The 85457-nt window shown below is 53.4% G+C and carries 85 protein-coding genes, 5 tRNA genes and 1 pseudogene; 42 read left to right on the top strand and 49 right to left on the bottom strand.

Features of this window, described 5'->3' with window-relative positions; translation table 11 throughout:
• Nucleotides 1–617: 617 nt before the first annotated feature.
• From GSQ70_RS25645 to GSQ70_RS25510, 28 genes are all read right to left on the bottom strand, one after another.
• On the bottom strand, nt 618–977 hold the full coding sequence (locus GSQ70_RS25645) for a hypothetical protein (RefSeq protein ID WP_158785157.1): 360 nt from the start codon (nt 975–977) through the stop codon (nt 618–620).
• Nucleotides 977–1213, bottom strand: a complete 237-nt coding sequence (locus GSQ70_RS25640) for a hypothetical protein (RefSeq protein ID WP_158785156.1) — start codon at nt 1211–1213, stop codon at nt 977–979. The genes GSQ70_RS25645 and GSQ70_RS25640 overlap by 1 nt, the downstream gene beginning before the upstream one ends.
• A gap of 3 nt (nt 1214–1216) precedes the next feature.
• A complete protein-coding gene (locus GSQ70_RS25635; protein WP_158785155.1) occupies nt 1217–2125 on the bottom strand; it encodes a hypothetical protein in 909 nt (302 codons plus the stop codon).
• Complete coding sequence (locus GSQ70_RS25630) at nt 2122–2559, bottom strand: lysozyme (RefSeq protein WP_158785467.1); 438 nt, start codon at nt 2557–2559, stop codon at nt 2122–2124. The genes GSQ70_RS25635 and GSQ70_RS25630 overlap by 4 nt, the downstream gene beginning before the upstream one ends.
• Nucleotides 2543–2884, bottom strand: coding sequence for a phage holin family protein (locus tag GSQ70_RS25625; RefSeq protein WP_233268518.1), 342 nt, complete (start codon nt 2882–2884; stop codon nt 2543–2545). Before GSQ70_RS25625 ends, GSQ70_RS25630 begins: the two co-directional genes overlap by 17 nt.
• Nucleotides 2868–3167: a hypothetical protein gene (locus GSQ70_RS25620; protein ID WP_158785154.1), complete on the bottom strand. Its 300-nt coding sequence runs from the start codon at nt 3165–3167 to the stop codon at nt 2868–2870. The genes GSQ70_RS25625 and GSQ70_RS25620 overlap by 17 nt, the downstream gene beginning before the upstream one ends.
• Nucleotides 3167–5806: a hypothetical protein gene (locus tag GSQ70_RS25615; protein WP_158785153.1), complete on the bottom strand. Its 2640-nt coding sequence runs from the start codon at nt 5804–5806 to the stop codon at nt 3167–3169. The genes GSQ70_RS25620 and GSQ70_RS25615 overlap by 1 nt, the downstream gene beginning before the upstream one ends.
• Before the next feature lie 12 nt (nt 5807–5818).
• Nucleotides 5819–7432 (bottom strand): phage terminase large subunit, encoded by a 1614-nt coding sequence (gene terL / locus GSQ70_RS25610; protein ID WP_158785152.1) that lies wholly within the window; start codon nt 7430–7432, stop codon nt 5819–5821.
• Entirely contained in the window at nt 7429–7773 is a 345-nt protein-coding gene (locus GSQ70_RS25605) for a hypothetical protein (RefSeq protein WP_158785151.1), read from the bottom strand. The genes terL and GSQ70_RS25605 overlap by 4 nt, the downstream gene beginning before the upstream one ends.
• Before the next feature lie 154 nt (nt 7774–7927).
• The gene (locus GSQ70_RS25600; RefSeq protein WP_158785150.1) at nt 7928–8077 is read right to left on the bottom strand and encodes a Hok/Gef family protein; all 150 of its coding nucleotides are present in this window, start codon (nt 8075–8077) and stop codon (nt 7928–7930) included.
• A gap of 223 nt (nt 8078–8300) precedes the next feature.
• Nucleotides 8301–11654: a hypothetical protein gene (locus tag GSQ70_RS25595; RefSeq protein ID WP_158785149.1), complete on the bottom strand. Its 3354-nt coding sequence runs from the start codon at nt 11652–11654 to the stop codon at nt 8301–8303.
• Nucleotides 11654–14422, bottom strand: a complete 2769-nt coding sequence (locus tag GSQ70_RS25590; protein ID WP_158785148.1) for a hypothetical protein — start codon at nt 14420–14422, stop codon at nt 11654–11656. Before GSQ70_RS25590 ends, GSQ70_RS25595 begins: the two co-directional genes overlap by 1 nt.
• Nucleotides 14422–14952, bottom strand: coding sequence for a hypothetical protein (locus GSQ70_RS25585; protein ID WP_158785147.1), 531 nt, complete (start codon nt 14950–14952; stop codon nt 14422–14424). Before GSQ70_RS25585 ends, GSQ70_RS25590 begins: the two co-directional genes overlap by 1 nt.
• A gap of 1 nt (nt 14953) precedes the next feature.
• Nucleotides 14954–15400, bottom strand: coding sequence for a GNAT family N-acetyltransferase (locus GSQ70_RS25580; protein ID WP_158785146.1), 447 nt, complete (start codon nt 15398–15400; stop codon nt 14954–14956).
• Between the two features lies 1 nt (nt 15401).
• On the bottom strand, nt 15402–17387 hold the full coding sequence (locus tag GSQ70_RS25575) for a hypothetical protein (RefSeq protein ID WP_158785145.1): 1986 nt from the start codon (nt 17385–17387) through the stop codon (nt 15402–15404).
• Entirely contained in the window at nt 17387–17962 is a 576-nt protein-coding gene (locus GSQ70_RS25570) for a hypothetical protein (RefSeq protein WP_158785144.1), read from the bottom strand. Before GSQ70_RS25570 ends, GSQ70_RS25575 begins: the two co-directional genes overlap by 1 nt.
• A 50-nt stretch (nt 17963–18012) precedes the next feature.
• Nucleotides 18013–18906, bottom strand: coding sequence for a phage capsid protein (locus tag GSQ70_RS25565; protein ID WP_158785143.1), 894 nt, complete (start codon nt 18904–18906; stop codon nt 18013–18015).
• A 194-nt stretch (nt 18907–19100) separates the two neighbouring features.
• Nucleotides 19101–19325, bottom strand: a complete 225-nt coding sequence (locus GSQ70_RS25560) for a hypothetical protein (RefSeq protein WP_158785142.1) — start codon at nt 19323–19325, stop codon at nt 19101–19103.
• Nucleotides 19325–20116 (bottom strand): hypothetical protein, encoded by a 792-nt coding sequence (locus GSQ70_RS25555; RefSeq protein ID WP_158785141.1) that lies wholly within the window; start codon nt 20114–20116, stop codon nt 19325–19327. Before GSQ70_RS25555 ends, GSQ70_RS25560 begins: the two co-directional genes overlap by 1 nt.
• Nucleotides 20103–20333, bottom strand: a complete 231-nt coding sequence (locus GSQ70_RS25550; protein WP_158785140.1) for a hypothetical protein — start codon at nt 20331–20333, stop codon at nt 20103–20105. Before GSQ70_RS25550 ends, GSQ70_RS25555 begins: the two co-directional genes overlap by 14 nt.
• Nucleotides 20326–21960 carry a portal protein gene (locus GSQ70_RS25545; protein WP_158785139.1) on the bottom strand — a complete coding sequence of 545 codons (1635 nt, stop codon included), beginning with the start codon at nt 21958–21960 and terminating at the stop codon, nt 20326–20328. The genes GSQ70_RS25550 and GSQ70_RS25545 overlap by 8 nt, the downstream gene beginning before the upstream one ends.
• The gene (locus GSQ70_RS25540; RefSeq protein ID WP_158785138.1) at nt 21960–22163 is read right to left on the bottom strand and encodes a hypothetical protein; all 204 of its coding nucleotides are present in this window, start codon (nt 22161–22163) and stop codon (nt 21960–21962) included. The genes GSQ70_RS25545 and GSQ70_RS25540 overlap by 1 nt, the downstream gene beginning before the upstream one ends.
• A gap of 9 nt (nt 22164–22172) precedes the next feature.
• On the bottom strand, nt 22173–22616 hold the full coding sequence (locus GSQ70_RS25535; RefSeq protein WP_158785137.1) for a hypothetical protein: 444 nt from the start codon (nt 22614–22616) through the stop codon (nt 22173–22175).
• Between the two features lie 122 nt (nt 22617–22738).
• Entirely contained in the window at nt 22739–23026 is a 288-nt protein-coding gene (locus GSQ70_RS25530; protein ID WP_158785136.1) for a type II toxin-antitoxin system RelE/ParE family toxin, read from the bottom strand.
• Entirely contained in the window at nt 23023–23274 is a 252-nt protein-coding gene (locus tag GSQ70_RS25525; protein ID WP_158785135.1) for a type II toxin-antitoxin system Phd/YefM family antitoxin, read from the bottom strand. Before GSQ70_RS25525 ends, GSQ70_RS25530 begins: the two co-directional genes overlap by 4 nt.
• A 409-nt stretch (nt 23275–23683) precedes the next feature.
• Nucleotides 23684–24166 carry a DUF2778 domain-containing protein gene (locus GSQ70_RS25520; RefSeq protein WP_158785134.1) on the bottom strand — a complete coding sequence of 161 codons (483 nt, stop codon included), beginning with the start codon at nt 24164–24166 and terminating at the stop codon, nt 23684–23686.
• Between the two features lie 163 nt (nt 24167–24329).
• Entirely contained in the window at nt 24330–24554 is a 225-nt protein-coding gene (locus GSQ70_RS25515) for a hypothetical protein (RefSeq protein WP_158785133.1), read from the bottom strand.
• An 85-nt stretch (nt 24555–24639) separates the two neighbouring features.
• Nucleotides 24640–24996, bottom strand: a complete 357-nt coding sequence (locus GSQ70_RS25510) for a hypothetical protein (protein ID WP_158785132.1) — start codon at nt 24994–24996, stop codon at nt 24640–24642.
• A 186-nt stretch (nt 24997–25182) separates the two neighbouring features.
• Between GSQ70_RS25510 and GSQ70_RS25505 the strand changes: the two genes are divergently transcribed.
• Complete coding sequence (locus tag GSQ70_RS25505) at nt 25183–25941, top strand: hypothetical protein (RefSeq protein ID WP_158785131.1); 759 nt, start codon at nt 25183–25185, stop codon at nt 25939–25941.
• Between the two features lie 41 nt (nt 25942–25982).
• Here the strand turns inward: GSQ70_RS25505 and GSQ70_RS25500 are convergent, their stop codons facing one another.
• The 4 genes from GSQ70_RS25500 to GSQ70_RS25485 form a co-directional block, all read right to left on the bottom strand.
• The gene (locus GSQ70_RS25500; RefSeq protein WP_158785130.1) at nt 25983–26219 is read right to left on the bottom strand and encodes a hypothetical protein; all 237 of its coding nucleotides are present in this window, start codon (nt 26217–26219) and stop codon (nt 25983–25985) included.
• A gap of 562 nt (nt 26220–26781) precedes the next feature.
• Nucleotides 26782–27264, bottom strand: coding sequence for a replication protein P (locus tag GSQ70_RS25495; RefSeq protein WP_158785129.1), 483 nt, complete (start codon nt 27262–27264; stop codon nt 26782–26784).
• Nucleotides 27254–28558 carry a hypothetical protein gene (locus GSQ70_RS25490; RefSeq protein ID WP_158785128.1) on the bottom strand — a complete coding sequence of 435 codons (1305 nt, stop codon included), beginning with the start codon at nt 28556–28558 and terminating at the stop codon, nt 27254–27256. The genes GSQ70_RS25495 and GSQ70_RS25490 overlap by 11 nt, the downstream gene beginning before the upstream one ends.
• A 160-nt stretch (nt 28559–28718) precedes the next feature.
• Complete coding sequence (locus GSQ70_RS25485; protein ID WP_158785127.1) at nt 28719–28991, bottom strand: Cro/CI family transcriptional regulator; 273 nt, start codon at nt 28989–28991, stop codon at nt 28719–28721.
• A 74-nt stretch (nt 28992–29065) separates the two neighbouring features.
• Between GSQ70_RS25485 and GSQ70_RS25480 the strand changes: the two genes are divergently transcribed.
• The 11 genes from GSQ70_RS25480 to GSQ70_RS25430 all read left to right on the top strand — a co-directional run bounded on the left by GSQ70_RS25480 (nt 29066) and on the right by GSQ70_RS25430 (nt 34009).
• Nucleotides 29066–29479, top strand: coding sequence for a helix-turn-helix domain-containing protein (locus tag GSQ70_RS25480; RefSeq protein WP_158785126.1), 414 nt, complete (start codon nt 29066–29068; stop codon nt 29477–29479).
• A 170-nt stretch (nt 29480–29649) separates the two neighbouring features.
• Nucleotides 29650–29832, top strand: a complete 183-nt coding sequence (locus tag GSQ70_RS25475) for a hypothetical protein (RefSeq protein WP_158785125.1) — start codon at nt 29650–29652, stop codon at nt 29830–29832.
• 100 nt (nt 29833–29932) lie between these two features.
• Entirely contained in the window at nt 29933–30097 is a 165-nt protein-coding gene (locus GSQ70_RS25470; protein ID WP_158785124.1) for a hypothetical protein, read from the top strand.
• A gap of 269 nt (nt 30098–30366) precedes the next feature.
• A complete protein-coding gene (locus GSQ70_RS25465) occupies nt 30367–30543 on the top strand; it encodes a hypothetical protein (RefSeq protein ID WP_158785123.1) in 177 nt (58 codons plus the stop codon).
• A gap of 75 nt (nt 30544–30618) precedes the next feature.
• A complete protein-coding gene (locus tag GSQ70_RS25460) occupies nt 30619–30945 on the top strand; it encodes a hypothetical protein (RefSeq protein WP_158785122.1) in 327 nt (108 codons plus the stop codon).
• An 82-nt stretch (nt 30946–31027) separates the two neighbouring features.
• Entirely contained in the window at nt 31028–31189 is a 162-nt protein-coding gene (locus GSQ70_RS25455) for a hypothetical protein (protein ID WP_158785121.1), read from the top strand.
• Nucleotides 31190–31233: 44 nt separating this feature from the next.
• The gene (locus GSQ70_RS25450) at nt 31234–31512 is read left to right on the top strand and encodes a hypothetical protein (protein WP_158785120.1); all 279 of its coding nucleotides are present in this window, start codon (nt 31234–31236) and stop codon (nt 31510–31512) included.
• Entirely contained in the window at nt 31505–31804 is a 300-nt protein-coding gene (locus tag GSQ70_RS25445) for a hypothetical protein (protein ID WP_158785119.1), read from the top strand. Before GSQ70_RS25450 ends, GSQ70_RS25445 begins: the two co-directional genes overlap by 8 nt.
• Nucleotides 31801–32493: a hypothetical protein gene (locus GSQ70_RS25440; protein ID WP_158785118.1), complete on the top strand. Its 693-nt coding sequence runs from the start codon at nt 31801–31803 to the stop codon at nt 32491–32493. The genes GSQ70_RS25445 and GSQ70_RS25440 overlap by 4 nt, the downstream gene beginning before the upstream one ends.
• A gap of 270 nt (nt 32494–32763) precedes the next feature.
• A complete protein-coding gene (locus GSQ70_RS25435; RefSeq protein WP_158785117.1) occupies nt 32764–32988 on the top strand; it encodes a DUF4224 domain-containing protein in 225 nt (74 codons plus the stop codon).
• 10 nt (nt 32989–32998) lie between these two features.
• Nucleotides 32999–34009, top strand: coding sequence for a tyrosine-type recombinase/integrase (locus GSQ70_RS25430; protein ID WP_158785116.1), 1011 nt, complete (start codon nt 32999–33001; stop codon nt 34007–34009).
• Nucleotides 34010–34143: 134 nt separating this feature from the next.
• Here the strand turns inward: GSQ70_RS25430 and GSQ70_RS25425 are convergent.
• From GSQ70_RS25425 to orn, 5 genes are all read right to left on the bottom strand, one after another.
• Nucleotides 34144–34229 (bottom strand) — tRNA-Leu (locus GSQ70_RS25425).
• Nucleotides 34230–34241: 12 nt separating this feature from the next.
• Nucleotides 34242–34315: transfer RNA gene (locus GSQ70_RS25420), tRNA-Cys, on the bottom strand.
• 42 nt (nt 34316–34357) lie between these two features.
• Nucleotides 34358–34433: transfer RNA gene (locus GSQ70_RS25415), tRNA-Gly, on the bottom strand.
• 33 nt (nt 34434–34466) lie between these two features.
• Nucleotides 34467–34542 (bottom strand) — tRNA-Gly (locus tag GSQ70_RS25410).
• A gap of 248 nt (nt 34543–34790) precedes the next feature.
• The gene (gene orn / locus GSQ70_RS25405; protein ID WP_158785115.1) at nt 34791–35336 is read right to left on the bottom strand and encodes an oligoribonuclease; all 546 of its coding nucleotides are present in this window, start codon (nt 35334–35336) and stop codon (nt 34791–34793) included.
• A gap of 96 nt (nt 35337–35432) precedes the next feature.
• Here orn and rsgA point away from each other — a divergent pair, with 96 nt between their 5' ends.
• The 3 genes from rsgA (at nt 35433) to mscM (ending at nt 40848) form a co-directional block, all read left to right on the top strand.
• The gene (gene rsgA / locus GSQ70_RS25400) at nt 35433–36494 is read left to right on the top strand and encodes a small ribosomal subunit biogenesis GTPase RsgA (RefSeq protein ID WP_158785114.1); all 1062 of its coding nucleotides are present in this window, start codon (nt 35433–35435) and stop codon (nt 36492–36494) included.
• 109 nt (nt 36495–36603) lie between these two features.
• Complete coding sequence (asd, locus tag GSQ70_RS25395; protein ID WP_158785113.1) at nt 36604–37503, top strand: archaetidylserine decarboxylase; 900 nt, start codon at nt 36604–36606, stop codon at nt 37501–37503.
• A gap of 9 nt (nt 37504–37512) precedes the next feature.
• The gene (mscM, locus tag GSQ70_RS25390; protein WP_158785112.1) at nt 37513–40848 is read left to right on the top strand and encodes a miniconductance mechanosensitive channel MscM; all 3336 of its coding nucleotides are present in this window, start codon (nt 37513–37515) and stop codon (nt 40846–40848) included.
• 48 nt (nt 40849–40896) lie between these two features.
• Here the strand turns inward: mscM and epmA are convergent, their stop codons facing one another.
• A complete protein-coding gene (gene epmA, locus GSQ70_RS25385; protein WP_158785111.1) occupies nt 40897–41874 on the bottom strand; it encodes an elongation factor P--(R)-beta-lysine ligase in 978 nt (325 codons plus the stop codon).
• A 272-nt stretch (nt 41875–42146) separates the two neighbouring features.
• Here epmA and frdA point away from each other — a divergent pair, with 272 nt between their 5' ends.
• The 5 genes from frdA (at nt 42147) to blc (ending at nt 46021) form a co-directional block, all read left to right on the top strand.
• Nucleotides 42147–43931, top strand: coding sequence for a fumarate reductase (quinol) flavoprotein subunit (gene frdA, locus GSQ70_RS25380; RefSeq protein ID WP_158785110.1), 1785 nt, complete (start codon nt 42147–42149; stop codon nt 43929–43931).
• Nucleotides 43924–44658, top strand: coding sequence for a succinate dehydrogenase/fumarate reductase iron-sulfur subunit (locus GSQ70_RS25375; RefSeq protein WP_158785109.1), 735 nt, complete (start codon nt 43924–43926; stop codon nt 44656–44658). The genes frdA and GSQ70_RS25375 overlap by 8 nt, the downstream gene beginning before the upstream one ends.
• Before the next feature lie 10 nt (nt 44659–44668).
• Nucleotides 44669–45073, top strand: coding sequence for a fumarate reductase subunit FrdC (gene frdC, locus GSQ70_RS25370; protein WP_158785108.1), 405 nt, complete (start codon nt 44669–44671; stop codon nt 45071–45073).
• On the top strand, nt 45070–45420 hold the full coding sequence (gene frdD, locus GSQ70_RS25365) for a fumarate reductase subunit FrdD (protein ID WP_158785107.1): 351 nt from the start codon (nt 45070–45072) through the stop codon (nt 45418–45420). Before frdC ends, frdD begins: the two co-directional genes overlap by 4 nt.
• A gap of 73 nt (nt 45421–45493) precedes the next feature.
• On the top strand, nt 45494–46021 hold the full coding sequence (gene blc / locus GSQ70_RS25360; RefSeq protein ID WP_158785106.1) for an outer membrane lipoprotein Blc: 528 nt from the start codon (nt 45494–45496) through the stop codon (nt 46019–46021).
• A 36-nt stretch (nt 46022–46057) separates the two neighbouring features.
• Here blc and GSQ70_RS25355 read toward each other — a convergent pair whose 3' ends face one another.
• The 3 genes from GSQ70_RS25355 to efp form a co-directional block, all read right to left on the bottom strand.
• The gene (locus GSQ70_RS25355; RefSeq protein ID WP_158785105.1) at nt 46058–46192 is read right to left on the bottom strand and encodes an entericidin A/B family lipoprotein; all 135 of its coding nucleotides are present in this window, start codon (nt 46190–46192) and stop codon (nt 46058–46060) included.
• A gap of 106 nt (nt 46193–46298) precedes the next feature.
• Nucleotides 46299–46430: an entericidin A/B family lipoprotein gene (locus GSQ70_RS25350; RefSeq protein ID WP_158785104.1), complete on the bottom strand. Its 132-nt coding sequence runs from the start codon at nt 46428–46430 to the stop codon at nt 46299–46301.
• Nucleotides 46431–46492: 62 nt separating this feature from the next.
• Nucleotides 46493–47059, bottom strand: coding sequence for an elongation factor P (gene efp, locus GSQ70_RS25345; RefSeq protein ID WP_158785103.1), 567 nt, complete (start codon nt 47057–47059; stop codon nt 46493–46495).
• Nucleotides 47060–47100: 41 nt separating this feature from the next.
• Between efp and epmB the strand changes: the two genes are divergently transcribed.
• A complete protein-coding gene (gene epmB, locus GSQ70_RS25340; RefSeq protein ID WP_158785102.1) occupies nt 47101–48129 on the top strand; it encodes an EF-P beta-lysylation protein EpmB in 1029 nt (342 codons plus the stop codon).
• A gap of 94 nt (nt 48130–48223) precedes the next feature.
• On the opposite strand, the gene GSQ70_RS25335 is transcribed toward epmB, so the two are convergent.
• The 4 genes from GSQ70_RS25335 to GSQ70_RS25320 all read right to left on the bottom strand — a co-directional run bounded on the left by GSQ70_RS25335 (nt 48224) and on the right by GSQ70_RS25320 (nt 51427).
• The gene (locus GSQ70_RS25335; protein WP_158785101.1) at nt 48224–48574 is read right to left on the bottom strand and encodes a DUF4156 domain-containing protein; all 351 of its coding nucleotides are present in this window, start codon (nt 48572–48574) and stop codon (nt 48224–48226) included.
• Nucleotides 48575–48769: 195 nt separating this feature from the next.
• Nucleotides 48770–50416: a chaperonin GroEL gene (gene groL / locus GSQ70_RS25330; RefSeq protein ID WP_158785100.1), complete on the bottom strand. Its 1647-nt coding sequence runs from the start codon at nt 50414–50416 to the stop codon at nt 48770–48772.
• 46 nt (nt 50417–50462) lie between these two features.
• Complete coding sequence (locus GSQ70_RS25325; protein ID WP_034891529.1) at nt 50463–50756, bottom strand: co-chaperone GroES; 294 nt, start codon at nt 50754–50756, stop codon at nt 50463–50465.
• A 209-nt stretch (nt 50757–50965) separates the two neighbouring features.
• On the bottom strand, nt 50966–51427 hold the full coding sequence (locus tag GSQ70_RS25320; RefSeq protein ID WP_199257309.1) for an FxsA family protein: 462 nt from the start codon (nt 51425–51427) through the stop codon (nt 50966–50968).
• 360 nt (nt 51428–51787) lie between these two features.
• Between GSQ70_RS25320 and aspA the strand changes: the two genes are divergently transcribed.
• The 5 genes from aspA (at nt 51788) to GSQ70_RS25295 (ending at nt 57370) form a co-directional block, all read left to right on the top strand.
• Entirely contained in the window at nt 51788–53221 is a 1434-nt protein-coding gene (gene aspA, locus GSQ70_RS25315) for an aspartate ammonia-lyase (RefSeq protein ID WP_158785099.1), read from the top strand.
• Between the two features lie 117 nt (nt 53222–53338).
• Entirely contained in the window at nt 53339–54640 is a 1302-nt protein-coding gene (locus tag GSQ70_RS25310) for an anaerobic C4-dicarboxylate transporter (protein ID WP_158785464.1), read from the top strand.
• A gap of 185 nt (nt 54641–54825) precedes the next feature.
• Nucleotides 54826–56544: a protein-disulfide reductase DsbD gene (locus GSQ70_RS25305; RefSeq protein ID WP_158785098.1), complete on the top strand. Its 1719-nt coding sequence runs from the start codon at nt 54826–54828 to the stop codon at nt 56542–56544.
• Nucleotides 56545–56605: 61 nt separating this feature from the next.
• Nucleotides 56606–57184: a transcriptional regulator gene (locus GSQ70_RS25300; protein WP_158785097.1), complete on the top strand. Its 579-nt coding sequence runs from the start codon at nt 56606–56608 to the stop codon at nt 57182–57184.
• Between the two features lie 110 nt (nt 57185–57294).
• Nucleotides 57295–57370 (top strand) — tRNA-Phe (locus GSQ70_RS25295).
• A gap of 202 nt (nt 57371–57572) precedes the next feature.
• Here the strand turns inward: GSQ70_RS25295 and GSQ70_RS25290 are convergent.
• Nucleotides 57573–58211, bottom strand: coding sequence for a LuxR C-terminal-related transcriptional regulator (locus tag GSQ70_RS25290; RefSeq protein ID WP_158785096.1), 639 nt, complete (start codon nt 58209–58211; stop codon nt 57573–57575).
• Between the two features lie 65 nt (nt 58212–58276).
• On the bottom strand, nt 58277–58867 hold the full coding sequence (locus GSQ70_RS25285) for a helix-turn-helix domain-containing protein (RefSeq protein ID WP_158785095.1): 591 nt from the start codon (nt 58865–58867) through the stop codon (nt 58277–58279).
• Between the two features lie 1541 nt (nt 58868–60408).
• Between GSQ70_RS25285 and GSQ70_RS25280 the strand changes: the two genes are divergently transcribed.
• The 16 genes from GSQ70_RS25280 (at nt 60409) to GSQ70_RS25205 (ending at nt 83406) form a co-directional block, all read left to right on the top strand.
• Nucleotides 60409–61065: a LuxR C-terminal-related transcriptional regulator gene (locus GSQ70_RS25280; RefSeq protein ID WP_158785094.1), complete on the top strand. Its 657-nt coding sequence runs from the start codon at nt 60409–60411 to the stop codon at nt 61063–61065.
• A gap of 4 nt (nt 61066–61069) precedes the next feature.
• Nucleotides 61070–62401 (top strand): TolC family outer membrane protein, encoded by a 1332-nt coding sequence (locus tag GSQ70_RS25275; protein ID WP_233268516.1) that lies wholly within the window; start codon nt 61070–61072, stop codon nt 62399–62401.
• A gap of 8 nt (nt 62402–62409) precedes the next feature.
• Entirely contained in the window at nt 62410–63669 is a 1260-nt protein-coding gene (locus tag GSQ70_RS25270; RefSeq protein ID WP_158785093.1) for an HlyD family secretion protein, read from the top strand.
• Nucleotides 63670–63695: 26 nt separating this feature from the next.
• Nucleotides 63696–65828, top strand: a complete 2133-nt coding sequence (locus GSQ70_RS25265; RefSeq protein ID WP_158785092.1) for a peptidase domain-containing ABC transporter — start codon at nt 63696–63698, stop codon at nt 65826–65828.
• Between the two features lie 720 nt (nt 65829–66548).
• Nucleotides 66549–67268, top strand: a complete 720-nt coding sequence (locus tag GSQ70_RS25260) for a winged helix-turn-helix domain-containing protein (protein ID WP_158785091.1) — start codon at nt 66549–66551, stop codon at nt 67266–67268.
• A gap of 362 nt (nt 67269–67630) precedes the next feature.
• Nucleotides 67631–68176 carry a fimbrial protein gene (locus tag GSQ70_RS25255; protein WP_158785090.1) on the top strand — a complete coding sequence of 182 codons (546 nt, stop codon included), beginning with the start codon at nt 67631–67633 and terminating at the stop codon, nt 68174–68176.
• 63 nt (nt 68177–68239) lie between these two features.
• Nucleotides 68240–68923 (top strand): molecular chaperone, encoded by a 684-nt coding sequence (locus GSQ70_RS25250; protein WP_158785089.1) that lies wholly within the window; start codon nt 68240–68242, stop codon nt 68921–68923.
• A 106-nt stretch (nt 68924–69029) separates the two neighbouring features.
• On the top strand, nt 69030–71585 hold the full coding sequence (locus GSQ70_RS25245) for a fimbria/pilus outer membrane usher protein (protein WP_158785088.1): 2556 nt from the start codon (nt 69030–69032) through the stop codon (nt 71583–71585).
• A gap of 38 nt (nt 71586–71623) precedes the next feature.
• Nucleotides 71624–72571 (top strand): fimbrial protein, encoded by a 948-nt coding sequence (locus GSQ70_RS25240; RefSeq protein ID WP_158785087.1) that lies wholly within the window; start codon nt 71624–71626, stop codon nt 72569–72571.
• A gap of 195 nt (nt 72572–72766) precedes the next feature.
• Nucleotides 72767–73123 carry a hypothetical protein gene (locus tag GSQ70_RS25235; RefSeq protein WP_158785086.1) on the top strand — a complete coding sequence of 119 codons (357 nt, stop codon included), beginning with the start codon at nt 72767–72769 and terminating at the stop codon, nt 73121–73123.
• Nucleotides 73124–73180: 57 nt separating this feature from the next.
• The gene (locus GSQ70_RS25230) at nt 73181–74467 is read left to right on the top strand and encodes an HlyD family secretion protein (protein ID WP_158785085.1); all 1287 of its coding nucleotides are present in this window, start codon (nt 73181–73183) and stop codon (nt 74465–74467) included.
• On the top strand, nt 74460–76562 hold the full coding sequence (locus tag GSQ70_RS25225; RefSeq protein WP_158785084.1) for a peptidase domain-containing ABC transporter: 2103 nt from the start codon (nt 74460–74462) through the stop codon (nt 76560–76562). Before GSQ70_RS25230 ends, GSQ70_RS25225 begins: the two co-directional genes overlap by 8 nt.
• Nucleotides 76563–76777: 215 nt before the next feature.
• On the top strand, nt 76778–77419 hold the full coding sequence (locus tag GSQ70_RS25220) for a response regulator transcription factor (RefSeq protein WP_158785083.1): 642 nt from the start codon (nt 76778–76780) through the stop codon (nt 77417–77419).
• Nucleotides 77406–80633, top strand: coding sequence for a transporter substrate-binding domain-containing protein (locus tag GSQ70_RS25215; RefSeq protein ID WP_158785082.1), 3228 nt, complete (start codon nt 77406–77408; stop codon nt 80631–80633). Before GSQ70_RS25220 ends, GSQ70_RS25215 begins: the two co-directional genes overlap by 14 nt.
• A 101-nt stretch (nt 80634–80734) precedes the next feature.
• Entirely contained in the window at nt 80735–81175 is a 441-nt protein-coding gene (locus tag GSQ70_RS25210) for a DUF1090 domain-containing protein (RefSeq protein ID WP_158785081.1), read from the top strand.
• 68 nt (nt 81176–81243) lie between these two features.
• Nucleotides 81244–83406, top strand: coding sequence for a fimbria/pilus outer membrane usher protein (locus GSQ70_RS25205; RefSeq protein ID WP_158785080.1), 2163 nt, complete (start codon nt 81244–81246; stop codon nt 83404–83406).
• Between the two features lie 37 nt (nt 83407–83443).
• Here GSQ70_RS25205 and GSQ70_RS25200 read toward each other — a convergent pair whose 3' ends face one another.
• Both GSQ70_RS25200 and zigA read right to left on the bottom strand, forming a co-directional pair.
• Nucleotides 83444–84028 (bottom strand): YceI family protein, encoded by a 585-nt coding sequence (locus tag GSQ70_RS25200; protein ID WP_158785079.1) that lies wholly within the window; start codon nt 84026–84028, stop codon nt 83444–83446.
• Nucleotides 84029–84191: 163 nt separating this feature from the next.
• Nucleotides 84192–85411: pseudogene (zigA, locus tag GSQ70_RS25195) on the bottom strand (zinc metallochaperone GTPase ZigA).
• Nucleotides 85412–85457: the final 46 nt, after the last annotated feature.

Below are 85457 nucleotides of genomic sequence, written 5' to 3'. Positions count from 1 at the left end.
CCAAAAATAATTATCAATAAGATAACAGCACCAATAAACCTTTTACTGAGTTCTACTATCAAAACCTGATAAGTCGTGGAATCTCTTTCTGTCATGAATCTGAGAAGAGCAATTTCTTTTGAATTGAACCCCCCTTCAGCCAGTTTTTTTTCCATCTCAATGTTATTCATATGTAATCCTTACATGGTGTTTTCCATTAACGGTTATCATAACGCGAACGTGGCAAACGGCAACGAAAAAAAACCCGACTTGCGCCGGGCCTGGTGTTGGTGCTCAGGAAAAAAGGACTGTCAGATTAAAGGTAGTAGCAGGATGAGTATGGAAATCCACACGAGGCAACAGACAGAGACAACAACCAGCCAGGTTTTTCTTCGCGTCCATATCATAATGCGCTCCTTGTGCCTGATTAAAATAACCACCCCGGCAACAACCTGCCAATCGTTACTGTCGATCAATACCGCCTTATTGATCGACGTTACAGATCGATATATTTAACTCATTGTATTTGCAGCGCTTTATACCACCCCTACCAGCGGTAAATATTGGTGCGCAGCTCGCGTACGCATTCTGCTGTCTCCGTGTCGGCCTGCAAATCGGCGTCACTGTCTGCGCCGGCGTCACTTATCCGGCACGGCGGCTGCATCAAATCCGGGGATATGGTTGGCTGCATCGATGGCGCGTTGCCGCAGCTGCACAGCATCAGGATCGAACTGGCACACAGTGCGCGCCGGATTGTTAACATATTTCACCACGTCTCTGTAAACCGTCCGGTAAACCACCCTGCCCCCCGCACTGGCGGCAGCAGCGGCGGCTTCCGTAACCTGCACTGCAGCTGCAGCACGTCCTTTTTTTTGCTCAGCGGCGGCGTTCACTTTCTCAGAATGCGCATACCAGCCCGCAAGATAGCGGGTATGCCCATAACCCCAGCCGGCGGCCAGCACCGCTGCAGCCACCAGCGCCCAAAGTCTGACATTCATCAACCGACCACAAACACGGCGCGACGTGTACCAAAAGCAGCGCGGCCCAGTAACCGCCCGGAACCTCTCAGGCTCTGACCGGTGTTTAGCGGTATCCCAAGCGTGTCTGCTGCCGGTGCGCCCGCCGATCGCCAGATTTCTCCCTGACCGGCCACGCAAATCAATGTTGCGTCGTCGTCACCGCTGTACACCTCCTGCCACTCTTCCGTAACCACCACGTTTTTAAAATCGGCCACGCTTCACCCCCAAAGTTCGATCAGTTGAATGTATCGCGCGCCCCAGTTCCGTTGTGAAACCGGCAGCGTGTAAGAACTGCCTGGCGTGCTGTATGTGTCCTGGTCACCGTTGCTGTAGCTGACCGTAATAAATCTGGCCCCGGTGGTATTGACGATCGCAGAACTGGCGGTGCGGGTTGCTGTCGCGTCACCGGTGACGATCGGAGACGTGCAGAAATCCCCTTTTTCAATCTGTACGAAACCTGCCGGAAATGTCGCCCCGTCACCTTCGCGCGTAAAAAACGAAATGGCATAGCCTGCCGCTGCTGCATAGGCTGTCTGAGTCAAAAATACCGCAGGTGCGCCGGTTGCAGAGTTTCTGCCAATCCACACCCTCAACCTGCTGCTGGCCGTCGAAATAACCGTAAACTCTATTCGCTGCCAGGCAGTCGATCTGGCGTATTTCGTTTGCGGAAACAGGTACGCGCCGCCGTTATCCTGTGACATTGCGTAAACATCACACTCCACCGGTACCAGCCCGATTGCGCCGCCGTCCGGTGCGCCGGCGTCGTCAATCAAAAATTCATCCAGCCCGGACGTTTTAACGTAATTACCGAGCACGCTTGCGCGGCTCTGCGGCTGCAGGTTCGTCGCCTGGGGTTCCGGTTCGTGCCGGCCTGTCGCCACGCCGTCCCGGTACTCAAGTGGCCACGTCTGCGCCGTTGTCAGCTCAAGCAGACCACTTTTATTCCAGAACCAGTGCGCGGGGCCGGTAAAGGTCACCAGCGGATCCAGCGCTTCTGCGGTCAGGTCAATGGTGGCCAGCAGGCTGGCGGGCGCCTGATCCGTAAAATCAATTGTCCCGGGCAGGATCAGGCCGGTACTCTCTGCCCCCACATATATCCCGGGCGGATTAATCAGGGTTATGCTCATGATAAAAACAGCTCCCGTTCCCGCTGCCGGCGCGCCAGCAAAATGTCTTTATTGGTGCCGGCACGCTTCCACATCAAAAAAGCATCTGCAGCACCGGCATAGTTGCCCAGATTCAGGCGCTGCCTGACCACTGATGTAGAAAATGCGCCGGCCCCAATATTAAAAATCAGGCAGCACAGCGCGTCATACTGGTTTTGCGTCAGCGGCGCGGTGATTTTACCGGCTATAATTTTCTCCACCCATGCCAGATCGGATAACAGCAGCGCTGTCGATTTGGCCGGAGTGATAACCTGTCCCGGGTAAATCATCCTGCTGTCAACCGGGCCGGTGTGGCCAACGCCGATTGTCAGTATGCCCCGGGGATCACGATAGGCTGTCAGGCGCTCCCCTTCTTCCTGCTTTATTAACGCAATGCCGTTATCGCTGATTTTCATCATTGCCTCTCTCTGTACCGGTTCTGCGTGCCACCACGGCAATTGCGGTATCCCGCAGCCGGTCAGCCCCCACAAAACCAATGATTGCGCCCAGAAATGGGCCGGAACTGTCAGAAAAGCCGAAATGCTCCAGCACGGCTGACAGAGCCATTGCCGCAACACCACAGATAAGCCCGCCTGTACATGTGTACAGTTTTGGTTTCCTCCCACGGATATCGATTAATACTGAAATCACCACAGCGGTGGCGCCTGAAAAAACCGAGGGTAAATATTCCGTTATCCATTTCACTATCTGCGCGCTTATTCCGTCATGTGGATTGATCATCACGGCCCCCGCTTGCGTCGTACATTCTCTGCAGGTACTCCGCCAGCCTGGCCTCTGCGTATTCCGGCGTTTCGTCGCCCGGTTCGTTTGGAAATCCCAGCCGGAAACGGTCACTGACCAGCGCCCCGTTAACGGCCATTGAATAAATGCACAGCAGCTGTTCATTAATGATTTCGGTCAGCTCGATGCACGTAAATTCAACGTCGTGATAGCCGCGATCGTCCGTCGGCCCCAGGTCGCCAAAAACCTCCGGATCGAGATAATATTTAGCTGTCACTGTCATTAAGCTGGCCTCCAGGCGTCGCCCGGGTTATTAACCGGGAACCACATCCCATCGTAGGAATATAAAAGTTGCATAGGCGGGGAGCGGGTCGTGTCCGTGCAGAGCACAAGGCAATAGGCGCGGTCGGGGGCCGCTGGCAGTTCTGCGTACGTGAAGCGTGGGCAGCGCAGCGCGTCGGGGAAATCCTGATACTGCACATTTTTTAGCTCGCCGTTGATTCTCGTTGGCAGCCACGTTGATGCGCCCGAGGCGACCAGGCTGGTCGAGTAAATCAGCAGTTCGCCGCTGTCCAGATCCATCCCAAAACCGTTATCGTCGTAACCACCGGCGTTTATGGCCCAGCGTCGCGGCACCGTGACGTTATTTGCGATAGCGTTAATGTCAGTGATCTGGGTGTTATACGAAATGAGATAGAAAGGTGTACCCGTTTCTATGCGCGGCACGCCGTTGCACTCGACGAAAACGCCCGTATAGCGTGCGTACTGTGCGATTCGTACGTAAACGTGGATAGTTTGCCAGCTGTGAACGATCCGGATTTCCTTTACCGGTGCGCTCCCCTCGGAATACCAGTGCGCCTCGATTACGCTGGTCGTTCCGGAATTTGGCTGTTTCATTTCAACAAAAAGCTTTGTTTCACCACCGCCGAAGCGGGTATCACCCGGGCGCGTTATTGCGCCTGCTGCACTGTCCCAGCCTGCAGCACCTACAAATCGCATAATTGCCGTTCGTCCGAGCGATGGCAGCGTCATGCGGCCCACATAAAACCAGGTTTCAACGTTGTTCGTATTCTGAAGAACGGTCTGGGAATAACGAAAACCTGCGGCCAGCCCCCCGGATATGGCAGATCCCTGGGTATTAAGTTTGATTTCTCCCTGGTCCATCGCGTTGTACACCCATGAGGGAATACTGGCGCCGTGATCCATATCATCCGTATAGCCTGACAGCGTATTATCCATCGTTGCGCCCTGCGCAAACCGGCAGTTAATCTGCAGGATTTTTGCCCATTTGGTTTTGGCTGAAAACGTCGATCCCTCCATGATCACCGTGTCAAATTTCCAGCCCCCCTGCGAGATATCAAACGTATATTCATTGCCGGAAAACCATACGTTATGCATCAGCGACTGACCGCAGCGGATCATCTGCAGAACGTCTACCGTCGTGTTGCTGGAAAAATTGGAATTTGAGATTTCTATTGCGGTTGAGTGATCCCATACCCCGTACGCGGTGTTCGTCCACAGGGCGCGGAGAAATCCGCCTGAAGTGCCGTAGCAGTAAATCTGGTCAAATTTAGTATCGATGGTATCCAGTACGTCGAAAACCAGCCCGCCATTGCTGTTAGTGCGGAATGATTTAACGCGGATGTACTGGCCAGCCGGACAGACGTTTTTATAAAACGGCGTGACCGTACCGGCGGCGACCAGATGCAGTCCGCCGATCTCCATCCTGCGTGCATTGACCTGGAAAACCGGCGTTGACGATGCAGCATCCAGAAAATAAATTCGCGTTGCCGGCACGGCGCCATTTTCCACCTCAGGGCCGCGCAGACGAAACAAAGGTTGTTCTGTTGCTGCAGACAGATCAAACGTGGAACTCAGCGCAATACTACCCGCCGGCAGGCGCACGCCTACCGGGTTCCCCGGGTTGAGCGCAACGGTCGCATAGTACATGCGTTTTACCGCCGGCATATCGTCAGTAACGCCATCCATTACCGCGCCGAAATGCTCTGCGTTCAGCATTTCAGGCGTGCAGGTACGCTTCCAGCGTGCGCCGCCTGTCGTGACGATAAAATAGCCGCCGTCGTCTGCGGTGGTGGTGTCGTTCTCGATGTATTTGAACGTGCCGCCCCCCCGCCCGGTGCCGTCGGCATATTCCCGCACGAAGATCTGCTGGGCGGCGTAGGCAGGTTCTATCTGTCGCAGCGTGGCAATGTTTGGACACTGACCAACATTTTTAAGGCCATCAAACGCCTGCAGGTCGAGTACGTCCGGGTTAATCATTTCTGCCGGGATGATGGGATTGGGCTGGCCGGTCTGTTCATCAAAATACAGCAGCCGGCCCCGCAGGCTGGCCGGTGACTGCAGCTGATTAAACTGCAGCCCGGGTGCCAGGCGCAGCGTGCGGGTAATATCGACGCCGATCGCCTCTTCCCTTGCTGCAGCTTCTTCAGCAAGAAGATCGTCAACGTATTTTTTAGTGGTGGCGTCCTGGTCCGCCGTTGGCGTGGCCAGATTTTTAATGCCGTAGCCCAGCGCGTCGTAATAGTTGTAGTTAAACCAGGGCCGCATCAGCGCCAGCGAGTTATTAAGCGCCTGCCCCTGCAACACCATCCAGATCCGGTCAAAATCCGCATTAATCGTGGCGGCCAGCAGGTCACCGTTGTCCTGGTAGCTGGTCGTGCGATTCAGGGGAATAGCGCGCAACAGCGTTACGATCGCTCCGGACGCCGGCGAGGTCAGAAACGTAACGGATCCGCCGCTGGTGTTGCCCGCCCCGCTTACCGTGTAACCCGACGCCACCACGTTGCCGTTAATGGATACCTGCAGGTCGCTGGCGTACGAAATCAGAAACCCGAATGCAAATACGGTGGTGACGCCGTTCCCGGTGTGAATGTTGTAGGGGGTCTGGCTGGGTACAGACATGGCAGATCTCCGTCAGTAATTAACGGCGACCTCATAACTACCATCGCCGGGTTGCCAATTCTGGCGCCCGCCTCCGGTCGAAATCCTGACTATTTTACCGATACGCACCGGGGTCTGTGAAATGCCGCCGGCGCCGGAATCTATATAGTCGTCCGGCTGGTTTTTCAGCAGCGGGTTAAAATCGCGCATCTGGTCATACATCGGGCCGTCGAGCACCTCCGTGTGCGCCCACAGGAATTTAGTAGACAGTGGCGCTTCAAAGGCATCGAGGATGCGTTTTTGTTTGTTGATAACGGAAAACTCTTCCGTGACGCCACAGCCGCTGCCCTTCAGCGCCTGGCGCAGCAGCTTGGGCGCAAAGCCGCCCGGGCCGTTGACCTCAACAATGACGCGGGGGATCTGATATTTCATCACCAGTTCTTTGATCTCGATAACCTGCCCGCCGCTTATTTTGTCGTCGCCGTCAAACTCTGCCAGCTCGCCGGACAGCCCCCGGCAGACGTGCCAGTACAGATGCCCGCGCGCGTCGGTGAGAATGAGCGAAAAGGCGCTGGCGTCGCCTTTGATTTTACCGAGTGCCACATCCCAGTAAGCGACCGCGCCCACAATCTGCACGTTACCGAGCCACATTGTGCAGACGCCGTTACCAAAGCGTATTTCCGGCTCTACGGCGTATTCGCGGATTCTGTCTGGGTTGAGCCTGACCAGCCCCACAGGCTTGCTGTGCAGCTGATACTGACTGTCCCAGGCGTTTATCGTGCGGGTTTCGCCACGACGTTTAAGCAGCTCCGCCCGGTCGAAACGATCGAGCCACGCGCAGCCGGCGTAACAGTCCACCAGCGTGTCTGGCGGCTCAGAAAACACGATAACGTTACCGCTCAACCGGTAGTCAACGTCCTGCTGCAGTAACCTGGCGCCCTTGTGGATCCCGATGAAAACAAATTCAGGGGTAAACGGCAGCTCGTAATGCGTGCGCGTGGCGGCGTCTTCTTCAATGCGGTGCGCCTGCGCAAACAGAGGGATAGTCAGGCAGTCAGCGCCCATACTTTCTACCTCGTCATAAAGGCTGTCGTGTGTGTGCGGGGTGCCGATGAAAAGTTTTTTGCCTCCGGGTACCAAAATGTGAGTTTGTTCCTCCAGGCGATAGCGCAGCTTTTCCCGGGCCTCCGGCGTTGTGATATTTTTCGGCACCTCAACGTCATCATTCTGGCATTCGTCCGCACGCGCTGACGTGACGTTAGACAGGATGCCTTTAGCGTACATACTGGCATTTCGGAAATCCTCCGCGCCCTCAACCCACCACTGTTCAACCGTTCCCTGCCGGTCGGGCAACATGCCCCGGGTGAGCGGATGATTGCGTATAACGTTCTGCGTATCGCGGCTGGTTTTGTACGCTGTAGGATCGGATTCTGACTGGTGCAGGATGCGGTAATTGCGGTTATCGTAGTAACGCCAGGCGTTATAGACGCCCAGAATGGTTGATTTCCCGAAGCCACGAAAGCAGCGCAGCACGGCCAGATCGCCACGGCTGGCCAGCCAGTTAACGGCAATCCAGTGGCAGTCCGGCACGTCCCAGCGCATACGCTCAGACCACATATGAAAAAAGGCGGGGAAAGAGACATTCATTTTTTGCCTTTTTTCATAATCCTTTCAAGAATATCCGCCGCTTCCTTTTCTGCCCTGTTTACCTGCTGGCCCAGCTCAAAATCCGCCTCTGAGGGATTTTTACCCTCTGCAGGTGTACCACCCCGCCCGTGCATCCCAATCAGGGAATGCACCTTGATCAGCAGCGTCAGCGTGCCGGCTGCATTTTTTTTGCTCCAGTAGCGATCGCCGCGCTCGTCCTTTGTCAGCTGCTTTATGGGCTTTTCAGCGCCGGGCCAGTTGTCCGGATCAGCCTCATTGATAACCACGTCGGTTAGTTTGTCGCTCAGCTCTGTCAGCCGGTTTTTGTAATCGTCGCTCATAAAAATAGCCTCTTCAAATGAAGAGGCTATTTTCCTGCGGCAGGCGCACCGAAATCCTGACTTTTAAAAGGGATGCCGGCAGACTGTAGAATAGAGCGGGCGCTTAAGGTCATGATCCCGGCAAATGGCGGGGATCGCTCCCCGCCTGTTGCTCTTACTTAGGTTCGTAATCCATGAAAACAGCAACCTCCGTGAGGCCGGTTCGGATGCGTACCTCACAGAGGTCTTTTCTCGTTACCAGAATGACGGCCACAGCCGCCGCTATCACGAGGGTGGCGATCAGGATCGCCCTTTGCTGCTTCATGGTTAGCTCCTTGCCTTTCGGCGGGTAAGAGGCTAACATCTGAATTGCTAAGTTCATGCGTTGGCCTCGGTTGATTTAACGTCAATCGGGGCTTTCGTCTTTTTGTACTCCTGCAAACGCATGAGACAAAAAGCCTCAAGCGCCCGCCTGCATAATACCCTCCCGCCCTCACTGCATCAATTTTCATTGATATAACTATCAGCGCGGTACCGCGATCGTGATCTCACTTTAACTCTTCTTCAACTCTGTTGAGTGCCGGCGCAATAAAAAACAGGTTTTGAAAAGGCAGCATTTTGCGTACCGCGTGCGTTTGTTTGTCGTCAAACTCACCATTCAGCACGCCATTGGCGATCGTGGCCATATCGCCGCCAAGGTCGAACGTCGGCCCGAGCATGGCGCCGATCGCGTTGCGGCTCTGGAATCTGGACACCGGCGGCGCGCCAAACATCGCGCCCAGCCCGAAGCGTCCGCCGCTCACGCTCTCAACTGTATTCAGCGGCTCTGACAGCCAGCCCAGCATGCCGGAACGGTCTAACCCCTCTTTTACCAGGTTATTCGGCGAGTAATCTACATCACGCCCAGCCAGCTTCTGTTTCATCGCATACACGCCGGCGCCTAACGCTATCTGCATCAGCGCGCCGTAATAAAACGCGGCGTCACCCTGCTGGATGCCGGAAACTAAAACGCGGTTGTGTGCGGCAAAAATAAACGTTTTGAACTGCATGATCATCTTGCCCGTTTCGCCGCTCATCATCAGCGGCGTGTCGCCCACGCCCGGGGTAACAACAACGCTGTCCACGTCTTTTAAAACTGCGCTCTGAAACGCATCACGCACCACCGGATCGCCCCACAAATGAGAATGGCCGGTTAAGAGGCCGTCCATATCCTCACCGTGCTGTGCAAACTCCCGGCCAATGCGCCCCAGCATGGTCTTATCGATACCCAACTGGGCAAGTTTTTTTATCTCCGACTTTGGCAACGTTTTGCCGCTCTGCAGCAGGCGTGCATTGTCCAGTATGCGCGACTGCACCACCATGCCCGACCAGGCTTTAAGCGCCCCGTTCCACTGATTCATAAGGGTGTAATTGCCAAACTTCTGCGTTGTCCAGTTCAGTCCGCGCTCGAGATAGGATCGGCGGCTGTACGGATCGTGCAGCTCAGAAAGTGATTTTGTGCGCGTCGATAAAACGTATTCCAGCCCTACTGCCATTTCGCGCAGGTCGGCATTGGCCACCTTCGCTGCGTTAACGTTTTTAAGCATCACGCCCAGCGGCTTAAGCGATTTCGCAAGTCCGTGCTGCATAATCGGACGGGCCAGATCCGGAAGTGCCGAAACGGTCATGCCCCCCAGCAGGCGCAGAAAATTAACCTTGCGCGCAATGCGGCCGGCACGAATAAAAAAGCTCCTGGGGTCTTTGGGCGCGCCGTACGTGCCGATCAGCCTGTCGCGCATCGCCTCGATGTCGCGGACGTCTGCCTCGCGCTGTTTCTCCAGACGGGCGCGCTGGCGGGGCGTTTTCGCATCGCGGATCAGCTCGCTGTATTCCTCGCTGACCTGCCTGATTTGCTCCCCCATGTCCTTGCGGCCAAACTGCGCTGTAAGCTCGATTTCCGGCGCCACCTCGCGCAGATACTGATCCGTGACGTAGTTAATATCCGATTCTAAAAAATCTTCAATCTCTTTATCCGGAATGGTCAGCGTGCGCGATTTAGAGAAGCCGGCGCGTTTTGTCAGACCCTCAGGTATCAGTTCCCGGGGTACGATCCCGGAGGGGGCGCCGATAATTTTGTTAATAATTTCATCCGCGATAGCTTCAGCCTCTTCCGCACTAATGGGTTCGCTGGCCACAATCTGGCGCTGCCGGCTGGCGTCCAGGCGCTCCACGGATCCTGCGCGTTTCTCCAGTCCGCGCAGCCTGTTGCGGTACCGGCGCGGCCTGTTCAAAATTTCAAGATGCCCCTGCAGTTCAGTGACCTTGCGCTCTGCCTCTTCCACGCCCTGCAGCTGGCGCTCAAGCCAGGCCTTTCTTTTGGCCTGCTTATCCGGGTCTTTAATGCCGGCAAGCTGTTCCTCATACCCGGCCCGCTTGCCGGCTTTGCGCCTTTGCTTTTGAATTTCGTCCATCAGCAGCACGTTTTTTCCCGACCAGCGCTCTGCCTCCGCAATTCTGGCGGCCAGCGCCTCTGCTTCCGGGCCTGCCGCCCGGGCAGTTTCAAGGCCGGCATTAACCTGGTTCAGGCGCTCAGTGGCTATTTCTGCCGTCCGGGCGCTGCTACTCTTAAGCCAGTTCGTCAGAATGCCCCTGAAGCGGGAGCGGTCAGATAAAATCTTGTCGAATTTATAGATGCGCGGCAGGTAGCTCTCTGCGGTGGTCACCTCCACATCTTCCCCCAGTATATTAAGCTCCTGCATGCGTTTTTTGGTCGCCTCAAAGAGGGGACGAATGCGGGCAGCCGCCTGCGCTATTTCCGGAACATTATGCTTATCACCCCGGCGCATGGCTTTTCCGACCGCTTCGTTAAACTCAATAAAGCTCATTCGCTTGTCGCGGGGCGCCGCTTTGCTGTACTGCTGATAGTGGTCTTTCGTCGTCTCCATCTGCTTATACAGCAGCGTGTCGTACTGCTTGATGCGGGTTTCTGCTGCCGTGGCCGTGGCAAGTCCTTCCTCGTTTTTTGCAAACGTGTAGTTGTTTTCCGCCAGCATCTGATTGATAACCCGGGAACTGTGTGCCGGTGACTGCGCCAGGCGTCCGGACGGGGTAACGGACAGCGTTTTATTAATCAGCCCCACGCCCTTTAGCTGTTCCTGGTCCAGCGTGGTGTTGAACACCTCCGCCGCACCAATGCTGCGATCCGGTGGCAGCGTGTCGCCCAGGGTCTGCGCAACGCTTTTATTGATGGCCTGCCTGGTCCCGATATTGGCCACCAGCTGCGAGGCCGATCCGAGGATGCCGCCGACCATAGCGTCGGTCATGACGTTAATGACGCTCTCTTCCGCCGTGCGCGTCTCCTGTGTGGCCTGCAGTGACAGCTCTGACGCCACCCCGCCTGCAGCGTTAGCCAGCGCAAAGCGCGCCGCCGTTCTGGCAACGCTTGCGCCCCGGGCCAGCATTCCCACCGGTACATACATCGACGCGACGTTTATCGGATCAATCATCCCCATCGCCATGCTGGACACGGTGCCCGCCGCGCCGGCCTCGCTTAAAAATTGCCTGTCCTGCAGCTGCCTGTCTATGCGCTGCTTTATCGCCGTGGTTTCCTGCGGTGATCCTGAGTTAATAAAGGCGTCGGCGTAATCCTCATAGCCCTGCAGCGCGGCGCCTTTTTCGTCAAAGGGGTTATAGCCCTGCTGCTCAGGGAACTGGTTAAACGGTGCTGATGCAATCCAGCTGCCCAGTGAGTTATCAATATTAAAAGCCGCTTCGCGCAGCCTCCTGGTGGCGTTGCTGTGGTCAAAAGGATTTAGCGGCGCGTACCAGTCGGGCTTTTCCATCCCGTAAGCGGGTTCCTGCTGCTGAACAGTATTGATGTCCGGGCCGAGAATATCGCCCTGCGTAACTACATACGTTGGCATTACTGGCCCCCCGGGAAGCTGTCAGCCGAGACATTCAGATTTAATTTTCCGTTTTGTTCAAACGGATCGCTCAGGTTCAGGGGCGCAGGTGGCGGGATGCCGGCATCGATGGGATCGGGATCGGCACGCTGCTGGCGCGCCTTATCGACCGCCTGGGCGCGTTTTTCCATCACCTCTTTGTACATCGGGGAACTTACCTGTTCAGGCTTAAACCGTAGCGCCCCGCCGTTACTGCCATAGTACGGGTGGTAAACCGGGATCCCATCGGATCCGGTCTGTTTCACCATCACGCCATAGCTGAAATCGCGCGGGGTCAGCGCGTCCGGTACCAATATCAGATCCGTGTCGGGACGTGCGCCACCAAACGACGAGGCGGCCAACGCTTTTTTCTCTTCCGCCCACTGGCCGGCAATCCAGTTTCCTGCGCCATTGCTGACGCCGTAAACCGCCTCCGGTGCGTACCGCATAATTTCTTCACTGCCGTTAATGGTCGAAATGCCCCAGGTGCGTTTGATCTGCGCGTTGGTCAGCTGGCCGGCGAGTTTTGTATCACCGCCGCTGGCGGCAAAGTTTGCATCGTAAAGCGTGGCATAATCGCGCTGGTACTGCTGGTTACTCTGTCCGGGCTTCATCACGTCGGGGCCGCCAATCCAGCGGGACGACAGTGAATTAATCAGCGACTGCGCGGCACCGTCGCGGCCCTTCAGGTAGTCCTTATCCCGCAGCTGGCTGGCAATCATTTTTTTGGTGCGCTCGTCCTGCGCGTACACGATGTTAAAGGCCGTCTCTGTTGCCTTGTCGCCAGGCATACCGGCGCGGCTCAGATCGTAGATTTTGCTGTAATACGATGCCGTGCCGGCGGGCAGCTCCGCCACGGCGGCGGGGTTGTTGTCAAAAATCTGGCCGTACATTTTGGCAATTGGCAAGACCACATCCGGATCGCGCGACGTCGCGCCGGCGTTCAGCAGGGATTTGATCTGCGTCGGCATAATCCCCGATCGCGTGGTCATGCTGGCGACCGCATTAAGGCTGCTATCGTCTGACAGGTTGAACCGGGGCTGCACGTTGGCGGCGTAGTATTCATCTGCAGCGGTCTGGTTACTGCTGTCATTCGGATCGAGCGGGAAATTATGCTGCATCGATGCATCAAAGCGCACGGCAGCGGCCTGCTTTTCCTGAATTTTGACGTTGCCGGCAATGAAGCGCCCGAAACGCTCCCAGCGCTGGATTTTACTGGCATAGCCAGCTTCATTGGGGTTCGGCTGCACGCTGGCCAGAAGTCCTGCCTGCCCTGCCGGCGACATATTTTTAGCGGCGGCAATGTAGCCGGCAAACTGCTGGCCGTTCAGCAGATCCCGGTATTTTGCCTGCCCCTCGCTGTAACCGTACGCCTGTATAAGCATTCTCTGGCTGGGGATCACGTCCGGCACCTCGCCCCGGTCAAACGCGGCCTGGGTGTCCGCGTACATCGTGCCCATCTGCTCACGGTAAGCGGTGCGCTGTTTGTTCAGCTGCGTTTCCGCCATGCTGCGCAGCTGCGCCTGCTGCAGGGGGTCTAACGCATTAAATGCCGCCGTGGCGCCAGCGGGCCGAATGCTGCCGCTTTCCGGGGCCGCCTGCTGCAGGGCTTCCATTCCCAGCGCGGCCAGCGCCCCGCGCTGCAGCTGTTCCGGGGTATAGGGATTGCCGCCGTTTTCATGCCGGATAATGCCGGCGCTGACGCGGGCCAGCGTGGCAACGTCGTTTAAATCGAGCGGCTGATCTGCCGGCACGCCAACGTATTTTGACATCGCCGCGATGTAGGCCGGCGTGTTGTTTGCCTTCTCCTTCGACGGCGCCCAGCGCTCAATAATCTGCGACAGGGTGTTATAGCCACGGCGATTGTACGACAGCAGGTTTTTGCCCAGCGCCCGGATCCCATGTTCAGGCGTGGCGAATTTTGCAAAGCGGCCATCAGTATTAACTTCCCCGTCCCAGGCATTGGCGCCGCTGCGTTCGATGTTGCCCGGGTTATTGTTGCGGATCCCCAGCGCGCTGCCGCCGCTGGCCGGCGCATATCGCTGCACGCCGCCCACGGAAGACGGTTCCCCAACCTGCTGCAGGAAGCCGGTGGGATCGTCAGCAGCGGCATTTTTAGCAGAGTTGAACGCCGTCGCAATCAGCCAGCTGTGCTGCTCCTGTTTTACCTGCTCAGCCGTCCAGCCCTGCGCGGCGCCGTAGTCCGCTATCTGCTGTTTCGTGGCGCCGGTTTCCAGCTGCCACGAAATGTTATCCCCCCAGAAACCTTCCGCGCGCGTCCTGCTGTTGGCCAGCGCTGCCGAGTAGTTGCCCTGCTGTACCTGCTGGCGCTGGTTGTTTTCATAACTCAGGCCGCCGCGCATAAACTGGATGCGCTTTGCCTCAACCTGGTTTATGAAATTTTTCCGCATCGGTTCGGGCAGCTCGTTAACCCGGGCCGATGCGTACTCGTCAAATTTTGCCAGATAGCGATCGGTGGCGCCGTCGGCGTTAGTACCCTGCAGGGCATAAAGGCCGTGATCCGGATCGTTTAACAGCTGCGTGCTGTACTGGTCTATCTGGTTCGTCAGCGCCTGCGCCTGGCTCTGGTTCTCGCGGTCTATGCGCTGCTGCTGGTCGCCCGCGATGCCCATACCCACGGTGGCCAGATGGCGAACGGCATCGCCCACCGCGCCGGTGCCGGTTACCTGTACACGGTTGTTTTGCGGCTGCGGGGTGAGATTGCCAAAATTGCCGGTTGGTATGCGCATTAACGGACGCCCATATTGGTAAACATATTTGCCGACGATGCGCCGCCGCTGCCGGTCGCCGTCCGCGTGGTGCTGGCGGATTTCCAGCCGCTGTACGACGTGCTGCCGGCCTGCAGCAGCGTGCTGCCCGCATTGATATAGCCGGCGGTTGCCGCGTTGCTGCCGGAAATACGATCGGCCTGCGCCTGCGCGTTATAACGTGCCGCCGTGTTGCCGCCGTTGACCAGCGTCGTATAGGCGTCCTCTTCAGCGTCGCCCACAATACCCGACGTAATGCGCAGCGCGCTGCCCTCGCCGGTAGCCACGCCGGATGCGGCATAAGCGGCATTAGCCTGCGCCGCCTGTGCCTGCCCCGCCTTTCGGATCCGTGCCGCCTCCACCTTTGCCGCGCCCGCTGCTGCATCAGCATCGGCTTCAGCCTGCGCGGCCTGATAGTTCGCCATTTTTTTCTGTTGCTGGGCACTTGCCACCGTTCCCGCGGTTGCCAGCACGGTGGATGCCACCAGCGCAACCTCCACACCCGTACACATGTTACGCCTCCCTTGAATACAGCAGGCCGGTGCGCGTAAAGCCCAGGCGCGCGTACAGATCGCCGGTGCGTTCTTCATGCACGCCGGTGGTAATGCCCATATTGATGACCGATGCACCGTTATCCCGCGCCCAGTCAGTAAAGGTTTTCACCAGCCGGTAAGCCGCGCTGCTGCCCCTGTGCGCCGGCGCGATAAAGACGCCGTATTCAAACGCCTGCAGCGCGTGAGAAAACCACTGTTCGCCAATGCCGCCGCCGAGCCAGCCCACCACCTTCCCGCCCTCTTCAGCGACCAGCACGCAGCCCGCGGGCGCGTCAATCAGCTCGCGGGCAAGCTGCGCGCATTTCTCAGGCACGAAAGGCGACGACGCATAGCGCGACTCCATAAACATCAGGGTGCCCAGTTCAATCAGTGCGGGAATATCGTCCCTGGTTGCGTTTCGGATCATCTTATCCCCCGTTTGCGGTAAAGGTGTAAATCACGGCCAGCAGATGAAACGGCAGCGGCTGGCGCTGCTGGATTAACAACGTATCTTCCCCTTTCGCCCATCCCAGCTTTCCGATGTAGTGATCGCCAAAAAATATCGGGGGTGCCTGGTCCAGTATTTCAGTGCCAAACGTGCGAAACGGGATAATATCGCCGTTCAGTTCTGCACCGGTCGTGGCCATGAAACGCAACGTCACTTCGCTGGTGCGTTTTTTCGCGCCCTGCGTGGTTCCTTCAGTCGTCTGCAGTTCTGGCGTCAGCGTCTGGATCGTCGTGTCATAATGCAGGCCGATCTCCACCCTTTTTGCGCTTCGCGTGAGCGTTACCTGACCGTTTGATACCACCTGTCGGGGCATAACGGCGCCGTCCGCAACAATATCCACCGTTTTGCCCTCCAGATAGCCCAGCCCGCCCCATGTTGCCGCTCCGCCCTCAGAACTGCCCGTTAGCGCCGCATCCGTGTACAGGTCAGTTGCGAACCGCTCAACAAACCGCTTCGTTTCACCATTTATCGTGCGCCTGACCAGCGTATAAACGACGTCGCTGCTCCCCTCCGGAATGGTTGCTACTGATTCGTACGCACCATCGGTAACCTGAAGTGACCACGCTGTAACGTCCTGAGCGCGATCGAAACTCATTACCGCCATCTGTCCATCTGTGCGCACCAGCCACATAAACGAGTCCGGCTCCTGCTGATAGGCCATGTCCGTTATGCCGCTATCCGTGATGTGTTCCGAGAGCACAGAGAGATTATTTGCTGAATACGCAACGTAGCTGTCCGGATCATAAGCAACGGCGAACAGCTTACGCGCCGCGCGCTGCATAAATACCAGCTCGGTGCCGACGCGAACGGGACGCACGGAATTGCAGCCGTAGGGGCTGGGGTTTTTTATCGAAATGTTGGTGGGAGTGATCGCCGCTTCGGACGAACCGGAGAGCGTGAACTCGCCGCCGTAGGTCAGCGCAATCAGGGTATTCATCTGCGCCATATGCACGATCGGGTTTATCTGGTCAGATGAAACGGTAAACGAGGCGGCGGAATCATCATCCGTTCCCAGCTCAAAACTCAGGTAGGCGCCCGTCTCGCTCATCCACACCGTTTGCGGCCTGTACGGGCTGCCGGCAAGCACCAGACGCTGTTGATAAAGCGTCACCGAGCCAGGATAGCCCAGCGCCGGCGTCCAGATGTTATCCTCCCGCGTCCAGGCCCCGGGTGAGGCAGCCTGAGTGGCGGACAGGTCTTTTCTTATCTCACCGGTCGCCACCGATCCGCTGCTCACGCCAGTTATCAGTACCAGCCCACTGTTGATCCGCACGTATGATCCGACATCTTCCGCCACCCAGCCGGCCCCGGTAAATGCCCCGTTGCCGCTTTCCGGCGGCTCTGCGTCGCTCAGCGTCAGGGTTATGGTACTGCCGACAAACTCCTTAACTGACGGTTTACACCACTTCACCGGCGTCGTGCGAATTTCATCAAACGGCTGGACAACAAACGGGGCATTTTCTATTACCCAGTTTGTTTGTCCGTGACGCTGCAGGCGCTGTACCGGTACCGACTGGTGCGCAAGGAACATCGTGTCAGCGCCCTGCACGTACGTTATTGCAGGCAGCTGCGCCTGCGAGTACGGCGAGGTGATTTCATAGGGCGCGCCGTTTACGGTCAGCTGTACGCCGTTCTGGTAAAAACGGATATACCCGTCGCCAAATTCCAGCATGTAAGACTGTTCGCGGTTATATACATACGGAATAAGACGTGCTGACCGGTCACCATATTTCGCGGACGCGATATATTTCGTTCCCGGGCGCCGCACCACCCCGCCATGAATGACGCAGACAGCATTTTCGATTTTTTTGGCACCGTTCGCATAGCGGGCAATATCCACGCGGCCCATCAGGCGCGGGGAGATTTCGCCGGCGGTGAAATTCGTTTTAATCAGATTTGCACGCATCAGTAAAACCTTGATTCGAATGACGGGTAGCCGCCCAGCTCCTGCGCCGGGTTTTCCTGCCCGTCCTGCGCTTTTGCCTGGCGGAACATGAATTCAGCCTCGTTTTTTAAATTCGCCTGCAGCGTGGCGGACGCGGTGACGGCGTAGGCCAGTTCGGCGGCGACGATCATTTCCATCAGGCGGATCATGGCGCTGTCCCAGCTGGCCTCGTCCTCGTTGCGCCAGATGTAGCGCAGCGGCAGTACGCTGGTATTGGCCAGAATGCTGCGGCCCTCCAGCTGGTAATCCGGGGCCGGCTGGTTATCCATGCCGACAGACAAAATGCGCAGCACGTCGCCTGGCAGCGTGAACGAATACGCCCAGCCAAATGCCGGCGCGGTGGTGGATGGCGCCAGCACCACGCGCTTAACGGCGCAGTTCCAGGGGTGCTTTCTGAGCAAATCATCCCGCAGCGTGGGGTACTTGTTGGCGCAAAGCCTGGCGTGCTCTGTGTTTTCGTTAAAATCGTTTATGGGATGGGCGCCGAGCGTCAGCAGCGCGTTGGAACAGATTGAAACACTTGAAACCGTGGCCATAACTCAGCCCCTGAAATAAAAAAAGCCGGGGGGAATGCCCGGCAATGCGTTTACCCAACAAAATCGATTGCTACTACTTTGGATTCGTTGGCCCTTCCCGCCCCGTATGAGGCATCAACACTGATCTGGATCGTGTTGTTTTTGTCGCGGCGCGGGCCGATATCAATGTTGTATTCCGCGCCGGTACCGAAATGCACGGCGCTTTTACACCAGGCTGCGGCGGTGGTGGCCGTACCGGTTACGTCGAGTTTTTCATACGCAATCCAGTTAAAGCCGAGCCATTTCGTTGACAGCGCACCTTCCTGCAGCATTTTAACCGCCATAAAGTCGGCACTGGTCAGCGTGGTATCGCTCAGGATCTGCGTGAGCATGTCAGCGTTATACGTGAAATACAGTTCCTCGCCGTTCTGCTCGTCGCACTCGTTGCGCCTGAACATGGCCTTGGCGGCGATCAGCTTCGCTTTAGTCATACCGGTACCGCCCGCCACGATTTTCTGTGTTGCCGGCAGCGCAACGTTGGTGTAAGCGCCGTTGTCCTCAGTCTTGCGCGGGATGGCATCAATCAGCGCGCGGTAAATCACGTCGTCTTTTTTGCGGTTGCAGGCGCTCAGCGTCAGCGCCATATACGGCCCCTGCGGGTTCGCAATCAGCTTGCGCAAATCGCGCTTTTCGACCGGCACGAACAGGCCATAATCCGCCATCAATGCATTACGGGTACCGGCTTCCGGCACGTCCCAGACCGTATCCCCGAAACGGGTGGTGATCTGGTTCATCTCGATCGTTCCCATATCGTTAATGGTGAACGCCGAGCCGGTGATCTGCCCCCGGTCGTGTACAGCACCCTGCAGGCGGGAATCTTTTTGCTGCGTCGCAATTTCAAACGAGTCATGAAACTGCTGTACAAACGCAGCGGTGATCATGTTTTTGTTGGCATCAAAGGCCATATCACACCCCGATCAATAATCTCGCCGTGCTGAGTTATCGGGTAACCGGCTCAAAATACGCTGGCGGGGTGGCGCTTACCGGCAGCGGAATAACAGGTATCCGGCAATCACGCCGGGCTGTGAGAGGGAGAATATGGGTGGGGAAGGTCGAAATCTTGACCAAATGAAAAAACCCGCCGGGTGGCGGGTTTATGTCAGGCGTCAGGGTTGAAGTGGTATTCGTAATAAGGGGAGCCGTCCTCCCACCTGTCCGGATCCGTCCGGAGCGCGTAACGATACCAGGGTTTACCGGTAGCGCCGCGCCTTGGCCTGCCACGCCTTGCAATAAGCAGGACGGGTGGCGGGGTGCCGCTGCCGTCGGTGTTCACTTCCCGGGCTTCCCCATCAGCAGGGCCGCCAATCAGTGCAATTTTCATCATCAGCCCACCGGATTATCGCCATAGTGCCTGCGGTAGAACGCACTCACCTGCGCGGATACTTTTTCGTGATCCGGGTGCTTATCGTTGGTGTACGCCTCCGATTTCATCAGATCCCGGACGCCCTGCAGGTCTTCCCCGCTCACCTCGCCAGCCGGCGCGGCATCCTCGCGCATCTCCGCGCCCATCTTCGCCAGCAGACGCAATACGATGGGGTTATTGCCAATCTCGTTAATGCGCCCTTTGTCGGCATCGTCCGCCAGCGCGTTAAACGCCCGGTACGCCAGCCCGACATTCTGATTAAATTCCGCATCGGTTTTCCAGGTCTGCTGCAGTTCTGCCCGGGCGGCGTCGGCATCAAGCGCCGCTGCGCCGTTGACCAGGCCGCCCGCCTCCCGGGTGTATTCTCCCAGGATAAAACTCATCTGGTCATTTGTGATCCCTTTAGCGTGGGCCGCTTTCATAAAACTTTGCGCGCGCGGGTCTGATTTGAAATCGTCCCAGTTAAACCCTTCGGTTTCCACCTCCGGCGCGTACTCTTCCGCCGTTTTAGGTGGCGCGTCCCCGCTGCCCATGCGCTTAGCCAGGTGGCTGTATGAGTCAGCCATTTTGCGTGCTGACTGCTCAATATTGAGCGCCCCGGCTTCATCTTTAACGCGGAATTTTTCGGGCAGCCAGTCCCCCGCGCCGGTATCCAGCAGCGTGTTGCCCTCATTGCCTGCAGGTTGATCTCCACCGCCGCCGCCCTCGTCGCCCGGTGCCTCGCTGCACAGTAGGTGATTAATCTTCCACATCGTCGTTTACTCCGTTTGCTCTGTTGATTTTCAGCAAAATAAAATCCAGCACGCTGCGCTGGCCGGCCTTGTAGCACGTCTGCCGGTCGCCCTCCGCGCCGCCCTTAACGAATATTGCCCCACCAAAAACACGCACCAGCTCGTCCAGCACCTCCGGCCCGCCTGCCGTCTCTTCGAAAAGGCGCTTATAGTCTTCGTTCTGCACTTTCTTAACCATTGCCCGCCCCCCTTGTCAGCTGCTGCGCAATGGCGGTGCCGGCCTGTTCACCACCGCTCTGCGCCGCCGCCTGCCCTGCCTGCATCAGTAACTGCTGCTGTGCGGCCTGTTGCTGCTGTTTCGCCCGCTGGTCACGCAGCGACTGTACTGCAGCTGCGTCGCGCAACACCTTAGCCGGCACGCCGAGCGCGTCGCCCACCACCTGTACGGCGGCGTCGGTGTCCAGGTTGTCCACCACGTCCGGCGCGATGGCCAGCAGCTGGCCGACGTTGGCCGCGAGGCGTTCTATTGACGTGACGTTTTCGAGTTTCTGCGCTCTGGCCAGCGGGGAGATATAGCGCACGTTTATGCGCCTGCCAGCGAGCGTCTGCGGCAGCGGTGGAAAGATGCCGGCGCGCAGCGCGAGGCCGAAACAGCGCTCAATCAGCGGCTGCAGGTACTCAGCCTGAAAGCGCCCATAGACCGGCCCCAGCAGCTGGCGTATGAGTGCAACCCGGACGTGTACCTCAGTTGCCGTCATGGCGGGGCCGTCCTGCGGCTGCAGCTGGTCTGCCATCAGCACTTTACGAATGCGCGCCTCTAACCGTTCTTCGCTGCTGAATGCAACGTTAAAATCGGAGCCGGTGAGTAGCGGTTTCATGCTGTCAACGCTGGCTGCAGGGATGATTTTACGCGGGCCGACCTGCACCGTTCTGGGGTTTAATACGCCGTCGTCCTCAGCGATCCACATGCCGGCAATCGCCAGATCGCCTGCTGCTTTTTCCATCCTGAGCCAGGTATTAAGTTCTTTGATATCGGGCAGCGCGTCGTAGACGGGGCCGATGCCGTACGCGGCGCCGGGTATTTTCATCCAGCGCGGCACGCAGCAGGGGAATTCGTGATAGCCGGACTCGCGCAGCAAAACGCCCTGGCTCAGTTCGATGTGATACGACGCGAACGGCAGGTTTCTGGCCAGCCTCGCTCCCTGAATGAAATTGCCCCGGGGGCAGATGGCGTGCAGCAGGTCGAACTTTTCATCAGGCTTGTCCTTAGCGGCCTTGCGAATTTTCTCGCTGACGGCTTTTTCCCCAAACTCCTTAACCGCCTGCGCGGCCGTGCGCTGGTAGCTGCGGAAAATGGTGTCCACACGCCCGTCTTTTCGCGTTGAGGCAACAAAGCACTGTGCGATCGGCCACTGCTGGAAATTGAATCCGCCCTCGTCCTGGTCCTCATCAACGTAGAGCACGAACCAGCCCGCGCAAACGACGTCAAGGTTTGCCTCGTAGCCCTCTGCGTCAAAGTTGGCGGCGTGAATGTTCTCCCAGATGATTGTGGCCGCCGTAGAGAACCAGGCGCGCTCGTCGTCGCTCATGCCCTCCTCGCCCAGGTCCATCCACTGGGCCTGCGGTGGCGTCATGCCGGACATCAGCGCGCTGGCCAGAATGCGGGCGCTGTCCGTGGCCGTGCTGGTCAGCAGGCGGGCTACTCTGGATTTTGCACTCTGTGCATCAGTAACGCTGGCAGACAGGCCCGCGCCGCGTAGCGGATAGGTGTGATCGAAACAGTCCTGCCAGACGCTGTCATGAGCCTGGCGCGCGCCCTTCAGCGTATCGAGGCGCTTTTTCAGCCTGCCGGCAATCGCATCCATTACGCCCCCAGCTGCATTTTGCCGCCAGCGCCGGCAAGTAGTGACTCAGTACCGGCGCCGGTTTCGAGCAGCGACTGTGCCTTGCGTTTTTTGCGGGCCGCTGCGTCAGCGTTCGCCGCTTTAGCTGCGGTGTCTGCTGCCGCGTCCGCCTCAGCAACCGGATCGGATTTAACTACGGTCGGGGTTTTACTGCTTCCACACATGGCGCCCCCTCACTTAACAAGCCAGCCGTGCTCTGTCAGCACGGGGCCGCCCGCGCGGGCAGTGTTTACGGCGGGGGATGCAGCAACGGTGGCAGAGGCCTGCACGGCGTTCTCTTCCGGCCCGGGCTGCTGAACGATAACCACCGGGTTAGTGGCCAGCTCAACCAGCTGCAGGAAGTCCGCGCAGTTCTCCAGCGCGTGGCCTTGTTGGTCGGTGAAGCCGTACTGCAGGAAGTGGGAAAGAATTTCTTCAGCGCCGGCGGCGGACATATCGAAATCGGGCTGCTGTTCTGCTGCTGCAGGCGTGCTGGTGGTGTCCTGTTCCGCTACAGGCTGCGCCAGGGTATCTGCGGAAGAGGTTTCCGGGCTGGTGGTGTCCGGCTCAGCAGCAGGCGTGCTGCTGGCTTTCTCCTGCCCTGGAACTTCTACGGGGTTTTTACGTGGTCTTGCCATTGTGATGCCCTCGCGGTTGATGTGCCGCAAGGGTGGCTTAACGAGTGGTCGAAATCTTGACTATCTGACGGGACAAACGCGCGCGTGCGCGAGGGGACAGCGGGGATTGGGTCACTTGATTATTATTTCATTCTCGCGCTTGCGAGATTATAAACTTCACTTCTTTCTCTTTTTCCAACGGCAATGACCGCAATAACCAGTTCATTTTCAATTACCTGGTAAACAAGACGAAAACCAGAAGCACGAAGTTTAATTTTGTAGCAGTCTTTTATACCCCTCAATCTTGCTGAGGGTATATGAGGCTCCTCACTGCACTTTTTTAATTTTTTTGCAAACTGTTGCTGAATGCTTTTATCTAGTTTTTGCCACTCTTTAAGGGCATCTTCCCTGAACCTGACTTTGTACGTCACAGATAGCTGTCCAGATCCACGTCAATGAGTGGCTGATTGCTGCGTTCAGCTACCAGCCGCGTCAGTTCCTGATCGTCAAGCGCATCGAGCATTTGCTCATAAAGCACGGCGGGAACGCAGTAAAACGCAGGTTGATTGCGGTTCAAAATAGCGACTGGATATCCCTCACCCGCGTTAACCGTTGCCATTGGGTTTTTTTTAAGTTCACTGACGCTGGCGCTTGTGTCACTCAGAATAATATTCGGCATAGTTCACCTCGAAAGACTTGTTAACAGGTCTTAATGATATGATGGAAATGACCTGTCAACAAGTCTTTTCATTGTCACGCTACTGGCGGCGCGGGGTTAACTGCATTAGGAGTGACGGTTTTCATATAGACCAGCATCAGTCAAAGACTTTTTTAATCATAATCGCCGCCACTGCCCCGACACCGGGATATTAAATGGTATACAAAAAAAATAAGAAGGGTCACCACGAATGAAACAATCATCGTGAAATCAGCAAGGAAATTTAAAGAATTTTCTGCTCCAGTCACACCGAAAAGACGATATAACCCGGTCTGGATATTGTCAGTCATAATTGCGGAAATCGAAAAAGACACGAGCAAGAACAAAAACACAAAACAAACAAATATCAATAACAACTTAACAATTTTCATTATCTCACCTCCACTATTCCATATGCTTTGAGAGAAGTACCGGGTACGTTAATCATCATAGTAGAAAGGAGTTTCTTTCTTAAATAATCAAAATCTCCAATATGATTAAGTGTTATGCATCCCTCACTTAATCCCAGCGGCCCGATTGGATGTAAACGAAAGTTACCGCGTTTAACGCCATCTATAAAGGTATGATCGTCAATAGTTCCGTCGTCACGATAGAGTGCAAACCATTCAGAACGGTCGGTACCATAACCATATTTTAAAAAGAAATGGCGCAACTTTGATAAGAATCCTCCGGACTCTCGCCCTACAATATAATAACGCCCTTTTGGAAGGGGGCCAATGTCCGGTACACCGGTCATGGTATCATTATTTCTTCCGTGCTTTTGACCTGAGAATGCCGGTAGTTTTGCCACCCCGTCACAGTCAAGTACCGATGATGGCAACCCGTTTAAGACAAAAGTGCAATATATAGCCATATAATCCCTTACTGACTTTAAATAAATGCCTTATTTACCCAGCTTATAGTAGCAGCAGGTATACTTACCTACAATAAATCCGCTTTAAAATAAGACGCATGCCCGACGTCTTCCCTTGTATCAATCATCATGATCCCCCACAACTGAGTTGAGAAAGATTTGCTCAGCGTCGTGTTAAAACATAGTCAGGGTGCTGGCCCGCGAGAAGCTGCAGCAGCTCAAACTCTCCTTTTGACAGCACACGGCTATGGCTTCCGTTCACCTCTTTTTTACGCCAGCCCTCCGGCGCGTAGCCGAATCGCTCAGCGGCCTGTTCTCTCGTCAGGCCTGCGGCCTCGCGGGTTGTAATGATCTCGCCTGGTGTTGGGGTTTTATTCATCTTTTTCACTCAAATTTAACCCCGCTAATGCGGGGAACGTACAATAAGACTAAGGTGTAACCGGTTTAACCCCGCTAATGCGGGGAACAATAATCTAATACATCCACTCAGTATTTTTATTCAGTTCTGCCTGTGACCACAGACCGGGCTTGATAAAACTATTTTCATCAGTTTTATCAACAATGGCGCAAATAACCCCACTGATGTAATTAACACGAACCATCGGATCGGGAGAATCATCATACAATCGGTAAGTATTAAAGCGGTCGTTACTGCCAATAATTGCAGCGCTCCATTCCATCGTTCCGTTATCAGTGGCAAACCAGCCCTGTTTTTTTGCCTCTCCTACAGTGGTTTCAAAATCCCAGCTATCATCAGGGCCGGAGCAATTTTTAATCCCGCGTGACATGGCAATTTTTGTATCATCAGACAATTTTTTGTAGACAGACATAGCCAATTCCCTCTGTTGTTATGACCGCACCACCGCAGCCGATGGGACTAATGTATCAGTCCCGATTGGGACTATTTTGATTATTCGTGCTATTGCAGCTGAACATAAATTAAACAAAAAATTGTTGACTACGTTACCGATTATCGGTAACGTGATTGCACCGAAACAAAAATAGAGGGAACTATCATGCACTATGAATATGCGTTCGATTCTTACAAAGCATTCCAACAGCGTAGCAACAACCCTGATTTTGATTACCTTAAGAACTGGGCTACCGAGAAAGAATTAATGACGTTTGCAGCAGAAAATTGCGGCGAGCTGGTAGCCGACATATGCAAAACAATAAATTCAATGACGGGTTATCGTAAGCCTACACCAAGGCAAAAAGAAGTGATCGCCCGCAGCCTGATTCAGAAAATGGGAAGTGCGCGAGACGTGCTGATTGCCGTCTACGGTAATGATATTGCTGAGTTGTTTAGTGAGCTGGATAATGAAAGCGCAGAAGATGAAGTTGCGAAAATTGCCGAAGAATCAGGCATCAGACTGTCACCCCGCCGCGTTGCTTTCGGTCAACTCTCTGATTTTGTCTGCAAACCGGGAGATGAAAACAAGGGCCAGACCTACCGCGCATCAGTTGACGCCGTGCGCTTAATGGACAGAGAGCAGGACTATAACCCGGCAACCGCTTTGATTGGCGGAGAACATATTGTCGTAACAGTTTCGGAGTTAAAAAAACTCAACCAGGAAGATCATGACGTTTTAACATTCTCCGCCCAGGCTATGGAATTGAGGGATTACATTGCCCGTTACTATGAAAACAACCAGTCATTGTTTGCGGAAAAAATGGGGGTCAACAGGAGCAAAGTTAATCTGTGGATCAAGTCCGGCTGGGTGGCGTTAAACGGTAAGCTGTATTCGTCTAAGAGGGATTTACCCAAGCTTTAAGCACGGTGTTTAACAGCGCCGGCCTCGCCGGCGTTGTCGTTTCATCTCCTGCGGTACCGGCCCACCTCCCAGCGCGTAAACGGGAGTTCGTCCTGGTTTTTTTTCGTGACCAGCTCCCACAGCCGGATCAGGCGTTCGCCGTCGCAGTAGCGCGGTTCGCTGCCCTGCTTCCAGTAGATCACTGACGATTTGGCCGCAACCAGATGGCGGGCTATCGCTTGCTGGGTCATGCCGGCGCGCTCCAGATCGGTGATAACGCGGAACCAGTCAACCTGCATGGGCCACCCCCGGATTTCGGAAATCTGGCCGGGTGTCTGCTTTGTCAGAATTGCTGTAGTCGTCTGTAAAATATTTCAATAAAAGTGCCATTTTTATCCCTTAAAACGGCACAGTGTCACAGTCAGGTTGTTCAGACCTTTCCGGAAATTATAGCCTGTTTCCGTCCCGGTCAACAATGTACAGTCCCATCTGACTGCAAACCTCCTTCAGTGCCTGCGGGGTTACAACAAATTCCCCTACCCTAAGGACACGACAAGTTTTATAACTCCCGTCAGCATTCCTGTTAATTAATAATGGCCTGGTGTTTGTATTAATGCCTGGTATCAATTCATCTGGAATAAACATGCATTTTCTCCAGCCTGATAAATATTTTCCTTCCTGTGCATCCCTTCGCGCGTTTACTTATTAAAGCGGACATGCAACTTAACTCAAATTTTCTTTGATTAAATATGGCAGGCTTACTGGCTGAAATATGTTGCAATAGTGGTTATTTATTATCAGGAAAAAAATTATCCGCTGGTTAATTTTCAGGCCCGTACGATTTCAACAGCGTTGTCCCTCTCAGTCCTGCCCTGTTGATTTTGGCGCGTGGCGCAGGCCGTGAAGCATGGCCCTGACGTTTTTAAGCCCTTCCCCGCCGTCGCCCTTCTGCACCGGTTTTGCGGGCGCACGGTCAGCGGGGATTGGGGGAACGGAATACCCCGCCGCGACTTTTTTTTCCCAGCGCAGCAGCAGCTCTGCTGCGTGCCGTTCCCTGCCCGCTTCGCTCAGGTTGCGGTCGATGCATGCGCGGCGCAGCTCGGTGCAGATGTGAAACAGTACCGGCAGACGCCACGGAAAATTGCGGGCGCCGTCGTAGCGCCAGGCGTTACGGCGCCAGCTGTTGTACTCCGTCAGCACGTCCGCTGCGGTGATGTTTAACGAGCCACTGCTGCACACGGCCACCAGCCGCAGAAACTCTGCAAAATCCGGCGGCCAGGTGTTGCCGGTCTGGCAGCGCTCTGCCAGCGCGTTGCAGACGGTTTTCATGTGCTCAGCGGTCATGTTCCCCAGCTGATTGATCCAGAGCGATGACGGCCTCGATCCATTCTTCCGGATCCAGCGATCCCCGTACAGCGCCGCCATCAGTTCCCAGAAGTCCCACGCCTGCAGCTGGGCCTTCCTGCCGTTGCTCAAGCCCACATTGCCGCCGCTGTTCCTGGACGGTTCGTAATGCTTCTGGGTTCTGCCCATGTTTTCCTCCTGAATTTCCTGAATTTACGCTGTCCTGGCTGGGTGTCCAGGGGTTATCAAATTCGTGGTACGGCCCGAGAAACCGCTGGGGCATCTGGACAAATTTTGTCCCCGTCAGCCGTTCGGCGTCGCAGTACGCCGCGTACCGCTGTACGGCCTCAAGCATGGTCTGGGGCAGTATCCCCTCGCTGATTCGAACCTGCCAGGCCTTGTAAGCCATTGCCTTGCCGTCGGCGCCGAGCCGTCTGGGGTAAGCCTGCCAGAGGGTTTCGAAATCCTCAGGGTAGTTTTTGGTCTTGATGGTTTTTGCTTTCGGCGGTTTTTTATCCACAGGTTTTTTGTCGGAACCGCACGTATGTTTTTTGTTTTTTTCTTTTAGATCTGTATCTGTATCTGTATCTGTATACGTAGCTACGAAATAGCTACGCATGTAGCTACGAATATCTACGTAGTGGTTTCGTAGTAATCTGAAATTAGCTTCCGGCAGTAAAGACAGGAAGTTTTCAGCCTCTTCCAGATTCGTAATGGTTTTGTTTTTTACCTTATTTATCAGCATGTAAATTGCATCCGTTGCTTCATACCAGCCGTTGGCCTTAAGGGATGATTCCAGAAATTTTTTTATATTTTCTATGCTCTCCGTAGTACTACGAAACTTCGCGAAAACTTCGATTTTTTCGTTTAATCCCTTTTTTAAATCGTTCACTCTTGCCCACGGATTACTACTAATTCCTACGTAGCAATCGTAGTTACTACGTAGTACTACGAAGTATACGTAGTAGCTTTTTAGCTTCTTATTTTCCTCGCCCGGATCGTCGTTAAACAACTGCCGGTTTGCCCATCCGGTCAGGTGATTGCCGCTTAAAACGCGCCCTTCCATATGCTTAAGAACGGCCTCTATATTTGAATCGTCTTCATTAAGAGCGCTGGCGATATCTTCGACAGAAACGTCATAACACCCTCTTTCCGAATTCTCAGATGCGGATACCAGCAGCTGTAAAAAAACGGCCTGTACAAGCGCAATATCCTTGCCAGATAAACGGGCAATCGTTCGCCATTTCGGATCGTTCGGCATGTCGTGCCACAGCCGCAGCCAGGTATTAGCCATAAAAACCCTACCAGTTTCGTATAAACAGCCCCTGCAACGCAAATTTCAGGCAGCAGCAGGCCGATCCAGTCCTTTACTGTATCTACAGCGGCGCATTCCGGTGCGCCGCGTTGCGTCTGCAATCCACCAGCAACGCCGGCAAATTGCTTATGACCAGACCTTACGAACTGGCGTTACTGCCCTGTGATTGGTTATGACTAACATTTTTGGCAGTTAAACCTTTGCGAATGGCTTTTCTCTCGAGCTTCAGCCGCTCATAGAATTCAGGGTCAAACTTTAATTTTCCGCCTGATACCGCAGCAGCCACCGCAGCGGAACCTTTTGTAATAAATCCATCTTTTACCCAATGTGACACAGTAGACTGTGAAACCCCTGTAGCTTTAGAGAGCTTCGTTTTGGATCCAAAAAACTTGATAGCATCGTCTGTGTACATGCACATCCTCCTTTCGATTTAGAAAGAAAGTAGATCTTTCGAAAACGCAAGTCAACTTGAAATATATTTAGTGCATGAAAACGACCTTTGATCTTCCTAGACGAATCACCTCAAGACGGGTTGAATTGGGACTTAGTCAGCAGCAAGTTGCAGACTTGATTAAACGATCTTACGTCTCTGTTTACAGATGGGAGGCGGGAGAGACTGAGCCTAAGGGAAAAAATCTATTAGCATTAGCCAACGCGCTAAAGTGTAGTCCTGCCTGGTTGCTTTATGGCGACGAAGAGCTTACCCCTATCGCAGCTACCGCAATTCCATCTGAAATGGATGATCGCCAGAAGCGACTACTTGAATTATTCGAAGCCTTACCAGAGTCTGAAAAGCAAGCGTGCATTTTAGATCTCGAAGCCCGAGTCGAAAACAATGATCGCTTATTTGAAGAATTATTGAAGATAAGAAAAAAAATTTCCAAGAAAAAAACCTCTTAATACATAAAGTTATCCCTTCCCAAGAAATTTAAACTTGCGTTTACTCAAGTTTTCCTTGCCTATACACTTTCGTTTAGTTAAGTTACTTACACAGCAATCACAGCACAGTGATTCGCAGTCGAAACGTTCCGCCGGCCCGGCGTAAGGGCAACAACCAATGGAGGCAGGGAATGACTTCACTCACATTAGAAACAGCAGTAATTGCAATATCTAAAGTCCAGGCGGCTTATGGATGCACCGACCTGGAAGCAATCACAAAAATGCAGGGGGCAGCGGCGGCGGCAGGTGATGATCAGTCACTGGAAGTGCTTTGTGAAATCAAAAATGTTCTCCTAGCGCCAATGTTCGCCTGAAGAATACAAAAGGGCCACCTCAGGCCATAAAAACGGTTCTCCATTTGCGAGTGAACGCCGGAACCGTAACCGGCACCAACCTACAACAGGAGGTGTAAAAATGCGTTTAGCTAAACTCACGGTTCGTAAGTCTGGTAACACTGTTTATGTTGGAAGAGTCCGCATTGCCAGAAATGTTACTCAGGAAATTTTAAACCCTGAGCGATTCAACTCAAATGTTATTGATACCAAGCAGCGTTATTTAAAAGTAACTAGCCTTTGCTAACTTCATATTCTTCACAGTGACTTAATCAAAGGCTCCGGCCTTTTATGAATTCACTGATATTTAAAAGAGTGAATCTTCATGTTCTTAATTTTTGGTGTAGTTGTCGGGTGCTTTCAGCCCTTACGGCATGGGTTCTTTTATGCCTCAGGGAAGGAGAGCAGAAATAATAAAAGGGGGTGTGTATGTGCAGAACGCGGGTTTCCTGGACGCCAGAAGCTGGCGGTTTATACCCGGTTATCTGTGAACGTTGCGACCGGGTAATAGGCGGCGTGGATACCATTGCAGGGAAAAAGGAAGCAATAAAGATGGCGGCAGCGCTTCACCGCTGCCCCGTTGCAGAAATCAGTTTAACTAATCCAGCTATGTTGGCACTGGCTCAGGATGAAGCAAGAAACGGCAACTTTATAGAAGGAAATAAGTTGCTTAAACAGGCTTATCAAATTTAAACGTGGATACTTTGCCACACAGGGAAAAACGCCGCTTAGCGGCAATATGTCACTCAATAAAATGAAGGATTATTTATGAAAGAGTCAGTAAAAAGAATTGATTTCGAAATAAATGGTATTCGAGTGATTACCATGCATGACCGCATAGTTGATGCACTGTATCTGGGTAATGATTTCCTCGGTTACTTAGCGGTACAGAAAACCGGGCTGGAAGTGATTTTTACGCCGTTTCTTTCAGATGGTGAACTACCTGAAGAACCAGATTTTCAGAGGTCTGCACTGTCGCTGGTTTTATACCATGCCGGCATCAGAACTACGTTACTGAACAACACTACCGCTTCACAGACTCTCACCCCGGAAGTTCTCGCCAGTAGCCAGGCGATCAATGAGACGCGCCATTAATACGCTGGCCCCGTTCTCGGGGCCGTTATCCGCGTGCGCATTCTCTGAGTGTTCACACTGATAAATATCAAGAGGTTAAAAAATGTTTGAATTAACAGAATATCAGGCACGTCTATTACGCGAATTCCTGGGAAGTGAATGGAGGCCATTTATATCGAACTGCATAGAAATTTCCGACATTTCTGAAGATGAAGCAGAGGAGCAAGCAGAAGCGATTTATAAAGCTTTGGGAGGTACCGACTAATCAAACTGAGTGTTCATTCGGACAGTGTTACAGGGAGCAATTTCATGGTGGGGATCAGAACACAGTTTAAGGCAGACATGATGCGCTTTCATGGCATCAGCTTTGCCCGCATAGGAATGATGGTAGAGGTGAAGGGGGAGATTGGCACGATTGCCGGCATGAGCCGTAAAGGCAATCTCAACGTCGTTTTTGCCAATCAGCTTAAGCATGGGGTAGCGGTCTGGGACTGCTGCCCTACCCGGTTTATTAAATATTTTGGGGCCGATGGCAAAATGATTGCTGACTATACCGGCCAGTTTCCAGGGAGAGTCACCGATGTGTAAACCCGTTATCGATTTTAAAGGGGCGAAATTCAGCCAGGGCGGCACGGCCAGATTCATTGTTAACGGCGCAGTGCTCACCCGCGCGATTCAGCGCATCGAACTGGCCGACGGAACCCGGTATCAGAAAAATGCTCCTGACTGGTGCTGGGAGAAATGGATCGGGGATAAGTTTTCCCGACAGCATTCTAAAAATGTTCCCGGCCACTGGTGGCGATGCACCACGATGCACGCCTGGATACTGGATCGTGTGTGGCGGGTACATTGTCATAATGTCGGGGAAAATAAAAAATGAATAGTCCAAAGGTTAACCAACTGATAAATAGTGAAATTCGTGATTTTTTTTCTGGCAATTGTGAGTATAAAGGGCCAGCAGAAATGCAGCGGGAATTACTGGCAAGACTTCAGCCTCTACTTGGTTTTTATGAACTGCATGGGGAACATACCGACGCGCTTTTGGCATTTGAAACATGGCACCGGCGTGCCCTAAAAGCAGAAACCGAACTGGTGATGCTGTTGACCCAGGAGCCTGTAGAGTATCGCGTTTTATCGACAAATGGCGATGTAGTTGCAAATTTTCCTACAGAGGAAAAGGCGCGCGAGTGTGTAAGCAGGTGGAATAAGGATTGGGTTATCCAGCCCGTTTATGCCCGTCAAGTGTCCGCGCCGGTTAACCCTGACGTTTCGCGCTGGCAGTTCATAAAAAGGTTTATGCGAATGCGCAATATCATGAATAAGGATCATAAGCCTCTCTACTGCCTGCACATTAAGGAAGACGACCTTCTTAAATCCGTAAGGGCTTATTCAGTCAAGACTACCCTGGATGAAGCTATTGATAGCGCCATCATGGTGACTGCCCAAAAAAAAGCTGCAGGCTTTATGGATGATGTTTGTGCTCGTTGCGGTGGTTCGGGCCATGACCCCGATGTTAAGGGGGAATGCTCTGATTGTAACGGTTATGGGCATTACGACGATGGCGAGTAAGCGCCGGCTGCGGCGCAAACAGTGTGGCCGGAAACGCAAGCACGCTACTGTTGCCAATGCGCTTATCGAGTTACGGCTGATTCAAATACACCACGGCCACCAGGGACAACTTGGGGTTTATCCGTGTCCCTGGTGTAGGGGTTACCACGTTGGCCATAAGCCCGGTAAGAACGGGATCGGCTCAGCATGGTAACGCCCGTTGATTTAAAAAATCGAAATAAAACTACCTGGCCAGTGCGCTAACATGCTGGCCGTTAGTGAGGTGCGGATATGAGAAGCGATCACGATATTTTAACGCCGGACGAGCTTATAGAGCTGACCGGCCATCAGTACAAGTCGCGGCAGTGCCGCTGGCTGAATGAGGCGGGTATCTGGTACAAGCAGCGCCGCGATGGTTCACCGAGTACCACCTGGTATCACATCGCACACCCTTATGCGGGTAGGCAGCCTGACCAGTGCAGCGCCAGTAATGAACCTGATTTTGACGCTATGTGAGTGTTCCTGAATGGTAGGAAAACGCCGTAACCCTGCTGATAACGCCCTTCCCCCGCGAGTTTATCGCGGGCGTAAAAACTATGAGTTTCACCCACCCGGAGGCGGATCAATCCTCCTTTGTTCACTTGACAGCCCTTTACCCGTTCTCTGGGCTAAATACGCTCAGGTCAACGCCAGGAAAGCGGATAAGAAGACGATGGCCGCTCTGGTGGCTGAATTCTTTGAGTCCTCTTACTTTACCAGGCTGGCTGCCGATACGCAGAAGGACTACAAAAAGAATTCACGCCGGCTGCTGCCTGTTTTCGGGAAAATGGATCCTGATAACGTGAAGCCCCAGCACATACGCAAATACATGGATAAACGCGGCGCCACCAGCGAGGTTCAGGCGAACCGCGAAAAGAGTTTCCTGTCCGGGGTTTACCGCTGGGCCTATGAACGGGGCAAGGTTGCCGGCAACCCATGCACAGGCGTTAAAAAGTTTATGGAGATACCACGCGACAGGTTGATAACTGATGCGGAATACAACGCCGTCTATGCCGAGGCAAGGGAGATCGTTAAAATAGCGATGGAGATTTCTTACCTTTGCCTCGCACGTCAAAGTGATGTGCTGTCGCTCAGGGAAGCCCAGCTGCTGGAAGAGGGTATATTTATCTGTCAGAACAAAACAAAGAAAAAACAGATAAAGGCCTGGTCCGATCGTCTTCGTCTCGTCATTGCCATGTCGCGCGCCCTCCCGCTAAAACCGGGTATTGTCAGCACCTTTGTGATCCACCAGCCAAATGGCAATCGGTACACCCGGGACGGGTTTAACTCAGCGTGGCGGGATGCAAAACTCGCAGCTGAAGAGAAATTCCCTGATTTAAATTTTGACTTCACTTTCCACGATATTAAGGCGAAAGGTGTTTCTGATCTGGAAGGAACGTTATCAGAGAAACAATCGATATCGGGCCACAAAACGCAGAGCCAGACGGCCACCTATGACAGAAAAGTACAGATCGTCCCGGTGGTCGGTAATCAGTGAATTTGCATAGATAACGCTGGCCCTGAAACTATCTTAGGCGGGATGTTAGGCGGACATATTTAAGGCACAAAAAACCGCCTTGCGGCGGCGTGACATTGCTTACTAATTGCTTGTTTTTATTTATGAAATCGAGATGGTGCCCGGGGCGGGACTTGAACCCGCACAGCCATAAGCCGAGGGATTTTAAATCCCTTGTGTCTACCGATTTCACCACCCGGGCATGGGTGTAAAGTGGAGGCGCGTCCCGGAGTCGAACCGAGGTTCACGGATTTGCAATCCGCTGCATGGCCACTCTGCCAACGCGCCTTAATCCTGCTGCGCCACCAGACTGAATCTGATGACAAAATCTGGAGCGGGAAACGAGACTCGAACTCGCGACCCCGACCTTGGCAAGGTCGTGCTCTACCAACTGAGCTATTCCCGCATGGGTACTTGGTGCAATACAGCAAAAACGTTTTGGAGCGGGAAACGAGACTCGAACTCGCGACCCCGACCTTGGCAAGGTCGTGCTCTACCAACTGAGCTATTCCCGCTCTGCGTAACGAGTAAAAAACTGTCCCGGTACGGGGTGCGCATTATACGAGAAAAGAATCCTGCCGCAAGCCTGTTACCGCAAAATTTTTCTGTTTTCTGCCCGACTGCTGATTAAAACAGCAAACTGATAATTTAATCGGCAGAGTGATGCACTTTGCGCCATTCTGCCGTATCGCAATAAAACCGTCATCATTTTTCAGCGCTATCTGGCAAGGGAACGGACGCCATTACGTCTGTCACTGCAAAATCAAAGCTGAATGAAATGCTCGCGGTAGTAAGCCAGCTCCGCCACTGATTCACGGATATCGTCCATGGCCTGATGGCTGCCCTGCTTTTTAAAACCGGCCAGGATTTCCGGCTTCCAGCGGCGAGCCAGCTCTTTCAGGGTGCTGACATCCAGATAACGGTAGTGGAAATACGCTTCCAGCTCCGGCATGTATTTAAACAGGAAGCGACGATCCTGGCCGATGCTGTTACCGCAGATCGGCGAGCTGTTGGCAGGCACCCACTGCTTCAGAAACTCGATGGTCGCCAGCTCGGCGGCGCGGTCATCGTACTGACTTTCCTTCACCCTTTTCACCAGGCCGCTGTTGGTGTGCGTTTTCACGTTCCAGTCATCCATCAGCGCCAGCTGCGCGTCGGACTGATGCACGGCAAAAACAGGCCCTTCCGCCAGAATATTCAGGTCGGCGTCGGTCACCAGGGTGGCGATCTCAATAATGCGATCCTGTTCCGGGTCCAGCCCGGTCATTTCAAGGTCAATCCAAATCAGGTTATTGGCATTTGCAGTCATAGGGTTTCTCGCCGTGGCTTATATCGTCAAACATTAGGGTGTATCATAAACGTTTTGCCCTGTCAGGGCGAAGCCTGCCAATCCCTGTGAGGAAGAGTGAGTAAAAACAAACTGTCCAAAGGTCAGCAACGTCGAGTCAGTGCCAACCACGATCGCCGCCTTAAGCAGCGCGCCGATAAGCCAGAACCCGACGACAGCCTGTTTGGTGAAGCGCGGGACGGCGTGGTGATCAGCCGTTTTGGTATGCACGCCGATGTGGAAGATGCGGACGGTTCAGTACACCGCTGTAATATCCGCCGCACCATCCGCTCGCTGGTGACCGGTGACCGCGTGCTATGGCGTCCAGGCCTGCAGGGTGGCGCGACCGTCAAAGGCATCGTGGAAGCGGTTCATGAACGCACTTCTGTCCTCACCCGTCCGGATTTTTATGACGGCGTGAAGCCCATTGCGGCCAACATCAACCAGATTGTTATCGTCTCAGCGATTTTGCCTGAGCTGTCGCTGAACATCATCGACCGTTACCTGATAGCCTGCGAAACACTGGACGTGGAACCGCTGCTGGTCCTGAATAAAACCGACCTGCTGGATGATGAAGGCCGTGCGTTTGTCGATGAGCAGATGGAAATTTATCGCCATATTGGCTATCGCGTTCTGATGGTCTCCAGCCATCAGAAAAAGGGGCTGGAAGAGCTGGAAGCCGCGCTGACAGACCGGATCAGTATTTTTGCCGGTCAGTCCGGCGTGGGGAAATCGAGCCTGCTGAATGCCCTGCTGGGGCTGGAGCTGGGTGTCAATGAGATCCTCACCAATGACGTTTCCGACACCTCCGGACTGGGGCAGCACACCACCACAGCCTCACGCCTTTACCACTTCCCGCACGGCGGCGATGTGATTGACTCTCCTGGCGTGCGTGAATTTGGATTGTGGCACCTTGAGCCGGAACAAATCACCCGTGGATTTGTCGAATTCCGTGAGTTTTTAGGTCACTGTAAATTCCGCGACTGTAAACATGACACCGACCCCGGCTGTGCCATTCGTGAAGCCGTTGAAAACGGCAACATTGATGCAGCCCGGTTCGAAAACTACCACCGTATTCTGGAAAGCATGTCAGATATGCAACTGAAAACGCGCCGTAGCTTCTCAGAAAACAGTGACTGAACCCGGCCCTGTCCGGTTCGCCGGGCAGGCAACCATAGCCTGAACGTCAGGGCACTGCTACAATTCGCCCCCTTTCTCTTTTGCTGTCTGATCAAGCCAGGAGGCTACTGTGTTGGATCGTCTTAAACTCGGCCTGAACGCCATTTTGCCTAAAAAAGGCCTTACTGAACTGGCCGGATGGGGCGCAGGCAAGCGCGGCGGCTGGCTGACCAAAGCCGTAATCGATACTTTTGTCTGGTACTACAAAGTCGATATGAGTGAGGCACAAAAGCCGCACACCGGCAGCTATCGTACCTTTAACGACTTCTTCGTCCGCCCGCTGCGTGATGAAGCCCGCCCGATTGAAACCGACCCGAATCTGCTGGTGCTGCCAGCCGACGGGGCTGTCAGCCAGTTGGGACACATTGAGGGCGACCAGATTTTCCAGGCAAAAGGCCATACTTATTCGCTGGAAGCGCTGCTGGCGGGCCAGTCTGCCATGGCGGATATGTTCCGTGACGGCGAGTTTATTACCACCTATCTCGCCCCGCGTGATTATCATCGCGTGCATATGCCGTGCAACGGTATCCTGCGAGAGATGATTTACGTACCGGGCGACCTCTATTCCGTTAACCCGCTGACCGCGCAAAACATCCCCAACCTGTTTGCCCGTAACGAACGTGTCATCTGCCTGTTCGATACTGAATTTGGCCCAATGGCACAAATTCTGGTTGGCGCGACCATTGTTGGCAGTATTGAAACCGTCTGGGCAGGCACCATCACCCCACCGCGTGAAGGCGTAATCAAACGCTGGAGCTGGCCGGGGGCCGATGAAGAAGGGGCGGTAGTGCTGCTGAAAGGTCAGGAAATGGGCCGTTTCAAGCTTGGCTCAACGGTAATTAACCTGTTCGCGCCGGGCAAGGTTAAACTGGCTGAAAGCCTGACGCCGGAAACCAAAACCCGTCTGGGGCAAACTCTGGCTATCGCACTGCAAAAAACCAGTGCCGAAGAAGTTTTACACCACTCATAGCGAATACGCATGCTACGCCTGATCCTTACTCTTTTGTTGGGCTGGAGCCTTCTCCAGCCCGCCTGGGCCACCAGCGCACCAGACGGCACGCAGATCAAGCAGTCGCTTGAGCAGGCGAAGTCTGACAAAACCACGCCGAATCAGGCGGAAACGGTGGAGGCGCTGCAGTCGGCGCTGAACTGGCTGGACGAGCTGCAAAAGTCGCAGGCTAATGCCAACGACTACCAGCAGGTGATCGACGATTTCCCCAAACTCTCCCGCGCTCTCCGCCAGCAGATAGTCGCCCTGGCGGATAATCCCAAAACGGTACGCAGCACCATGACCGCGCCTGAGCTGGACCAGGAGATCCTTCAGGTCAGCAGTCAGCTACTGGAAGAGGGACGCCAGGCACAGCAGGAGCAGGATCGCGCCAGGGAAATCAGTGATTCTCTGGCCCAATTACCGCAGCAGCAGACCGGGGCCAGACGCGCGTTAAGTGAGATTGAGCGCCGCCTTCAGGGTCAACCTGCCGCAGTGACGCCACTGGCGCAGGCCCAGCTGGCTGCCCGTCAGGCAGAGTCTGCCGCCCAAAAAGCCCGGGTGGACGAGCTGGAGCTGGCACAGCTTTCGGCCAACAATCGCCAGGAACTGGCCCGCATGCGCAGTGAGATCCACCAGCGCAAGTCCAGCCAGCTCGACACCTATCTGCAGGATCTGCGCAACCAGCTCAACAGCCGCCGTCAGCGCGAGGCGGAGCTGGCGCTGGAAAAAACCGAGCAGCTGGCGGAAAACAGCGGCGAACTGCCGAAGAACATCAGCAAGCAGTTCCGCGTTAACCGCGAACTCTCTGCGGCGCTTAACCAGCAGGCACAGCGCATGGACCTGGTCGCCTCTCAGCAGCGCACCGCAGTTAACCAGACCATCCAGGTACGTCAGGCGCTGAGCACCATTCGCGAGCAGTCGCAGTGGCTGGGGGTTTCTAATGTGCTGGGCGAGGCGCTGCGTGCGCAGGTCGCCCGCCTGCCGGAGATGCCCAAACCCCAGCAGCTCGATAGCGAGATGGGCCAGCTGCGGGTTCAGCGGTTACGCTATGAAGATCTGATCGAACAGCAGCAGCAACTGCGCCAAATCAAGCAGGATGACGGCACGCCGCTTACCGCCGATCAACGGCGGATCCTCGATGCTCAGTTGAAAACCCAGCGTGAACTGATCGGTTCGCTACTGTCCGGCAGCGACAACCTGATCCTGGAAGTCACCAAACTTAAAGTTGCTAACGGCCAGCTGGAAGACGCGCTGACGGAGGTGAAAGAAGCCACCCATCGCTATCTGTTCTGGACGGCGGATGTCAGCGCCGTGGGGCTTAACTTCCCGCTCGATCTGATGCGCGACCTGAGAAGCCTGCTGTCGCTGGATACGCTGGGGCAGCTCGGCGGCGCGATGGTGATGATGGTCACCAGCCGTGAAACGGTCCTGCCGGTTATCGGGGCTCTGCTGCTGGTTGGTTTCAGCCTCAGCTCACGCCGTCATTACCGCGACTTCCTCAACCGTTCCGCCAGTAAGGTGGGGAAGGTCACCCAGGATCGCTTTGGCCTGACCATGCGAACGGTATTCTGGTCAATCCTGGTGGCACTGCCGCTGCCGGTGCTGTGGATGGCGCTCGGTTATGGTCTGCAGCACGCCTGGCCCTACCCGATAGCGGTGGCGATTGGCGATGGCGTCACGGCCACGGTACCGCTGCTGTGGGCGTTTATGATCAGCGCCGGCTTTGCCCGCTCCAAAGGATTGTTCATCGTCCACTTCCGCTGGCAGCAAAACCGGGTGGCGAGGGCGATGCGTTTCTACAGCCTGTGCGTGGGCTTTGTTGTTCCACTGATTATGCTGCTGATTAGCTTTGATAATCTGGAAGATCGTCAGTTTTCCGCCACGCTGGGAAGGCTCTGCTTCATCCTGATTTGCGGCGCGCTCAGCCTGGTCACCGTCAGCCTGAAGCGTGCCGGTATCCCGCTGTATCTCGATAAAGAGGGCAACGGCGAGAACTTTATTAACAACATCCTGTGGAACCTGATGATTGGCATTCCGCTGATTGCCGCGCTGGCGTCCTGCATTGGCTACCTGGCAACGGCTCAGGCCCTGCTGGCCAGGCTGGAAACTTCCGTGGCAATCTGGTTCCTGCTGCTGGTGATTTATCACATCATCCGCCGCTGGATGCTGATCCAGCGGCGTCGTATCGCCTTTGACCGTGCCCGTCACCGCCGTGCTGAAATCCTCGCCCAGCGAGCGAAAGGAGAGGAGGAAGCTCCGGCTGCGCAGCATAACTCCGATACGCAGGAAGTGGATGAGCCGGTGATCGATCTGGATGCGATCAGTGCCCAGTCGCTGCGGCTGGTGCGCTCGATCCTGACGCTGATCGCGCTGGTTTCGGTGATTGTGCTGTGGTCGGAAATCCATTCAGCCTTCGGCTTCCTGGAGAACATCAGGCTGTGGGATGCCAGCACCACCGTGCAGGGTGTTGAGAGCCTGCAGCCGATCACCCTCGGCTCGGTGCTGATCGCCATTCTGGTGCTGATTATCACCACTCAGCTGGTAAGGAACATGCCCGCCCTGCTTGAGCTGGCGCTGTTGCAGCACCTAAGCCTGACGCCAGGCACCGGTTATGCCATCACCACCCTGACCAAATACCTGCTGATCCTGATCGGTGGCCTGATGGGCTTCTCAATGATCGGTATTGACTGGTCGAAGCTGCAGTGGCTGGTCGCCGCGTTGGGTGTCGGGCTGGGGTTCGGCCTGCAGGAGATCTTCGCTAACTTTATCTCCGGCCTGATTATTCTGTTTGAGAAGCCAATCCGTATTGGCGATACCGTCACTATCCGCGATCTCACCGGCAGCATCACTCGTATCAACACACGTGCCACCACCATCACCGACTGGGACCGCAAAGAGATTATCGTGCCGAACAAGGCATTTATTACCGAGCAGTTCGTTAACTGGTCCCTGTCGGACTCGGTGACGCGAGTGGTACTGACGATCCCTGCGGCTGCGGAAGCAAACAGTGAAGAGGTCACTAACGTGTTGCTGACCGCCGCAGATCGCTGCCAGTACGTGCTGGAAATGCCGCAGCCGGAAGCTTATCTGGTCGATTTACAGCAGGGGATTCAGCTGTTTGAACTGCGTATTCACGCGGCGGAGATGGGGCATCGTATGCCGCTGCGCCATGAGCTGCATCAGCTGATCCTGCGTGGCTATCAGGAACACGGTCTGGAGATGCCGTTCCCGCCGTTCCAGGTTCGGATGGAAACCCTCGGACGCAAAACGTCGACCGGCAATAATCCGCCAACGGCGAAAACGTATAAGTCAGGTGGGTTGTAGCAGAGAAAGCGTCAGGGGCCGGTAAACCAGCCCCAGAGCATGATGCGTTTAGCAGCGATCCACGGAGAAAGCGATCACTTCGCTGAGCTGCGAAGCCTTCAGCGCCAGCATCACAATACGATCCACGCCCAGCGCCACGCCGGAACAGTCCGGCATGCCGTGCGACAGGGCGTCCAGCAGATTGGTGTCTATCGGCTGCTGTGGCAGACCACGGGCGGCACGCTTGCGGTTATCCTGTTCAAAACGCTGGCGCTGCTCGCGGCTGTCGGTCAGTTCGCGGAAACCGTTTGCCAGCTCAATGCCTTTGAAGTAAACCTCAAAACGTTCCGCCACCCGGTGATCTTCCGTGCTGATTTCTGCCAGAGCTGCCTGGCTGGCCGGGAAGTGGTAGACGAAAGCGGGTTTGTCTTTGCCAATCTGAGGCTCAACACCCATCACAAACAGCAGTTGCAGCAACGTGTCGCGATCTTCTTCACGGTTCGCCAGATCGCCCACACCCAGCTTTTCAGCTACTTCGCGCATCTGCGTTTTGTCGGCAGAAAGTGGGTCAATCTCCAGATGACGGATAAACGCCTGCTGGTAAGAAAGAGTTTCCGCCGGGGCACAGTCCAGCACCTGCTGCAGCAGATCGTCCACCTCGTTCATCAGCCGGTACATATCGTAGTGCGGACGGTACCACTCCAGCATGGTGAACTCTGGATTGTGGTGACGCCCCGCTTCTTCATTGCGAAAGCTGCGACACAGCTGAAAAATCGGGCCACTGCCCGCCGCCAGTAGGCGCTTCATATGATATTCCGGGCTGGTCATCAGATAGAGATCCAACCCCTGCGCCGCGCCGGGGCCGACAAAGCGCGTCTGAAAAGGAAACAGATGGATATCGGTCACGGTGGCCTGGCTCATCGCCGGGGTTTCCACTTCCAGCACCCCACGATCGGCGAAAAAGCCCCGTATTTCAGCCATAATCGCCGCCCGCTTCAATAAATTGGCGATGGGCGCGCTCGGCAGCCAGCTGGCCGTATCGCTCATAATTCCTACTCCTCATTCAACAGGGTGAAGCAGTCTACCCGAGCAGGCACAGACAAACAAATCCACACGGATAAATTCAGCATCGTCCCTAATCCACCAGGCAGCAAGCAGAATGCTCTGGCAAAAACGCTGTGCCGATCCCGTTTTTGCCGTTTATTTCTTACCCAAATACCTGAGCACATCAAGTTTGCCCCTGAATGCCAGTTCTATACTGATGACCCTATAAAAGTGAGGGATTTTCCCTCTTCCTCGACTCTGACAGGGAGAATATCGTGCAAACCTTTACTGCCGATTTGGTGATTGTCGGTGCTGGCGGAGCTGGTCTCCGCGCCGCCATTGCTGCTGCTGAAGCGTACCCCACCCTTTCCATCGCGCTGGTCTCAAAAGTGTATCCCATGCGCAGCCATACCGTTGCGGCAGAGGGCGGTTCCGCTGCCGTTACCCAGTCCCATGACAGCTTCGATTTGCACTTTCAGGACACCGTTTCCGGTGGCGACTGGCTGTGTGAGCAGGACGTGGTGGACTACTTTGTCGAACACTGCCCGCAGGAGATGGCCCAGATGGAAGTCTGGGGTTGCCCGTGGAGCCGCCGCGAAGATGGCTCGGTTAACGTGCGCCGCTTTGGCGGCATGAAGATTGAGCGGACCTGGTTCGCGGCCGACAAGACTGGCTTCCATATGCTGCATACGCTGTTCCAGACCTCGCTGAAATATCCCCAGATAACCCGCTTTGATGAGCACTTTGTTCTTGATCTGCTGGTTGAAGATGGGGAAGCGCACGGGCTGGTAGCAATGAATATGATGGAAGGCACGCTGATCCAGATCCACGCAGGTGCCGTGGTGCTGGCAACCGGCGGTGCCGGGCGGGTCTATCGCTACAACACCAATGGCGGGATTGTGACCGGGGATGGTATGGGCATGGCACTGCGCCATGGCGTGCCGTTGCGCGATATGGAGTTTGTTCAGTACCACCCAACCGGCCTGCCGGGTTCGGGCATTCTGATGACCGAAGGCTGTCGAGGTGAAGGCGGCATCATGGTGAACAAGGACGGCTATCGCTACCTGCAGGATTACGGTATGGGGCCTGAAACGCCTCTCGGTCAGCCGAAAAACAAATATATGGAGCTGGGGCCACGGGATAAAGTGTCGCAGGCTTTCTGGCATGAATCTCAGAAAGGTCGCACCATCCATACGCCGCGGGGCGAGGTGGTATACCTGGACCTTCGCCATCTGGGCGAAAAAAAGCTGCATGATCGGCTGCCGTTTATCTGCGAGCTGAGCAAGGCCTATGTTGGTGTCGATCCGGTCAGCAGTCCGATCCCGATCCGCCCTACCGCTCACTACACCATGGGCGGCATCGAAACCAATGCGCAGTGCGAAACGCGCATTCGCGGGCTGTTTGCCGTGGGCGAGTGCTCTTCAGTCGGGCTGCACGGAGCCAACCGTCTGGGATCTAATTCGCTGGCGGAGCTGGTGGTCTTTGGCCGGCTGGCTGGAGAAGCGGCCGCCGCACGCGCGCTGGAGGCCCATAAAACTGCAACGGGGGGACTGGAGGCTCAGGCAAGGGATTGCGAACAGCGTCTGAAAGGGCTGGTTAACCAGCAGGGTGAAGAGACCTGGTCGGCGTTGCGCGATGAAATGGGGCTGTCAATGGAGGAAGGCTGCGGCATCTACCGCACGCCGGAGCTGATGGAGAAAACCATCGACAAGCTGGCAGAGCTGAAAGAGCGCTTCAGCCGGGTGCGCATCAGCGATACCTCCAGTGTGTTCAATACCCAGTTGTTATACAGCATCGAACTGAGCCACGGACTGGATGTTGCCGAATGCATGGCGCACTCAGCCTTCCAGCGTAAGGAATCACGTGGCGCACATCAGCGGCTGGATGAAGGTTGCACTACCCGTGATGACGCCAACTTCCTCAAACATTCGCTCAGCTTCTTCAATCCGCAGGGTGCGCCCACTGTCGCCTGGGATGAGGTGAACATCACCCGTATGCCCCCGGCGAAGCGTGTTTATGGCGCTGAATCAGAAAGTAAGGAGACGACCCAGCATGACTGAGTTACCGCGCTGCAAAATTGAGATCCAACGCTACAACCCGGAAGCGGACAAGGTGCCGCGCAGCGAGTTTTTTGACGTCCCCTGGGATGAGCAGACCTCGCTACTGGATGCGTTGGGCTACATCAAGGATAACCTCGCTTACGACCTCTCTTATCGCTGGTCCTGCCGGATGGCGATTTGCGGCTCTTGCGGCATGATGGTCGACAATGTACCGAAGCTGGCCTGCAAGACCTTCCTGCGCAATTACCCGAAAGGGATGCGCGTGGAGCCGCTGGCGAACTTCCCCATCGAGCGCGATTTGATCGTGGATATGAGCCGCTTTATCGAGAGCCTGGAGGCGATCAAACCTTACATCATCGGCAACGGCCAGAATGCACAGAGCGGCCCCGGTAAACAAACCCCCGCACAGATGGCGAAGTATCACCAGTTCTCCGGCTGCATCAACTGCGGACTGTGCTATGCCGCCTGCCCGCAGTTCGGGCTGAATCCGGAGTTTATCGGTCCCGCCGCCATCACCCTGGCGCACCGTTACAATCTCGACAGCCGCGATAACGGCAAACGTCAGCGTATGCCGCAGCTGAACGGTGATAACGGCGTCTGGCCTTGTACGTTTGTTGGTTACTGCTCGGAAGTCTGTCCGAAGCACGTTGACCCGGCAGCGGCAATTCAGCAGAGCAAAGTGGAAAGTTCGAAAGACTTTCTGATTGCCACCCTCAGGCCGCAATAAGGAGTGCAAGATGACCTCGAAACGCAATGCTTACCATCGCCCGGTCACCGCCAGCTGGTGGCAGAAATCGGGTTTCTACCGTTTCTACATGCTGCGTGAAGGTACCGCCGTTCCGGCGCTGTGGTTCAGCGTGGAACTGATTTTCGGCTTGTTTGCCCTCAAACGCGGCCCTGAGAGCTGGGCGGTGTTTGTCAGCTTTCTGCAGCACCCCATCGTACTGCTGCTGAATCTGGTAGCGCTGGCCGCCGCGCTGTTGCACAGCAAAACCTGGTTTGAGCTGGCTCCCAAAGCCTCGGTGATTATTATCGGAGATAAAAAGATGTCGCCCACACCGGTGATCAGAGGACTGTGGGCAGTGATGATTGTGGTCAGTATCGTGGTGCTGGCCGCCGCCTTTCTTGCGGAGAAACTATGAAAACATTAAGCCGTTCTGATGAGCCTCTGTTCTGGGGCCTGTTTGGTGCCGGAGGCATGTGGGCAGCCATTGTCTCTCCGGTGCTGGTATTACTGATCGGCGTGCTGCTGCCTGCAGGTGCCGGGCCACAGGCGCTGAGTTATGAGCGCATCCTTGGTTTTGCTCAGAGCTGGCCCGGACGCGGGCTGATTTTCCTCGCTATTGTGCTGCCAGTCTGGTGCGCCCTGCACCGTCTGCATCACACCATGCATGATATAAAGATCCACGTCCCGGCCGGGAAATGGGTTTTTTACGGCTTTGCCGCCATCCTCAGCGTGGTCACCGCCATCGGCGTCATTACCCTGTAAAATTCGGGCGGCTTCCCGGCCGCCTGCTTAAAACCGCCTATACTCAAGCTATTCAAACGCAAAGGAATAGCTTATGTCTCTGTGGAAAAACATGACGGCAGGTGTTGGTGCTCTGCTCTCCGTGGCCTGTAGCACCACCCCGCCGGAAGGCGTGACCCCTGTTGCAGGATTTAATGCCGATCTCTATCTGGGAAGCTGGTACGAGATCGCCCGGCTGGATCACAGCTTTGAGCGCGGGCTGGAACAGGTAACGGCCACCTACAGCAAGCGCGACGACGGCGGCCTTAAGGTGGTTAACCGGGGTTATAACATACAGAAACAAAGCTGGCAGGAAAGCGTCGGCAAAGCGTATTTTACCGGTTCCCCCAGCCAGGCCTCACTGAAGGTCTCTTTCTTCGGCCCCTTTTATGGCGGCTACAACGTGATCGCGCTCGATCACGATTACCAGAACGCACTGGTCTGCGGGCCGAACAGAAACTATCTGTGGATACTGTCAAGATCGCCACAGATCTCCCCACAGGTCAAAGAGGAGCTGACCAGCAAAGCCCGTCAGGCCGGTTTTGATGTGAACAAACTGATTTGGGTGAAGCAGAAGGGATAAAACAGAGCCGGTGCTGTGACAGCACCGGCATTGAGATTACTGAGCGCTTCTCTGAATAGCCTGTCCGCCGGCTGACACATCTTCACCCACGCCGCGCGTGGTATTACAGGCTGTGAGCACCGAAGAAAGCACCAGAACAGAAAGGATTGCAACAATACTTTTCTTTAACATGACAATTTCCTTTTTACCAGAAGTAGAGTACGGCGTATTAAGCATAGCCGTAATTCTGCCGGATGCGCCGGATGCGCATAGCAAAAAGAAAATTTAAGAGTTAGAGTCAGTTGGCTGCGTGGGAGATTGCACCACCGAGGTGCTGGACGTCCTCGCCAAATCCGTGAAAGGTGTTGCAGGCGCTCAGTGCGCAGGTCATCAACAATGCCGCTGTAATCAGTTTAATCCAGTTCATCATCTGGTCAGGCTCACATCATTAAAGAAAAGGGCCTGAAAATCAGGCCCGATCGCTGTTCCGGCTTATTTTACGCGAGAAACGTATTCACCAGAACGGGTGTCAACTTTGATCACTTCACCAATCTGCACGAACAGTGGCACTTTCACCACGGCACCGGTAGACAGGGTAGCTGGTTTACCGCCGGTACCGGCAGTATCCCCTTTCAGACCTGGATCGGTATCAACGATCTCCAGCTCCACGAAGTTTGGTGGTAACACCTGGATCGGCTTGCCGTTCCACAGGGTCACGATGCACTCTGCATTGTCCAGCAGCCATTTGGCCGCGTCACCCACGGTTTTCTCTTCAACAGGGTGCTGTTCGAAGGTTTCCGGGTGCATAAAGTGGTAGAACTCACCATCGTTGTACAGGTAGTTCAGGTTGGTATCCACCACGTCAGCGCCTTCTGCAGAGTCGGTAGACTTGAAGGTTTTCTCAACGCGGGTACCGGTCAGCAGACGGCGCATTTTCACGCGAGCAAATGCCTGGCCTTTACCGGGTTTAACGAACTCGCTTGATTCGACAGCGTAAGGTTCGCCTTCGAACATGATTTTAAGACCGGGACGGAAATCGTTGCTAGAATAAGTCGCCATAAAGGCCCTCTACAATTTAATACTGGTACTTAGCCAAAAAAATGGCACACATTGTAACCCTAAATACCCCTTCGCGAGAAGAATGGTTGCATCAACTTGCAGATGTAATCACCGATCCAAATGAATTACTGCAACTTTTAGGCCTCGATTCGCACCCGGAGCTGGCGGCGGGCAATGATGCACGTCGACTTTTCGCCCTGCGCGTCCCGCGGGCCTTTGCGTCCAGAATGCAAAAAGGCGATCCACAAGATCCTCTCCTGCTGCAGGTGATCACCCAGAGTCAGGAGTTTGTTGATGCTCCGGGTTACAGCACCGATCCGCTCGATGAGCAGACCAGCGTGGTGCCGGGTCTGTTACATAAATATCGTAATCGTGCGCTGTTGCTGGTCAAAGGCGGCTGCGCCGTCAATTGCCGCTACTGTTTCCGCCGCCATTTTCCTTACTCGGACAACCAGGGCAACAAGCGCAACTGGCAGCAGGCCCTGGAGTATATCCGACAGCAGCCAGAACTGGATGAGATTATTTTCTCCGGCGGCGATCCTTTAATGGCAAAAGACCATGAACTGGACTGGCTGATCGCTCAGCTGGAGCAGATCCCACACATTAAACGCCTGCGGATCCACAGTCGCCTGCCAGTCGTGATCCCTGGCAGGATCACCTCTGCCCTGTGTAAACGGCTGGCGGGATCGCGCCTGCAGACCCTGCTGGTGACGCACATCAACCACGCGCAGGAAATTGACCAACAGCTGCAGGATGCTCTGCAACAATTAAAACATGCAGGCGTGACGCTGCTTAACCAGAGCGTACTGCTGCGGGGCATCAATGACAATGCTGCAACGCTGGCAGCGTTAAGTAATGCGCTGTTTGATGCGGGCGTACTGCCCTATTATCTGCACGTGCTGGATAAAGTACAGGGTGCGGCGCATTTCTACGTTTCAGATGAGGAAGCGCGGGCGATTATGCGTGAGCTGCTGACTCAGGTTTCCGGCTATATGGTTCCGAAACTGGCGAGAGAGATTGGTGGTGAACCCAGCAAAACGCCGCTGGATTTGCAGCTGCGCCAGGTTTAATCCCCCTGAAGGATAAAACAACAGGGACGGATCAGCGATCCGCCCCTGCCTTAATTCACCGTTATTCCGCGCCATCACTGGCTACAATGCGGTCTTAAGGACACTTGTAAACCTGGCCAGTCATTTTGCTGTCCAGCGGTGCGAAGCTTGACCAGATGTTCTGGGTTGGGCTGGTTGCACCATAAATCACGTTACCGCCCATCTCTGCTGCCCTGTTGCGCAGGTCGTTTGCCGCACCGCGCAGAGAGCTGCTTTCACCGCCGCCAGCACCGCTCAGCCAGTTGCTCTGTGAACCGGTCAGGTTGCCGAGCAGCTGGCAATTGGCTGCAGGCTGTTTATCCGTAAAGGTGACACCCTCACCCGCAGAACTCAGTGTTTTAGAGCTGCTACAGCCTGCCAGCAGCAGCGCTGCCACAGAGAGTCCCAGCAAGACGTTAATCCGCATTTTATTCCCCATTATTATCATCAGAGTCATTCCTGATCGTACCGGACATCCCGGTCTTGTCATAAGCATCCATTGCTTAACTTGCGATAAATCGTTGTTCAGGTTGGTTCTTGCGCTCTTACTTATACTATTTTCCCCCCAAAAAGAAAAACCCCCTGTCAGAGACAGAGGGTTCTTTTTTACAAGGGGGAGGGATTACATCATGCCGCCCATACCACCCATGCCGCCCATGCCGCCGCCAGCACCTAAGTCCGGAGCGTCGCCTTTCGGCAGATCGGTCACCATACATTCGGTGGTGATCATCAGGCCAGCAACGGACGCTGCGTACTGCAGAGCAGAACGGGTCACTTTGGTTGGGTCCAGGATACCGAAGTCGATCATGTTGCCGTACTCTTCGGTCTGTGCGTTGTAACCGTAGTTACCTTCGCCAGCTTTCACCATGTTAGCCACAACTGAAGGCTCTTCACCGGCGTTAGAAACGATCTGACGCAGTGGAGATTCCATCGCGCGCAGCGCAACTTTGATACCCACGTTCTGGTCTTCGTTCTGACCGGTCAGACCTGCCAGTACCGCAGCAACACGCACCAGCGCAACGCCACCACCAGCAACCACGCCTTCTTCAACCGCAGCACGGGTAGCGTGCAGGGCATCTTCAACGCGAGCTTTCTTCTCTTTCATTTCAACTTCAGTTGCTGCGCCCACTTTCAGTACGGCTACGCCGCCTGCCAGTTTAGCCACGCGCTCCTGCAGTTTTTCACGGTCGTAATCAGAAGTTGCTTCTTCAATCTGCTGGCGGATCTGAGTTACACGGCCAGAGATAGTCGCTTCTTCACCCACGCCATCAATGATGGTGGTGGTGTCTTTGCTGATGGTAACGCGCTTAGCCTGACCCAGGTCTTCCAGAGTCGCTTTTTCCAGCTCCATACCGATCTCTTCAGAGATCACGGTACCGCCGGTCAGAACCGCGATATCCTGCAGCATTGCTTTACGACGGTCGCCGAAGCCTGGTGCTTTCACCGCAGCCACTTTAACGATGCCGCGCATGGTGTTAACCACCAGCGTTGCCAGAGCTTCACCTTCAACATCTTCAGCGATGATCAGCAGAGGCTTGCCGGCTTTCGCCACGGCTTCCAGTACTGGCAGCATTTCGCGGATGTTGGAGATTTTTTTGTCCGCCAGCAGGATGAACGGAGATTCCAGTTCTACTGCGCCGGTTTCTGGCTTGTTGATGAAGTACGGAGACAGGTAGCCACGATCGAACTGCATACCTTCAACCACATCCAGCTCGTCCTGCAGGCCGGTGCCTTCTTCAACAGTGATAACGCCTTCTTTGCCCACTTTTTCCATTGCCTGAGCAATCAGGGTACCCACAGACTCATCAGAGTTTGCGGAGATGGTACCAACCTGAGCAATCGCTTTAGAGTCGGAGCAAGGAACGGAGAGTTTTTTCAGTTCTTCAACGGCGTGAATAACGGCTTTATCGATCCCGCGCTTCAGGTCCATTGGGTTCATGCCCGCAGCAACGGCTTTCAGGCCTTCGTTAACGATAGACTGAGCCAGTACGGTTGCGGTGGTGGTGCCGTCGCCTGCAGCGTCGTTCGCTTTAGAGGCCACTTCTTTCACCATCTGTGCACCCATGTTTTCGAACTTGTCTTCCAGCTCGATTTCACGTGCAACAGAAACACCATCTTTAGTGATGGTCGGTGCACCAAAAGATTTATCCAGAACCACGTTACGGCCTTTCGGGCCCAGGGTAACTTTTACTGCATCTGCCAGTACGTTCACACCACGCAGCATTTTTACGCGCGCGTCATTACCGAATTTTACGTCTTTAGCTGTCATTTTCATTATCCCTTAAATTCGTTTCGTTCAGTGAGTTACGCGTAAATTACGCTTCAACAATTGCCAGAATGTCGCTTTCAGAAATGATCAGCACTTCCTGGTTGTCGATTTTCTCAGTTTTCGCGCCGTAGCCTTCGCTGAAAATGACCACGTCACCGACTTTAACGTCCAGTGGTTTCACTTCGCCGCTTTCCAGGATACGACCATTGCCCACGGCCAGCACTTCGCCACGGGTAGATTTGCCTGCTGCGGAGCCGGTCAGAACAATGCCACCAGCTGATTTAGATTCCACTTCTTTACGCTTGACGATAACACGGTCGTGCAATGGACGAATTTTCATTGATAACTCTCCTTTGAGAAGTCCAATCAGTTTTGGGATGAACGCCGGGCTTCACTGGCACCGGCCTCGTGACGAGAGAGATAGGGCCGGGCAAAGAACGTTTCAAGGGTAAAAAAATAAAAATTTTTCTTCTGCGTCACAACCGCACAAATATCGAGCAGAAGGCCCCCCTGAAAAGCAAAAAGGCGGGAATCCGCCTTTCTTATGCCTTACCGATCTTCCCGGCCGTCATCATGTTCAATCAGCTTTGCATCTTTACGCTCATACTCACCGTCCACGGTAAAACCGCTGTCCGGACCTGCGCCAGGGCCACGCCATACGCGCAAATGTGGCATCAGTTTCAGCGTCAGGTGTTTCTGCACCGGTGGCAACAACAACAGCAGCCCCACGAAGTCGGTGAAGAACCCCGGCAGCAGCAGTAAAAAGCCAGCCAGAATCAGCGAAACGCTTTTGATCATCTCAGCCGCAGGGCTTTCACCCGCCGCCAGCTTCTGCTGCATCAGCATGAAGTTCTTCATCCCCTGGTTTTTCACCAGCGAGATACCAATACATGAACTGAACACCACCAGCAGCAGCGTCAGCAACACACCCAATACATGTGCGACGTGGATGAAAATGGTGATCTCAATCCACGCCAGAATAAATAGTACTAAAAACGGTAACCAGCGCACCGCAATCTCCTGTCGGTCAGGGCCATCCCGCGTACTGCGTGACGGCAAAAAAGGGATCGTTACGATCGTCTCCCGTTAAAATGGGCACTTAACCACGGCTTTTCAACCGCGCCCGGGTAAATTCATACTGGAAAGCAAAGTGCGACTATGATCACACTGTGCCGGACACGATTGAAAAAGAACGCAATTTAAGTGATCTGCATTCAGGCTTTTTGCCACTAACAGAATATGATCGTGCTCCGCCCGCGGCAAACGGATAAAATGTCGGCCCTGACGGCTCACGGCCAAAGATCACTTTGTGATAACCCATATACCCGATAACACCTGAAAAGAGGAAGGGTATTAACAAGAAGGTTTCTCATGGCTAATAACATTCGTATCGAAGAAGACCTGTTAGGGATGCGTGAAGTTCCGGCGGATGCTTACTACGGTGTTCATACTCTGCGTGCGATTGAAAACTTCTACATCAGCAACAGCAAAATCAGCGATATCCCTGAATTCGTGCGCGGCATGGTGATGGTCAAAAAAGCGGCGGCGATGGCCAATAAAGAGCTGCAGACCATTCCACGCAACATTGCGAACACCATTATTCAGGCCTGTGATGAAGTGCTGAACAACGGTAAGTGCATGGATCAGTTCCCGGTGGACGTTTACCAGGGCGGTGCGGGTACCTCAGTTAACATGAACACGAATGAAGTGCTGGCAAACATTGGCCTGGAACTGATGGGCCATCAGAAAGGGGAATATCAGTTCCTTAATCCGAACGATCACATCAATAAATGCCAGTCTACCAACGACGCTTACCCGACCGGGTTTCGCATTGCGGTTTACTCCTCCATTCTGAAACTGCTGGATGCCATCGGGCAGCTGAGCGAGGGCTTCCAGCGCAAAGCCGTTGAGTTCAACACCATTCTGAAAATGGGCCGCACCCAGCTGCAGGATGCCGTGCCGATGACGCTGGGCCAGGAGTTCCACGCATTTAACGTGCTGCTGAATGAGGAAATTAAAAACATTCTGCGCACCAGCGAACTGCTGCTGGAAGTGAACCTGGGCGCCACGGCTATCGGTACTCGTCTCAACACGCCTGATGGCTACCAGCAGCTGGCGGTTAAGAAGCTGGCCGAAGTCAGTAACCTGCCATGCGTTCCGGCAGAAGACCTGATTGAAGCAACCTCAGACTGTGGCGCTTATGTGATGGTTCACAGCGCGCTGAAGCGTCTGGCCGTGAAGCTGTCAAAGATCTGTAACGACCTTCGCCTGCTCTCTTCCGGGCCGCGCGCGGGCCTGAACGAGATCAACCTGCCGGAGCTGCAAGCGGGTTCTTCCATCATGCCAGCCAAGGTTAACCCGGTGGTGCCGGAAGTGGTCAATCAGGTGTGCTTCAAAGTGATAGGCAATGACGTTACGGTGACCATGGCTTCTGAAGCCGGTCAGCTGCAGCTGAACGTGATGGAACCGGTAATTGGTCAGGCGATGTTTGAATCGGTGCATATCCTCACCAACGCCTGCTCAAACCTGCTGGAGAAATGCGTGAATGGCATCACGGCTAACAAAGCGGTGTGTGAAGCCTACGTGTTTAATTCTATTGGAATTGTGACTTACCTGAACCCGTATATCGGCCACCACAATGGCGATATCGTCGGGAAGATTTGTGCCGAAACGGGCAAGAGCGTCCGTGAAGTGGTGCTGGAACGCGGTCTGCTGACCGAAACGGAACTGGATGACATTTTCTCCACCCAGAACCTGATGTTCCCGGCTTACAAAGCCAAACGCTACACAGATGAAAATGACTGACGCAGTTGGTTGAGCCAAAACAAGGCACGGACGTTCTCTGAACGACGTGCCTTTTTTGATGCTGAATCCTACATATTATTAACGGTTGATTAGCAACTAAGTGCAGGGAGAGTGAATATGATTGTGCCGGAGTTGATTGTCGTGCTGGCAGCGATCTATCTGGGGGCCCGTCTGGGCGGGATTGGCATTGGCTTTGCCGGCGGTGTCGGCATGCTGATCCTCACGCTGGTCTTCCAGATCAAACCCGGAGCCATCCCCTTTGATGTGATTGAGATCATCATGGGGGTGATTGCCGCCATCGCGGCGATGCAGGTTGCGGGCGGCATGGATTATCTGGTGAGCCTGGCCGAGCGCCTGCTGCGCAGGCATCCACGCTATATTACTTTCCTGGCGCCGCTGGTGACCTACGCGATGACGCTGCTGGCGGGAACGGGCCATACGGCCTTCTCCACGCTGCCGGTGATTGCGGAAGTGGCTAAAGAGCAGGGTGTCCGCCCTTCCCGTCCACTCTCCATTGCCGTTGTCGCTTCACAGATTGCCATCACCGCTTCACCTATTTCGGCCGCCGTGGTGTTCCTGTCCGGCATTCTTGAACCGAAAGGCATCAGCTATCTGGGCCTGCTGGCGGTGGCTCTTCCCTCAACAATGGTCGCCATTTTCCTGGCGGCGCTGGTAACCAATTTCCTCGGTAAAGAGCTGAAGGACGATCGGATTTATCAGGAGCGGCTCGCAAAAGGTGAAACCGTGCTGCGTGGCGAGACCGTTTTCAAGGTCAAGCCTGGCGCAAAACGCTCGGTGCTGTTGTTCCTGCTTGGTATTGTTGCAGTGGTACTGTATGCCACCGCAATCAGTGAGACCGTTGGGCTGATCGTTAATCCTGTTCTACCGCGCAATGAAGCGATCGTGGTGTTTATGCTGACGGTCGCGGCCCTGATCTGCCTGACCTGCAAAGTGGATACGGCAAAGATCCTTTCGGCCAGCACCTTTAAATCAGGCATGAGCGCCTGTATCTGCGTGATGGGCGTGGCCTGGCTGGGTGATACCTTTGTGAAGGCCCATATCGGTGAAATTCAGCAGGTCGCCGGTGAGCTGCTCAGCGACTATCCCTGGATGCTGGCGGTAATTTTGTTCTTTGCCTCAACGCTGCTCTACTCCCAGGCGGCCACCACCAAGGCGCTGATGCCTGCTGCGCTGCTGTTGGGCGTTTCGCCGGTGACCGCCGTGGCCTCTTTTGCCGCCGTGTCGGCCCTGTTTGTTCTGCCGACCTACCCGACCCTGCTGGCTGCGGTGGAGATGGACGATACCGGCTCCACCCGCATTGGCAAATTCGTTTTTAACCACTCCTTTATCATACCGGGCACGCTGGCGATCGTCTTCTCGGTAGCCTTTGGTTTCCTGTTCGGGCATCTTTTCCTGTGATCTTTGCGGGTGGAATTCCTCCGCCCGTACCTGACCATGTTACATCCTGAAAAGCCTCAACCGCCGTGCCATGATATATTTGCCTGCCGGTAAGGATGACCCCCTGAGCTCATCCAGCGCGGCGGCGGACCGTTGTTCGCCCCGCCGGTTTACTCAGTTCAACAAGGAGAAAGTGGTTATCAGCCATGGCTAAGCACCTCACAACATTAATTTTTCTGCTGCTGGCAACTTTGTTCAGCTCCACCGCCAGCGCGTCGCTGTTTGGGCCTAAAAGCACCAATAACTTTGGCACGGTCGATCAGGCGTTTGCGTTTGATTTTAGCCAGCAGGCGAACCAGCTGACGCTCAGCTGGCAGGTAAAATCCGGCTATTACCTCTACCGCCAGCAGATTAAGGTGTCGGCGCAGGGCGCAACGCTGGCTGACTGGGCATTGCCAGAGGGCAAGCCGCATGAGGATGAGTTTTATGGCAAGACCGAGATCTATCCTGAAAGCCTGACGCTGCCCCTGACCGTGCAGCAGGCCGCGAAAGGCGCAACGGTCACAGTGACCTACCAGGGTTGTGCTGCCGCCGGATTCTGTTATCCACCGGAAACCCGCACCGTGCCGCTGAACGACGTTATGCCAGGCAACACCGCAGCGGATAACGCCGGCAATAACGCTGTAGCGGCCCGGCCATCCTCTCCCGACCAAAACCTGCCGTTCTCCCCATTATGGGCGCTGCTGATTGGCATTGGTGTCGCTTTCACCCCCTGCGTATTACCGATGTATCCGCTGATTTCCGGCATTATCCTCGGCGGTAACCGACAGTATTCGCTGGGCCGCCTGTTTGCGCTGGCGATGGTTTACGTCCAGGGGATGGCCGTGACCTATACGGTGATGGGGGTGATTGTTGCCGCTGCTGGTTTACGCTTCCAGGCTGCTCTTCAGGCACCGGCGGTGCTGGTTGGCCTGTCAGTGCTGTTTATTCTTCTGGCGTTGTCGATGTTCGGCCTGTTCACCCTGCAGCTCCCCTCTTCCCTGCAGACCCGCTTGACCCTGTGGAGCAATCGCCAACAAGGTGGCTCGCTGACCGGCGTCTTTTTGATGGGCGCGCTGGCCGGGCTGATTTGTTCTCCCTGCACCACCGCGCCGCTGAGCGCCATCCTGCTGTATATCGCGCAGAGCGGAAACATGCTGGCCGGTGCCGGAACGCTGTATCTGTACGCGCTGGGCATGGGACTGCCGCTGATTGCGGTCACACTGTCCGGTAATCGCCTGCTGCCGAAAAGCGGCGCATGGATGCAAATCGTTAAAGAAGGCTTTGGTTTTGTGATCCTCGCCCTGCCGGTGTTCCTGCTGGAGCGGGTGATCGGCGATCTCTGGGGGCTCCGGCTGTGGAGCCTGCTGGGCGTGGCCTTCTTCGGCTGGGGCTTTATCAGCCTGAAATCAACCAATGGCTGGCAGCGCCTGGCGCAGCTCCTGATGCTGGCTGCCGCACTGGTTGCCGCCCGTCCGCTGCAGGATTGGGCCTTTGGTGCATCGTCAGCGGAAGCGACCACGGCGCACCTGAACTTCACCCGCATCAGCGAAACAAATCAGCTCAATCAGGCCCTTCAGCAGAGTAACGGTCGCATCACCATGCTGGATCTCTATGCTGACTGGTGCGTAGCCTGTAAAGAGTTTGAAAAATACACTTTCAGCCAGCCTGACGTTCAGAGTGTGCTGAAAAACGCCCAGCTGCTGCAGGCCGATGTCACGGCAAACAATGCCCGGGACAGCGCGTTGCTGAAGCAGCTTCAGGTACTGGGCCTGCCGACCATCCTGTTTTTCGATGCCAGTGGCAAAGAGATCCCTCAGTCGCGCATTACCGGTTTTATGGATGCCGCCGCGTTTGAGCAGCATTTGCAGAAACTGGCCCGTTAAACGACACTAGAGAAGATTTTCTGGCCTGAAGCCGGAAGAAGGCATACAAGAGGAGAGTCACTTGCAACGTGAACAGGTACTCGAGCATGCACTGAATGTACTCGAGCAAAACGGCCTGGCCGCTTCCACATCGTTTGCCATGATGGCGGATGGAGTGGCGTGCCGGGAAGAAGACTTAAAGCGCTTCTGGCCCGACCGTGAGGCGCTGCTGTATGACGCCCTGCGCTATCACAGCCAGCAGATTGATATCTGGCGGCGCAAACTGCTGCTGGACGAGACGCTGAACGCCGAACAGAAGCTGCTGGCACGCTATCAGGTACTGGAAGAGGCCGTGCGCAATAATCGCTACCCCGGCTGCCTGTTTATTGCTGCCTGTAGCTTTTATCCCCAACCCGACCATCCTGTGCATCAGGTTGCCGAGCTGCAGAAGCGCGCCTCATGGCAATACACCCACGACCTGCTAAGCGAGCTGGAAACCGATAACCCCACGCTGGTTGCTCATCAGATGGAGCTGATTCTCGAAGGCTGCCTGAGCCGCCTGCTGGTGAAGCGTAACGTACAGGAAGTGGCTACCGCCCGCACGCTGGCAGAAGATGTGCTGAGCATCGCACTCTGTCGTAAAAATGGCGCTCTCGCCTGAGCAAGTTTCAGGCTAAGCGCATAAAAAGCAGCCATTCAGTCGTCGTTTACGTGTTTTTTGTGACAAAGCCGTTGACGGAAGGCGGCCTTTACGGTTTAATGCGCCCCGTTGCCCGGATAGCTCAGTCGGTAGAGCAGGGGATTGAAAATCCCCGTGTCCTTGGTTCGATTCCGAGTCCGGGCACCATATTTAAAGAAACCAGCCTGATGGCTGGTTTTTTGCTTTCTGCGGCTTCAGTTATTTCACAGCGCTGCATCCACCTTAGCTACTCTTCCACAGTACTGCGCATACCTTCGATACAGAATGCCGGACAGCCTCAACCAGAGCAGTCCCACTGCCCCGGTATGCGACCCGCCTTCCCTGTCAGATGCTCAGGGTGCAGACATAACTATTGCGAGACAGCGATCGTCGTTTTAATCTTCTGTTTTTTCATGTAGTTGACCAGGAATTCATACAGGTCATGAGTTCGGGCCAGATTAAATTTTTTCATCGTCTGCAGCTTGTAGGAGTAAACGGTCTTCACCGATACGTTAAGTATCCTCGCAATGAGGTGCATGTCGTATCCGGCAATAAATAACCCCGCAAACTCCTTCTGGCGCGCTGACAGTGAACGGCTCTTACAGGCAGGCAGAGAGAGGTACTCCCCGGTATCCGTACTGATCCGCAGCATTGACATCAGAAAAATTTTCGACACTTTGTCCAGTGGACAGGCCCTTGGGATCACAATCATGCCGGGCAGGCAGCTGGGGATTTGCAGGCGAGTTTCCGGCAGGCCACCATCATCAATACCTATAACAATGCTCTGCTTCTGTCGATAATCCAGGGCGGAAAAACAGAATAAACAGTTTATAGCACTTTTAGGTAAAATAATAATATTCGCCAGGCTGACAGAGTCCCGATCAATTTGGTTTTTGATAAGAACATTATATTCTTTGCCAGCAGATTGCTTAATGAGTTGCGCAATTCCCTCAGAAAGATAAGCATTGCTGATATGAATCAGGACAACAATATTCTCTACTTTATCCATGTCAGTATCCTGCCTCCTGGCAATGTTCTCCACGGCTTTGATTAAACCGCGACTGATTGATTTTTTTAGTCGAACCTCCCCCTGTCCAGTGAAATCTCACCGTTCTCTTTCATCTCTTTCAATACGCGACTGATTGAGCTTTTTGAGAGATCGGAGCTATTTTCAATCAAATACATGACTGAAAATCTTTTCTTCAGATGTTCCGGGATCTGCTGCCAGCGATGGACTAACGATCTGACTTCGTCAGCAGAGGTACACTTGTTCATTGAGATATGGCTCATCAGGTCAGTATACTGGCCCGACATCACCTTCATAACGTCATCAAAAATCTTTTTATCTTTTACAGACTTCCAGAAAAAATCATAATCAATATGCTTGATCTTTCCGTAGTCAACTCGTTCAAGATACAAAGGGATCTCTTCAAGAGCAGGCATAAATCCTATCACGCAGGGTGCGGAGACAATACTCAGGATTTTGTTTCCACCTTTCACTTTGAGGCAAAAATCCCCCTCAAGCAAAAGATACACCACGCGCTGCTCTTTCTTACAAAACTTGTATCTCCTCTTCCCTCTTGATATCTCATCAGGTTCGGAGTTCTCAGCATAGGGTAAGAGTAAGTTAATTATCTGCTCATGACTTTCAAGAACGCTAAACATATATAATCCAAATGTTTTAAATTTACAATAACGAATAACTAAACTCATTCCTCTGAGATTATGTGAACTCTCCAGATAAACATTATTGTTTAAGCTAATGGATATGACTCTGCATATGCATCATCTTAATGATGCCAAATGAGAGTTTTCGTCAATATAGCGGAACAAGAGGAAGCCCTGTTGACCAGGAATGGCAGAGATGCCGGATCATGCAAATACAAGCGATCACAACTCTCTAAAAGATAGGTATTTTTATCTCTTCCCTGATCATACACTCTCATGTCTTCCTCACCATGTTTCGCCTATGTAATAGGTCATAACGACATCCTTTCCGTTTTTCTTAAAAAAATTAATGATTTTTTTGTAACGAATGTAGTCCCGAAAAGATGTCAATTAACATCCGTGCCTCTCTGCTTTTTGAAAAAGAAAAGAGATGAACATCAACAAATTCACCCTTAGTATGCCATTTCTCCGTCGGGATTCCTCTTTCCAGAAAAAAATTCACACTTCCATTTTACACTTAATGTTATTTATTTTTATGGTCAATGAAACATAATCCAGGCTGAAAAAACATTACTTACCCCTGGAAATTTACACTCAATGTTAACGGAGAAATAGTTAACGAAATCAGTAATCCCTGTCTAAATACCCCCTGACAAAACCTCCGCAATGCCGCAGAGAATACAGCATTTTGGCCACAATTTATGACCATACCCTGCTCCGTTTTTCACACTGCTGACATCCGCTTCAGAGACATTAACTAACAAAACGGGGACAGGCCCCCTTGATGAATCGACCTCTTTTTGATAACGGATTTTCAGAACAAAAATTCACTGATTGCGGTTAAGGGTTTTTTAAAATGCAGTCTCCTTTAGCAGAATTTTCGTCTGATTCACATCGCCAATCACAGTCCGATTCACATTTTCGCTCTATAAATAACCTCATACAGCTAAATTTTATCACAATCAAGAAACATTTAAACAACAACAAGCCCCATATAAATACTTTAAAAATTTTGCTAGAGAACTAAACTAATAACACTTCATAATAGTGATATTGGAAAATTAAAAACCATAATAAACATTAAATACATAACAATCATCTATGAACAGGGAATTACCTCAGGAGATAACTCAATGAAGTAAATCGTTCAGCGTATTGCCAAGAACAGATTCAGATGAAAGAATGCGCTTCACAGCGATGATTTCAGGAGAGACGCGCTGGACCTCATCTATAAACTTACAATTTCGCAACAATCTGCATCATATTGCACGTTGAAACGGACTTTCGACTTCACTGCAGGAGGGAACCATCGCCTGAAGATATCAGCTGATTGACACAATCGATTGGCACATACAAAAAGAGTCTGTCTGGCTTTCCAATAATCATACTCCGGTAGGAGATCGGCCTGGACATTCCTTCAGGTTAATCAAAACAGAGGGAAAGAATACCCTCACCACTTTTTTATTCTTTACATCTGGAAAAATCGGTCAGTTTTAGGGAAAAACCCTGTTTAGCACGAATAATCATGGGAAAGTTCAATGGAAGATATTAAAAAGCCTGTCCATGTTGTCATTTATTACAATTTCAACATGTTCGATAATGAGATATGTGAATATCTGAAAAATAAGATCACGACAGAAGTAATATCCATCAAAACCTGTTCAGACCATCAGGAACTCTTTAGTGAGGTCAGGAAAGGAAACGTTGACCTCATTTTTACTGAATACAATTACCTCTACAAAAATTGCGATTCAGGTGAACAGCAGAAGTTAAAAAATCTTTGCGCAAAAAACAACGTCAAGACATTGATTTTCATGCAAAACTCCAACACCCTCCTGATAAAAAAAGTGATCCAACAGCAATACGATGCTTTAGTCAGCACCCATGACAGCATTGATGAGCTTCAGAGAGCTATCGGCCATTTGATCTCAGATTCCGAAAAACAATTCATCTCTAAAGTCCTCACAGAAGCCGTCAACGACAAGCTTAAAAATCAGGATCAAATCGCTTTAACGTCTAAGGAGTGGGAGGTTGTCTTTCTGATCGCTCAGGGCCATTCGCTTTCTGATATTGCAGCCAAGAAAAACCGGGCCATCAGCACTGTTGCCACGCAGAAACAGAATGCAATGAAAAAGCTGGATATTAAAAGTAACGCGGAGTTATTGAAGTACGCATACCTGAATGGAATGCTGTAATTTCATGAAAAAAAATAAATTAATATTAATCATACTGGCTTCACTGGCCAATAGCTTTCAGGGGCATGCCGTCAGTTTGCAGCAATCCGTTATCGCGGCGCGTTTTTACGATACTGAATTTATCGCGGCAGGCAACCTGCATGATGCTGAAGGGCAGAAACGCTACCAGGGATTCGCCGGGCTTTTGCCGGAAATTTCACTAACAGGAAGCTATTACAAGCAGGATCAGCCCGATGCCTCTTATGCCGCCGGTATCAAACGCCATAACTACAGCTTTAACCTTTCGCAACCTCTGTTCGATCCCGCCCGCTTTGCCACATGGAAAAGAGCCGATGCGGCGGCCGACCTGGCCGATGCGAATTATATGCTGGCCCAGCAGAAGCTGATTCAGGATGTCAGCAAAGCCTGGTTCTCGGTGATCTTTTCGCGCAAGCAACTGGCGACGTTGCAGCAGGAGATGAAGGCCTATGAAGTGCAACTTCATAAAGCCCAAAAAGCCCAGCAGATTGGCGAAGGCACCGTGCTGGATGTGGATGATGCTCAGGCCAGTTTTGACCGTGCCAGAGCGGAAATGCTCTCTGCTGAAGATGACCTGAACCACGCGGGACTCGAATTTAACCGCTTAACCGGACTGCCGGCCGAAGAGATTCAGGAAGCGGATATGCGCTGCCTTTTTCATCCGCAAAAAGAAACTATGCAGCAGGTTGTGATGCGCACGTCACAAAAAAACCTCAATATCATCGCCGCCTCGCACAAACTGGAAGAGTCCCGGGCAGACGTGATCAGTGCAACATCAGCTCATTTGCCCGTGGTGACCCTGCAGGCCAATTACGGCACCAACTGGAGCCGGGCGGAAAATGGCAACGTGCTGGATGAAGTTTTCGGTTCCACCTCCAAAACCAAAAACACCTACGTCGGGGTGAACGTCACCGTCCCTATCTTCTCGGGAGGCAAATATCTCTCACAAAGTTTTGAGGCGGTCAGCCGCCGCGATCAGGCCAGAGAACTGCTGGAGGATACGCGCCGCAAGGTCGTGCAGGATACCAAAGCCTCATGGCTCGGCGTAAACAACAACCTGGCGAAAATTAATGCCTATCTGCGTTCGGTGGATTCCGCACAGAAAAAAGTCGCCTCCACCGCCTATGGCAAAGAGCTGGGATTAAGAACGCTGCTCGATCAATTTAATGCTGAGAAAGACCTGTACAAATCACGGCAAGACCTTACCGAAGCAGAAAACAATTTTGTTCAACAGAAGATCGCACTGGCCGCTGCAACCGGCGATTTGGATTACTCCACATTGAATGACTATGCCTGCCAGCAGGCAGTATCAAGGTAGATAAATTTATGAGTGACAAATTATTCAGGGATGAAGCGTTAGAGGCTAATCGTTCGAAAGCCGTAGGAAAAGTTGCTCTGTATTGCCCCCCTTACCGCTGGCTGAATATCGCGCTGGTGATGATCGTGACTTTGATTGTGGTGCTGTTCTGCATTTTCGGGAGTTATACCAAACGCGAAACAGCGTCCGGTGCGTTGCTTCCCGTTAATGGCGTGATGAATATCATGGCGGTCAACAGCGGAACGCTGCTCGACCTGAATATGACAGTAGGCCAGAGCGTGAAAAAAGGACAGCATCTTGCCACCGTATCTTCAGAGATTGCCACCCAGTACGGCCAGACCCGCAGCATGATCTCTGAGCAACTGAACCAGCAGATTGCCGGGCTGGAAAACGAGCTTAAGAATCTGGTGACTCTTAATGAAGAGACGGTCAGAGGGCTGGCAGATAAAAAGAGGATGCTGCAACAGCAGATTAACCAGCTCAATCAGATGTATTCGCAGCGGGTCTCCCAGGTCAGTCTTGCCAACAGGCAGGTGAATAAGCTGCTGTTAATGCGTGAGAAGGGATATGCCTCCAACACTCAGGTTGAGCAACAGCAGTCGACCCTGCTGGATGCGGAATCCCGCCTGCTGGAGGTGGATCGCCAGCGCACCGACGTTCAGCAGCAGCTGACTCAGACGTTACAACAAATCCGCGAGCAGCCGGTCAACACGCGCAATAAGCAAAATGATCTTGAGCGGCAGCTTTCCACCGTGCTCCAGTCACGGATAGAAAACGAGTCACGCCGTTCGGCCGTTCTGGAAGCGCCGGAAGGTGGCATCGTCGGCTCGGTGCTGGTGAAGCCCGGGCAAATTGTCAGCGCCGGACAGTCAGTGGCTTCCCTTCTTCCGGAAAATGCCAGCCTGATGGCTCGTATTATGGTCAGCAGCCGGGCAATCGGGTTTATCAAGCCCGGTCAGCGCGTGATCCTGCGCTATCAGGCCTTCCCCTATCAGAAATTCGGGCAGCAGTTTGGCACCGTCTCCGACGTGTCGCGCGTCTCGCTTTCTCCGCAGGAAGTCTCGCATCTCACCGGAGCTATGCAGGTCCAGGAAGCCTTTTACCAGGTCAGAGTTGATCTGGATAAACAATTTATCAGCGCCTACGGCAATGACCTTAAATTGCAGCCCGGTGGCACTGTGGAAGCTGATTTTATTATAGACAGACGCCGCCTTTACCAGTGGGTACTTGAACCGCTCTACGCGCTTGGACGCCATACGTCTGTTTAATTTTTTATACCAGGTTATTAAATAATATGAATATTCTGAAAGATCTTCAGTTCTCCTGGCGGAAGAACCTGCCGATATTACACCAGACTCAGGCAGCGGAATGCGGACTGACCTGTGTCGGTATGATCGCCGGCTTCTATGGTCATAAAACGGATATGATCACCCTGCGCCGGGCGCATCCGACTTCACTGAAGGGCGCCACTCTGGCTGATGTTATTCAGACCGCCAACAGCATGGGCTTATCCGGTCGGGCACTGAGGCTCGAACTGGATGAATTAGATAAGTTACACCTCCCCTGCATCCTTCACTGGGACATGAATCATTTTGTCGTCCTGAAGAGCGTTTCTAAAAACAAGATCACCCTGCACGATCCGGCGCGAGGAAAATGTGAAATTCCGCTGGACGAAGTTTCGGACTCCTTTACCGGCGTAGCGTTAGAACTCTACCCTAACTGTAATTTCGTCAAAAAGAATGAAAAAACCCAGCTGTCGCTGCTGAAATTGATCGGCAATGTCTCCGGGATCGGATCGGCTTTCCTGCAGATAATGGCGTTGTCGGTGGCGCTTGAGGTGTTTGGCCTGCTGTCACCTTTCTACATGCAGTGGGTAATGGACCAGGTGCTGGTTTCCGCCGACCGCGACTTGCTGACCCTGCTGGGCTGCGCCTTTATCTGCGTGATCCTGTTGCAAACCGTGATCTCCGCGCTGCGATCCTGGGTGACCACCTGGTTCTCCAGCCTGCTAAGCGTGCAGTGGTCGACCAACATCTGCACGCATTTGCTCGGGCTACCAATGACCTGGTTCCAGGAGAGGCACATTGGCGACATTGTGTCGCGCTTTGGCTCCATCTCCACCATCCAGAACACACTGACCACCCGTTTTATCAGTTCTATCCTGGATGGCGTGATGGCGGTGATCACGCTGATTGTCCTGTTCAGCTATAACATGACTCTGACCTGGATTGTCCTCGCCACCGTGGCCATTTACACCGTGCTGCGCGCCGCTTCCTTCCGGCCTTTCCGCCAGGCAAACGAAGATCAGCTGATTGCCTCAGCCAAAGCTCAGTCCCAGCTGCTGGAGTCCATCCGTGGCATGCAGGCGGTGAAACTGAATAACAAAGAGGAGATCCGCGTCTCCAGCTATGCCAGCGAGCTGGTCCAGGTAACCAACAAAGGGATCCAGATCCAGCGGTTGACGATCCTGTTCAGCGTTCTTCAGGGACTCACCTCCGGAATCAGCCGGATCGTGCTGATCTGGCTGGCAGCCATTCAGGTACTGGACGGTAACTTTTCCGGCGGGATGCTGGTGGCCTATATCAGCTTTTCCGATCAGTTTATTTCCCGTATAACCGGGCTGGTCAATGCGATCATCGACTTCACGATGTTACGACTGCATGGCGAGCGTCTGGCCGATATTGTGCTGACGGAAACGGAAGAGAACACCGAAAACCTCATTAAGCTGCCCGAGCAAACCGCAGCCTGCTCGGTGGAAATCAACAATCTCGACTTCCGCTATTCAGAAACCGAGCCGTTTATCCTGAAAAACACCAGCTTTACCATCCAGCCCGGAGAATCCGTTGCCATCGTCGGACCGTCCGGCCAGGGGAAAACCACACTGGCTAAACTGCTGCTGGGACTGCTGAGGCCAGAGGCCGGCGAGATCTGTATCAACGGCGTGGACATCACCAAACTGGGGATGAAGTATTACCGTAATCGTATCGGTAGCGTGATGCAGGATGATATTCTGTTTGCGGGATCGATCATGGATAACATCTGCTTTTTCGATCCGGTTTATGATGAAGAACGGGCGATGCAGGTCGCCCAGATGGCCCGTATCCATGAAGATATCATCGCCATGCCAATGGGCTACAACAGCCTGGTGGGAGATATGGGCTCCTCATTGTCCGGCGGGCAAATTCAGCGCGTGTTGCTGGCAAGAGCGCTGTACCGCCAGCCACAATTATTGATCCTGGATGAGGCAACCAGCCACCTGGATGTGGCCAGGGAGAGCGCCATTAACAGCGCCATTGCCGGAATGAATGTCACCCGCATCATTATCGCGCATCGCCCGGAAACCATTATGAGCGCTGACCGGATCATCCAGCTGGATAAAGGTGAGATCAAACAAATCCCGAAAGAGCTGTTTACCGTCACAGGATAGTGTTAAACGCAGCATCTTCGGGTGCTGCGGACTTTAAAATCGATCGGTAAAGCAACGGGTGGCATTAAAACATGATGTTCTGGCGATCATTAATCAAAGCGTTAGCTCCGGGTTCATTCTGCGACTCCCGTATCAAATATTTTTTGCGGAGGCCAATGTGCTGCCGCCAGTGATATCAGCCCTTCCCAGCCAATCTGGAACATTGCTTCCACTAAGAGTCTGTTTATCAATATCTCTTAATCTTGATCAATCGTAATCTATCTTGTATCTTGCGCCCCTAATCTTAACACGCTTTATAACGTGTGAATTTTTTTAAGAATGAGCATGAAATGCACATAAAATCTTTTACTTTCATGAAATTATATCTAAACCTCCACCTTTCAAAATAATAATAATCTGATGGAACATCGCAGCTTTAAAGATTAAGGAACGACTTTGTGCGCTCTGAATAACTGCTGTTAACAGTAAAATAATCACGCTAAATAATGAATTTTATTCATATAGTATGATCAATTCACAAATTTCACTGGCCATGACAAAAATCAGATGACAGATTCTGGACTTCACACACTCTCTTCTATAAAAATTGTAACGTCTCCACTCAATTCAGTGCCATCGAAACAAGCATGGCGAAGTAAAAGGGGTTCAATCATTTTAAATAAAATATAACCAGAAAAGGATTTCAGGCACTGATGAAAACAGATGCCTTCAGAGGTAGCCATGGAAAATAACAGCGACAGTCGTAAGCCAGATTTAGTATTCATAATAAATGAAGATACTATTTTTAACCCGCAAGCTCACAAAATTTTCAGTATTAAGAAAGATTTCGCCCCCCAGGAATTTAATATCAATGTTCCGGCCAGCCGGTGTCTGATGTTATTGATTGAAAACAGAGGGAAAGTCGTTACGCGGGATGAATTTCTTAAACATGTCTGGACTGAGAATGGAGTATTTGTTTCACAAAACACCTACTACCAAAACATATCAATTCTGCGACGGAAACTGAGAAAAGCAGGCTTAGGTGACGATATTATCGTGACCATTCCTCATCGGGGACTGACTTTACATCCAGAAATCGACATTCGGGAACAAAGCGTGAATGACAGCGCTGGCAAGGCCGCTTCGGCACCGGCAGGACTGGCAATTCCCCAGACAGAGGTGGCTGATGCTGTCACAAAAAAAACGGAGCCAGGAGGTGAAGGCCCGGAGCGTGGGCAGAAATGCCAGCAAACAGAGGATCAGAAACATAAGGGTCTGCAGCCCTACCAGATGATTATCATGACCATCATCTTTTCAACCACGATCCTGCTGCTCAATGACTATCTCATTGCCAATTTAGAGAAATCATCTGCAGAAAAACCACCGGAAAGAAACAGTTGTACCTTCGGTGCAGAGAAGAATAATTTGGAAGCAGCCCCTCAACAAAAGCTTCATTCCTGACGATCATAATCTGTTTCTTAAGGCTCAACTCTGAGCCTTTTTTTATGGGCCCCATGAAGTTCCGCATTCATACTCAGCCACCCCATTTCACAGATATCCTCCCCTCTTAAACATAGACTCACTAAAAGAAATCACAGCTCTCCTGTTTCCATCACCCTGTGAATAGTTTGAGTTAAGACAAAGTTGATAAGCACTTTTTGCCTCACAGCACTTAAGGTTATTTCACTGCAACGGGATTCGTCTGCAGGAAAAAACGGGCATTAAGTCGGTACTTGTGCCTGAAAGGATATTTGTAACGACACGGATAGCAAAATCACTCTTGTCGGTGACTTTGTTTATACAAAACTTCAAAGGATAGAAGCATGAAATATATCGTTTCCACTCTGACCAGCGTTGCTCTGATGACAGCCCTTTCTTCAACGGCTGCCTTTGCTGCTGACGGTACCATCAACTTTAAAGGCAACATCATTGATTCAGCCTGTACTGTTGATCTGGACGGTAATGGCGCAACCACCATGGATGTGCTGATGGGCGACGTTAATAAAACGGCCTTCAGTGGTGTGGGCTCGACTGCTGGCGGCAGCGCAAGCGCCACCAAATTCAACATTTCACTGAAAAACTGCCCGGAAACTGTCACCACAGCAACCGTGAAATTTGATGGTACGGCTTACGCAGGTGACAACACTGTGCTGGCCCTGACCCAGGAAACTGGCGTGGCTACCGGTGTGGGTATACAGCTGTCTGACGCTTCCGGCATTCTGCCACTGTTTACTGCTTCTGCGCCATATACCCTGACCAGCGGTGACACCACCAATGTTCTGGACTTCTATGCGCGTTATATCCAGAAAGCAGCAACCGTAACTGCCGGTCCGGCAAACTCTGTAGCAACTTTCACTGTTAACTATTAATAGCTGAAATCAGACACCACCCGCTTCTGGGTGGTGTTCTTTCAGCCAGCAAAAGGTTCGAGAATGCGCAAGTTCAACATCCCCTTTCTGTTCGTGCTTTTTTTTACCGTCTTCAGCGTGAATGCTGGTGTGGTGATTGGTGCCAGTCGCATGATCTATGATGGCAATAAAAAAGAAAAGTCCATCAGTGTTGAAAACCCCGATGCTTATCCCTACCTGATGCAATCATGGGTGGAAGATGCATCCGGGAAAATGATTAAAGACAATGCTCCTTTTATTGTCACGCCTCCTCTGTTCCGTCTCGACAGCAAACAAAAAAATCTGTTACGCATCGTAAAAGCAACAAATGCTCTGCCACAGGATAAAGAAACATTGTTTTGGCTGAACATAAAGTCTATCCCTTCAAAGCCGGACACGGATAATAATACATTGCAGATAGCCGTGCGCTCACGACTGAAACTTATTTATCGCCCTGATGCTTTAATTGGGGAAATACCTGAGCAATACGCCGATAAACTGGTCTGGAAAAAACAGGGCACCGTGTTAACGGTTACCAATCCGTCGAACTATTACATTAACTTCATGACGGTAGAATTAAATAAATCGAAAGTCAGTGAAGGTGGCTTTGTTGCACCGGGTTCATCAACAACCTTTACCCTGCCTGCAAATCTGTCCAGTGGCGATCTCAGCTGGAAAATCATCAATGATTACGGCGGCATTGGTGCGATTCATCATGCCAATATCTGATGATTGGATATTATTTCTTTGGCCTGAAATTATTGATATGCCTTTGAGCGATTAATAATCCTTTCGACATTGATGTCATATCAGTATCTGTACAATGGAATGTAAAATGAATAGAACTGAAAAAGCAAAACGAAACAATAAGAGACATAAACGCCTTTGGGTTCTTATCGTTCCTGTCGTTATTGCTCACTTTCATCCGGGTAAAGCCTTCGCGGCTGAGACGTTTAACCCCCGTTTTTTACAGGATGGTAGTGGCAATACCGTAGTCACGGATCTTTCCGTTTTTGAAAACAGCCGCACTCAGGCACCTGGCGATTACCGGGTAGATATCTGGCTCAATAACCATTTTATTGAGTCAAGAAACGTGACTTTTTTCAACTCAGAGAATAAAACAGGCGATACCGAGCTGGTGCCCTGTTTTAAACTTTCAGCACTGGCTTCTTATGGCATACGCACCGATGCGTTTCCTGACCTCAAAGAAAGCAACGGTTGTGTCAACCTTGCTGCTATTCCACAGGCCTCCGCCAGCTTTAACTTCAGCAACCAGCGCCTGCTGCTGAGTATTCCGCAGGCCGCCCTGAAATCCAGTGCAAGGGGCTATGTTTCTCCGGAACAATTTGATGAAGGCATCAACGCCTTTCTGCTGAATTACCGCTTCGCCGGGGCAAGCAACACCGCCGTGAGTAACAGAGCGCAGAATAATGACAGCCAGTATCTTAACCTGAGGCCGGGCCTGAACATTGGGGCGTGGCGCCTGCGTAACTACACCACCTGGAACCGCAGCAGCACCTCGTCAGGGAATGGCAAATGGGACTCGGTATATACCTATCTGCAGCGCGATATCATTCCACTTAAATCTCAGCTGACGCTGGGAGAAAGTACCGCCCCTTCGGATATCTTTGAGGGCGTTCCTTTCCGTGGTGCACAGATAGCCTCTGACGATGACATGCTGCCAGAAAGCCTGCGCGGTTATGCGCCAGTTGTCCGCGGAACAGCACGCACCAATGCTCAGGTTATCGTGCGACAAAACGGCTATATCATTTATCAGAGCTACGTCGCGCCGGGTGCGTTTGAAATTACCGACCTGTACGCCACCGGCGGAAGTGGTGACCTGTATGTCACCATCAAAGAGGCGGATGGCAGCGAGCAAAATCTTATCGTCCCTTACGCCTCACTTCCGGTGCTGGTGCGTGAAGGCCATCTGAAATACAGCGTGACGTCCGGTCAGTACCGGCCTTATGACAGCGCAGTGGATAAGAAGAGCTTCACTCAGGCCACTGCCATTTATGGTCTGCCGTGGAATATTACCGTCTTTGGCGGGATGCAGGCAGCCTCAAACTACCAGTCTCTGGCGCTTGGCGTCGGCAAAAACTTCGGTGATATGGGCGCCTTTTCCGCCGATGTGATCAATTCATGGGCCACGGCGAAAGACAGCCAGAAAACCGACGGCCAGTCTCTGCGTTTACGTTACAGCAAGAACTTCTATGAGACTGGCACAAACTTCGCCATCGCCGGCTACCGCTACTCCACACGTGACTATTATTCCCTGCCGGAATTGATGGACACCTATCGCTACGATCAGAACGCGACTTTGCGTGAACAGGCCCGTAATCGCACTGAATTAACGCTTAACCAGAATCTGGGCGAAAAAGCAGGAGCACTGAGTGTCAGTCTGCTGCGTGAGGATTACTGGCGAACCGATCGGCGGATGGAGTCGCTGGCTCTCGGCTATAACAACAGCTACAACGGCATCAGCTATGGCGTGAACTACAGCTACAACCGTAACTCGAGCAACCTTTCCGGCGAGCGCGACTACAGCAAAGATCAGATTATCTCCTTCAACATCTCCGTTCCACTGGATCGCTGGCTCTCCAACACCTGGGCCAACTATTCCGTCACCAGCAGCAAGCCGGGTAATACCAGCCACAGTGTTGGCCTTAGCGGAACCGCGCTGGCAGATAATAATCTTAGCTGGAACGCCCGGGAAGGCTATGCCAGCCAGGGTGTCGGCAACAGCGGCAACCTGGATGCAGATTATTCAGGTACCTATGGTGACGTTTCCGCAGGTTATGGCTACGACAGAGATATGAGAAGGCTGAACTACGGTGTGGAGGGTGGATTGCTCATTCATAAAAACGGAGCAACCTTAAGCCAGGCCTTTGGCGACACGGCAGCACTGGTCGTGGCTCCGGGTGCCAGCGGCGTGCAGATCACCAACCAGACCGGGGTGAAAACCGATTTCCGTGGCTATACCGTGGTGCCAAATATGACAGCTTACCGTCAGTCAGACATCGTGCTGGACACCACGACTCTGCCGGATGATGTCGACCTCGATTTGGCCACCGTTTCGGTTGTCCCAACCCGCGGTGCAATTGTTCGCGCAAGATTTGCCGCTCAGGTTGGTGCACGCGGCATTATGACCCTGACATACAAAGGGCAGCCAGTTCCGTTCGGCGCAATGGTGGTGGATGCGGCTGAATCCGGCAAGCAGGGTAGCATTGTCGGCGATGGCGGACAGGTCTATCTCAACGGCTTAAAACCGGCGGGAAATCTGCTGGTGCAGTGGGGCCGGGCCAATGACACTCAATGTCATGTACGCTACAAACTTCCTGAAAATAAACCAGAAAGCGGCATTCAGGTTCTGAATGGCCTTTGCCAGTAACCTGACGAGCATCCCTGCACTATTTGGAGCTACGGAATATGAACTTATTAAAAAACAACATTAAGTTAAAAGCTTTATTATTGCTATCAGCCTTTCCTTCCCTTTCATATGCAGGAAGTTGTGTCCTGGGAACATCGGTAAAAGCCACTTCTGGAGCATTATCCATTGCGGTCGATCCAAGGGTCGCTATCGGCGATGTATTAGGTTATCGCTATAGCAAAGGCTATTCCGGAACAACATTAGTGGTGGGTTGTACCGGCAGTTCTCCCTACAGATCTGCTTCTATTTTAACAGCCAGCACCACTGTTACGGGTGCATATGAAACCGGGATAGCAGGTGTTGGGGTAATTATTGGGGATTTGTATAACACGGCGATGACCGTCCCCTATACCCTTTCTCTGGGGCCTAACGCATTAACCCCCTGGGGTCCATCTGGCGAGGTTCGTCTGACCTATGTGAAGACCGGCCCCATTACACCAGGCACAATGGGCAGTAAGCTTTATGCCAATTATTATCTGAACAACAGCGTCTTCTCCACATTAACCGTCAGCAGCCTGACCATTCTGCAAAAAAGCTGTCTGGTGGATGTGAATTCACAGTATCAGACCATCAATATGGGCAGCCCGAGCCGCAGCGAATTTAATGGAGTGGGAAGTACGGCCGCCTCATCAGAGCGTAATTTCAACGTTGTGATGCAGTGTGAAGCGGATAATATTCCGGTTCAGGTCTCCTTCGATCCCGTGGGGACTTCATCAGGTAACGGGATGATCGCCATTGATTCAGGAACTGATGCCGCATCGGGCGTGGCGGTTGAGGTAATGGATGCCAACAGGAATCCATTGGTGTTTTCCAAAGCAACCACTTATCACAATGCTGCAGAGAAGACGATTACCATACCTTTAATCGCGCATTATAAGCAAACCGCCAGCACTATTACTCCTGGTGCAGCCAATGCAGCGATGACTTTTACTATCTCACAGAATTAAAGAATGAATGGGCTCTTAATTATTCACAACAGAGTGTGAATCACTTCATAAGAAAGTAATTCACTTGTCGGTGAAAAATAAAAAACCCTAGAATTGACTCACCCGATAGCATCCGGGGAAGTTAAAAAAGGAAGGCTGATACTGTTCTCCGATAACAGCCAGGCCTGTATTTAAGTAAAGAAATGGAATAATAACATGAAAGAACTTTCAGTAATTGAAATGAACGATGTTTCTGGTGCATACAGCTGGGACTTCAGCAGCATTGGTGGCTTCCTGGGAAGCGTAGCGGGTAACGCTGCCGAAGCAGTCGGCTCTGCAGTTATGGGCGCTTCAGTTGGCGCAATGGCTGGCGCACTGATTGGCGGCAAACACGGCGGCGACGGCGGCGGACTGCTGGGCGTGGGCGCGATCGGTCAGGGCGTTGGTATGATTGGCGCAGCCATTATTGGTGGCGTTGGTTGTGGCATTGCAGGCGCTCTCGCTGGCTGGGATCTGACCTTAGAATACAGTGAAAAAGCGGCTGATGGCGTGATCAACGGTACGCTGGGTTAAGTTTCCCTTTATTATTTAAGAGCCACTTCGGTGGCTCTTTTTTTCTGCCAGGCATGTATGGAAAACAACAAAAAAAGCATTTTTCGCAGTGACGCGATCGATTATCAACGCCAGAAGTGGGTCGGTAAAGCCCTGTTACTTTCTAAAATCCCCGCACCGGTCATTGCCGGTCTGTGTCTGGTATTTATGCTTGCCCTGGTGCTGGCGATGATTTTCCTCGACTACAGCCGCAGAATTGATGTGGATGGTGAGGTCATTACCCTTCCCCACTCGATTAATATTTACTCGCCACAGCAGGGTTATATCATCACCACCTTCGTCAAGGTCGGCGATCGGGTTAAAAAAGGCGATCCTCTGTATGAACTGGACGTCTCACGTAATACTTCTTCCGGCAGCGTCAGCACCGTCGCTGTCGATTCTATCAAGGCTCAGATAACCAATCTCTACGCCATCATCGCCAAGCTGAAAAGCAATAAAGAATCCACCTTACAAAATCTCCAGGTACAGATTGATAACTATGCTGCTGCGCACAAAGCTACGGAAAAAGTGGTTAACGACGCGCGTGACGGTATGAGAAAGATGAATGAGAGCCTGAAAAATTATGAACGTTACCTGAAAAAAGGTCTGATCACTCAGGATCAGCTCAATTATCAACGGGCACAGTCGCTTTCACAGCAGAGCGCCTGGCAGGCATTAAGCAATCAAAGTAATCAGGAAACTATCCAGCTGTCGCAGTTACGCAGTGACCGACTGACCCGCGGAGCCGACTTCGACAATCAGATTACCCAGAGCGAATCCCAGGTCAGCGATCTGGAGCGTCAGCTGGCCGAAAACCGGGCCAACAACAGTATTATTATCAGTGCAAAACTGGATGGCGTGATTGAGTCACTCAGCGTCACGCCGGGCCAGATGGTGGAATCCAGCGCCAGCCTGGCACAAATCAAGCCTGTCGATAATGTGAAGTACTATTTGCTGCTGTGGCTGCCGGATAACAGCCTGCCCTATGTGAAGGTTGGGGATGGCATCAACATCCGCTATAACGCCTTCCCATCCGATAAGTTTGGTCAGTTTCCGGGGAAAATAACCTCGATCTCCTCGATCCCGGCTTCGCCGCAGGAAATGAGCAGCTACAGCAGCGGCAGTAACCAGCAGAAAGGCTCCTTTTACAAAATCCTGATATCCATTCATGACACCGAGTTCAGTGACAAAGGGAAGAAGCTGGAGATTTCCGGTGGCCTGCAGGCCAAAGCGATCGTTTTCCTTGAAACCAAGCCGTTATATCAGTGGGCCATTGCCCCGATTAATAAAATAAAAAACAGCGTGACCGGGGTCGTGAGTGAATAGCAAAACTTTGTTCGATAAAATTAACAGCAAAATAAATTTTTCCCTGCGCCGGAAGGTTCCGCGGATCCTGCAATCTGAATCTTCTGAATGCGGACTGGCTTGCCTGGCGATGGTCTCCTCTTATTACGGCCTCAACGTCGATTTATTTAATCTGCGGCAGAAATTTGGCGTCTCCACCAAAGGTGCCACCTTAAATCTGGTGGCGAACGTCGCCGCGCAAATTCAGTTGAAAACCCGGGCACTGTCGCTGGATATCAACGAAATTCGCCAGTTGAAGACCCCCTGCATCCTGCACTGGGATATGAACCACTTTGTGGTGCTGGTGAGTGTCCGTCACGCCTCTTTTGTTATCCACGATCCGGCGTTTGGCCGCCGCGTGGTCAGCCTGAAAGAGATGTCGAACCATTTTACCGGCGTGGCGCTGGAGCTGTGGCCAGACAAAGACTTTCATAAAGAGACGGTTAAAACCCGGCTGCGCCTGCTCGATCTGATGAAAAATATCGACGGACTGCCGGGTGCGCTGATGAAAATCTTCGCGCTGTCAGTGGTGATTGAAGCGGTTAATTTGCTGCTGCCGGTGGGAACGCAGCTGGTGATGGACCATGTTATCCCGGCCCATGATTATGATCTGCTGACGGTGATTTGCCTGGGGCTGGTGCTGTTTACCCTGTTTAAAGCCTTTGTCAGCGTGATACGCGCCTGGACTTCAATTGTGCTCGGTACGCTGACCGATGTGCAGTGGAAGACCACGCTGTTTGACCATCTCACTAAGCTACCTCTCTCCTTTTTTGAGAAAAGGCACCTTGGCGATATTCAGTCCCGCTTCTCCTCGCTGGACGCTATCCGCACCACCTTCACCAACAGCATCGTCAGCGGCATTATCGACAGCATTATGACGGTTGGCCTGTTGGGGATGATGATCGTTTACGGCGGCTGGCTGGTCTGGGTGGTGGTGGGCTTTACCGCCTGCTATGCGCTGATTCGCCTGAGCACTTACCGCGTTTTTCGCCAGCTGTCGGAAGAACAGATTGTGAAAGGAGCCAAATCCAGCTCCCACTTTATGGAAACCCTGTACGGCATTTCCACGGTAAAAGCGTTGGGGATCAATAATGTCCGTTCCAGCCACTGGCTTAACCTGAATATTGATGCCACCAATACCGGCATCAGAACCACCCGCTACAGCATGATGTTTAGCGGCCTGAATACATTTATCTCCACGCTCGATCAGGTTGCGATCCTCTGGTTGGGTGCCTCGATGGTCATGGATAACAACATGACGCTGGGGATGTTTATGGCCTTTAACTCCTACCGCGGGCAGTTTTCACAACGCGCGGGTAGCCTGATCGATCTGGCGTTGAGCCTGCGGATGCTGTCGCTGCACAACGAAAGGATCTCCGACATTATCTTTACCGAAGCAGAAGAAGAATCTTCTCCCCGCGCCGTGTTCCAGAAAGGTGCCGGGATCGCGCTGGAGGTGAAGGATCTGACCTACCAATACGATGCGTTGTCCAAACCAATCTTTCAGGAACTGAATATGACGGTTCAGCCGGGGGAAAGCGTGGCGATCGTTGGCCCGTCCGGTGCCGGAAAAACCACTTTGCTTAAGGTGATGAGCGGCCTTCTCACGCCAACCAGCGGGCATATCCATGCCGGCAGCCTGGATATTCATAAAATGGGGATCAATAACTACCGCCAGAGTATCTCCTGTGTGCTGCAGGACGATCGTTTGTTCTCCGGCTCGATTGCCGAAAATATCAGTGGATTTGCTGCGGATGTGAATAAAGAACGGGTGATGGCCTGCGCGGTTTACAGCAACATCCATCAAGAAATCATGAGTATGCCAATGGGCTACGAGACAATGATTGGTGAACTGGGCACGGGAATCTCCGGCGGCCAGAAGCAGAGACTGTTCATAGCCAGAGCCCTCTATCGCCAACCTAACGTGCTGTTTATGGATGAGGCCACCAGCCATCTGGATATCGATAATGAAGCGGCGATCAATAAAGCGATCTCTTCGCTGAAGATCACCCGCATTATCGTCGCTCATCGCCCTTCCACGATTGCCTCAGCAGACCGGGTCATTACGCTTGCTTAATCAGCTTTTAAGAGACGAAATAACAACGTTGATTGCCGCCCCTGGTTTTCCGCCACTCAGATCTCTCTGAATGTGGCAGAAAAAAGGGGCCTTTATCATTTAGAACAGTTTTGACCTTTCCAGGCGCGTCAGGAAAAGCAATAATTCGTGCAGGTGGACCAGTGCAGCATCAGCCTGGTCATCAGGGACTGACAGCTGCATAAAAGGACTTTACCATGCCCGGAATTCTGGTCATTGACGACCATCCCGCGATTTGCTTCGCCGTTAAAACACTTCTTGCCCCACTGGCCGATAATGCGATTCATATCGCCACCAGCGGTACCGCCGCGCTGGCCAGTGTTAAAGAACATCAGCCCGACCTGGTTATCCTGGACATCATGCTGAATAAGATGGATGGTCTGCAGGTTCTGCAGCATCTCCGACAGCTGCTGACCGATGTGCGGGTCATTGTCTATACCAGTCTCCCGGCCGAAACTTATGCTCCTCGTGCCTTACGCGCAGGTGCCGCCGCCTTTTTCAGCAAAGATGCGGAGATCCGGCAATTGATGCCGCTCTGCCAGCTGGTACTGCAGGGTTATGACTGCTTTCCCCGGTCAGCCCTCTCCTCGCTGCGGACCGCTACAACTCAGGTCGGTGAAGAGAACGATCCGCTGGCCAGACTGTCCGATCGTGAAGTCACGGTTCTGCGCTACCTTGCCAGCGGCATGAGCAACAAGGATATCGGTGCGCGCCTGCTGCTGAGCAATAAAACCATCAGCACCTACAAACGCCGTCTGCTGGCTAAGCTGGACCTCACCAACGTGGACGATTTGGCTGCCCTGATCCAGCCGCAGGCGGACTCTGATGATCAGGCATAAACTGCTTATCCTGCTTCTGCTGTTTGGCATGGTGAGCTGGGCGCAGCAGCCAGAAGAGGGCTATCGCGTGCTTAACCTGATAGGACGTGAGCACGTCCAGCTGAGCGAGCCGGTGTTAAGTAGCCAGAACTGGCAGTGGCTGCGCCACAAACGTACGCTGGTTTTCGGCACCGCGATGCCGAACTATCCACCTTTTGATATCACCACCGGCCTGCATGATTACGGTGGCATCAATGCGGACTATCTGGGGATCCTGGCGTATAACCTGAACGTACAGATCGTGGTGCGCTATTACGCCAACCGGGATCTGCTGTTGAGTGCGCTGGGCAACGGAGAAGTCGACCTGATTGCCAATGCCAGCGTGGAACCCGTCGGCCGCTCATCTCTGCTGCTGACGCAGCCCTACCAGCCCGCAATGCCGGCAAAGGTGGTGCGTACCGATGAATTTCTGCAGCACAAAACCAGCAGGTTGATCGCGGTTGAACGGATCTTCGGCAACAAGAAAAACCTTGCCGGGCACGCCAGCGGCGGACAGGTGCAGATCTATGATTCGCCGCGCCGCGCCCTGGAAGCGCTCTCCTTCAACAATATCGATATCTTTATTGGCGACGCCACCTCCAGCCGCTATCTGATCAACCAGGCTAACCTGACCAATCTGCGGCTACAGCTTCTGCCGCAGCAGGAAAATAACGGCTTTTCCTTCGCCGTCAGTCCTCAAAATGCGCGGCTGCAGCAGATCATCAACACCGTGCTGAAAACCATTCCGGACAGCGTTCACGCCTCAATCCTCAGCCGCTGGCGGGGTGACTCTCCCACTTCTGATGGGACAAAACACCTGCTGTTCACCTCACTGGAACGCAAGTGGCTGGAGGAAAATCCGGAGGTCCGGATGGTGGTGAATGATGACTTTGCGCCGCTTAATTTTTTCGATGAAAACGGCCAGTTTCGCGGGCTGACCGCAGATGTGATCGAGGCCGTCGGCAGGCGTACCGGCCTGAAGTTCTCCTTTGTCCGCGCCAGTACGCTGCTCTCTTCTCTGCAGGCGGTGAAAAATGGTCAGGCGGATGCCGTGGCGGGCGTCACCCTGGATGCCGTCTGGCCTAACGGGCTGCTGACCACCCGCTCTTATCTGTTCAGTTCGTGGGTGCTGGTTGGCCATAAATCAGACAAAAACAAACCAATTTTGCCGCGCATTGCGCTGGTTAAAGGCCATCCGCTGGAGGCATTTCTGCAACAGAACTACCCGCAAAGCAGGATAATTCAGGTCAACACGCCGCAGGCCGGGATGGAAGCGGTGAAAAAACGGCAGGCAGAGGCGCTGGTACTGCCGATGATTGCCGCTGATTTTCTGCTGTCGCATGAGCAGAGCAGCAATATGGAGATCCTCAAAGGGCTGGATACGGAACCCGCACGCTTCGTGATTGGCGTGTCGGACAACGAATATCCGCTGGCGGCCATTCTTGATAAAGCGCTGCTCAGCATTACCCCGGAAGAGATCCACACCCTGACGCATAACTGGTACAGCAATGCCTCATTGCTGCGTACGGATAACGGTAACTCACGCTCCTCCCAGCTTTCACTGCTGTGGGTCGCGCTGATCGCGCTGTTAGTCCTGCTCGGCTGTGTGGCTGCGATTATCGCCGCCCGCCACTATCAACGCCGCATGCTGGCCGATAAACAGGCGCTGGCAGATCGATTTCAGCAGGCTCAGCGGCAGGCTGACGAGGCGAACCGGGCCAAAACGACCTTTCTCGCCACCATGAGCCATGAGATCCGCACGCCACTTAACGCAATTATCGGCACACTTGAGCTGGTGCTGCGCCAGCAGCAGAACAAAGAGCCTCCAGACACGGCCATGCTGACCATCGCCCATGATTCTGCCCACTCACTGCTGGCGCTGATCGGCGATATTCTCGATATCTCCCGCATTGAGAGTGACCGTCTGTTCCTGCATCCTACCCGCACCGACCTGCGCCAGCAGATCGAATCGGTCGCCATGCTGTTCGAAGGTATTGCCCGGCAAAAGGGGCTGGAGTTCCGGCTGGAAACAGAAAATGGCGTGGCTGGCGATGTGCTGATGGATGCGGTGCGCTTCAAGCAGGTGCTCTCCAATCTGGTCAGCAATGCGATCAAATTTACCGATCAGGGCAGAGTTACCCTGAGCGTGTTTGTGATCGGTGCGGAAGAGGAGCGAACAGAAATCGCCGTTCGTATTGCTGATACGGGTAAGGGTATCGATCGCGAAACGCAGCAGCGCCTTTTCCAGCCGTTTATTCAGGGCCATCACCCGGAGGGAGGCGCAGGTCTGGGGCTGTATATCAGCCGCATTCTGGTGGAGATGATGGGCGGCGAACTCACCCTGACCAGCCAGCCCGGCCTGGGCAGCGAGCTTACTTTTACGCTCTCGCTACAGCGTCTGGCTAAACTGACTTCTTCTTCCCGGCAGGCGATCCCTGCCACAGGTAAAAGTGGACTGACTATTCTGGTGATTGAAGATCACCAGGCGGGACGATTTATTCTGACTCAGCAGATTCAGCATCTGCAACATTCAGCCACGCCAGTTGAAGACGGTGAGCAGGCTCTGAAGCTCTGCCGTCAGCAGCGTTTTGATTTGATTATCACCGACTGCCACATGCCGACCATGGACGGATTTCTTTTTACCCGCCAGCTTCGCCAGTGGGAAGAGCAGCAGAAACAGCCCCGCACGCCGGTATGGGGACTGACTGCGGATGCTCAGGAAAGTGCGAAAGAGGCGTGCCTGCGGGCTGGCATGGATGATTGTCTGTTCAAACCGATCGGGCTGAAAACGCTGGATGCCAGGCTGAACACGCTCTCACCCGGCATGACGGAAACGGCCAGTAAAGGCGTCACTTTTGATCCCGACGTGCTTCCGGAAGAGCTGCTTTCCCCGGAAGTCTTCGGTGAATTTATCACCACGCTGCTGGACAGCTTCAGACAGGATGCCAGCGAGCTGCGCGAACAGTTTTCCCATCAGCCCATACAGCAGGAGGAGATCTTTGCCGTGGCGCACAGGATCACCGGTGCCGCCCGTCTGATTCAGGCCAGCGGACTGGAAGAAGCCTGCCGTGTACTAATGTCCTCACCGGAAGCCCACGCGCACGAAGAGGTTCAGCAGCAGATCCGGCAGCTGATCATCGCGATGGAAGCCAGCTTACGGACTACAAAAGAAGAGTCCGTTCCTACAAGCAAATGACTCCGGATGCCGGTATCCGCGTCACGGTGCCTGGCATATAGTACTGGCTCAGGACGGGGAACGGACGTTTCCCGCTGTTTCACTGAATAAGGACTTCAACGATGAATATCAAAACAACTGTATTACCTCTGGTTATCCTGATGGGCGCTGCAGGTTTCACCACTGTAGCTTCTGCTGCCGGCAACGACTGTAATGCCAAACGCGCTGCGATCGAAACTCAGATCCAGCAGGCTCAGAAGTATGGTAACACCTATAAAATCGACGGTCTGAAAAAAGCCCTGAGCGAACTGAATGCTCACTGTACTGATGCCGGTCTGATCAAAGACGCGCAGAAAAAAGTGGAAAAGCTGGAGAAGAAACTGCGCGAGAAACAGGAAGACGTGCGTGAAGTCCAGTCCGACCTGCGCGAAGCTCAGGCGAAAGGCGACGCGAAAAAAATCGCTAAATACCAGAAAAAACTGGTTGAGAAACAGGCTGATGTTAAAGAAGTTACCGCTGACCTGCGTCAGGCTCAGGCGGAGCTTTCCGCACTGCGCGGTTAATCTACCTGCTTATTACAGAGCGCCTCTGGCGCTCTGTCTTTCTGGCGAACCGGAAACCCCTCTCAAGGATGAAGTATTTGCTGCGCCTGCTGGTGTGGTGTTTGCCATGGAGCGTTTTTGCCGCTTACGCAGAAACAGGCAACGTCTACATCATTGTTAATAATGCCTATAAAGGCCGCGTTGCGCTGAGCTTTCCCCAGCCACATTTCCCTTGCATGACAGAAGCGCTCCTGCGCGAGTGGGGAGTACGCAGTGACAGCGTGTCGACCATGCTGTTCACCGATAGCTGCGTCAGCCCAAAATCTCTGGAACTGCGCGAAATTAAATTTTTCTTTGACGACCGGGCCTCGCTGCTGACGCTGGTGATCCCCGAGCCACTCTTTACCAACAGGGAAAATGGCGTCACCACCAGCCGCTGGGACGACGGGATCAATGCCGCCTTTGTCGATTATCATCTCACTTATTCTCACACCACCGGCGACAACTATCGCGGCGATGACCGGCAGCACAGCCTGTATGTCAGCCTGAACGAGGGCGTGAATCTTGGCCCATGGCGTCTGCGCTACAACCCTGTTTTCCAGAAGGAAACCTGGGGAAATCCGCAGTGGCATACTGAGCGGGCGGTCGCTTTCCGGACACTGCGCACCCTGCGTTCTTCACTGACGCTGGGTGACAACAGCACCGCCTCCACCCTGTTCGACAGCGTGAGCTACCGGGGCATCAATCTGCAGTCCGACGACCGGATGCTGCCGGACGATTACCGGCCGTTTTCTCCGTGGATACGCGGCTTCGCCCGCAGCAATGCCCAGGTCAAAATCCGCCAGAACGGTACAGTGATTTATCAGACCTTCGTCTCACCAGGGACTTTTATTCTGAAAGATGTCTACCCGCCCAACCCGGACGGGGATGTTGAGATGACCATTAAAGAGAGTGACGGGACGGAAACCCTGCGCACGCTCCCCTGGTCATCAATGCCTAATCTCGTGCACAGCAAGCACTGGGCTTACGATCTCACCGCAGGCAAGTACCGGCCTTATGTCGGTGTGGAAGCGGAAGAGCCGCTGTTTTATCAGTTCTCGGCGGGCTATGGGCTGCCTGTTGGCATCACGCTTTATGGCGGTATGCAGAACTCGGATATTTATCACAGCGCCGCCGCCGGGATCGGCAAAAACCTGAACAGCTGGGGTGCACTTTCCCTGGATTACAGCTACGCCACGGCGCAGGATCCGCGGCGTAATAAGACGGTACGCGGAGGCATGGCCAGGCTGCGCTATGCCAAAGCATTTCAGGAGTGGGAATCCTCATTAAGCGTGCTGGCCCAGTACTATCCCGATCAGCGCTATCGGACTTTTGGCGAGACGATCTCCCAGCAAACCTCATACTGGTGGGACTGGGAGGACGGGAAGTTTGTCGGTGAGTTTGAAGCGGAAAAGAAATCGCGGCTTGAACTGCGGTATAACCAGTATCTCTCCGAATCAGACAGCTTTTATCTGACGCTGGCACGGGAAACTTACCGGGGAAAAAACCGGGAAGAGAGCAGTCTCGAACTGGGTTACAGCGGCAGCTGGCAGGATGTCGATTATTCGGTTTATGCGCAATACAGCCATCCCAACTATGGCAAAGAGCAGGGCGAGATCGTTCTCTCTTTTTCGGTTCCTCTTGACTGGCTGGCGCTGCCACGCCTGACGCTGAACATCGATCACACTACCGCCAAAAATGGCGATAATATCCGCCAGGTCGGCGTGAGCGGCACCGCGCTGGATGACTACAGCCTGAGTTACAGTCTGAGTAACACTCAGCAGCAGAACAAAAAAAGCAGTCAGAACGCCTCGGCAGATTACCAGTACAACGCCGGAGAATTGCGGCTGGGTTACTCTCAGGGAGAAGGCTTCCGTCAGCAGGATGCCGAGATTTCGGGCAGTATCATGGCGTACCGCGAAGGGATAATACTGGGGCAATCTTTGGGAGATACCCTCGGTATCATTAACGTGCCGGGCGCTTCCGGGATCGGCGTGGATAATCAGTACGGCACCACTACGGACTGGCGCGGGCAGGCCATCATCAGCAACCTGACGCCTTACCGGGTGAATCGCCTGTCGCTGAGCAGCTGGGATCTGCCCGACGGCATGGAACTATCGGAAAGTGAAATTGAAGTGGTTCCCACGGCGGGCGCAATTATGTACAGCAAATTTGCACCACCGCTGTATCACAACAAGGCCAGCGAACCGTAATCAGGGCAGCAGCGCTCTCACGGCTGCCCTGTATAAATTATTTCGCGTAGGCTTCCGTCGAAATAGTCAGCTTCACTTCATCGCTCACCGCCGGGACATATTTGTCCAGCTTGAACTCTGAGCGTTTGAAAGTGGTGGTGGCGTCAAAACCAACCGCCTGCTTTTTCACCATTGGGTGCATGCCCTGCTTGTTCAGCACCGCGTGCAGAATAACCGGTTTGGTGATGTCTTTAATGGTCAGGTCGCCATAAACGTCCATTTTGTTTTTCCCTTTGCTGACCACTTTGTTACTTTTGAAAGTGGCAGTCGGGTATTTCGCCACGTCGAAGTAATCAGCCCCTTTAAATTCTTCGGTAAGCTTATCAACATGGGTATTGATGCTGTCGACCGGAATAGTGACGTCAACTTTAGATTTGCCGATCTGAGCAGAATCGAAGTCGATGTTTCCGGTGATGTTGGATAAATCTGCGGTAGGGTGCGAGAAACCAAAGTGAGTCCAGGAAACCACGACCGAGGTGTGGCCGGAGTCCATTGCGTAGCTTTCTGTCGCTGCGGCAGAAAACTGAGAATAAACGGCGGTACTGATTAATAACGGTAAGGTAATTTTTTTGAGCAGTGACATTTATTCAGACCTTATTTTCTTGAACAGTATTTTTGATAGTGCAAGATAATTCACCATGCCGATAGTGAAGATATTTGACCGGGTCTGTCAAAAAGATTAGTTAACTCCTGGTATTATTTAAGACCGGGCGGAAATGATAAATTCCCCCGCCCGTTCTTATTATTTATTCGTCCCAGTCAGGAACTGGATCGGTAAAAGTGCTCCAGCCATCCGGCCCCATCGCCATTTCCTGATCGGTCAGCAGCGCCGCCCCCAGCAGATACCTCAACGTATATTCATCCATCTCCATGCCAATAAAGACAAGCTCCTGGCGGGCATCACCCACCCTGTCATGCCACTCCTTCATGATCATCTGGCGGCTCTCTTCGTCCTGCGGCCAGTACTCTTCCGGCACGCTGGCCCACCACATCCCCGCCCGTCCCTGACGCGAAACACCACCGGCCTGTGACCAGTTCCCGGCAAAGGTCGGACGGCTGGCCAGCCAGAAATAGCCTTTTGAGCGCACCACGCCCGGGAGCTTGCCGTTCATCACGCTCCAGAAGCGGCCAGGATGAAACGGCCGGCGGGCGCGGAACACAAAATGGGTGATGCCGTACTCTTCCGTTTCAGGCGTGTGCTCACCGCGCAGCTCCTGCAGCCAGCCCGGTGCCTGCGAGGCCTCTTCAAAATCAAACAGGCCGGTATTCAGCACGCGATCCAGCTCAACTTTGCCGAACTGCGCAATCTCAATCTTCGCCCTTGGGTTTAACCCGTGGAGGATGGTTAGCAGTTTTTCCCGCTCCGGCTCACCGATCAGATCGGTTTTATTCAGCACCAGCACGTCGCAAAACTCGATTTGCTCAATCAACAGATCCACCACCGTACGCTGGTCTTCATCACCCAGTGATTCCCCACGGGAACGGATGCTGTCGCTGGAGTCGTAATCCCGAAGGAAGTTCCAGGCATCGACGACGGTGACCATGGTATCGAGCCGGGCCACAGTGGAAAGACTCTCGCCCTCCCCATCGGCAAAAGTGAAGGTTTCCGCCACCGGCAGCGGCTCTGAAATGCCGGTGGATTCAATCACCAGCTGATCGAACCGCCCCTCTTTCGCCAGCCGGTTAACCTCCAGCAGCAGATCTTCACGCAGCGTGCAGCAGATACAGCCGTTGCTCATCTCCACCAGCTTTTCGTCGGTACGTGACAGTTCGGCCCCCCATCCCTGACCAGCGCAGCGTCAATGTTGACCTCAGACATATCGTTAACGATCACCGCCACGCGGCGTCCTTCACGGTTGTTGAGGATATGATTCAGCAGCGTGGTCTTACCTGCACCCAGGAAGCCGGACAGAACCGTCACCGGCAGGCGTGTATCCTGCCGCTCAGGCTGTTGAAGTGATGACATTGTTCGATTCTCCTTCCCCTCTTACGGGGTGATAAGCACTACACTG

Origin of the sequence: Pantoea sp. BAV 3049 (genome assembly GCF_009765445.1) — a bacterium.
Lineage (GTDB): Bacteria > Pseudomonadota > Gammaproteobacteria > Enterobacterales > Enterobacteriaceae > Erwinia.
This window is presented reverse-complemented; position numbering and strand designations above follow the sequence as displayed.

Bases quoted from the DNA above. Each gene is read 5' to 3' on its own strand.
- GSQ70_RS25645 (WP_158785157.1), bottom strand. From the start codon at position 977: ATGAATGTCAGACTTTGGGCGCTGGTGGCTGCAGCGGTGCTGGCCGCC.
- GSQ70_RS25635 (WP_158785155.1), bottom strand. From the start codon at position 2,125: ATGAGCATAACCCTGATTAATCCGCCCGGGATATATGTGGGGGCAGAG.
- GSQ70_RS25630 (WP_158785467.1), bottom strand. From the start codon at position 2,559: ATGAAAATCAGCGATAACGGCATTGCGTTAATAAAGCAGGAAGAAGGG.
- GSQ70_RS25625 (WP_233268518.1), bottom strand. From the start codon at position 2,884: ATGATCAATCCACATGACGGAATAAGCGCGCAGATAGTGAAATGGATA.
- GSQ70_RS25620 (WP_158785154.1), bottom strand. From the start codon at position 3,167: ATGACAGTGACAGCTAAATATTATCTCGATCCGGAGGTTTTTGGCGAC.
- GSQ70_RS25615 (WP_158785153.1), bottom strand. From the start codon at position 5,806: ATGTCTGTACCCAGCCAGACCCCCTACAACATTCACACCGGGAACGGC.
- terL (WP_158785152.1), bottom strand. From the start codon at position 7,432: ATGAATGTCTCTTTCCCCGCCTTTTTTCATATGTGGTCTGAGCGTATG.
- GSQ70_RS25605 (WP_158785151.1), bottom strand. From the start codon at position 7,773: ATGAGCGACGATTACAAAAACCGGCTGACAGAGCTGAGCGACAAACTA.
- GSQ70_RS25600 (WP_158785150.1), bottom strand. From the start codon at position 8,077: ATGAAGCAGCAAAGGGCGATCCTGATCGCCACCCTCGTGATAGCGGCG.
- GSQ70_RS25595 (WP_158785149.1), bottom strand. From the start codon at position 11,654: ATGCCAACGTATGTAGTTACGCAGGGCGATATTCTCGGCCCGGACATC.
- GSQ70_RS25590 (WP_158785148.1), bottom strand. From the start codon at position 14,422: ATGCGCATACCAACCGGCAATTTTGGCAATCTCACCCCGCAGCCGCAA.
- GSQ70_RS25585 (WP_158785147.1), bottom strand. From the start codon at position 14,952: ATGTGTACGGGTGTGGAGGTTGCGCTGGTGGCATCCACCGTGCTGGCA.
- GSQ70_RS25580 (WP_158785146.1), bottom strand. From the start codon at position 15,400: ATGATCCGAAACGCAACCAGGGACGATATTCCCGCACTGATTGAACTG.
- GSQ70_RS25575 (WP_158785145.1), bottom strand. From the start codon at position 17,387: ATGCGTGCAAATCTGATTAAAACGAATTTCACCGCCGGCGAAATCTCC.
- GSQ70_RS25570 (WP_158785144.1), bottom strand. From the start codon at position 17,962: ATGGCCACGGTTTCAAGTGTTTCAATCTGTTCCAACGCGCTGCTGACG.
- GSQ70_RS25565 (WP_158785143.1), bottom strand. From the start codon at position 18,906: ATGGCCTTTGATGCCAACAAAAACATGATCACCGCTGCGTTTGTACAG.
- GSQ70_RS25560 (WP_158785142.1), bottom strand. From the start codon at position 19,325: ATGATGAAAATTGCACTGATTGGCGGCCCTGCTGATGGGGAAGCCCGG.
- GSQ70_RS25555 (WP_158785141.1), bottom strand. From the start codon at position 20,116: ATGTGGAAGATTAATCACCTACTGTGCAGCGAGGCACCGGGCGACGAG.
- GSQ70_RS25550 (WP_158785140.1), bottom strand. From the start codon at position 20,333: ATGGTTAAGAAAGTGCAGAACGAAGACTATAAGCGCCTTTTCGAAGAG.
- GSQ70_RS25545 (WP_158785139.1), bottom strand. From the start codon at position 21,960: ATGGATGCGATTGCCGGCAGGCTGAAAAAGCGCCTCGATACGCTGAAG.
- GSQ70_RS25540 (WP_158785138.1), bottom strand. From the start codon at position 22,163: ATGTGTGGAAGCAGTAAAACCCCGACCGTAGTTAAATCCGATCCGGTT.
- GSQ70_RS25535 (WP_158785137.1), bottom strand. From the start codon at position 22,616: ATGGCAAGACCACGTAAAAACCCCGTAGAAGTTCCAGGGCAGGAGAAA.
- GSQ70_RS25525 (WP_158785135.1), bottom strand. From the start codon at position 23,274: ATGCCGAATATTATTCTGAGTGACACAAGCGCCAGCGTCAGTGAACTT.
- GSQ70_RS25520 (WP_158785134.1), bottom strand. From the start codon at position 24,166: ATGGCTATATATTGCACTTTTGTCTTAAACGGGTTGCCATCATCGGTA.
- GSQ70_RS25510 (WP_158785132.1), bottom strand. From the start codon at position 24,996: ATGTCTGTCTACAAAAAATTGTCTGATGATACAAAAATTGCCATGTCA.
- GSQ70_RS25505 (WP_158785131.1), top strand. From the start codon at position 25,183: ATGCACTATGAATATGCGTTCGATTCTTACAAAGCATTCCAACAGCGT.
- GSQ70_RS25500 (WP_158785130.1), bottom strand. From the start codon at position 26,219: ATGCAGGTTGACTGGTTCCGCGTTATCACCGATCTGGAGCGCGCCGGC.
- GSQ70_RS25495 (WP_158785129.1), bottom strand. From the start codon at position 27,264: ATGACCGCTGAGCACATGAAAACCGTCTGCAACGCGCTGGCAGAGCGC.
- GSQ70_RS25490 (WP_158785128.1), bottom strand. From the start codon at position 28,558: ATGGCTAATACCTGGCTGCGGCTGTGGCACGACATGCCGAACGATCCG.
- GSQ70_RS25485 (WP_158785127.1), bottom strand. From the start codon at position 28,991: ATGTACACAGACGATGCTATCAAGTTTTTTGGATCCAAAACGAAGCTC.
- GSQ70_RS25480 (WP_158785126.1), top strand. From the start codon at position 29,066: ATGAAAACGACCTTTGATCTTCCTAGACGAATCACCTCAAGACGGGTT.
- GSQ70_RS25475 (WP_158785125.1), top strand. From the start codon at position 29,650: ATGACTTCACTCACATTAGAAACAGCAGTAATTGCAATATCTAAAGTC.
- GSQ70_RS25470 (WP_158785124.1), top strand. From the start codon at position 29,933: ATGCGTTTAGCTAAACTCACGGTTCGTAAGTCTGGTAACACTGTTTAT.
- GSQ70_RS25460 (WP_158785122.1), top strand. From the start codon at position 30,619: ATGAAAGAGTCAGTAAAAAGAATTGATTTCGAAATAAATGGTATTCGA.
- GSQ70_RS25455 (WP_158785121.1), top strand. From the start codon at position 31,028: ATGTTTGAATTAACAGAATATCAGGCACGTCTATTACGCGAATTCCTG.
- GSQ70_RS25450 (WP_158785120.1), top strand. From the start codon at position 31,234: ATGGTGGGGATCAGAACACAGTTTAAGGCAGACATGATGCGCTTTCAT.
- GSQ70_RS25445 (WP_158785119.1), top strand. From the start codon at position 31,505: ATGTGTAAACCCGTTATCGATTTTAAAGGGGCGAAATTCAGCCAGGGC.
- GSQ70_RS25440 (WP_158785118.1), top strand. From the start codon at position 31,801: ATGAATAGTCCAAAGGTTAACCAACTGATAAATAGTGAAATTCGTGAT.
- GSQ70_RS25435 (WP_158785117.1), top strand. From the start codon at position 32,764: ATGAGAAGCGATCACGATATTTTAACGCCGGACGAGCTTATAGAGCTG.
- GSQ70_RS25430 (WP_158785116.1), top strand. From the start codon at position 32,999: ATGGTAGGAAAACGCCGTAACCCTGCTGATAACGCCCTTCCCCCGCGA.
- orn (WP_158785115.1), bottom strand. From the start codon at position 35,336: ATGACTGCAAATGCCAATAACCTGATTTGGATTGACCTTGAAATGACC.
- mscM (WP_158785112.1), top strand. From the start codon at position 37,513: ATGCTACGCCTGATCCTTACTCTTTTGTTGGGCTGGAGCCTTCTCCAG.
- epmA (WP_158785111.1), bottom strand. From the start codon at position 41,874: ATGAGCGATACGGCCAGCTGGCTGCCGAGCGCGCCCATCGCCAATTTA.
- GSQ70_RS25375 (WP_158785109.1), top strand. From the start codon at position 43,924: ATGACTGAGTTACCGCGCTGCAAAATTGAGATCCAACGCTACAACCCG.
- frdC (WP_158785108.1), top strand. From the start codon at position 44,669: ATGACCTCGAAACGCAATGCTTACCATCGCCCGGTCACCGCCAGCTGG.
- frdD (WP_158785107.1), top strand. From the start codon at position 45,070: ATGAAAACATTAAGCCGTTCTGATGAGCCTCTGTTCTGGGGCCTGTTT.
- blc (WP_158785106.1), top strand. From the start codon at position 45,494: ATGTCTCTGTGGAAAAACATGACGGCAGGTGTTGGTGCTCTGCTCTCC.
- GSQ70_RS25355 (WP_158785105.1), bottom strand. From the start codon at position 46,192: ATGTTAAAGAAAAGTATTGTTGCAATCCTTTCTGTTCTGGTGCTTTCT.
- GSQ70_RS25350 (WP_158785104.1), bottom strand. From the start codon at position 46,430: ATGATGAACTGGATTAAACTGATTACAGCGGCATTGTTGATGACCTGC.
- efp (WP_158785103.1), bottom strand. From the start codon at position 47,059: ATGGCGACTTATTCTAGCAACGATTTCCGTCCCGGTCTTAAAATCATG.
- epmB (WP_158785102.1), top strand. From the start codon at position 47,101: ATGGCACACATTGTAACCCTAAATACCCCTTCGCGAGAAGAATGGTTG.
- GSQ70_RS25335 (WP_158785101.1), bottom strand. From the start codon at position 48,574: ATGCGGATTAACGTCTTGCTGGGACTCTCTGTGGCAGCGCTGCTGCTG.
- groL (WP_158785100.1), bottom strand. From the start codon at position 50,416: ATGACAGCTAAAGACGTAAAATTCGGTAATGACGCGCGCGTAAAAATG.
- GSQ70_RS25325 (WP_034891529.1), bottom strand. From the start codon at position 50,756: ATGAAAATTCGTCCATTGCACGACCGTGTTATCGTCAAGCGTAAAGAA.
- aspA (WP_158785099.1), top strand. From the start codon at position 51,788: ATGGCTAATAACATTCGTATCGAAGAAGACCTGTTAGGGATGCGTGAA.
- GSQ70_RS25310 (WP_158785464.1), top strand. From the start codon at position 53,339: ATGATTGTGCCGGAGTTGATTGTCGTGCTGGCAGCGATCTATCTGGGG.
- GSQ70_RS25305 (WP_158785098.1), top strand. From the start codon at position 54,826: ATGGCTAAGCACCTCACAACATTAATTTTTCTGCTGCTGGCAACTTTG.
- GSQ70_RS25290 (WP_158785096.1), bottom strand. From the start codon at position 58,211: ATGGATAAAGTAGAGAATATTGTTGTCCTGATTCATATCAGCAATGCT.
- GSQ70_RS25285 (WP_158785095.1), bottom strand. From the start codon at position 58,867: ATGTTTAGCGTTCTTGAAAGTCATGAGCAGATAATTAACTTACTCTTA.
- GSQ70_RS25280 (WP_158785094.1), top strand. From the start codon at position 60,409: ATGGAAGATATTAAAAAGCCTGTCCATGTTGTCATTTATTACAATTTC.
- GSQ70_RS25275 (WP_233268516.1), top strand. From the start codon at position 61,070: ATGAAAAAAAATAAATTAATATTAATCATACTGGCTTCACTGGCCAAT.
- GSQ70_RS25270 (WP_158785093.1), top strand. From the start codon at position 62,410: ATGAGTGACAAATTATTCAGGGATGAAGCGTTAGAGGCTAATCGTTCG.
- GSQ70_RS25265 (WP_158785092.1), top strand. From the start codon at position 63,696: ATGAATATTCTGAAAGATCTTCAGTTCTCCTGGCGGAAGAACCTGCCG.
- GSQ70_RS25260 (WP_158785091.1), top strand. From the start codon at position 66,549: ATGGAAAATAACAGCGACAGTCGTAAGCCAGATTTAGTATTCATAATA.
- GSQ70_RS25255 (WP_158785090.1), top strand. From the start codon at position 67,631: ATGAAATATATCGTTTCCACTCTGACCAGCGTTGCTCTGATGACAGCC.
- GSQ70_RS25250 (WP_158785089.1), top strand. From the start codon at position 68,240: ATGCGCAAGTTCAACATCCCCTTTCTGTTCGTGCTTTTTTTTACCGTC.
- GSQ70_RS25245 (WP_158785088.1), top strand. From the start codon at position 69,030: ATGAATAGAACTGAAAAAGCAAAACGAAACAATAAGAGACATAAACGC.
- GSQ70_RS25240 (WP_158785087.1), top strand. From the start codon at position 71,624: ATGAACTTATTAAAAAACAACATTAAGTTAAAAGCTTTATTATTGCTA.
- GSQ70_RS25235 (WP_158785086.1), top strand. From the start codon at position 72,767: ATGAAAGAACTTTCAGTAATTGAAATGAACGATGTTTCTGGTGCATAC.
- GSQ70_RS25230 (WP_158785085.1), top strand. From the start codon at position 73,181: ATGGAAAACAACAAAAAAAGCATTTTTCGCAGTGACGCGATCGATTAT.
- GSQ70_RS25220 (WP_158785083.1), top strand. From the start codon at position 76,778: ATGCCCGGAATTCTGGTCATTGACGACCATCCCGCGATTTGCTTCGCC.
- GSQ70_RS25215 (WP_158785082.1), top strand. From the start codon at position 77,406: ATGATCAGGCATAAACTGCTTATCCTGCTTCTGCTGTTTGGCATGGTG.
- GSQ70_RS25210 (WP_158785081.1), top strand. From the start codon at position 80,735: ATGAATATCAAAACAACTGTATTACCTCTGGTTATCCTGATGGGCGCT.
- GSQ70_RS25205 (WP_158785080.1), top strand. From the start codon at position 81,244: ATGAAGTATTTGCTGCGCCTGCTGGTGTGGTGTTTGCCATGGAGCGTT.
- GSQ70_RS25200 (WP_158785079.1), bottom strand. From the start codon at position 84,028: ATGTCACTGCTCAAAAAAATTACCTTACCGTTATTAATCAGTACCGCC.